This window comes from Oharaeibacter diazotrophicus (assembly GCF_004362745.1).
GTDB classification, from domain to species: domain Bacteria; phylum Pseudomonadota; class Alphaproteobacteria; order Rhizobiales; family Pleomorphomonadaceae; genus Oharaeibacter; species Oharaeibacter diazotrophicus.
This window is the reverse complement of the sequence record NZ_SNXY01000008.1, coordinates 1-115,343: the sequence shown is the minus strand read 5'-3', so window position 1 is coordinate 115,343 and position 115,343 is coordinate 1. Positions and strand designations below refer to the sequence as shown.

Genomic DNA, 115,343 nt, shown 5'->3' with positions numbered 1-115,343 from the left:
GCTGGTGCGCACGTCGCGGCGCGGGCTGTGGTGGGCGGCGGTGCCGCGCACGCGCTGGCCGGACTCGCCGGAATGGCGGGCGGTGATGGACCCGTATTTCGATCCGGCCTGGGGCGACCGCCGCCAGGAGATCGTCTTCATCGGCATCGATCCGATGGACGAGGCGGCGCTCCGGGCCCGGCTCGACGCCTGCCTCGTGCCGGAGGCCGGCTTCGCCCCGAAGCTGTGGGCCGGCCTGCCGGATCCCTTCCCGGCCTGGAACCGCTCGGCGGCGTGAGGCGCGCGGGCGGCGCGGGATCAGTCGGCCGCCGCCTCGACGGCGTCGATGTCGTCGTCCGAGAGGCCGAAGTGGTGGCCGATCTCGTGGACGAGCACGTGGGTGACGACGTCGCCGAGCGTCTCCTCGTGCTCGGCCCAGTAGTCGAGGATCGGCCGGCGGTAGAGCCAGACCCGGTTCGGCATCTGCCCGGTGCCGGCGACCGCGGGCGCGTGGGCGAGGCCGACGCCCTGGAACAGGCCGAGCAGGTCGAACTCGCTGTCGAGGCCGAGTTCGTCGAGTGCCTCGTCGGTCGGGAAGTCGTCGACGCGGATCTCGACGTCGCCGGTGAGGGCGCGGAACTCGTCCGGCAGCTCGGCCCAGGCCTTCTCGGCGATCGCCGCGAAGTCGTCGAGGTCCGGCGCGGCGCGGTCCATCCAGCGGGCGATGCGGGCGGCGGTGTCCTCGGCGGTCATGGCGTCTCCGGTCGTGGCGTCTCATCTCGGCATCGCCGGCCTCAGTCGTCGCGGCCGGCCGCTCAGAGATAGGTGATCGCGAGATAGACCGCGAGGGCGGCGACGGCGAGCGCGCCGAGCGCCCGCCCGACGCGTTTGGCCGCACGTTCCACCGCATCGTCGTCGGGATCGTTCACCACCCTGTCTCCGTTGGGTTGGCCGGGAGAGCCGGCTTCGTACCGGCCTGCCTCTTGCATGTCACGCACTTGCATCGGCCCGGTCGTTGCCCGCACCATCGGGATCGGCCGAGCCGAGTCGGAGAGGCATCATGACCAGACTGTTCACGGCCCTCGAGATTCCCGCCGCCGTGAGGATGGCGCTCTCCCTGCTGAAGGGCGGGCTGCCGGGGGCGCGCTGGATCGACGCCGAAAACTACCACGTCACGCTGCGCTTCATCGGCGACACCGACGGCCGCACCGCCGACGAGATCGCCGCCGCGCTCGACCGCGTCTACCGGCCGCCGTTCCGGCTGACCCTCGGCGGCCTCGACTGCTTCGCCTCGGGACGGGTGCCGCACTCGCTGGTGCTCCGGGTCGAGCCGACCCAGGCGCTGGTCGACCTCCAGGCCGAGCACGAGCGCATCGTCCAGCGCCTCGGCCTGCCCGCGGAGGGACGGCGCTACGTGCCGCACGTCACGGTCGCCCGGCTCAAGGGCGCGGCACCGGCCGAGGTGGCGCGCTGGCTCGCCGAGCACGGCGGCTTCCGCGGTCCGTCCTTCGACGTCGACCGCTTCGTGCTCTACTCGTCGCGGAGCTCGGTCGGCGGCGGGCCCTATCTGGTCGAGGAGGCCTACCCGCTCGCCGCCTGACACCCGGCGCGAGAAAGTGCGACTGCCGGTCGGAGCGGCGGCGTCGCCGCCGCTCCGGGTTTCGCGTCGACGGCGGGCCGTCAGCGGACGAGGTGGCCGCCGCGCCACTCGGCGCTCGCCGCGGCCGAGCGCGCCGACCTGACGGCCGCCGGGGCGCCCTCGGCGCGGATGTCCACCTTGGTGGTCGCCAGCGTCAGGATCGCGTTGACCGCGGCCCCGCCCAGCTCCTGCATCGCCTTGAAGTTGACGTTGCCGAAGCCGTCGCAGGCCTTGTGGTAGCACTCGTCGAAGGCCTTGCCGGCGGTGCCGCCGTAGAGCTTGACCTGCGCCTTGGTCTTCACCTCTTCGGCGCCCGAGAACAGGCCGCCCGCCGGAATGCCGGCGTCGATGAAGGCGAAGTAGTCCGAGCGGCCGTCGAACTCGGTCGGCTGGCTGGCGAGGCCCTTCTTCTTGAAATAGGCCTGGAACAGGTGCTCGATCGCCGCCGATCCGGTCGGGCCGGCGTCGCCGAGGGTGCCGTCGCCGTCGTAGACGAGGCGGGCGTAGTTGGGCGAGCCCAGCATGTCGAAGTTGAGGTTGGCCATGATCTTGGCCTTCTCGGCGTCGGACAGGGAGTCGACGTAGAAGGTCGAGCCGATCAGGCCGGATTCCTCGGCGCCCCAGAAGGCGAAGCGGACGGTGTTCTCCGGCTTGATTCCGAGGAGCTTCATGCCGACCGCGGTCGCGAGCAGCTGCGCCGTGCCGGTGCCGTTGTCGTTGATGCCCGGGCCCTCCTCGACGCTGTCGAGATGGGCGCCGACCACCACGACGCGGTCGTCGCGCACGCCCTTTCGGTCGGCGATGACGTTGAAGGTCTTGACCGTCTTGGTCTCGGCCTCGACCTTCACGTGCAGCGTCACCACGTTGCCGGCCTTGACGCGGTCGTAGAGCTCCTTGCCGACGGCGTAGCTCGTTCCCAGCACCGGGATCGCGGCCCGGCCGCCGAGTGTGCCCGACAGGGTATCGGTGCGGCCGTCCTGGCCCTCGTTGAAGATGACGGCGGCGACCGCGCCGGCGGCGGCGGCGTTGGCGGCCTTCTCGCCGAAGGTGCAGGTGCCGCGCTGGATCAGCGCGATCCTGCCCTTGGTGGACGGTCCGAAGTCGCCCGGCTTGCAGCCGCTGGCGGTGGTGCCGGCGTCGCCGGTCGGCGGCACGGTGGTGCCCTTGGCGATGATGATCCGCCCGGCGACGTCGCCGGCCGCGGAATACTCCATGGTCAGGAAGTCGGTCTCGTGGGCGAAGGCCTTGAAGGTCGGCCTGGTCTGCTCGAACACCGGCGTGCCGGTCTCGGTGAACTTGTCGTAGTCGAACACCTGCTCGCGCGGGGTCAGGCCGGCGAGGCGCAGCACGAACTTCACGTAATCGCCGGAGCGGCGGAAGCCGATCGTGCCGGAGGCGCGGGTGCCGTCGCTGATCTTGGCGATCTGCTGCAGCATCAGGAGGTGGAGGCGGGTGGCGCCGGTGCCGGCCGCCGCCTCGAGGCGTCCGGAATTGGCGGGCGTCAGGTCGGCGGCCAAGGCCGGGACCGGCGTGGCGAGGAGGGCGAGAATCAGTCCGATACTCGTCTTGCGGCGCATGTCGTCACTCCCTGCTGGCGTCCGGCGCGGCGCCCCACCGCGCGTCGCTCCGGTACGGCCACACCCTCTATCGGGGCGGAAATGAGACGGTAACGAACTCGTGAGCGGGCTTACAAGTACGGAGAGGGAGCAAGAAAAGCGTACTTATACGTAGAATGACCGACCCGGCGTCGTTCGTTCGTCTCGCGCGGAGCGTGCAGGCGATTCGTTCCCGTTGCGGCCGGCATTATTCGTCGCTGCCCGATCCGGGCGGGGCGGCGCGCACCTCGGCCAGCAGCCAGTCGCGGAAGGCCCGCACCTTCGGCGCGTGGCGACGGCTCTCGGGGTAGACGAGGTGATAGTGGCTGCCCCGGCTCCCGACGTGCGGGAACGGCCGCACCAGCAGGCCCGTCTCGATCTCGGTGCGGAAGAAGGCGGGCGTCAGCATCGCGACGCCCTGGCCGGCGATGGCCGCCCGGGCGGCGAGGGCCTGGGTCTCGACGGCGAGGTCGGTGCGCCGCGTCACCTCCGAGGCGTCGATGCCGAGGTCCTCGAACCACTGCAGCCACCAGGGATCGCGGCGGTCGATCAGCGGCAGCGCCAAGAGGTCCTCCGGTCGCCCCATCGGATGGGCGGCGAGGAGGCGCGGGCTGGCCATCGGCGTGAAGGTGACCTCGAACAGCGGGTGGACGACGAGGCCCGGCCAGCGGCCGTCGCCGCTGCGGATCGCGACGTCGACCGCGTCGCGCGCGAAGTCGACCAGGCGGGCGTTGGTATGGAGGCGGACGGCGAGGTCGGGGTGGCGGAGCTGGAACGCGCCGAGCCTTGCGGCGAGCCAGCTCATGGCGAAGGTGGCGACGCAGTCGATCACCAGCGTGCCCCCGACCGACCGGCCGGCGTCCTCGAAGGCGGCGCGCAGGTCGGCGAAGGCGCCGGTCACCCGCGGCAGCAGGCCGGCGCCGAGGGCGGTGAGCTCGACCCCGCGCGGGCCGCGCACGAACAGCGGCGCGCCGAGCCGGTCCTCGAGTGCGCGGATCTGCCAGCTCACCGCGGCCTGGGTCAGGCCGAGCTCGTCGCCGGCGCGGGTGAAGTTGCGGTGGCGCGCCGCCGCTTCGAAGCAGCGGATCGCCGCGAGCGGCGGCAGGCTGTCGGCAGGCATGAGTTCACCTTGTGGCGACCCGTCGAGGTTTCGTTGGTCGGCGGCGGTGATCCGCGCGATCCTTCCCCTTATCCCATAGATCCCACAGGGGACGCCACCATGACCGCCGCATCCTTCGCCACCACCGCCCTGCGGTGGTCGGGCCTCGCCGTCGTCCGCCTCCTCGGCGGCCCGTCGGCCCGCCTGCCCGACGCCGCCGACCTCTCCGACGACCAGCGTCGCGACGTCGGCCTCGCCGACGGCCGGCCGCCGCGCCGCCGCGATCCCTGGCGCGACTAGAGCATTCTCCGACCAAGTTGCATGACTTGGTCGATGAGAGAATGCTCCAGCGCTCTAGGCGCCGGTGTCGCGCAGCGCCGCCACGGCGTTGCGGAAGCCCGCCACGACCGCGTCGATGTCGTTGGCGGCGACGGTGACCGCCCAGCCCTCGGCGCGCCGCGCCGCCGCGTCGGCCACGGTCGTGGTGAAGATGCCGGCGGGCAGGCCGGCGGCGCGGCAGGCCGCGAGCACGCGCGCGCAGCCGGCCTCGCGGGCGGCGTCCGGATCCGGCCGGTCGGCGTAGGAGAGGCGCAGGTCCCCGGTGCCGACCAGGACGAAGTCGAGCCCGGGCACGGCCGCAATCGCCTCGGCCGCCTCGACGCCGGCCGCGGTCTCGATCATCACCCCGACGGTCGCCTCGGCGGCCCGGTCGAGATAGGCGGCGAAGCCCGCCGCGAGCGGCCGGACGCCGCCGCCGGAGCGCCGGCCGTGCGGGGGGAAGCGGGCGTGCGCGACCGCCGCCGCCGCTTCCGACGCGCTCTCGACCAGCGGCACCAGCACGCCGTCGGCGCCGGCGTCGAGCGCCGTCGAGATCGCGGTCGCGCCGTTCTCGGCGACCCGCACGATCGCCGGCGCCGCGCCCGAGGCCGCCACCGCGGCCTCGAGGCCGGCGCGGTCGAACAGGCCGTGCTGGAGGTCGAGGACGAGGCCGTCGGCGCCGGCGGCGACGGCGATCTCCGCGATCGCCGGCGCGCCGAGCGCCAGCCAGGCCAGGGCGAACCGCTCGCCGTCCTTCAGGCGTCGGGAGAAGGGCGTTGCGGCGGACATCAGCATGACACGGTCTCCGGGTGCCTGAGGCCGGCGCGGGCGAGGCGCGGCAGCACGGTCTCGGCGAAGAAGGGCAGTTCGCCGCGGTAGTCGACGAAGGAGAGGGCGGCGCCGGCGAAGCCGGCCTCCGCGATGGCCGCGATCTCGGCGGCGACGTCGTCCGGCGTGCCGACCAGCGGATAGCTTCCGGCCCCGCCGGCGAAGCGGCGGCGGTAGCGCTCGTAGGCGGCCGGGTCGTGCGAGCCGGAGAATTCCTTCTTCTTGGCCATGTGTTCGTCGACGGCGCAGTGGTCCGCCTCGGTCTCGGCGTAGCGGCGGTACCAGTCCTCCGCCTCGGCTCGGCTCTGCCGGCACACCACGTGGCAGACGGTGTGGACGCCGACGTCGCGGCCGGCCGCGGCGGCGCGTGCGGCGATGTCGGCGACGTGGGCGCGTCCGTCTTCGACGTCGGAGAAGGTGGTGAAGAGATAGTCGCAGCGCCGGGCGGCGAAGTCGCGGCCGGGTCCGCCGAAGGCGGCGTTCATGGTCGGCGGCCTGGGCAGGCGCAGGCTGGCGGGCCGGCTGACGACGCCCTTCAGGCGGTAGTATGCGCCGTCGAAGTCGAACGGCTCGGCCTCGGCATAGGCGCGCTCGACGATCGTCAGCCACTCGTCGGCGCGGTCGTAGCCGCGCGCGTCGACGCTCTGGCCGAACATGGCGAACTCGTCGGGATTCCAGCCGCAGACGATGTTCAGCCCGGCCCGCCCGCCCGAGACGTGGTCGACGGTGGCGAGCGCCTTGGCGGCGTGGAGCGGGTGGACCAGCGGCACGTGGACGGTGGCGAACAGCGCGATCCGCCGCGTCGCCGCGGCGAGCGCGGCCGCCCAGGTGAAGGTCTCGAACGACCATTCGCGCGCCCGGGTCCGGCCGCCGAAGCCGCGCCAGCGCGCGATCGGCAGCAGGAAGTCGAAGCCGGCGTCGTCGGCGATCCGCGCGGCGGCGAGGTTGTCGGCCCAGGAGGCGCGCCAGCGCTCCGGCACGGTGGTGAGCGCGAGGCCGCCGTCGGCGTTCATGGAGAAGACGCCGAGCTTGAAACGGTGCGGCCCGTCGAGCGGATGCGGCGAGATCACGGCCCTTGCTCCTCCCTCGTGGTCCCTCGGTCAGCCCGCCGCCGCCGACGGGGCGATCGAACCGGCAAAGTCGATCGCCCCGTCGGCGTCGACGGCGGCGAGGCGGCCGAAGCACTCCTCGGCGGTGTCGATGAAGCGGGCCATGCGGTCGTGGGCGGCGACGCCGTCGCGGCGCCGGAAGGCGTCGGCGAGCCGGGCGAGGCCCTCGACCACGACCGGCTGCGTCGCCGGGTCGGACAGGGTGGCGAGGCGCACCACCTGGACGTGGTCGACGAAGCGCGCGATCGCGGCGGTGAGGCGGACGTTGCGCACCGCCCCGGTCCAGGCGTCGCGGAAGGCGACGTTGGCGCGGAAGAGGCCGTCGGTGTCGCCGGCCGTCACCGCGGCCCGGGCGGCGGCGAGGGCGGTGTCGAGCCGGGCGAGTCCGTCGGCGTCGAGCGCCTGGGCGGCGTGGGCGGCGGCGCGCGGCTCCAGCAGCCGGCGCACCTCGAAGACGTCGGCGACGTCGGCGAGCGTCAGCTTCGGCCGCATGAAGCCGCGGGTGGTGCCGACGAGATAGCCCTCGTTGGTCAGCTGCAGCAGCGCCTCGCGCACCGGCATCCGGGACACCCCGAGCCGGGCGGCGATCTCGGTGTCGACGAGCCGGTCGTCGCGGCCGACGGCGCCGCGGCGGATGCGGTCGATCAGGTCGTCGTAGACCCGCGCCCGCAGGCTCTCGCTCCGTCGGGGGATGGCGGCGCCGCCCGTGTCCATTGCCGAGGACCTCGTCGATTCCGTATACGATTATCCGGCCATTCCGGGGCCGGAACGGGCATTCGGATCCCGATGAGATCGGAAGTCGCCACCCGCAGCGCGAGGGTAGGGCGATTTTTCGGGCGCCGGCAAGAGGACGGCGCCGAAATTTCAATCTTGAACGGTATACGGTTCTGACGCAGGATCGTCGTCGTCCCCCGCGGCCCGGCCGCGCCACGCCCCGTCCGATCCCGGTTCCAAGATGTCGTCCAAGCCGGCGCCGACCCATCCCGCCAACCACCCGGAGCGCGATCCGCTGACCGGGATCCGGCCGCAGATCCAGGATCTGCGCACCGAGAACATCGCCGCGCTGGCGGTGCGGGCGCAGGAGGTCGGCGGCGTCATCCCGCTCTGGTACGGCGAGGGCGACATCGTCACCCCGGCCTTCATCCGCGACGCCGCCAAGGCCTCGCTCGACGCCGGCGAGACCTTCTACATCCCGAACATGCGCGGCGCCGCGCCGCTGGTGGAGGCGCTCTCGGCCTACCAGAGCGGCCTGTTCGGCCGGCCGATCGCGCCGGACCGTTCCACCGTCGCGCCCGGCGGCATGCAGGCGCTCCTGATGGCGCTGGAGCTGCTGGTCGACCTCGGCACCAACGTCGTCTACGTCTCGCCACAGTGGCCGAACATCCACAACGCGATCCACCTCGTCGGCGGCGAGCCGCGGCCGGTGCCGCTCGGCTTCGACGACGACTTCCGCCTCGACCTCGACCGCCTGTTCGCCGCCTGCGACGCCCGCACCCGGGCGATCTTCCTGTCGACGCCGTCCAACCCGACCGGCTGGACCGCGACGGAGGAGGAACTGCGAGCGCTCCTCGATTTCTCGCGCCGCACCGGCGTCTGGATCATCTCCGACGAGGTCTACAACCGGCTCTATTTCGCCGGCCGCTCGGCGCCGTCGATGCTGGAGATCGCCGAGGACGGCGACCGGGTGATCACGATCAACAGCTTCTCCAAGGCCTGGGCGATGACCGGCTGGCGGGTCGGCTGGCTGACCCATCCCTCGCGGATCGCGCCGCAGGTCGCCGCGATGACCCAGTACGTCAACTCCGGCACCGCCGGCTTCGCGCAGGCCGGCGCCGCCGCGGCGCTGACCCGCGGCGAGGGGCTGGTCGAGGAGATCCGCACCCGCGTGCGCGACGGCCTCGACCTCGCCTACGACCGGCTGGCGCGGATCCCGGGCGTCCGGCTGCCGGTCAAGCCGCGTGGCGGCATGTACGCCTTCTTCCGCCTCGACGGCGAGGAGGACTCGGCCGCCGCCTGCCGCAGGATCATCGAGGAAGCCAGGGTCGGCCTGTCGCCCGGATACCTGTTCGGTGCGACGTCGCGGGCCTTCCTCAGGATGTGCGTGTTCCGCGAGACCGGCGAGCTCGCCGTGGCGCTCGACCGCATGGTCGGCGCGCTCGGCGGCGGGAGCCGACCGGGCGACCGGTGACGCCGCCGGCGCCGCACCCGCGCGAAGACGGGGCGGGCCGCATGGCGACAGGGGGCGCGTCCGGCTGGTCGGACGCGCCGCGAGGAGAGGGGAATGACACGATGATGCCGAACCGCCGCACCGTCCTGGGGCTCACGGCCGCGCTCGCGCTCGCCGGCCTCGCCATGCCCGCCTTCGCCGAGGGCAACCTCGTCGTCGGCGCCTATCCGTCCAATCCGCCGTTCGAGTACAAGACCGAGGCCGGCGGCTTCGAGGGCTTCGAGGTCGACATCGCCACCGAGGCGGCCAAGCGCATCGGCAAGGGCGTCGAGATCTCCGACCTCGGCTTCCAGGCGCTGTTCGCGGCCACCGCGTCGGGCCGCATCGACGTGGCGATCTCCTCGATCACCATCACCAAGGAGCGCCTCGCCAGCCAGTCCTTCACCCAGGCCTACTACGACGCCGACATGGGCATCGCCACCCGCAAGGACAGCGCCGTCGCCGGCGCCGCCGACCTGAAGGGCAAGGTCACGGGCGGCCTCTCCGGCTCGACCGGCGAGAAGTGGCTGAAGGACAACCAGGAGAAGCTCGGCATCGCCGAGATCAAGGGCTACAACGCCCAGCAGGACCTCCTGCTCGACCTGATGGCCGGCCGGATCGACGCCGCCGTCTCGGACGTGCCGGGCATGGAATACGCCTTCCTGAAGATGACCGACCTGACGGTCAAGGAGCGCATCAAGACCGGCGAGCAATACGGCCTGATGCTGCGCAAGGACCACCCGCTGCTCACCCAGCTCGACGCCGCCATCGGCGCGATGAAGACCGACGGCACCCTGGCGGCGATCCACAAGAAGTGGTTCGGCACCGACGCGCCGGCGGGTTCGTCGACCGTGACGCCGGGTCCGATCCCGACGCCCTGACGGTCCGCGTCCCGGTCCGGCGGCGGGGCCTTCCCCGCCCGCCGGCCGCCCTCCTCGAGCGGCCCGGCGCCCCCTCGGGCGGGGGCGCCGACACGGCCCCATCGTCCGCACGGGACGCCGATGACGCTCCTCGACACCTTCTTCAACGGCTCCGTCCTCGTCGCCGCGCTGCCGGCGCTGCTGCGCGGTCTGGTGACCACGGTGCTGCTCGGCTGCGCCGCGATCGTCGTCGGCCTCTTCGCCGGCCTCGTGCTGGCGCTCGGCCGGCTCTACGGCCCGAAGGCCGTGCGGGCGGTGATCGTCGTCTACGTCGACGTCTTCCGCGCCGCGCCGGTGCTGGTGGTGCTGATCCTGATCTACTACGCGCTGCCCTTCGTCGGGATCCGGCTGTCGTCGTGGACGTCGGCGACGCTGGCGCTGTCGATCGTGATGGCGGCCTATTCCGCCGAGGTGTTCCGCTCCGGCATCCAGGCGATCTCCAAGGGCCAGTTCGAGGCCGCCGCCGCGCTCGGCCTGCCGTTCCGGGTGACGCTCTGGAAGGTGGTGCTGCCGCAGGCCTTCCGCCTCGTCGTGCCGCCGACCACCGGCAACTGCGTCTCGCTGTTCAAGGACACCTCGCTCGCCTCCGCCGTCGCCCTGCCCGAACTCCTCAAGGAGGCGACGGACGCGCAGGCGCTGCACGCCAACCCGACACCGCTGATCGGCGCGGCCCTGATCTACCTCGCCTTCCTGTGGCCGCTGGTCCGGCTCGTCGCCTGGCTGGAGCGTCGCCTGCTCGCCGACCGGACGCGCTGATTTCACGCGGCCCGCGGGAACCTTTCCGGCCGTCGCGCGTTTCCAGCGGTCTTGTTCTCGGGGGGCGTCGCGAGGTGGGAGGCTGGAGGACGGTCAAGGGCAGGCTCGCGCTGCTCGCCGCGGGCCTGGTGGCGGCCAGCCTGCTCGCGGCCGCGTGGCTCGTCGCCGACGCCCACCGCCGCGCAGGCGCGACCTTCGAGCGCCAGCTCCAGGACACCGCGCGCGCCCTCTCGATGGCGATCGACCGCCAGCTCGGCCAGGCCGCCGCCTTCAACGCCGCCCTCGCCATCGCCGACAGCCTCGCCCGCGGTGACCTCGACGCCTTCGACGCGGCGGCCCGCCGCGCCCTCGGCGGCGAGCCGGCCTGGATCGTGCTCTCCGACCGCACCGGCCAGCAGCTCGTCAACACGCTGAAGCCGCGCGGCACGCCGCTGCCGCGCGATCCCGCCGGAATCGACGCGTTGTGGCCCGAGCTCGAGGCCGGTCGGACCGTGGTCGGCGACCTCATCCCGGGCGCGGTCGCCGGCCGGCCCGTGCTGGTGGTGGACAGCCCGGTCTTCGTCGACGGCCGGCTCGCCTACGACCTCTCCTACGCCTTCGAGCCCGACGTGCTGCGCCGGCTGCTGCTCGAACAGCGCCTGCCGGGAAGCTGGACGGCCGTGGTGGTCGACGGAGCGTTCCAGGTCGTCGCCCGCACCCGCGGCGGCGACGACGTGGTCGGCCGGCCGGCGACGCCTCCCTACGTGGACGCCGTGCGAGCCGCGCCCGAGGGCGTGCTCAGGACCCGGTCGCTCGACGGCGAGGAGGTCGTCACCGCCTTCCGCCGCATCGACGCCGGCTGGTCGGTCGCGGTCGTCGTGCCGGCGGCGGAACTCACGGCCGACGTCTACCGCTCGCTCGCCCTCGGCGGCGCCGGGGCGCTCGTGATCATCGCGATCGGCACCATCGGCGCGGCGCGGGTGGCCGCCTCGATCTCCGGGCCGGTGATCCGGCTCGCCGACCTCGCCGGCCGGCTCGGTGTCGACGGGCCGCTCGCCTTCGCGCGCACCGGCATGGCGGAGGCGGACGCCGTCGGCACCGCGATGGCTTCGGCCTCCGCCCGGCTCGACGAGCGCGAGCGCGCGCTCGCCATCGCCGAGGAGCGCCAGCGCCTCGCCTTCCAGGCCGGCGGCATCGGCACCTGGGACGTCGACGTCGGCTCCGGGCGCCGGGTCTGGTCGCCGGAATACCGCACCATCGTCGGCGTCGCCGCCGACGCGCCCGCCGATCCCGCGGTCTTCGCCGGGCTGATCCACCCCGACGACCGTGCCCGCGTTGTCGAGGCCTACGAGCGGCTCTACCGTCCCGACCGTCCCGACCGTTACGTCTCGGAGTTCCGGATCCTGCGCGCCGACGACGGCGCCGAACGCTGGGTGCGCACCGAGGGCCGCCTGATCCGCGACGGCGAGGGGCGCCCGATGCGGGCGATCGGCGTGCTCGCCGACGTCACCGAGCAGCACCAGGACCGCGCCGCCCTCGCCGTCGCGATGGAACGGCTGCGCGTCGCGGTCGCCTCGGTGCCGTTCCCTCTGATGCTGGAGGCCGAGGGCGGGCTCATCCTGGAGGCGAGCCGGGCGTGGTGGGAGATGTCGCGCCGCCCGGCCGACGCCACGCCGACCACCGCGGACTGGGCCGCCGCGACGCTCGGCGCGCCCGCGGTCGCCGATCCCGCGCGCGGGCCGTTCGGCTACGCGGTGCCGGTCGGCGAGGCCCATCTCGGCGCCGGTGCCGACGAGCGGATCTGGGACTTCCGCGTCGTGCCGCTCGATCCGGCCGAGGACGGCCGGGCGCTCCGTCTCGTCGCCGCGGTCGACGTCACCGAACGCGAGCGGGCGGCGCGGCGGCAGGACCTCCTGGTCGCCGAGCTCAACCACCGGGTCAAGAACACGCTGGCGACGGTGCAGGCGATCGCGACCCGCACGGCGGCGACGACGCCGGACAAGGCGGTGTTCGTCGAGAAGTTCACCGCCCGGCTGGAGGCGCTCGCGCGCACCCACGTGGTGCTGACCGAGCACGGCTGGGGCCGGGTCCAGCTGCGCGACCTGCTGGTCGCCGAACTCAGCCCCTACGCCGCCACCGGCGCGGTGACCCTGTCCGGCCCCGACGTCGACGTCGCCGCCGAGACCGCGGTGTCGCTCTGCCTGCTGTTCCACGAACTCGCCACCAACGCCGTCAAGCACGGCTGCCTCGCCGACGCCGACGGCCGGCTGCGCGTCAGCTGGACCCGCCGCGACGGCGGCCGTGCGGGCTTCGACGCCGTCTGGGCCGAGACCTGTTCGCGGCCACCGGCGCCGCCGACCACCGAGGGCTTCGGCACCCGGCTGGTCGCCGCGACGCTGCGCGGCCTCGGCGGCGGTGCGGTGACCTACGGCCCCGAGGGGGTGACCTGCCGGATCGCGGTGGACGGGTGAAACCTTGGATCGGCGCGGGCCGCGGCGGGTCAGTCGAGGCGCTTGTAGTAGTAGCGCGTGCCGGTCAGGCCGCCGTGCGGCTTCAGCGCGAAGCCGGGGACCTCGCCGGCGAGCCGGAAGCCGTGGCGCTCGTAGAGCGCGGACGCGCCGCCGTCCGAGGCGGTGTCGAGCATCAGGTGGTCGCGGCCGTGGCGGCGGGCGAGCGCCTCGGCCTCGACGATCAGCGCCGAGGCGAGCCCGCGGCCGCGATGGGCGGGCGCCGTCATCATCTTGCCGAGCTCGGCGCGGTGCGGCTGGTTCGGCGGAAAGTCGAGCAGCAGCGTCAGCGTCGCCGCCAGGGCGCCGTCGACGTAGGCGCCGAGGACGACGCGCTCCCCGCGCGCCGCCGCGGCGAGCGAACGCTCCCAGAAGGCGCGGGCGGCCGCGACCGGCAGCGGGTGCATGAAGCCGACCGAGCCGCCGCCGGCGACGACGTCGACCAGCAGCGCGGCGAGCGCGTCGAGCGTCTCCGGCGTGGCGGCGAGCGGGGCGATCGTGGCGGCGGGGACGGTGGCGGCGGTCACGGCGGGTCAGCTCCGGGCGATGGCGACGACGTAGCGGGCGGGGCGGTCGCCCTCGTTGGCGAAGACGACGTCCGAGGGCGGGCCGAAGGCGAGGCAGTCGCCCGGGCCGAGCAGGGTGCGGTCCTCGCCCTCGACGATGGTCATCGCGCCGTCGAGCACCCACAGGCACTGGCGGATCCGGGCGTAGGACGACGCCGGCAGCGCGACGCTGCGGCCCGCGGGCATCTCGACCTCGACCAGCTCGACCGGATGGTCGGGCCGCGAGAAGATCTGCCGGCGGACGTAGCCGGTCTCCGGGTCGCGCCAGACCGGCTGGTCGGCGGCGCGCGACAGCCGCTCGCGCTCGCCCTCGGCCCTGAGCAGCAGCCCGGCGAGGGTGAGGTCGAACGCCGCGGCGAGGCGGACCAGCACCACCGCGGTCGGGCTCGCCTCCTCGCGCTCGATCTTGCTGATGGTCGCCCGCGCGACGCCGGAGCGGTCGGCGAGGTCGGCCAGCGACCAGCCGCGGGCGTCGCGCTCCTGGCGGATGCAGCGGGCGAGGCGGGCGGAGGTGTCGTCCATGATCGTAGACATGAATCCACTATAATGGACGCGATGATGCCCCGCAAGCGCGGGCGGATCCGCGGCCCGGCGGCGCGCGTTCGCTCGCCGGGCCTCGACGCCGACCATCGTCGGGAGTGGCGCCGCCCCGGTCGCCTCGTGTAGCGTCGCGGCCGTTCCCGCCGCCCGGAGATCGCCTTGAGCATCGGACTGATCGCCCTCCTCGACGACGTCGCCGCCATCGCCAAGGTGGCCGCCGCCTCCATCGACGACGTCGCCGCCCAGGCCGCCAAGGCCGGCACCAAGGCCGCCGGCGTGGTGATCGACGACGCCGCGGTGACGCCGCGCTACGTCACCGGCTTCACCGCCGACCGCGAGCTGCCGATCATCGGCCGGATCACGCTGGGATCGCTGAAGAACAAGCTGCTGCTGCTGCTGCCGGCGGCGCTGCTCCTGTCCTTCGTGGCGCCCTGGGCGATCACGCCGCTGCTGATGGTCGGCGGCCTCTACCTCGCCTACGAGGGCGCCGAGAAGGTGTTCGAGGCGGTGATGCCGCACGAGGCCCACGCCCACGAGGCCGAAATCGACGCCGCGCCGGCCGATCCGGTGGCGCTCGAGCAGGCCAAGGTCGCCGGCGCGGTCAAGACCGACTTCATCCTCTCGGCCGAAATCATGGCGATCACCCTCGCCGCGGTGCCCGAGGACGCTGGCTTCGTCATGAAGGCGGCGGTCCTGGCCGTGGTCGGTGTCGGCATCACGCTCGGCGTCTACGGCGCGGTGGCGCTGATCGTGAAGGCCGACGACGCCGGTCTGGCGCTGGCGCGCTCGCGCGGCGCCGGGCCGCTGCTGCGCGGCTTCGGCCGGCTCTTGGTGCGCGCGATGCCGCTGCTGCTCGCCGGCCTCGCGGTGGTCGGAACGGCGGCCATGGTCTGGGTCGGCGGCGGCATCGTGCTGCACGGCCTCGAGGTCTTCGGCATCGCCGCCCCGGCCCACCTCGTCCACGACCTCGCGCTCGCCGCCGGCCACGCGGTGCCCGAGGGCGCGGCCGGGATCGTCGAGTGGCTGGTCTCGGCCGCCGGCTCCGGCGTGTTCGGCCTCGCGGTCGGCGCGGTGCTGATCCCGGTGGTCGGCAAGCTGCTGGTGCCGGCGTGGAAGGGGCTGCGGCGGGTCTTCCGCCGCGCCTGATCAGGCCGCGGGCGGTGGGGCCGCCGGCGGCCCGTCCGGTCCGGGCCGGACGGTGCCGGTCTCGACGCCGACGAGGCCGGCGGTGCGGCCGGCGACCGCCCAGTAGACGAAGCCGCCGACGAAGCCGGCGGCGAGCAGCAGGGTGAATCGCTCGGACGTCGCCGCCGCGGCGATCCGGCCGACGCCGAGGGCGGCCGCCGCGCCGAGCGCGCCGCCGAAGCCGACGTGGAACAGCAGCGAGCGCAGCCGCAGGATCTCGCTGGCGAGTATCATCAGGCAGCCCGGAACGAAGGCGGCGGCGCCGAGGTGCGAGGCGGCGAGGCCGGCCCAGATCAGGTAGTCGAGGTGTTCGATCGGCGTCGCCGCGCCATCGACCGGCCCGAACCCGAAGCGGGCCGCGAACAGGAACGCCGCCGCCGCGACCACCGCCGCGACGAAGCCGGCGAGTGCGATCAGGACGCGGCCGACGGCGCGCATCAGTCCTCGCCGTGGCCGGCGACCATCGCCCGCATGGCGAGGTCGGTCTCGGTGAGGCCGAGCGTCTCCAGCGCCTCGCGCTCCTTCTTGCGCAGACGCTCCGATTCGCTCTTCAGCTGGCCGCAGGCGGCGAGGATGTCGCGCCCGCGCGGCGTGCGGATCGGCGAGGCGTAGCCGGCGGCGTTGACCAGTTCCGCGAAGCCCTCGATGCGCTCCCAGTCCGAGCATTCGTAGGGCGAGCCCGGCCAGGGATTGAACGGGATCAGGTTGATCTTGGCGGGAATGCCGCGCAGCAGCCGGACCAGCTCGCGCGCGTCGGCGTCGCTGTCGTTGACGCCCTTCAGCATCACGTATTCGAAGGTGATCCGGCGGGCGTTGGAGAGGCCCGGATAGGCGCGGCAGGCGTCGAGCAGCTCCTTCAGCGGATATTTCCTGTTGAGGGGCACCAGCACGTCGCGCAGGTCGTCGCGCACCGCGTGGAGGGAGATCGCGAGCATCACGCCGATCTCGTCGCCGGTGCGGGCGATGTTCGGCACCACGCCGGAGGTCGACAGCGTGACGCGACGCTTCGACAGCGACAGGCCGTCGCCGTCGGTGGCGGTAAGGAGGGCGGTGCGGACGTTGTCGAAATTGTAGAGCGGCTCGCCCATGCCCATCATGACGATGTTGGAGACGAGGCGCCCCTCCGACGGCGTCGCCGCCTCGGCGTTCGGGGTGGCGTCCGGGTAGTCGCCGAGCCGGTCGCGGGCGACCAGGATCTGGGCGAGGATCTCCTCGGCGGTGAGGTTGCGGACGAGCTTCTGGGTGCCGGTGTGGCAGAACGAGCAGGTCAGCGTGCAGCCGACCTGGGACGAGACGCAGAGCGTGCCGCGGCCCTCCTCGGGGATGTAGACCGTCTCGATCTCGACCGGACGGCCGGCGCCGCGCGAGGGAAAGCGCAGCAACCACTTGCGGGTGCCGTCGCGGCTGACCTGCTCGGTGACGATCTCCGGGCGGGCGAGGGTGTAGACGTCGTCGAGCCGGGCGCGCAGGTCCTTGGCGACGTTGGTCATGGCGTGGAAACGGTCGGCGCCGCGCACGTAGATCCAGTGCCAGAGCTGGGCGACGCGCATGCGCACCTGCCGCTCCGGCACGCCGACGGCGACGAGCGCCGCGCCGAGTTCCTCGCGGGTCATGCCGACGAGGTTGGGGCGGTCGCCGGAGTTGTGGCCGAAGCCGGGCGACGGCGCGGGGCGGGGCGAGAACTCTGTCGTCACGGACATCGGCAGGCTTCTTCGGCGGTCGGAGGCGGCGGGCGGCGCGCCGATCGGCGCGGCCGGCACGACGAAACGGCCGCGGATCCCTCGTGCGGGATCCCGGCCATTCCCGGGGGTCGGTCACATATAGCAAGCCGCGGCGCAAACCCCAACCCGGTCGCGCCGCGGCCCTGCCGTGCGGTTCAGGACCGGTTGGCGAGGATGCGCTGCAGCGCCTTCTCGGTCGCCGGCAGCGGGCCGATGCGGCCGTTGCGCGGGTCGCTCTGCGGCGTGCCGGTGGCGACCAGGGCGGCGCGCATCTCGGCCGGCGTCGCCGGCTTCAGGCCGCGGCCCTTCAGGGCGCCCTGGATCTGCGCCACCACGCCGGCGACGATCGGCGTCGCGCTCGAGGTGCCGCCGAAGGTTGCGGTGTAGAGCTGGCGGACGTCCGGGGCGAAGACGTCGCCGTAGCCGGTGGTGTAGACGTTCTCGCCCCAGCCCTGGACGTCGACGCGCGCGCCGTGGGAGGAGAACCACATCTTGGCCCGGCCCGCCGAACTGCCGGCGCCGACGATGATGGCGCCGGAGTTGCGGACCTTGCGGTCGAAGCGGCCCTGGCAGCCGGCGGCGTCGAGGTTCACGTTGCCGTTGCCGGCGGCCTCGACCACGACGATGCCCTTCTGGGTGGCGATCTTCACCGCCGCGAACACCTCGGGCAGCCACTCCAGCGGGCCGTAATCGCTGAGCCCGCAGGCCGGGTACTGCTGCTCAATCACCAGCACGTCGCCGGCCTTGAGCTTGCCGGTGGCGAGCGAGATCGCGCGCGCCGGGTTGTAGCCGAACTGGGTGGTGTTGGCCGGCGCCACCTTGACCGCGACGCCGGTGGCGAGGCCGGTGACGCCGTAGGCGTTGCTCCGGCCGAAGATCTCGCCGAGCACCGCGGTGCCGTGGTCGGTGTCGGAGAAGGGGTCGGACGCGGTCGCGCCGGTGTCGATGTTGATCGACGACTTGAGCTCGAGGTCCTCGTGGTTGTACTGCCAGCTGTACTCGACGTCGATCAGCGTGACGCCGGTGCCGCGGCTGCCCGGGTATTTCGCCGGATCGAGCACGCCGACGCCCTTCGGCGGCACGGCGCGGTAGCCCTGCTTGGAGACCAGCGACGGCGTCTTCGGCGACAGGTCGACCGGCGGCGGCGCCGGCGTCGCCGACGGTTCGGCGCTCTCGACGCCCGGCAGCGCGCGCAGGCGCGCCGCGAAGGCCGCGGCGGTGGTGCCCGGCGGTACCGGCACGACGTAGAACAGGTTGAGGTCGGGCACTGCCTCGGCGGTGGTGGCCGCGACGGCGCCGCGCTCGGCGTCGATCTCGGCCTCGGGGCGGTCGATCAGGCGGCGGGCGCTCGAGAGGTCGACGCCGGCGGCCGAGAAGGCGCCGCCGACGGCGCCGGCGGTCGCGGCCGCCTGCGGCGCCGCGGACACGACCGCGCCCTGGCGGATCCGGAGCGCGGTGCCTTCCGAGAACTTCAGCGTGACGGTGGCGGGCGCCGCGTCTCCCGCGAGGGCCGGCGCCGCGCCGGCGCAGAAGGCGAGAACGGCGGCGACCGCGATGGCGCGCAGCGACGAATGCATGGATGAACCCCCCGTCGTAATTCGACGGAGGGACACTCTCACGCCGCGGTCGCCCGTTCAATCGGGGCGCGATCCCGGCGTTGGCCGATCACCCGCATCGGGGGGCGACCGGCCGCCGGCCCCGGCTCAGCCGCGGCACTCGGTGTCGATGCGCTTCAGCGCCGCCGAGATGCCCTTCAGCGAATAGGTGTCGGTGGTGACGGTGCCGCGCTTGGAGGTGCCGGTGACCACCATCTCCGAGCCGCCCTTCATGGCGTCGATCAGGCGGCTCTCCTCGGCAGCGTTCTCGACCCAGGCGCCCGAGCCGGTGGTGAACAGCACGAAGGTGGCGCTGCCGATCTTCACCGACGTCTTCGAGCCTTCCTTGTAGGGATAGCCGGTCTCGACGCTGAACTCGTGCTTGACCTGCTCCTTCGGCCGGTTGGTCACGAACAGGAAGGCCGGGTCGCGGTTGAGGCCCTTGGGCGCGGTCTGCGTCGGCTGGGTGATGGCGTAGCAGACCTTGCCCTTCGAGCCCGAGGTGTAGGCGTAGGCGGTCCAGCGGTCGAACTGGTCGAGCAGGGTGGGCTGCTGGGCCTCGGCGACCGTCGCGGCGCCGAGGAGCGCGGTGAGCGCCAGGGCGAGGGTGCGTGCTTTCGTCATTCTTCACCTTGGTGTCGCGCAAGAGGGCCGTGCCGGGGCACCGACCACCCGTCGTTAAGGTTACCGGGATGCTATCGCCCCAGCGGTTACCAAACGGTTTCCCGGAAAAGCCCCCGCGGGCGGCCCGCCGCCCCGCCGCTCCGCCGCCCGCGTCCGGCGGTGAACCGGACCCGCGCGCGATGGGCGTGGCGTGGCGTGGCGCCTTCGTCTATGATCCCGTCCAGACGTCACGCTCGGTGGCAAATAGGGCGGCAATGGGGCGCCCGGCCAACGGCTTAGCGCCGGTCGGCACCCCGCGGCGCCGTCAGGGGCGCGGGGAGCGGGCCGGGAACGAGAAGGCGGCCGCGGTGTCGCCCGCAGCCAGGGTGGATCGGATCGCCTCGTGCCGGACAACGAAGATCTCGCAGCCCTCGTCCGCAAGGTCGCGGACCACGCCGACCGCGACGCCTTCGCGGCGCTGTTCGACCACTACGCCCCGCGCATCAACGGCTATCTCCAACGCCTCGGCACGCCGGCGGGCCTCGCCGAGGACCTGACCCAGGAGGTCATGGTCACGCTGTGGCGCAAGGCGGCGCTGTTCGACCCGGCCAAGTCCTCGCTCGGCACCTGGCTGTTCCGGATCGCCCGCAACCGCCGCATCGACAGCGTCCGCCGCGACCGCTCGTCGGCGATCGACGAGAACGACCCGGCCTTCCTGCCGTCCGAGCCCGAGGAGGTCGGCGCCGCCATGGACGCCCGCCGGCGCGACGCCCGGATCCGGCTGGCGCTGCGCGACCTGCCCGAGGAACAGGTCGACCTCGTCCGGCTCGCCTTCTTCGAGGGGCTGACCCACAGCCAGATCGCCGAATTGCGCGGCCTGCCGCTCGGCACGGTGAAGTCGCGCATCCGCCTCGCCTTCACGCGGCTGCGCCGGGTGCTCGAGGCCGACGCCGAGGTCGACACCGACTGAACCCTGCCCGTCTCCGTATCCGCCGCATCGCCCATGGTCGTGGTCGACGGCGCCGGCCGCGCCCGCCACTCTGCCGGCGCGGGGGAAGCGGAGAGGGGTTGCGATGCGGGCGGTGCTCTCGAACGAGGTCGGTGGACCGGAGACCCTGGTCGTGGCCGAGGTCGACGAACCCGCGGCCGGGCCCGGCGAGGTGGTGATCGCCGTCGAGGCCGCGGCGCTGAACTTCATGGACACGCTGATCATCCGCGACCGCTACCAGGTGAAGCCGGCGCGGCCGTTCTCGCCCTCGGCCGAGTGCGCCGGACGGATCGCGGCGCTCGGCGCCGGCGTCGAGGGCCTCGCGGTTGGCGAGCGCGTGCTCGCCTACGTCGGCCACGGCGCCGCGCGCGAGAAGGTGGTGGCGCCGGCCCGCGTCGTGGTGCCGGTGCCGGACGCGGTGCCGGCCGACGTCGCCGCCGGGCTCTCGGTCGCCTACGGCACCACGGTCCACGCGCTCCGCGACCGCGGCCGCCTCGCCGCCGGCGAGACGCTCGTCGTCACGGGGGCGACCGGCGGCGTCGGGCAGGCCGCCGTCGAGATCGGCAAGCTGATGGGCGCGCGGGTGATCGCCTGCGTCGGCGGCCCGGACAAGGTGGCGGCGGCGCGCGCGCTCGGCGCCGACGACGTCGTCGACCTCTCCGCCGGCGATCCCAAGGAAGCGGTCAAGGCGCTGACCGGCGGCGCGGGTGCGGACGTCGTCTACGACGCGGTCGGCGCCGACCTCGTCGATCCCCTGGTGCGCGCCACCGCCTGGGGCGGCCGCTATCTCGTGATCGGCTTCGCCGGCGGCGACATCCCGAAACTCGCCCTCAACCTCGTGCTCCTGAAGTCGATCGACGTGGTCGGCGTCCACTGGGGCCGCTGGACCGAGCGCGACCCGGCCGGACAGGCCGCCAACATGCGCTGGCTGCTCGCCGAAGTCGCCGCCGGCCGGCTGCGGCCAACGGTGCACGCGCGCTACGCCCTCGAGGACACCGCGGCGGCGCTCGCCGAGATCGAGGCCCGGCGCGTGCGCGGCAAGGTCGTGCTGGTGCCCTGAGGCATCGGAGCAGGCTCGCAAATCCCCGACTTGTCGGGAATTTGCGAGGTTTCGGCCATGCGGCCGGCGCCCGGTCGGGCGCTCCTCGCCCACAAAGCTCCGACCAGAGGTCGGAACTTTGCGAACTCGGCATCAGCCCTTCCGCGGCCCGGCCGGGTCGTCCGCGAGCGCGGCCTTCGCCGCCTCGCGGTGGCGGTCGGTGATGTGGGCGCGAACCATGGCGATGGTGGCGGCGAGCACGCCGACGTCGTCGGTGAAGCCGAGGCCGATCAGGAAGTCCGGCACGAGGTCGAAGGGCACGACGAAATAGGCGAGGGCGGCGAGGAGGCTCGCCCGCACCCGGGTCGGCGTCGCCGGGTCGAGCGCGCAGAAATAGGCGGCGACCAGCTCGTCGACGAAGGGGATGCGCGCGGCGGCCTTGCGCAGCACGCGGAAGAAGTCGCGGCGCACCCGGTTCTCGCGCCCGGCCTCCGGACCGATGATCTCGGGATCGTCGAAATGGCGGGCGGTCATGGCCTCGGCTCTCTCCTTCACGACGTCGTGACAGATGGGTCCGGACGACGCGTCCGGCAAGGGCGTCGCCGGACCGGCCGCCTTTCCTTCGCCCCGACGCGGCGCTAGGACGGGGGCGAACGGGTGCGGAGGACGGCATGGACGGGGCGGACGGGGCGATGCGGCGGGTCGCGGCCTTCGCGCGCCGCCATCCGGTGCGCTCGACGCTGGCGGCGACCGCGCTGCTCAGCCTCGCGCTCTGGCTCGCGCCCGGGCTCGACCTCGCCGTCACCCGCGCCTTCTACGTCGACGGCGTCGGCTTTCCGGCGGCGGCCGTGCCGTTCCTGCGCGATCTGCGCGGCCTCGGCATGGCGGCATTCACGTGGACGATGGTCGCGGCGGCGCTGGCGCTCGCCGTGCCCTTCCTCGCCGACGGCGCCCGCTTCCTGCTGCCGCCGCGGGCCGGCCTGTTCCTGCTCGCCGCCGGCGCGATCGGTCCGGGCCTGCTCGTCAACGGCCTCCTCAAGGGCTGGTGGGGCCGGGCGCGGCCGGCGACGGTGGTCGACTTCGGCGGCGACCGCGCCTTCAGCGGCCCCTGGGTGATCGCCGACGGCTGCACCTCCAACTGCAGCTTCGTCTCCGGCGAGGCGTCGTCGTCGCTGCTGCTGGTCGGCTTCGCGATGATCGCGCCGAAGGGCTGGAAGCCGGCGGTGCTCGCCGGCACGCTCGCCTTCTCCGCCGTCATGAGCCTCAATCGCATCGCCTTCGGCGGCCACTTCCTCTCCGACGTGCTGATCGCCTGGTGCCTGACGCTGGCGGTGCTGCTCGCGGTCCACCGCGCCGTCTACGGGCCGGAGAGCCGGCTGACCGACGCCGACCTCGCCGAAGCCCTCGGCGCGGCCGGGGCGCGGATGCGCGCGGGGCTCGGCGCGGCCATGGCGCGGGCGCTTCGATTCTTGGCGATCTTCGGCCGGAATGCGTGAGACGCCGCGCTTGCACCGTCACGGCGGCGGCGTATAAGTCCCGCCACTTTCCATCGTTCCTCCCCTGGAGTTCCCATGCAGAAGGGCAGCGTCAAGAAGGTCGTCCTGGCCTATTCCGGCGGTCTCGACACCTCGATCATCCTGAAGTGGCTGCAGACCGAGCTCGGTGCCGAGGTCGTCACCTTCACCGCCGACCTCGGCCAGGGCGAGGAGCTCGAGCCGGCGCGCCGCAAGGCCGAGATGCTCGGCATCAAGGAGATCTACATCGAGGACGTGCGCGAGGAGTTCGTGCGCGACTTCGTGTTCCCGATGTTCCGCGCCAACGCGGTCTACGAGGGCGTCTACCTGCTCGGCACCTCGATCGCCCGGCCGCTGATCTCCAAGCACCTGATCGAGATCGCGAAGAAGACCGGCGCCGACGCCATCGCCCACGGCGCCACCGGCAAGGGCAACGACCAGGTCCGCTTCGAGCTGTCGGCCTACGCGCTCAATCCGGACATCAAGATCATCGCACCCTGGCGCGACTGGTCGTTCAAGAGCCGCACCGATCTCCTGGAGTTCGCCGAGCAGCACCAGATCCCGGTCGCCAAGGACAAGAAGGGCGAGGCGCCGTTCTCGGTCGACGCCAACCTCCTGCACTCGTCCTCCGAGGGCAAGGTGCTGGAGGATCCCTCGATCGCGGCGCCGGAATACGTGCACATGCGCACGATCTCGCCGGAGACCGCCCCGGACGTGCCGACGATCGTCAAGATCGGCTTCGAGAAGGGCGACGCGGTCTCGATCGACGGCGTGCGGCTGTCGCCCGCGACCCTGCTCGCCAAGCTCAACGACCTCGGGCGCGACAACGGCATCGGCCGCATCGACCTCGTCGAGAACCGCTTCGTCGGCATGAAGAGCCGCGGCGTCTACGAGACCCCGGGCGGCACCATCCTGCTCGCCGCCCACCGGGCGATCGAGAGCATCACCCTCGACCGCGGCGCCGCTCATCTCAAGGACGAGCTGATGCCGCGCTACGCCGAGCTGATCTACTACGGCTTCTGGTTCTCGCCCGAGCGCGAGATGCTGCAGGCGGCGATCGACCTGTCGCAGCGCCACGTCGAGGGCGAGGTGACGCTGAAGCTCTACAAGGGCAACGTCATGGTGATCGGCCGCGACAGCCCGAAGAGCCTCTATTCGTCGACGCTCGTCACCTTCGAGGACGACCAGGGCGCCTACGACCAGAAGGACGCCGCCGGCTTCATCAAGCTCAACGCGCTGCGCCTGCGCACGCTGGCCAAGCGCAACCGCGACGCCGGCTGAACCGGATGGACTTGCCGGGGCGGCCCCGCCGCCCCGGATCCCCTCGCCGCTCCGTGGGCGGAGCTCAGTTCGGCACCGCCAGCATCAGGCGGTTGGCGCCGCCGTCCTCGCGGAAGACGATCTTCCCGCCGGAGATCGAGCGGTCGCCGAGGGTCGGCTTGTAGTAGCCCTTGTCGCCGCGCGCCACCGTCTGCACCGCCGCGCCCGGCTTGGCGACGGCACCGATCAGCATCACCCCGTCGGTCGTGCCCATGAAGGCGAGACCGCTGGTGTCGTAGGCGAAGTTGCCGACGTCGGTGAGCCGCGTCGAAAAGCCCGCTGCCTTCATCTTCGTCGTGACGAAGGCGACGCTCGCGTTGACCCCGTTCGGTCGGAAGATCCCCATGAAGGTCGTACCGGGCTGGTCGGCGCGGAAGGCGACCGAGCGCGCGCCCACGGCCGCCGAGATCGCCTGGATCCGGAGATGCGCACCGGCGACGCCGCCGGCGAGCTTCGAGGCGTTGTCGAAGATCCGGGTGCCCTTCAGCCGGAAGATCGAACTCGGGCCCGTCGAGGGGTCGAACAGGCCGCCCGAGAGGAAAAAGGTGTAGTCCCGCCCGACCACCGGCGTGTCGTAGAGGGCGTAGTATTGCGGGATCGCCGTGCCGTCGTCCCGGCGGGCCGTCAGCCGGGTGCGCTCGTCGATGCCGAGCGCGGGGACGCGCGTCGGGATCGGGGCGGTGTAGATGCCGCGGTGGTCGACGGTCTCGGCGCGGAAGGCGACGATGCCGTCGCCGAGGCTGACCCGGCCGAAGCGCACCCATTTGGTGCCGTCCGGCGAGGTGTCGTCGGAGTTGGCGACCTTGCGGATCGTGCCGCCGCCGAGGCCGACGAGGTAGAGGCCGATCCGGTTCGCCTGATCGACGCCGTAGAAGGCGACCTGCCCGCCGCCGACCGACGGCGTGACGTCGTCCGAAGCGTAGCGCTGGCAGAAGCAGGTGAAGGTGCCGGTGCCGCCGGGCACCGTGCTCTTCAGTCCGGCGAGCTTGCGGATCGCCCGCGTCTTCGTGTCGATCCGCCAGACCGCGTCGACGGCGTTGGAATAGCTGGTCAGGAACACCACGGTGTCGCCGGAGATCACCGGCGTCGAGAACAGGTAGAACGGCTGGCCGTTGTCCGGCCGCATCCGGCCGGCGATCAGGTCGACCAGCGTGTAGCCGGCCGTGGCGGGCGTCGCCAGACCGGCGACGAGGAGCAGAAAGGCGACCAGGACTCGCATCGATCGTCCTCCGTCGCGGCGGTCCCGTGGGGGGATGGGCCGCCGAAGGCGCGGAGTATCCGCCCGCGTTTCCCCGAGATCAACCGCCGCGCGGCGCCTTTCGGTTGCGTTTTGGCGCCGAAACGGCAGCCGGCTCTTCATCGCCCGGTCATGGCGGCGAGATCGCGCCGTCATCGGTGCCGCCTAGCGTGCCGGCCTCACGTCCCGAGGAGGTTGGACCATGGCCATCCGCATCAGCCCCGAGATCTCCCGCCGCTCGCTGCTCGTCGGCGCCGCCCGCGGCTCGCTCGCCGTCGCCGCCACGCTGGCGCTGCCGGCCTATTCCCGCGCCGCCGCCCGCCCGCTCGTCACCCACGGCCTGCAGTCCGGCGACATCGGCGCGGACCGCGGCGTGCTCTGGGCCCGCACCGACCGCCCGGCCAAGGCCGTGTTCGAGTGGTCGACCACCGAGAGCTTCGCCGACGTCCGCCGCCTGCCGGCGCTCGACGCCCTGCCGGAGACCGACCACGCGGTCAAGATCCTCGCCGAGGGCCTGCCCTCCGGCCAGGACATCTTCTGGCGCGTCGCCTTCCACGACCTCGCGGACGTCAACGCCGTCTCCGAGACCGCGGTCGCCCGCTTCCGCACCGCGCCGACCGAGAAGCGCGACGTCTCCTTCGTCTGGTCGGGCGACACCGCCGGCCAGGGCTGGGGCATCGACGAGGCCCGCGGCGGCATGACGATCTACAGGACGATGCTGAAGCACCGGCCGGACTTCTTCGTCCACTCCGGCGACACCGTCTACGCCGACGGCCCGATCAAGGCCGAGGTCGACCTGCCCGACGGCACCAAGTGGAAGAACGTCGTCACCGAGGAGAAGGCCAAGGTCGCCGAGACGCTCGCCGAGTATCGCGGCCAGTACAAGTACAATCTGATGGACGCCAACGTCCGCGCCTTCAATGAAGCCGTGCCGATGCTGGCGCAGTGGGACGACCACGAGGTCACCAACAACTGGTCGCCCTCGAAGACGCTCGACGACCGCTACCACGACAAGTCGGTGTTCTCGCTCGCGGCCAACGCCGCCCGCGCCTTCCACGAGATGATGCCGACGGCGACCACCGCGGCCGAGCCGCAGCGCGTCTACCGCAAGGTCGCCTACGGCCCGCTGCTCGACGTGTTCCTCATCGACATGCGCACCTACCGCGGCCCCAACGGCGACAACCTCGAGGCCGAGGAAGGCCCGAACACCCTGTTCCTCGGCGCCGACCAGCGCGCTTGGCTGAAGCGCGAGCTGAAGGCCTCGAAGGCGACCTGGAAGGTGATCGCGGCCGACATGCCGCTCGCCCTCGTCGTATGGGACGACTTCAAGAACAAGAAGGGCTTCGAGGCCGTCTCCAACAACGACCCGGGCAAGCCGCTCGGCCGCGAGCTCGAGTTCGCCGACCTGCTCAAGTTCATCAAGGACGAGAAGGTGACGAACACCGTCTGGCTGACCGCCGACGTCCACTACACCGCCGCCCACTACTACGACCCGAACAAGGCGGTGTTCCAGGACTTCGAGCCGTTCTGGGAGTTCGTCTCCGGCCCGCTCCACGCCGGCACCTTCGGCCCCAACGACCTCGACCCGACCTTCGGCCCCGAGCTGAAGTTCGTGAAGGCGCCGACGGCCGAGGAGGGCCAGAACCTGTCGCCGGCCGCCGGCCTGCAGTTCTTCGGCCACGTCGCCATCTCCGCCGCCACCGAGGTGATGACCGTGACGCTGCGCGACGCCGCCGACGCCGCGCTGTGGTCGATCGATCTCGAGCCGCGCCGGGGCTGACGCCGCGCCCGACCGCACGCCGGCCCGCGGGCGGCGAGGCGACCCCGGCAGTCGCGCGCGGCCGCCGGGGACGGGATCGATGCGCGGTCGGCCGGATCTTCCGGCCGGCAGCGGCGTTCTCTAGCATCCCGGGCGCAAGCTGGAGCCTCGCCGATGTCCTGGTCCATTCCCCTCGGCCGCGTGTTCGGATCGGAGATCCGGATCCACCTGACCTTCCTGATCCTGCTCGCCTGGATCGGCGTCGCCGCCGGCCTGGAGGGCGGGGCGGCCGCGGCGGTCGAGGGCATCGGCTTCATCCTCGCCGTGTTCGCCTGTGTGACGCTGCACGAACTCGGCCACGCGCTGGCGGCGCGGCGCTACGGCATCGCGACGCCGGACATCACCCTGTTGCCGATCGGCGGCCTCGCCCGGCTGTCGCGCCTGCCGGAGAAGCCGTCCGAGGAGATCGTGATCGCGCTCGCCGGCCCGGCGGTCAACGTGGTGATCGCGCTGGCGCTCTTCCTCCTCGGCGCGCGGGTCGACGCCTCGGCGCTGGCGGTCGACCAGCCCGAGGCCGGCTTCCTCGCCCGGCTCGCCGCCGTCAACGTCGTCCTCGTGCTGTTCAACCTGATCCCGGCCTTCCCGATGGACGGTGGCCGCGTGCTCCGGGCGGTGCTGGCGCTGCGGCTCGGTCGCCGCCGCGCCACCGAGATCGCCGCCACCGTCGGGCAGGCCGTCGCCTACCTGTTCGGCTTCCTCGGCCTGATCGGCGGCAACGCCATCCTGGTCTTCGTCGCCATCTTCGTCTACCTCGCCGCCTCCGCCGAGGCCGAGGAGGTCGGCGTGCTGGAGCGGGCGCGCCGGCTGCGCGCCGGTGCCGCGATGATCCGCAGCTTCGAGAGCCTCGGCCCCGGCGCCACCGTGGACGAGGCTGCCGACGCGCTGATCCGCACCACCCAGCGCGAGTTCCCGGTGGTCGACGGCGGCGGCCGCCTGCGCGGCATCCTGACCCGCGAGGCGATGATCCGCGCCATGAAGGCGACCGGTCCGGGAACGCCGGTGATCGAGGCGATGACCCGCGACGTGCCCGAGGTCCGCGCCACCGACGGCCTCGAGACCGCGCTCCGCCTGATGCAGGACCGCGCCGCCCCCTTCGTCGCCGTCCTCGACCCCGACGGCCGCCTCGCCGGCTACGTCACGCCGGAAAACGTGGCCGAGCTGATGATGCTGGAACGCGCGGCGTGGCACGGGGCGCGGTGAGGAGGGGACTCTGGTCAAAGGTGAATGTTGATTTACTAAGCTGTGGTGGCTGCGACTGGATCGTCTTCATCGAAATCAATTTCCCCACTAGCCGGCCTAAACTTGTCATTGGAACCCAGTTGTTTTTTTAATTGCCTAAGTGTATTTACGTAGTAAGCTTCAGCAGCGCGCCAATGTCGGAAAATTCTGCAGCGGATCTTCGATACGAAAACTTGAGGTTCAAGCGCCAAAAATAGAGCCGACGTCGAGGCTATATTAGAAAAAATTTGGCTCCGAAGAAAATGGCCTTCCGGAAGATGGGATGGATTGAAATTTTCGTACACAAAATTTCTTACTGCCTCGCGATGAAGGCGCCATTCTCGGGATTCCACGGTAACAGGCTTCGCATTCTGAAAATCCAATGGCGGTCCGACATGGTTGAGATGTTGAAACAACTCACGTGTACCGCGATCGAACATGTCGCTTGAGATAACGACTACGTCCACGTCGGATGTCACCGCAAATGGTTGCCCAAATTTATGAGGAGAAGGGCTGAAACCAAGCTTCGCACTGCCGACGATGCACACATCCTGATAACCAATCTCGAATCGATCAGCAACTTGCTCCCTAAATATAAGATACTTCATAGGGCTGCCAGAAAATACGAAAGGGACGCCTTCCAGAAGGAATACCTTCGCCACCACATCAAAATTATCCATGGCGACAAGAAGAGATTTCAGATCATCAGCTGACAGCGAAGAACTTCTTACGAGAATCTCCAGTAGCTTCCTTTGTTCAACATCGCTCGCGTTGCTTGATGTCACCGGATTTTGGGCCACGACATACCCCCGCAGGTGGTGGAACAGATGCCAGCACATTTTTGCTGGTGCCTTAGATGAAGTGGGTAAAATATGAAGGATCAGACTAATACTCTGCCGAAATCGGCATTATTACAGCATGAAAACTGAAAAGACTGGCGCGCCCGAAGAGATTCGAACTCCTGACCCCCAGATTCGTAGTCTGGTGCTTTGAGATTGCTGGTGATGGATGACGGTTGATTTTCGTTTATATATCATGTCATTAGAAGAGACGCTGATTGATCCGAACTTGCCGGACTTGATGCCTCGTGGTAGCTAGATGGTAGCTAGGAGCACGGGCATGGCTTCAGGAAAGATCACAAAGGCCAAGGTTGATGCGCTTGAACCGGGCGGCTGCCTTTGGGACTCCGAGACCAGAGGGTTCGGTGTTCGGAGGCAGAAGCGCGATGCGACCTATGTGCTCAAGTACCGGTCTGATGGCCGGCAACGCTTCATAACCATTGGTTCTCACGGTTCCCCGTGGACGCCGGAGACCGCCCGCCAACGTGCGAAAGCGCTTCTCGGTGAAGTTGCAGCCGGTCGCGATCCGGCGGCACTAAGGGACGAGAGAAGGTCAGTCCCGACGCTGGAAGCATTCGCTGAGCGCTATATAAGCAGTTACTCCGCTCTGCACAAAGGTCCGCGAACAGTAGAAGAGGAGAAGAGAAACCTCCGTCTTCACATTATTCCTGCATTTGGACCGTTGCGGATGGACGCGATTAAGGCAGGGGCATTAGCGGAGTTTATGTCCAGTCGAAAAACAAATCCTGTGAATGCCAATCGATGCTTTGCTCTACTGTCTCACATGTTCACTATAGCGGCTAAGTGGGGGGTTCTGCCTCAGGGAAGTAATCCCTGCGTAGGTATTGAGAAGTATCGTGAGCAGAGCCGGGAGCGCTATTTGTCTGAAAGTGAATTGATGAGGCTTGGGCAAGCGCTCGAAACGGCGTTAGGCGGTTATCCGAAATCAATCGATGGTACAGACTTTCCCTTTCAAAGGCGGGCGCCGGAGGACGCTCGTGCTGTAGGAATAGTACGGGTTTTGTTGCTGACTGGCGCGCGGCTTTCTGAAGTCCAGAAGCTGCAATGGGCGTGGATTCGATTCGATGAACGGATAGCGCGGCTACCAGATTCAAAAACCGGCGCGAAAAATCTAAATCTGCCGGAAGAGGCCATCGAAGTTATCAGGTCTATGCCCAGAGTGGAGGGAAATCCCTTCGTTTTTGCTGGCGACAGACCGGGCGGTTATTTTGTGGCCATTCAAGACGCATGGCAGAGAATTCGATTTGTCGCGGGTCTGAGAGATGTCCGCCTCCACGATCTGCGTCACTCTTTCGCGTCACTTGCCATGCGTAACCGAGAGAATATCTATATCTTGGGACGCGCTCTTGGTCATCGACAGGTCCAAACAACTCAAAAGTACGCTCATCTGGATGAAGATCCGGCGCGTGGTGTCGCGGATCGTACGGCAAAATCTTTCGTCGCGGCAATGATGAAAGGCGAGCGGTCGAAGCTAAGTCGGCCCGAACAATGAAGTTCGAGCCGATCTGGTTCTTTCGAGATTGTTCCACGTGTCGAGTCCCAAACGCGCCACGTCCTACATAGATTTAGGGCCTTCCTTGCCGCCTGATGGGATTCATACTTGTATTCGAAATTTGTTGATTTTTGATCCATTCGTCGACGGCAGATCGCCTGTAGCGGATGCTACGGCCAGCATTGAAGTAGACGGGTCCATATCCAATGAGTCGCCATTTTGCCAAGGTTTGAGTTTTTATCTTTAGATACGAGGCAACTTGAGGGGGGAGCATTGTTTCATCTTCCATGACAGACCTCCATTAGTCTGCCTTTTCTTTACAAGTCATAGAAAATGACTAATCGGTTCGCCCAGATCGCGCGAGCCGTCCGAACTACAGGGCAACTCCGCTTTTTTCGTAGGTCCGAATACCGGCACCACGCCAGCCGCCGATAACAAGGCGGTCCGCCAGATCGCCAACTTCGCAGGAAGGCCCGTGGGGCACTTTAACACGCGACGTCGCGAACGAAATTGGCCCGCGCCCCTTCTAACCACATGAATTCCCGTTATTAATTTCTTTGAGTTGTGGTATCGTCCTAGTGCGGCTTTAGGTCCGCACCCATAACCTCATCCCCAATAGGAATTCCATGCACCCCACCAACCCGTGGCGGCGCCTCGCCGTGCGCGTCAGCCGCAGCGCGCTCTTCGACATGGTATTCGCCGCCATAGATGCGGTCGTTGCACCCCCGGAATTCCTCGACGACAGCCTCGCTCGGTTCACCGTCTGGGACAGAGCCCGAAAACGAAAACGCGTCGTCGACAGTCCGCTGCCGCCGTCCTTGATTTTCAGCCGAACGGGTCTGGAGACCACCGGAATTCTGGTCGGCAGCGCGGTCGAAGGCGCCGACCACGTGGCGATTTCGGTCGACCGCATGTATCCGGTGCTCGCACAGCGCACCGACGATTCCGTGGCCCACAGCGGGCGGTCGCCGGAACTGCTGTCCGACCTCACGTGGGCGTTCGCCGTGCCTTGGGCCATCGTCGGCGGGTTCCATTCCCACGCGCTCGCCAATTCGAGCATCGCTAACATCGAGGGGCACGGCCTCTTTCGGCCAAGTCCCGGAGACCTCCACGGGGGGCCGATTTTCATCGGAAACCGCGTTGGCCTCATCGCCACCGTTACTCGTGTCGGCGCTCAATCGCCTATCCCCGCTGTCCGCCCGTGCGCGTGGACCCAATTCCGAGTCGCCGATTTCGAAATCTGGATATGCGCCTACTCGGGCGCGAACGCGGTTCTCAACCTTGACGTCGACGTGCCCGTCAACTTCCGCGACCCCGCCGAGAACCCGAATTCGTTCGACGCGCTCTTCGCCCGGAACGACTGAGGGCATCCGCCCAAACTGCCAATTTCTGAAAGGACGAAACCGATGCCGCTTCCCATCCGACATGGGCGGCGCGCCGCCGCGCGCGTTCGCGTCTCTGTTTCCGCCGACGCCTTCCACCACATGGCCATGGCGGCGGCAGAAGCTGCTATTGCAGCGCCCGACCTGACGCGCGAGAGCTACCGGCTCTTGGAGGCTTGGAACAAGGAGCGAGGAACGACGGCGATCCGGCGCGCGAAGTTGCCCCCGTCCCTCGTCTTTTCTGAGACCGGACACGAGACTGGCGGGGCGCTGTTTGGCCAAATCGAGCGCACCGCCGGCGTCACCGAATTCCACGTCGGGCGCGCTATCACAACGTCCGCCATCCGGTCGGATGACGGACTCGTCCAATCCGATATCAGCGCGTCTCTACTCGCCGACATCGCCGAGGCAGCGGGACTCCCGACGGTCGTGGGGGATTTCCATACACATCCCGCCGTCGACACCAGTTTGCGGGAGATCGAGGAACAGGAACTGTATTCGCCGTCCGAAATCGATCTCGCGGGCGAGAACCTGCCCCACTGCGAGTTCTCACTCATCGTGACGGTGGCGTGGGCCGGCAGATCCAAGCGTCTGGGGGCAGACCGCCCGAACTTGGCGCGGCGACGGATCGGCGACTTTCTGTTCTATATGACCGCTTATGCCCGTGGCCGACGCTGGTCGCCAGCCGGCGAGGACTTCACGCTGGCCATTGGCGGCTGAATTAGTTCCCCAGTTGTCGGGCGGTGCGGAAACTGCTTACGCACCCCATGACTTGTGATCGTCGTTCACACGAACCCCATTCTCGCTATGGAACCGAGTTGTAAAGTGGAGGTGCATACATGCGGAGCCCCATACTATGAAGCAAACCACGCAACGGCCACCCCTCCCGACAACTGCGAGAACCCCAGTTGTCCCAAATGGGCAAACCTCAAGCGACGATGATCCCGACGGAGTGGACTTCGGAGAGGCTGATTTCGACGATTTTTTCGAGATGCCTGGTCCACCAGCGAAACCTATCGAGCTCGAACGAAACAGGGCGCCGTCGGCCGTCCAACCCACTGGCCATAGCCGGCCTCCAATTCATCAACCGAGACATATAGTAGGGCTCGGTAGAAATGAGGCAGCCAGGTCATTAGTATCGTCCCCCGAGATAGAAGCGGCTTCGCTCATTAATAATGCTCGCGCAGCTGCAAATTACGTCGCGGCCCAGACAGCGACGCGCGAGCGAAAGTTGATTGAAGCGCTCGAAGCGGCTTGGTTCCTCCACCTACACTTGCGTAAGTACCCCAAATTGGCGGAAAGCCTATACAAGGACGACAGAATACCGAACACGGCGGCAACAAAGCGTAACGAATTTCTTAGGACCGTTAAGCTGGTTTTCATGTCCGAGAGCAGTTCGAACATTAGTCGTTACGCCTTGGTTCTGCGGTACGTTGACGAAAGCTGGCGTGACGCTGACGACGAACAGACTCTCGCCGAGATCGTGGAGAATGGTGGCGGGACAGTCAAATGTGCGTCAATCGCCTCAGCGAGGCTGAGAAGCCCGGCGGCGCGGCGAGCATTCGATGAGCGACGCGCTCATCGAGCCGAACTGGAAAACTCTGCGATATTAGTACCGGAGGCGCTCTTTAAAATCGAAGCCGATGAAGAGTTGGTTTCAATTCTCGTCAAACGTGGAAAGGACGGGAAGGTCCAAGCTCTCGGTTTCCGGCCAACGACTGACAAGGCTATATTGGGCTATCAAGCATTCATCCCTTCAGGGGCAAAAACGAAGTGAGTAAGAAAGGGCGGCGGGGAGCATGCTCCCCGCCATTCTATTTGGAAAATTCCTGCTTGCGCAATGTGGAAAGCACTTGTCGGTCGTCAGCGTCCGTGCCCGGGGCGTTCGCCCGCATTGCGGAGTGAAGGCAGGCAAGTCGTCCTCGACGAGGTTTGTAAAGAGAGGGTGTGCCGCAGCATAGGAGCACTCTCACATGCCCAGCCATGACGATGGACCTTTAGACGAACTATTTGTCTCCTTCGACGACGCCGAAGACCCGCCCCTTGTCCCGTGGTCTCTAGAAGATCGCCGCAACGTCCTCGCTCCCGTCACCGCGTTCTTCAAGCGCATGGCTTCGGCCGAACTGGCGCGCTGGTCCTACCTCCACCTGATGGTCGAAAAATACTGGTACGCACCGGACAAGATCCCCGACAACTTCGTAAGCAGAGCCGTGTCCGCGATCTCTGGACAGTTCGACAAACCGGCCCTCGCCGACGTCGCCGCCTTCATCTTCCTCGACATCGTCTTCCGGCCCCGGCCGGGCCAGGACGCCGACCGCACTCTCGGGCTGTCGCTGCATTTCCACATCGTCCTGCGTATCGCGGCCGATGACGCGGAGAAGAAGAAAGTGGTGAGGGAGAGCCTAAAACGCTTCGCCCCTGGCAAACGGGCCATCCTGTTCCAGAGACCCGACGAAGCGAAGGGCGGCATCGTCGGCAGCCTTGAGCGAGTCTATCTCCTCAAGGACTGGCGCGACCCCATGAAGTCGATCACCGGCACCTCCATCAAACAGGCGTGCAACGACGGTAAGCGTACGATCATGCGCAACCTCATCTACAAGATTGGGCTCCGTCCGTCAGACGTCTTGATCCTTAAAGGCCTCCGACGGTTCGGAAATGCAATTAAGCCTGCACCAACGCGCAGATCATGAAGTAGGCATTCGCACTCCGGTCGACGGCAAGTACACGGATCGGCTTATTAGCCGAACAATGAAATTAGAAGTGGCTATAGTGTCCTCTGTAATCTGTATCAATATCTGTTTGTTTTAGGCAGGAAGTGGTATGACCTTAGACTTGGTGGACGCGACTTCTGGCTGCTTACGGTGTGTTGGGGGGCGGCAGGAGCAGGGAAAGCAATTAGATTGTTACGTCACTGATCTGTCTCGCGTCTTTGCGATTTGGTGCCCCGGCCCAGCGGGAGCGGGGTGCCACGCCGATTCACATGAGTAACTTGAGTAGAAGACCGATTGAATATTTGCTCAGAGACCTCGGTGGCGATTTGAACGCGCCCGTATTCCGACAATTGCTACCCCCAACATCTCTAATTTCTATCGTCCTGTAAAGTAAGAGCGGGAGCGCAAGCAGCGCTTCCGTGTGAAACGCGCGAGCATGATGTGGTCGCAGCAAAAGATGGAGACTAAAATGACAGTATATGTATCCAAAGAAAATATAACGTTCCAGCGCATCTACGTATTGCCGAGCGGCTCTCATATTGTGGAGATCAGTTATCCAAAAATGTCAGGCGAGACTGGCGTTGCGTTTGTAAACTTTGGCGATTTCCGTAACCCGCGTAAACTGGGGGCCGAACTCTTCGACAAAGGGGCAGATGGTGCGTTCTGCGAACCCAGCAATATCGTCGCGATGGAAGAAAGCCTGCGCACCTACGCTGCTTCAGAGGAGGGGCGTGCCAATACCATCGCGATCCTTGCGACCGGGTGGTCCGATGACATGACCTCTTTCCGGCTTGGGGACCTCGAGCTTCCTTCGGGAAGGAGAGTACCGGTGTTGCCCGGACTGGACACGCCCGTACTGACGCAGGCTGGAACGCTAGAGGAGTGGAAGAACAACGTTGCCGCTGCAGCCTGCCATTCGTCGGCGATGATGTTCCTGATTTCGGCTACGTTCGTCGCGCCGACGCTCAAGCTCTTCGGCATTGAGGCAGGTGGGTTTGGATTTAATCTTTTCGGGAAATCAAGTAGTGGAAAATCCACCGCGCTGCTGGCCGCAGCGTCTGTATTCGGCTCGACCTTCACGGGAAAATGGAACGCAACAGTTACAGGACTGGAGGAGAGGGCGCAGGCGAATTCCGACCTGCCTTTCACGTTAGACTCGCTGGAAGACGTTCCCGCCGCCAGTCGCCCGGCGGTTATGGAGACCATGTCCTACGTTCTGTCCAGCGGTTCCCCTAAACTGCGTGGCAAAGTCTACGAGACGAAAAACGGCATAGCGTCGCGTCGCTTCCGCTCCCTCGTCCTGTCCACGGAAGAGGATCAGAACCGGCCCCGTCACCGCACGACCGGATCAGCCGTCCGGTTGATTGACGTGTTCGTAAAGCCCGCGGACAGCAGTTTCTTTGGAATCGTTGACATGTTCCCCGAGGACGTAGCGGTGGAGGCGCGGGCCGAGTGGGCGAAGCTATTCGTCAAAAAGGTCGAGGCTGCCGTCGCCCAACAGCATGGCACGGCATTGGAGGCCTTCGTTCGCCTGCTGATAATGCACCGCGTTAAGGCCACTGAGCGCCTAAAGACCTACAAGGCCGCGTTTATGCTGCGGAATGAGTTTGCTGGTCTCAACAGCGTACAGAACCGAACGCTTGATGCGTTCGCGCATGTCTACGCTGCAGGTCGTTTGGCTATCGACATGGGTACGGTCCCTTGGGCAAAGGAACGGCTGCTCCGGGCCGTTGGCCGATGCGCGTCTACAGCTCTCGCGAAGAGCGCCGACCGAGCGCAGATCGGCGAGCGCAACGCAAAGCGGCTCATTACCTGGCTTTCCGATCCGGACCGCCGACCTGTCGACTATTCGACCGAGTTAGCTTGGAAGGAGGCGGAGGGCGCCGATTTCATTCGCCTGGAACAAAAGCGCAACCTCTGGGCGCTCGTCAGGGGTGAAACGGCACGGCGAGCTCTTCGTCTCACCGTGAGTGAACTGACCGATGCTGCCAAGGTGCTCCGCGAACGCGGTCAGCTGGTCACAGAGCGGCCGAACACACCCACATTCCAGTACCCGGTGGAGGGGGTGCGTCGCTGCTTTTACATGGTTGTATTAAGATAGCCGCAATCCGGCGCGAACTGCATTAGCTTACGTGTCAGGACGGTAGGCAGCTAGCGTTGCCGCCGCCCTGATTTGACAGTTGGCGTGATAGGCGACTCCTAGACCGAATGTTAAGCCCGCAAAAGTCACGCGAACGGGCAGCGTGATCTCGGTGATCGACAAAAAGGTCCTTGTGTAGAATGCCTATGGCCTCTACTGCGGCGATTTGGCAGCAAACACTGTCGCGAGATCCTAACACTCGACGAAGCGGGCTCACCTTGCCCCCTGAAATGTTCTCGCTCAGAAGCTAGGATCCGTCGACGAGGAGGCGGAGAATGCGCAAGAGCCGGTTCAGCGAGGAACAGATCATCGGGATCCTGAAGGAGCACCAGGCGGGGATCGGTGTCGCCAACCTCTGCCGCAAGCACGGGATCTCCGACGCGACCTTCCACACGTGGCATCGAAGTACGCCTGGAGGAAGTGTCCGAGGCCAAGCGGCTGAAGGCACTCGAGGAGGAGAACGCCAAGCTGAAGAGGCTCTGGCGGAATCGATGCTCGATGTGTCGACGTTTCGTGAGGCGCTCGGACTGGAAGCATGCGAACGCCATGGGTTCGCGTGAGCCTGCTGACGGTTCTGACGCCCAGTTCCCGGAGGCAATTCGTGGCCCAGGCGATCACGGAGAAAGGTTACTCGCAGCGGCGTGCCTGCGGGCTGGTCGGCCTGGAGCCGAAGACCTACCGCTATGCCTCGAAGCGGCCGGACGACGGCGCTCTGCGCGAGCGGCTGAAGGGCTTGGCGCGAGAGCGTCGGCGGTTCGGCTACAGGCGCCTGTTGATCCTCTTGCGCCGGGAAGGGATTGAGCTGAACCAGAAGAAGCTGTTCCGCCTCTACAAGGAGGGGCGGCTAACCGTGCGCCGGCGCGGCAGTCGCAAGCGGGCTCTGGGGACACGGGCTCCGACGGCGCTGCCGCAAGGACAGAACCAGCGCTGGAGCCTGGACTTCGTCTCCGACGTGCTCGCCGACGGAAGACGGTTCCGGGCCCTAGTGGTCGTCGACGACTTCACGCGGGAGTGCCTGGCCCTGGTGGTCGACAGTTCGCTGTCCGGTCTTCGTGTAGTCCGAGAGCTCGACCGTCCGATCGAAGCCAGCGGCCACCCGATAGTGGTGGTCAGCAACAATAGCGCCAGACTGACGTCCCAAACCGATCTCGCTTGGCAGCAGGACAACGGCGTCGAATGGCACTCCATCCGGGCAGCGCGCCACGATCGAGTTCCCAACCTGGTCCAAGAAGGACGCGACCGTCGGCAGATCCTGGCGATCGACGAACCGGGCGAAGATCAACCGACTGAAGCCGAGGACCAGGGGGAACAGCCCCGTAACGCGAAGCCTTTCCGGCTCGTCCTCGAGGACGGCAGGGAATAACGCCTGAAGAACGAATTGCCTCGGATCGGCGGGATCGGCTCTCCGGTTTGGCCTGCGCCTTCCTTCGATTCGGTCCCGCCGATCCGCTCTCATTCAAACTGACGCTGTGGTCTCATCGTGATCGCGGCGAGTTAGCCGCCGGTATGCATCAATAAGGCTGGACCAATAGAAGTACGATCATTCCCTCGTCGTGTTTGAAGCCGAAGGGCCAGTGCATGCGCCCGGCAAAGCACTCGTTCTCCCGCCAAGCCACACCCATCTTGGTGGCGACGCCTTCCGAGAATACGCCGATTGAAAAATCGGGTTTCGCCGGCGGTGGCAGTGCAATCACATAGGAGCCAGCGGTCGCTTCGTTCTGGTCCAGGAACGGAGAACATCCGAAGAGAAGGAAGCGACCATCGAGCAGCGGTGGCATTTGATTGAACAGGAAGCGGATTTCGTCCGTGCCGTTCCGACGCATGGCCGGCCCATGAATTCCTGAGAGCACCGGTTTTTCAGTTCTTTTGATAATCTTTTTGACATGGAAAAAGTCGGCATATAAGTGGTGAGGCGCCGACGGCGCAGGGGGCGGCGACAATTCCATTTCGCTACCCCATGATGTTTTTTTATCCATATCAGGAACCTTCTTTTCTATAATGATGGGATCATCCAGGTGGGATGGCGTACGGACAACTTTTGTGTGCCGGTATGCAATTTTACTTTACAACTACAGAGATAGCGAATTGGGTGTGTCGTGTTAAGCGTTTTATTTGTAAGCTCCTTGTGTCTACCTCGCCTATTGTGGAACCCGGGCTGATTTAATCGGAAGGATGTGCCGGCTCAGCAGCGACTTGGTTGAGTTCGCGGCTCTCGGTGTTGCCTATCGCCCCCGGCTCAACCGCGGCCGTACGCTCTATTGAAGGTCGGCCGCGATGCGGTTGGTGACGCGGGTACGGAGGCTTCCTTGTTGGTCTGTTTGGTCATTTTTCTCTCCGTCGAAGGCGGGTTCAGGCCCGGTCCTGAACCCCTGCCTCGCGGCGAGTAGCGGGTGGGCAAGCGGAGCAAGCGCCTTCGCGGGGAACCGGCTGCACGAAAGCCGAAGGCTGAAGGAAGCTGGGCGGAAGGCGCTTTGCAGCGCGCCGAGGGCAGAGCCCTAAGGACGGCCGTCAGCCGCCGATTGCCGCTGTCAGCGGCGCTAAGACAAGCATCAGGGATGGAAGCCGGAGGGCCGAAACTGGAAGGGTTCGGTGCGACGACAGCCCGGCCCGCCTGGTAGCGCGGGAGATGCCAATATCCCCGCCAAAGTAGCAGCGCCGTGTTAGGGTGCCGATTACGAGCAGGCAGACCGGGGGGCACCATGAAGCGACTTGCCTTGTGGGCGGCGGCCTTCTGGTTTTAGACATCGCCGGCATGGGCTTGGGGACCGCAAGGTCATGTGATCGTGGCGCAGCTGGCCGAAAGCCGGTTGAGCCCGGAAGCGCGGAGCGCGATCCGCGCGATGTTATCGGGTGCCCCGCTGGCGACCGCGGCGCTCTTTGCGGACGAGTACCGGCTGTCCCATCCGGAAACGGCGCGCTGGCATTATGTGGACATCCCCTATGATGTATTTGGGCGTGCAATCTTGGGTCTGACTCAGATCCGATGCAGTTTAGGAGCGGATTGGCGATTTCTGACGGAGGTCGCCCTGCCTACAGCCATTTCGCTGTCGTCGCTCATTCCGCCCGGGTTCACGGTCGAGCGCTTCGAAGCCGTTGACTGGGGCCTCGTGGTAACCGCATCGGCCCGGAGTAGGCAGGCGGTATGTCCCTCCAGCTCATTGCCTTCCCGGCAGGTGCATAGTCGGTATGTTCGGTGTGTGGCCGACCTACCGTTGGTGGGACGGCCGGTCCCGCTCAGGTTGATCACGCGCCGGTTTCGTTGCGACGTTGGCACCTGCCGGAGCAAGATCTTCGCCGAGCGCTTCGGTGAGGCTGTTCCGGAGCGGGCGCGGCGCACGGGCCGGATGGAGTGCATCGTCCATCATCTCGGTCTGGCGCTCGGTGGTCGTCCGGCCGCGAGTTTCGCCAAGCGCTTGATGATGCCGGTCAGCAACGACACCTTGCTACGTGTCGTCCGGCGCCGGGCGAGACAGTGCAGTGATCGTCTGACGGCGGTCGGCATCGACGACTTCGCATTCCGCCCGAGCCACCGTTACGGCTCGATCCTCTGCGACCTCGATCGGCGGCGGATTGTCAAACTGCTGCCTGACCGGGAGATCGCCACAGTCGCGGCATGGCTCGCCGATCACCGCGAGATCCGGATCGTCTCTCGCGATCGGGGTGGCGGGTATGGTGAGGCCGCAACGCTCGCGTTGCCGGAGGTCGTTCATGTCGCGGACAGATGGCACCTGATGGAGAATGCCAGCTCGGCTTTTCTCGACGCGGCGAGGACATCGATGCAGCCGATCCGCGCCGCGCTCGGAGCGATGACGGTCGACCCGAAGCTCCTGACTTCGGCCGAGCGGATCCAGTACGAAGGTTACCTGCGGCGGGAAGAGACGAACCGGGTGGTCGCCGGTCTTGCGGCCGACGGCCTCGCGATCAAGGAGATCGTACGGCGAACGGGGCGGAGCCGGAAGCTGGTTCGCCAGATCATCCGGGGCGAGCGCACCGATGTGTTCCGGACGCGGCAGGGGTCACTCGACCCGCACCTTCCCTATCTCGACGCTCAATGGGAAGCAGGCTGCCGGAACAGCGCCGAACTCTGGCGTCGTCTCCGAAGCCAGGGGTTCATGGGATCGCTCCGCGTCATCGGCGAATGGGCCACGCGGCGCAGGCGATCGGAGCAGATCTCGGGATCCGATCTTCGTAAGATTCCATCCGCAAGGACCATTGCGCGTCTGATGACGCTGAAGCGAGATCATATGTCGAAAGCGGAGACGGTCATGATCGCCGCGATCGAAGCCGGAGTGCCCACTCTGGCCGAGGCGAGAGAGCTGATCGACCGGTTTCATTCCATGATCCGCAGCCGAGCAGTCGATGATCTCGCGTCTTGGATCCAGGATGCCGAGTCGACACTGCTGGTCTCATTTGCTCGCGGCATACCAAGGGACGCATCCGCGGTTCGGGGCGCGATCTCTGAGCCTTGGTCAAACGGCCAGACGGAGGGCCAAGTGAACAAGCTGAAGCTGGTGAAGCGGCAAATGTACGGGCGCGCAAAGCTCGATCGCCTCGAAGCACGCCTCCTCGGGGCCGCCTGATCGTCATCGCAAGTGCGTCAGACCCAGATTTGGAAGCCGTTTGACACCATGGATTCGCTCCTCCCGAAGTTCGCCCCGCTCCTCGCCGCAGCCACTGCTTCCGACATCACCTCGGATCCCACGCTGAGCGGGCGCCTGGTCCTTGAAACCGCCGGCCCCATTCAGGTCAGCTACGCGCCGTTCGATCACCTCAATCCCGCAGCGCGCATCGTGCTGGTCGGCCTCACGCCCGGCCGCCAGCAGGCGGTAAACGCATTGGTCGAAGCCTCCCGGCAGCTCAAGCCGGGAGCGCCGATCGAAGTGGCCGACAAGGCCGCGAAGGAGACAGCGTCCTTCTCGGGTCTGATGCGATCGAACCTCGTCGACATACTCGACCATGTCGGCGTCGCGAAGTGGCTCGGGATCACGTCCTGCAGCGACCTATTCGTCCGAGCGGCATCGCTGGTGCACTACACCTCGGCCCTCAGATACCCGGTGTTCGTCTCCGGCCAGAACTACTCGGGTTCGCCCGCCTTGAAGTCGACCCCAATCCTTGCGGGGATGGTGACGCGGTATCTGGCCGAGGAGGCCAGAAGCCTGCCCGGGGCCGTGTGGGTTCCTCTTGGCCCGGCCGCCACCTCGGCCGTGCAGATGCTGGTCGACCGCAAGGCGCTCGACGGCAGAAGGGTACTCGACGGTCTTCCCCATCCTTCCGGTGCCAACGGCGAGCGCATCGCTTACTTCCTCGGCCGCAAGGAAAAGGCGGCACTGTCGACGAAGACCAATGCTGGCCTTCTTGATGTGGCGCGAACGGAGATCCTGAGACGCATGGGGAACATGGCCTGATGGCTTCTTTGCTTCCGAGGGCATCGGGCGTTTCACCCGACGCCCTCAAAACCTGACGACCGCCCTTAACGGGCAGTGGTCCGACACCGCCAACAGAGGATCCAGATGGTTTTGGTCCGCAGGAAGGCTGCGCCCGCGCTTACCGAGCGGAACCTTGTTGGCGCCGTCGGACAAGACACCGGAGCCGACTAGGATATGGTCGAGGCCAATCGGGTTTCGGCAACCCAGGTTTTCCCAGCGGCGCAAGATTGCCTCGTCATCCCTCGACTTCGCGGTCTTCAGGCGGGCGCACGCGGCCTCTGCATCTGGCGTCACTGGGCAGTGGGCCTCAAGAAGGGTCAGGTCGGCTGCGGCGGGTTCGCCGTCGTCGACCTCCCCGATTCGGCTCGCCACCTTGACCCCTGACGGGTGCGGCGAAGCTGGGTCAGAACCGTCAGACCGAACTTGGTCGCCCGCCGCAATCTCGTGCGGCAGGTTCCTGTTGAAGTCGCCCAAGACTACGATGGCAGCAGCGCCGGCCGCCTTCCTCTCGATCCAGGCTTCCAGGGGCGCGACTTGTTGCTGGAGGACCTGACAGGCTGGATCCTGTCCGGCCAAGGCACCCCGGCCATCGGGACCTTCGGCCCCGAGAGGCGACACGCAGGACGACTTCAGGTGCACGGACAGGAAGCGAACAAGCTTGCCGTCGACTTTCAGGCCCAATGACAACCCCGGCCGGACACGGTCCTTGTCCGGCACTTCGGGAAGGCTCAAGGCATCGTCCGGCTCGCAGGTCTCCACGGCATCGCCGAGCGACTTCCGCCAAGCGAAACCAAGACGCTGGACCTTGTAGCCGCTGAAGGAACAGACGTTCCAATCGCCGTCGTCGCCGGGAAGAACCTCGCGGATTGCTCCCGCGCCGCTGACCTCCTGGAAGGCGATCACATCTGGATCGATGCCGTCCTTGATGATCGAGGCAATCTGCACCGCCCGCTTGTCGTAGGCGGCGGTGGTCACCGCAACGGTGTCAAACGAACCGTCCTTGTAGACATCGCACGGTGGCCGGGCGGAGATGGCCCATTCGATGCGGGCGTCGCGGCCCCACTTGAGCGCCCAACCCGGTGTTCCCGTGGAAGCAGGCCGCCAGATGCCGTCGGGACCCTCCTCGAATGGAGCGTCGCATCGGGCGATCCAGTCCGCGGCTTCCGCCTTTGAGACGTGCCAGCCGAGGTTCCAGGTGGCGACCTTAAGATCAAACGCGGAAGCGACGCCGCTTGTGGCAACCACCACAAGAGGAGCTATGACAGCCCGTAGCATAAGCCCCCCCTTGCGAGTTCGTCGGAGAGTTTGTATGATTAACTGAGACATCACAGTAGTTTTGTCTGGATATACGAGAACCAATAAACTGGATCAAAGCAACCTAGATAGTCGAAACGGCTTTGAAGTTAAGGTTATTTCCAAATCTTCAGGCTAAAGGCCCGTGGAATGCATACGCGCCCAGCCCCAAGAACACCGCCAGCCAGATTGCGCAACCCATACCCCGCGTGGTCCGGTTATAGACCCGATTGTATGCCGCCCTTTTCGGGTTCGTGACCCACGCCCAGCCCTTGGGTGCCTTCAGGCCAAGGTTGTGCCGAATTACCCGCTTCACGGAGGTGCGGGCCGCGATACGCTTTTTTAGGCTAGGCTTTCGAAGCCCAAACTTCATGCTAAGCCCCGGTAGCAAGGCTGTGCGTCGCAACCTATGTTCGCGCCGTTTTTCGCTTCGTCAAGTTGGTCGGTTGCGGCGCCTTTCAATCCCGGATGGCGAGGCGAGTTCGTCGGTTCATCGCTGTTGAAAGGCTGCATGGCAGTCGAGATGCGCAACTGCGGCCCCTTGATCCATCTCCACAAGGCGGGGCAAGTTCCAGGTGCAACCCGACCGCAATGCCCGCTGAGCAATCATTTCCACATAACGGAGCGCTCGATGTCCAATCCCTTCGAACAGCAGCCTTTCGGCGGAGCTGAGTTCGTCGACAATCCCGAACCCCGGTGCCCCTGCTTGCTGCTGTTGGACGTGTCTGGCTCAATGAAGGGCAATCCAATTCGCGAGTTGAATGAAGGCCTAGCTCTGTTCCGTGACGAGCTTTACGCGGACTCCCTGGCCGCAAAGCGAGTGGAGGTCGGCATCGTTACCTTCGGTCCCGTCCAGGTGCTCTCCGACTTCACGGGCGTCCAGTCGTGGGTGCCGCCGACCCTCACCGACCAGGGCGACACGCCGATGGGGTCGGCGATCGAGCAGGGTCTCGCCCTGCTTTGTGACCGGAAGAACGTCTATAAGTCCAACGGCATCTCTTACTACCGCCCCTGGATCTTCCTCATCACTGACGGAGGGCCGACGGATTCCTGGTCGAACGCCGCGGCCCAGGTGAAGCAGGGCGAAGCCGAAAAGGCATTCAGCTTCTTCGCGATCGGCGTCGAAGGCGCCCGGATGGACATCCTTACGCAGATCTCCACACGGCAACCGCTGGCGCTCAAGGAACTCCGCTTCCGGGATCTCTTCGCCTGGCTCTCGTCGTCGCTCAGGTCGGTATCGCGGTCCAACCCCGGTGATGCTGTCCCGCTCGCGAATCCGACGACACCGGACGGTTGGGCTTCCGTCTGATGCTCAATACCTGGCGCTGGACACTCGCGAGGTCGATCGGGACCTCACACGTCAAGTCCGGGCTTCCGTGCCAGGACTTTGCCCTCTGCATGGAACTGGAGGCCGCGTCCGGCAACGTGCTGGCGGCGGTGGTTTCCGACGGAGCAGGCACTGCCAGCCACGCAGAAGCCGGCGCTCGAATGGTGTGCACCGGATTCCTCCGTGCCGCCTCCGTGCATTTCGGGTCCGGGAGAAGTATCGATCAGATTGGCGAGGAGGAGGTCCTCGACTGGCTCGATGGCATTCGCGAGCGGGTGAACACATTTGCTGGACGGGCTCGGGTACGGCCGCGAGACTGCGCCGCAACTCTCGTCGGCGTTCTGGCTGGACCGTGGGGCGCCGTTATCGTTCACGTCGGTGACGGCGCCGCCGTCGTCAGGGAAGAGGGAACGGTCGACTGGATCGTTCCTTCCTGGCCGTTCCACGGGGAGTACGCGTCGACCACAATCTTCGTGACTGATGATCCGATGCCCGCGATCTCGATCGTGCCGCTCCCTATTCGCCTCGACCGCGTTGCCGTGTTTTCAGACGGGATCGAGAGACTGGTCCTTGATCACACAAAGCGTACCGCTCACGGACCATTCTTTGACCGGATGTCAGCTCCCGTGGCTCAGTCGATCGTCAGTGGCCATGATGCCTCGCTCTCCAAGCCGTTGCGCGATTACTTAGACGGAAAGACCGTCTGCGATCGAACCGACGACGATAAGTCCCTGATACTCGGGGTACGGCGGTGAGAGATTATCGAACGGGCGCGGGCCGCCAGATCCGAGTCACCTCGGTTCTCGGGAAGGGCGGCGAGGGGACCGTGTTCCACGTTGACGGCGATACAGGCATAGCCGCCAAAGTCTACACAGACGGGAAGCACCTGGAGCGGCGCGAGAAGATCTCAACGATGGTGGCGAGCGAACTGCACAAGCGCTCCACCCTGGTCGCCTTCCCTATGGAAACGCTGCTCGGAGACCGAGGCGAGTTCGTCGGCTTCACGATGCGCAAGGTCGGTGGGGTCAAGCCCGTCCACGAACTCTACGCGCCCGGCAGCCGAAAGATCGAATTTCCGAAGGTGGACTTCCGGTTCCTCGCGCGAACGGCCACGAACGTTGCCAGGGCCATCGGGAGCGTACACCAGACCGGATGCGTCATCGGCGACATAAACCACAGCGGCATCCTTGTCAGCGACCAGGCGACCGTCACGCTCATCGACGCCGACTCTTTCCAAGTCCGGTCGAGCACGATGGTCTACAGGTGCCGCGTCGGCGTCGGCGAATACACGCCCCCTGAACTTCAGGGCGCGGTACTGGATAAGGTCGACCGCGAGCCGTCTCACGACGGGTTCGGGCTTGCCGTGATCGCCTTCCAACTCCTGTTCATGGGACGGCATCCGTTCGCCGGGCGGTACGGCGGCCAGGGTGACATGCCGATCGAGAAGGCGATCAGGGAGGGGCGCTTCGCGTACAGCATCCAGAGGAAGGCGGAGACGCGGATGGACCCGCCTCCGTTCGCGCCCACGCTCGGCGACTTGACGCCTGACCTCGCGTCCATGTTCGAAGTTGCCTTCCAGTCGAACCCGAGCCTCTACCGCAGCAGACCCTCTGCTACCGACTGGATCGGCGCCCTGAGCCGCTTCGAAGCCGAGTTGATCCCCTGCAGGGCGAATCCTGCCCACCATCACCCGAAGAATGCTCCGGGGTGTCCATGGTGCCGCCTCGAAAACGGGATGGGCGTCACGCTCTTCACTGCATCTGGGTCGTCCACAGCCGCGCCTTCGCTGGGCAACTTCGACCTGACGGCGGCGATCGCGGCCATTGACCGTGTTCTCGGACCGGGGAATTCGCCCGATCCGGCACAGGTGATACCCATGCCTTCCGGGATGGCCAAGTCGCGGACTGCAAAGGAAGTCCAGCAGAGGCGCAACATCCGACGCCTTGGCGGAGTGCTTGTCGCCGGACTGTCGATAGCGCTTATCGCAGGTGGACTGCCCTTTGCTTTTGTTGGCCTCTTCGTCGCCGCATACCTGTTTTTCGGCGGGGGAGGTGAAATCCAGCAGCTTCAGGCAACCAAAGCTCGTACAGAAAGCGATTGGACGGCCGCGCGGCGCGAGTGGGATCTGGAGACGGGACCCATGCAGTTCGAGCAGAAAAAATCCCTTCTCAGGACGTTTGCCGGAGAACACAGAGAGCTTCCGGCGCTTGAGAAGTCGCGTCTGGACGATTTGGACCGCCGTCGCCGTGAGATACAGCTTCAGCGATTCTTAGAGGGACACCTGATCGCCCGAGCGAAGATCAGTGGTATCGGTGGCGGCCGAAAGGAAATTCTGTCGTCTTACGGAATCGAGGACGCCTTCGACGTCACCTATCAGAAGGTCCGTGCGGTCCCCAGCTTCGGCGACGCCACCACGCGGAAGCTCGTCGACTGGCGGGAAAGCATCGAGCGCAAGTTCGTGTTCAACCCTTCGGCCGGAACGGATCCAGCCGCCATCCGGCAGGTCAGGGACGGCATCGCCCGCCGACGCGCCGAGATCGAGCAGGCACTGGCCCGCGGCCCGATCGAACTGGAACAACTCAGGAGCCATGCGCTCACTGCCAGAAGTCGGCCGACGCAGAAACTGATCGAGGCTTTCCGAGCTATGAAGCAGGCGGAGATCGACCTGAACTGACCGCCAGCGTGGCGTAGGGGTTCTGGCAAGTTTCCGATCCGGCCAAGAAGGCACTTATCGCGCTGCACTCAGATGTTGTGGAAACCCACTTGCGCACCCTTGACGCCGAGATCGCGCCAGCGTTGTATGTGCTCCGGCTAAACCAACGCTTCCCGTGCACTATGTCCAGGTTCAAGATCGCGTTCGCAGTCCTCGCCGCGACCGCCTTGTCAGGTTGCGTGACCGTTGAGAAGACGAGCTTCGCGACGCGAGCCGGGCAGCAGGTCGTGGTCCGCTCCGGCACGGAGGCGGTCCTCTCCCAGGTGGGCTCCACTCAGGTCATCATTGCTCCCGCCTCACGCGCCCAGGAGCTACCGCGGCCTGCCTTCGTGGCGCTGATCCGCAACGTCGGTCGCGCCCCCGTCACGTTCCGGTACGCCGACATCTCCGTCACCCAGGCTGACACCGGAAAGCCCCTGAAGGTGCTGAACGTTGACGAACTGCAGGCCGAGGCGCGCCGCCAGGCGATCGCGCTCGCCATCATCGGCGGCGTGGCCGGGGCCGCAGGCGGCTACTACGCCGGGTCCGTCAACGTAAACGGCAACAACTACAATTACTCGGGATACAATTCGGGCGTCGGGGCAGCCCTCGCATCGTCGAACATCAATGCCGCGACGACGGCGGGCGAACTCAACGTCGCCGCGCTCGAGAACACCATGCTGATGGACAACACGATCCTGCCCGGAGAGAGCTACGGCGGCTTGTTCCAGTTCGACCCGGCCAAGGTCGCCAAGCTGACGGATCCAAAGAACTACATCGTGAACTTCCGCGTCGGTCGGGACCTGCACCAGATCAGGCTGACGATGAAGCGCGAGAAGGTGCAGTAGGCGGAAGGAGGGCGCGTGAAGGAACCACTCGCGCCGTCACGAGTCTGCTGCGATGCACGGATACTCCATTCCGCAAGATGCGGATCCGCCGTTGCCGCCAGACCTCTACCGGTCTCATGATGCCATGCTCCCGCGCGTCTAGCGCGGGCAAGCCCCCGGCGACGGAGCGGTAGCAATGCAGAGCACATCTGTTCCTGTGGCCGACGTCTTCCAGCCAGTGCTTGATGCCGCCCTCACGCGGCTCCGCTACCTGCATCCTGGCTGGGGTTTCGAAGCCGCCGACGGAGGCATCCTGGTCTCCATCCCAGATGGCCAAGGGGCCTCCGACGTGGAGCGCGAGATCGCATACGCGCTCTACCGTGAGCGTATCCTCTCCGAGACCATGGACATGCGGCGCAGCCTCCTGGACCTGGTTGGCGGGCGATGACGGTCTGGCCCCTGAAGTTCCGCGATCTGGCGAACGGAACGGTGCTCGCCGACGACGCCGGAGGGTGGTTCGTCGCTGACCGGGCGTTCGTGGACCGGTATGGCCAGGGATGCCTGACGGACGACGATCTCGCATTTCTGAAGGATGGCGGACATGCCTACGAGCGGGAGGGAGACCTCCCGCATCTCGCCTTCGCCTGGCGCTGGTCAGCCCGTCAGGCGTCAGCCGGAAAGCTCGCCTACGTCATCCTCGTACCAACCCTCCGCTGTGACCTCGCCTGTGGCTACTGTCAGGTCTCGCGGGCACCGGAGACCGCCCGCGGCTTCGACTGGACCGACGAGACCCTCGCCTCGACCCTTCGGTTCCTGGATGCGCTCCCGACCGACGACATCAAGATCGAGTTCCAGGGCGGCGAACCGACGCTGAGGCTCGACCTCATGCATGCGGTCCGGGACTTCGCCCGGAAGCGCTTCGCCAAGGTGGAGTTCGTGGTCTGCACCAACCTCCAGCGCCTCGACGCCCAGCAGTGGGCTTTCCTGGATGCGCCGGACACGTTCGTCAGCACCTCGCTCGATGGGGACTTCGAAACCCATGAACGCCAGAGAACGTCGGACCCCGACCTAACGCAGCGGTTCTTCTCCAACCTTGAGGAAGCGGCTGCACGGCTCGGCCCCGGCCGCATCTCCGCCCTGCCCACGATCGATCCCTTCCGGCCGCCGGACTTCGCCGCGCTCGTGGACCGCTACGAGAGCCTCGGCATCCGGTCGATCTACCTGCGGCCCATCAACCACCAGGGTTTCGCCCGGCGGCGCGGGATGAGGGACGGCGAGATCGAGGCGTGGAACGCGCTCCATTCCGACTTCATCGAGATGCTGATCCGGCGCAACGCTGAGAGGCAGCATGTGGTCGAGGAATACTACTTCACCCATGCGCTGCGCCGCGTCCTCGCCTCCGGCCTCGACCATCACGTCGACATCCGGAACCCCAACTTGTTGGCGACGGACTACGTGGTCGTGGACCACGATGGGCGGCTGTACCCGACCGACGAAGCCCGGATGCTGTCACGGATCGGGCAGGTCGACCTCTCGGTCGGCCACGTTGCCACCGGGATCGACGCCGATCGCAGGGCCGCCTTGAACACATCCTCGATGAACAACTTCGATCCAGACTGCATCCACTGCCCCTACCAAGCCTTCTGCGGGACCGACGTGGTCGACGACCTTTCACGGTATGGCCGCGTGGACGTGCCCCGGCTGGACACCTGGTTCTGCCGTCGGCACATGGCGCTCTTCGACAAGGTGTTCGAATTGGTGACCAGGGACGACGACGCGACGCGGTGGTCGCTCGCGAAGTGGGCGGGCGTCTCCGAATGGCCGAGGACGCTCGTCCGGAGGGCGCCATGATCCCGTTGCGACTGCCGATCCGCGCACCGGGACGAAGCGACCCGTTCGTGGTTCGCCTGAACGCCGACGCAGGCCTTCGGGAGACGCCGTTCGACATCTACCTCGAGGAGGCGGGAGACGAACTGGTCTTCGACGGCCCCGGGGGCCGGGTGTCGGTTTCGGGCGTTTCACCCGACGAGGCCGACGGAGACGTCCTCCTCGTGCTGCCGGGCCGGAACCTTGGCCATCGCCTGATCCGGGCGTCCTCGGCTCACAACACGCTCCTCGTCACCGAACGCTGCGACCAGCTCTGCGTCATGTGCTCCCAGCCGCCGAAGGCCAAGCACGTCGACATGTTCGCGCACCTCGAAACGGCTGCGCTGTTGGCTCCCTCGAACGCGACGATCGGCATCTCGGGGGGCGAGCCGACGCTGTTCAAGGACCAACTCCTTGTAATGCTCGAGCGCGTGACGGCCGCTCGGCCGGACCTGTCATTCCACGTCCTCTCGAACGCCCAGCACTTCACGGCGGACGACATCGATGCGTTGCGAACCGTGCGGAGTGCCGTCACCTGGGGGGTGCCGATCTATTCGACCGATCCAGCGACCCACGACGGGATCGTCGGCAAGATCGGTGCGTTCGGTGCCTTGCTGGACGGCCTAGCTCTCCTCTGCCGGGCGGGTGCGGCCGTAGAACTGCGGACCGTGGTCATGAGGCGCAACCTCTTTGACCTGCCGCGGCTCGCGCGTTTCGTGACGACCCACATCCCCTTCGCGGTCCGCTGGGCGATCATGCATCTGGAGAACATCGGCTACGCCCGGCGGGATTGGCCGGACCTCTTCGCCGACACGAGCGTTGCCTTCGCGGACGTCGCCGAAGCGCTGGACCTCGCCCGTGCGCGGGGCATCCAGGCAGTGCTCTACAACTTCCCGCTCTGCACGGTGCCGGAACCCTACCGATACCTCGCCCCGTCTTCGATCAGCGACTGGAAGCGGAAGTACCTCAAGGAATGCTCCGCCTGCACTGCACGCGACCGTTGCGGCGGCTTCTTCGAGTGGTATCCTGAGGGCCGGGGGTTTTCGGGGGTTCATCCGTTATGAGGCGTCGGTTCGCCATCACGTCCCTGCTGGCGGCAGGGCTGATCCCGCCGCAGACAGCGTCCGCCCTTCCTGTCCTGCATAAACCGGACCTCGAACTCGAGCGGAAGCCCAGCCTGTTCGACCTCTTCCGGCTGAACCACAAATTCACCCTCGCCGGGCACAGGTCACACTCATCCCACTCATCCCACAGCAGCCACAGCTCGCACAGCAGCCATAGCTCCTCGTCGGGTGGGGGCTATTCGACCTATTCGCCTCCGGCTCCCGTCTACTCGGATCCCACACCGAGCTACACGCCTCCTGCCCCGGTCTATACGCAGCCGGCGCCCACCTACACGCCTCCCGCTGCCTTGGCGGCGCTCCCGGCCCTCCCAGGCAACACGGACAAGTTCAAGCGGATCGTGATGCAGGTGCAGACCGCCCTGCTGGCCTATGGCTACTACGGCGGCGCGATCGACGGGAAGGTCGGCCCGGGCACCCGGGACGCCATCAAGAAGATGCAGACCGACTACGGCCTGAAGGTCACGGGCACGATCACGCCCCAGGTTCTCGATTCCCTTCGCATCGTCGCCGAATGACGTTCTCCTCCGACGGCCCAGCGGTTCGCTGGCCGTTCCTTGGGTGTCGCATGTTCCGAGTGTTCGCCCATCTTTCCTTCGTCGTCTTCGCGGTCGTTGCGACCTTGTCCGAACCCGCCCAGGCGGAATCCTTCGATCCACCGCCGGGCAAGCGCTGGGTGACGATCGCGAGTTCGACCGACCTCGACGAGGCGATCGGCATCGCCCGGCGCTATGGCGGCGAGGCGCGCGTCGTCCGGGCGGCGAACGGCTGGTACGCCGCCGTTTTGGAGCCGCGATCCGGGACCTTGGACAAGATCCGAAGCGACCTGTGGATGTCGCTCCCGAAGGACACCGTCCTCTCGAGGGGCAAGACCTACATCGAGACCGTGTGGCGGATGCCGCCTCAGCCGGGCGTGACGGCGACCGTGAAGAAGGACAAGCCGAGCGTCGCACGCATCGGCGCCTTCGAAGTCAAGCTGACCCGGGACCGGACGAAGGACGGCTGGACGGCTCGTGTGGTCGGCACGGAGGGCGGCAAGACCCTCTTCGACCTGAAGCATCGGTTCGAGGAAGCCGCCGACTACGACTCTAACCTCCGCCTCGTCGAACTCGACCGCGGCAACGGACATCCCGAAGTGATGTTCGACGCCTTCTCGGGCGGTGCCCATTGCTGCACGACAACCGTCGTGTTGTCCGAAGCAAGCCCGGGCGTCTGGACGATGGCCGACCTCGGCCAGGCGGACAGCGAACCCGTTCCCGACGACGTCGATGGTGACGGGATCGCCGAGTTGGTCAGCGGCGACGACAGCTTCTCCTACCTGTTCGCCTCCTACGCGGAATCGGTCCGGCCGCCCCTGATCCAGAAGTTCGGTTCCGGCCGCCTCCGGAACGTGACCAAGGACCCGGCTTTCCGCAGGAGGGTTGTCCAGGACCTTAGATCCTTGGAGTTCGAGGCAAGGCAAGACCCTGAGGTCTGGCGCAACAACGGCTACCTCGCAGGGTGGGTGGCCACGAAGCAGCTTCTTGGAGAGGGCGGCGAGGCCTGGGCCAGGATGCTTCCTCTCTACGACCGCTCTTCAGACTGGAAGGTCGAGATCTGCAGCGACGGCCGCAAGGTCGAGAACTGCCCGGAGGCAAGTCGCCGGAAGCTCGACTTCCCGGACGCACTCCGGCGGCATCTCGTCGCGAACGGCTACGGGGCGCCGGAAGGGACCGCCTCCAACAGCACGGCCGCTGCCATGCCCTCCTTCGAGGATGCCAAGGCTGCCTTCCTCGCGTTGCCGATCGATCGCCGCCGCGACATTCAGGTCCTACTGGCGGCAACGGGACAGTGGCCGAACGTTGCCGTGGACGGCTTTGGCGAGAAGCTCTTCGCGGCCATCAAGGCGTTCCAGGCATCCGTCGGAAGGTCGGCGACCGGGGTGCTGACCGACGGCGATCAGGAGGCGCTCCGGCGGGAGGCTTCTCCGCTGCTCCGGCGGTGGGGCCTTTCCAGGGTGACCGATCTCGCGACCGGAGCCTCATTGTGGGTCCCGAAGGGCGTTGCCTCGTCCACGTCGCCCATTGAGAACGGCATGCAATACGGAGCGCCGCCCGACCCGGCGGTGGTGTTCTTCGTCGGCTACCAGGGATTCTCCGTCGATGCGGCCTTCCCGATCATTCTCGGGAACCTCAAGGACATGACCATCGACTTCAAGGTCCTGAAGCCGGGGTTCTTCGTCATCTCCTCGCACGACGGTGCCTCCAGTCAGTACAGCCGTTTTTCGGCCGTTCCGGGCGGCGTGGCGGGCTTCACCATCATCTGGTCCAGTGCCTCCGACATTCGGGGGGAGCGCCTCGCCACCGTGATGTCCGACCTCTTCCGGGCCGACAACGAACTCGGCATCCGCCGCTCGCCGCCGCTTCCCCTGACTGAGGTCGCGATCGCGCCGGCGGCACCGAATACCGCCCGGCCACCAGACTCGGGATCGCAGGGATCGTCCGGGGGGGCGTCCAGCGGCACCGGGTTCTTCGTGGCCCAGGACGCGGTGGTCACGAACCAACACGTCGTCGATGGCTGCTCCTCCGTCACCGTGTCCGTAGACGGGCAGCCGAAGCCGGGCACGGTCATCGCCAGCGACGAGACCAATGACCTCGCCCTCGTGAAGACGGAGGCGCGCTCGAAGGCCGTCGCACACCTTCGGATGGGTGTCCGCCTCGGGGAGGACGTCGCCGCCTTCGGCTTCCCGCTCAGCGGACTGCTCGCCTCCGGCAACTTCACCAGGGGATCGGTGGCGGCGACGGCGGGCCTCCGCGACGACACCCGGCACCTCCAGATCTCAGCACCCGTGCAGCCCGGCAACAGCGGGGGACCGCTGCTCGACGAAAGCGGCAACGTGGTTGGGGTGGTCCATTCCAAGATCAACGCCGTCGCCGTTGCCATGGTGACGAACGACATACCCCAGAATGTGAACTTCGCCATCAAGGCCGCCATTCTGGCCAGCTTCCTCGAGGCCAAGGGGATCGAGTACCAGGTCGGAAGCCCGGGCGAGCCGCTCAAGGGCGCCGACCTTGCCGAGCGTGCCCAGTCGATCGCGGCCGCCATCGAGTGCCGCCGATGAGGCGTCGCGCGGCGGCCGTACTCACGGCGATAGGATGCCTCATGTCCCCGGCGGCAGGAGCCGCCGCCGTCCGCGTCATCGATGGCGACACGATCGAGGTCGACGGCGTCGTTCACAGGATCTGGGGCGTCGATGCGCCCGAGGCCGGGCAGAAGTGCAGGCGCGCATCCGGCAGCGAATGGGCGTGCGGCAAGGCCGCCATCAAGGCCATGGACGGCCTCGTCCTCGGCCACGAGGTCACATGTGACGACCGTGGGCCGGATGCCTACGGACGGACCCTGTCGGTCTGCATGGCCGATGGCCTCGACGTGGGCCGGGCCATGGTGACGGCCGGGTTGGCGTGGGCTTTCCGGAAGTACGCCCACGACTACGACGCCGCCGAAGACGAAGCCCACGGCCGGGGCGTCGGCATCTGGCAGGCTGAGACCGAGACCGCCTGGGAGTACCGCCAGCACCGGTGGGACGGCGCGGTCCAGGCCGTGCCGGGCGGATGCCCGATCAAGGGCAACGTCAACGCCGACGGGGTGCGCATCTACCACGCCCCGTGGTCGCCCTGGTACGGCAGGACGTCGGTCGATCCGGCGCACGGCGAACGCTGGTTCTGCAGCGAGGGCGACGCGCTGAAGGCGGGGTGGCGGGCGCCATACTGGGGAGGAAAGTAGCGCACATGAGAACGCCGATCCTTACGCTCGCGCTCGTAGCCGTGATCTGCCCCGTCGCGGCTTCCGCCCATCCGGGCGGACTGAACGCCCAAGGCTGCCACAACGACCGGAAACGCGGCGGATACCACTGCCACAGGACGCAGGCGGCTCCGGAGCCGTCGTCAAGGCTCTTGGACCTTGTCGGGGGCGGAGAGGGAGCGGTTTCCTTCCCGAGCTGCAAGGCGGCACGGGCTGCGGGCTATTCGAGAATGAGGATCGGGCAGCCCGGCTACTCGCCGAAGCTCGACCGCGACGGCGACGGGATCGCCTGTGAGTAGGAGGTCGTGATCGAAATGAGCGGTTCTCCGTGTCGGCAGCACGTCGACATCCCTGGTCCCAGGGCGGTAGTGGTGGTGACTTCGACCATGTCCGGCAAACGTGGAAGGCCGCTGGGCCAGATCGCTTCGGGTGCTCTGGCGGCTGCTGTCTGCGTGGGCTGCCTCCCGGTCGCGAACGCCTACGATCGAACCGAGGCCGGATATGTTACGGCCTCGAAGAACAAGGCTGTCCTCGATTACGTGGTCTGCCTCGAGCAGGAGGTAGGCAATGCTCCGAGGCGCCTGTCCATCCCCGAGGCCCTCGATCGTGCAGAGCGATCCTGCAAACGCCTCGCGCGCAAGCTCCCGAAGGACGGCTCCGAACCCACTGCCTTCGATCTCAGGATGGGAATCATGGAATGCGGGTTCGAACCCGGGGACGCCAGTCCCGATATGGACTGCTCCCAGTAGCGAGTATCCTATAGCGGCGATCCGGCTGGGCACCCGCCACGGCCTTCGAGGCGAGGGGTTCGATTGACCAGAACTCGATACATGGTCAGGGCGGTCATCAAGCCGGGTTTCGCTGCGCTGACGTCGTTCGAGCGAGGGACGGCAGATCGATCGGGCTTGGAGAGCGCCTTGCGCGAGCTGGCGGCGACCGTGCTGGTTTCGGGCGCAATGCCCGATGCATTGATCGCGCCTATTCGTGCCGTCCATGACTTCCTGCTGTCCTCCCCGGCGTTCCGGGAGATCGAGTGGGGTCCGGTTCGGCCTCCTGAGGTCGAAATCGTAAGTCGACGGACCGGGCCGGAGCCGCCTCGACCCTTGCCGACCGGTCCCGTTGGTGAGCGCAGACACATGCTCATCGCCAACTCGTGGGAGCGAAGTGCCCTGGGCCGGCGCCTCCTAGGTCGTGTTGACAAAGGGTATTCCCAAATCGGCTTCGGTCTGCTTCAAGGCCGCTCTTTGTTGGAGAGCGGTCGTGGTTCGTGGGCTGATGACGGATGAGGAGTGGGCGATCTTCGCGCCGTTTCTGGTGCGGGAGGGCGCGCGGAGCGGCAGGCGTCCGCAGGATCATCGAGCGATCCTCGACGCCGTCTTCTGGTCGATTGGCAGTAATGGAAGTCCTGCCGCGACCAGGGGCGCCCATGAACTCCATCATAGACAATGCTGGCACCCTTCATGCAGGATGAACTAGCAACCCGTATGGGCTCTATAAGAGCAAGAGATGATTGCATGACACTCGCAAAGGCTGTGCGGTACGTACAAATTGAGAAAGAGCATGCCGACGGGGTGACCAACGCGGCCATCGCGGCAAAGCACGATATTTCACCTACTCGGGTTGCTCAGATTCTGCAGAAGCAGGAATGCAACCGTCGTCGCATAGCTCGCCGCCTTGCGGCACCGCTCACCCGGTGCACGTAACGGTCGGCTCCTCCTACCCCGTGAATCCTTGCTGCTGATTTAGAGGCTGCAACGGCACGCGAGGAACGTCCCGACCATGCCATCCGGAGGCCAACGCGCGCAGCGCAGGGCAAGGAAGCCGAAGACACCGCCAGCGGCGGCACCGCAGTGTCCTTGCCGGAAGCGAGTAAGTTGGCACCCTTCTGGCTATGGCGGGTTTTCTTGCCCTCAGCCGTCGGCCGTTGTTGTGGAAGGGGGGTTGCAGCTTCCCTTTCCTGCCTTGTAAATTGCGGGCTTTCGCTATATATAGAACATGCGCGTGGCGAGCGTCTACATATGGTATGATCGCGTTGTTCGGGCAGAGAAGCAGGCTTCTATGTTGGAGCACGAGTACACTGTTTTGGGCGGCTTGAGCCGCGCCAAAGTTGGACGTTATCTAAGCTTGATATCTGCGGCTGTGTCCGCGGCTATTATTCTCGCCCTTCTTTGGGGCGTGGACATGGCCAAGCGATTCGGCGTGGTGGCAAATCTGCCGCCCTCAGTGCTTTCACTGGTCGGAGCCGGTGCCGTCTTCGCTGTGCTTTACTGGTTGCTTGACCGCTATGCGTGGCGATGGACCGTGATCGGCAAGCTCCTGAAGGTGCCAGACCTTAATGGCAACTGGTCTTGCAAAGGCAAGACAGTCAAGACGGACACTAATCCTGGCTATGAGTGGGACGCATATATCACAATCGTTCAATCCTGGGATAAAATTCGTGTCCGCTTGAAAACAGCGCAGTCTGGCTCAAATAGTGTTAGCGCCGCTCTAGTCTGTGACGAGGCGGATGGTTACCGACTTTTCTATAGTTATAAGAACGATCCACATATTGGCGAGACGGAACTACGCAGTCATAGAGGATTTGCAGAAATTGTATTTGCGAAGGACCTACAGACGGGGGACGGAGAATACTTCAACGGATACGGGCGGTATACGTTTGGAACTATGAAGCTGCAAAGGCTATGAGATCATGGCAAGGGATATCAACAAGCGGCTTAATCAGCTTCGCATTCGTCGCCTTGGCACCGATCGCTTGGGGCAGTTGAATGAAACGGCGCGCGACGAGGTAATCGCTAAAAGCTATCTTGAAGAAGAATACCAGAAGCGTGCAGAAAATCAGCCGTACACGCGCTATGCACTCGGGGCGATGCAGGAGGTCGACAAAGATTATACGCGCATCAGCATCGAAACCGCGCAGCGCGTTGGGAACCAGCTTGAGAATGGCCTGACCTCTAAGGGCTTCTCAGTAGAGTTCCGGCTGCAAGGCTCGGTACCGCTCAACGTTCATATCCGTGGCGTTAGCGATGTCGACCTACTCAACCTCGACACCAGTTTTTATACATATCACACCCAAGGTGCCCGAAGCCGGGCAGGGCTTTATACGACACCAACTTCCAAGACCTCGATCGGCGTGCTTTCCGCCTTACGGAGCGAGGCTGAGAAAATTCTTGAGGCTAGGTTCCCAACAGCGACTGTCGATAAGTCCGGCGGGAAAGCCATTTCTATTTCTGGAGGCTCGCTTGCCCGGCCCGTCGATGTCGTGCCTTCGCACTGGTACGACACCCTTGAATATCAATCTTCCAATCAGGAGCGCGATCGCGGCGTCACCATTCTCAACAAGAAAGTGCCGGTTACGATTGATAACCTGCCGTTCGTCCATATCCACCGTGTCCATACCAGAGATGACCAGACTCTGGGTGGCTTGAAAAAAGCTATTCGCCTTTGCAAGAACGTCAAAAATGATGCAATTGAAGAAGGTAAAACTATCGTATTCCCGAGCTTCGATATTGCAGCCACGATGTATCACGCCAACCTCGACGCTTTGCGAGCCAGTTACATTAATGAGCTAGGTGTTCTTGCGGAAACGCAGAGATTTCTCGACGAGCTTTATCATGACGGCGAAAAGGCTAAGAGCTTGATGGTGCCGGACGGGTCGCGCAGGATCTTCGACACGGACGAAAAGTACCAAGGGATGAGAGTCCTTTCCTTGGAAATGGACGATCTGGCGCGCGAAGTCGCCAAGGAGCAGGACATTCTGCTCTCCCGGCGACCGGAATTCTCTCTGTCCGACGGTCGTATTGTTCTTTCTAAGGCCTACGTGCCCGCTGCACGGAATTGAAGACTTTGGAGCATCTACCGCTTGGTGGGAGGGAATGTCCGGTAAGCGCCCGCATCTCTGCCATGCGAACTGGTTCGAAAAATGTTTGCAAGCGGACGTCGCCCGCGCATCGGGTGAGCGACCTTAACGAGCACGGTTCGAGCTTCAAATGTATCTTTTAGAGTCGTGAGGAAACCGGTAGCATTGATAACCCGCTGAGCCGCAAACAGCGAAGCGACCACAAAAAGAATGAGGCCGTCTGCCAGACATGCCTGAGTACGACTTCCACCAGCTATCTTCGCACGATCTAGAGGTCCTCACTCGCGATCTGTTACAGGTGCATTGGGGCTTCGACATAGAAAGCTTCAAGGCAGGCCGTGATGGCGGCATAGACCTGCGTTATGCTGTCGGGCCGTCAAAGACCATCATCCAGGTCAAGCATTACCTTCGCACTGGCCTAACGGGCCTGATGCGCGATCTGGAGCTAGAGGCCGTCAAGGTCCGTCGATTGGCCCCCTCGCGGTACGTCCTTGTAACATCCGTTCCGCTGTCGCCGGCGAATAAGGACGCAATTTCCGGGATCATCGGCACAGAGTATTTGAAACCGCAGGATATCATCGGAGCAGAAGGTCTCAATAACCTAATCGGCCAGCATCCCGATGTAGAGGGTCGCCACTATAAGCTTTGGCTGGCAAGCCGAGGCGTCCTTGATCGGGTCATTCACAATGCGGCGCGGACCCGCAGCGAGTTCAAGGCGCGCCAAGTCTATGAGCAAGTGCGCCGGTATGTCGCGAGTGATGCCTATACAAGAGCCTTGGAGATGCTTGCGGATCAACGAGTCGTTATCATTGCCGGACCGCCAGGCGTTGGCAAGACCACACTTGCAGATCTGCTGCTCTACGCGCACCTTGAGCAGGGGTATCAGGCCGTCCTTATTCAGCGCGACGTCGAAGAAGGCGAGAAGCTATTCCAGCCTGGCTTACGGCAGGTTTTCTATTTCGATGATTTCATGGGCGCAACCTTCGCTGGGGACCGCGTTCACAGCTCCAACGACCGTGCGCTGCTCCACTTTATTGCGATGGTCAGGGCGACGCCCGACGCGCGACTTGTGCTGACCACCCGCGAGCATGTTTTCGCCCAAGCGCTGGGCCGCTCCGAGCGGCTGCGCCATGCCGGGCTGGATGATCTGCGTGTCATATTGAACATGCCGAACTACACGACGAGGCAGCGCGCCCACATTCTTTACAACCATCTTTACTTCAGTGACCTGCCCGAAGTCTACCTCGAAGAGCTATTGCGCGGTGAATTTTACATGCGAATTGTCAAGCATGAGAAGTTCAACCCGCGTCTAATCGAGTGGCTGTCATCTTACCGCCGACTGACGCAGGTGCCGGTTGAGCGCTATCGCGGCTTCGTCGATAATCTGTTGCGCGATCCATCCGAAATTTGGCACCACGCCTACGAGCAGGAAATCTCTGAGGCGGGCCGCTCGGTGCTGCTCGCCATGCGCACTCTCGGCGGTCAGTGTGGTGGGCGTGTGCTCGAAGACGCCTTCGGTCCGCTCCACGCGCATCGCGCGGCGCGTTACAGATTCTCGACACGGCCCGACGATTTCAGGGCAGGCATTCGTGAAGTGGTGAATAGCTTCATCAAGCCTTGGGGTCAGCAGGGGTTCGAGATCATCGATCCGTCTGTGCTCGATCTGCTCAACGCCGTAGCGCGGGGCGCACCGGACAACGCCGTCGACATGATCGAGGGGGCGACGCACTTCGGTCAGATCGAACAAATCTGGAGTCTGGCGAAGGCCGAGCAAGGCGGTAACATCTTAGCTGCGCTGAAACGCGAATCCCACCGGATTGCCGGATCAATCGCTCGGTTGGCGCGCCACCGTCGGCGGGTTGCCTTAGAGGGCGGAGGTTTCGTCTATTTTGGCCCGACCTTTGAACAACGACTCGCGATCATCGTCGAGATGGCGGAGCGGCTCGGTGCGCCTGCGATCACCGCGTTGATCCCATTGGGCTATGAGCGGCTGATTGAGGAGTGGGGCACCGAGCGGCCGGAGATCAACGACGCGATTAAGCTGATCCGCGCGATGGACGCGGCGGTGTCGCTGCCGGCTGATAGCGTTACACCGATGCGGAACGCGGTTCTTGGCGCGGTCTTGGAAGAAGCGCGTACTGGCTGCCGATCGGACGAGCTGCGCGAACTTTTGGGCGTGGTCGACACACGGGACGCGGGGCGTGAGGTAGTGATCGCCAGGGAGAGCTTCGCCACGTATCAACGGCGGTACTTCTCCGAAGAACTGAGCGAATGCCGCTCGCGCGAGCAGTATTCTGGTCTGATCGAGGATCTGGAACTGTTCCGTGATGAGCTCGGCGTTGATGTTGATACGATGATTCAGCGGGTCGAAGAAGAAAGCGCCAATTTCGAGGAATATGAAGATCAATACGCTGACCATATGCAGGACGAATGGAAGGAGCGGTCGCGCATGGAGCGGGATGATGATCGGAGTATTTCGGATATGTTTGAGTCACTTAGGCGCGATCAGGCTTAGCGGGCGAAGCAAAGGGCAACCCAGCTCGCCAATGGCAGCTAACCTATTTTTCGCCCTAAAAGCCGCCAGTCTGGATACGGCCCAAAGCGAACGAGACTTGGTCGCGCATAATTCAAGAGTTATGCACCGTTCTCGGCTGCGGTGGTCTATCCAGTATGTCAACTAAACGCCAGAGCAGTGCCCACTCCCTTTGGCCGATGTAGTCTACAAAGCCGCATGTAAGCTCCTTATATTTACCACGGCATTCAATAATAAAATATTTACCTTTAAGGCCGCCAGCATCCCCAAAACCACGACGTAAGCTGCATTCGGTATGTATCTTATCAGCTAGGGCGCCATCCGCGTGAATGCGATGGATACGGTATACGCTTCCATCAATGGCGGATGCGGGCTGTTCACCGTCAGCGACCTGGAATCTGATCGTATCGCCTGCAATCGTGCCAGCGGCAGCAGCGAGACCGTCATCATTTTCCATGATGAAGTCATCGTGCATAGCCTGCCCAATCTGGATCACGCGGATGCTGTAGCGCCGGCCAAAGTACATTTTTGGACGCCGATAAATTTTAATTTCTTCTGCCTTAGTAAGCTCATTAATAGTATCGACTGCGGCTGGAATGGGGATGACGGGGCAGTTTTCCGGCATCAGATAGTCCTCCGGCCTGATCCGGAGGAGACAACAAATCGCCATAGCCGTTTCGTATGACACAGTTATGCTGCGCTCTGCACGTTGAATGCTAGAAAGGCTAAGGCCAATGCCGACCATATCTTCTTGAGTTAGATCAGCAGCTTCGCGCGCTTCCTGCAAGCGCTTCCCATAGAATCGGGCACTCCGCTTCGGCCCACGAGTCTTCTTCTGCTTCGTGCTGACTGGTTGCTGCATGGTTGGTGCGGGGTTGGTGCTGCTGTTTTTGAGCATGTGAGATGCCAGAACACTAGTGCGACGCGTCGTTCCCGCAACTCATAACGAGTTTCCGTCATGAAAAGAGCCCTGGTACCCCGCATATCGTCCCACCTCCAAGTGTCTTTGACGCTGAAAGGTCTATTTATCCGGGCTGAAGGCAAACTGGCCATCTTGGCGGCGGTGGCTGTGCTGGTGTTGGTCGCAGTCTTGCATTGAGCAGCGCCGAGGCCGGGGCACCAGAAATGATGCCCTGGCCCGACGTGGAACGGCCTCTGACCGGGTGCAAAAAATCAAGACTTATGAGCTGGTAGGGGTGTCTCCAAGATAGCGGTAGAGGGTCGCCTTTGACACACCAAAGCGCGCGGCGACTTCTTTTGATGGCAAGGAGCCCGTGAAGTTGACCCGGTCAGACCGGACACTCGGCGGGCTTCGACATGGCTCTGATGAACTCGCGCGGCGAGCGGTATCCGAGCCGGCTATGGGGATGGACGTCGTTGTAGTCGTCCATCCAGGTTGGGATCGCCGCGATCGCGTGGGCGGCGGTGGGGATCGGGTTCACGCGGACGTAGTCGCGCTTGAAGGTCTTCACGAAGGCCTCGGCCATGCCGTTGCTCTCGGGGCTTTCGACCGGAGTGAAGCAGGGATCGAGATTGAGGGCGAGCGCGATGTCGATGGTCTTGGCTGCCACGTAGATCGAGCCATTGTCGCTGAGCCACTGCACGCGATGGGGTGCACGTGGTGCCCCGAAGCGGGTCTCCACGCTTTGCACCATCATGTCCCGGATCATCTCGCCGGAGAGACCGGCGGTCGTCGCGGTCCAGCCGATGATCTCCCGGTCGTGGCAGTCGAGGACGAAGGCGACGCGGACCACCTCTCCGTTCCAGCACGTGAACTCCAGCCCATCGGAACACCACCGCACGTTCGAACGGAGCGTCGCCACCTGGCCATCGTGCTCCCGGGCGCGACGGCGGCCGGTGTGCCGGGCCAGGAGAAGGCCGAGTTTCTTCATGAGCCGATAAACCCGTTTGGCATTGACGGTCGGCAGTCCGGCGGCGGCGCGCTCGCGCCTGAGAAGAGCGGCGATCCGCCGATAGCCGTAGGTCGGCCGGGCATCGACGAGGCGCCGAATCTCGGCACAGAGTTCCAGGTCGCCGTCTCGGGTCTGTGGTCCTCGCTTGGGCCGCGATCGTCTCACCCGTTCGGCAACATTCGACCGGGCTACGCCCAGCGCGTCCGTGACGGCCTTCATCGGGAACCGTCCTTCAGCACAGAGCTCGACAGCGAGATCGCTTTTTTTGCCCGTGCGAGGTCGAGCGCCTCCTTGAGGATCTCGACCTCCAAGGTCTTGCGGCCGAGCATGCGTTCGAGGTCGCGGACGCGCTCCTCGAGCCGGCGGACCTCGCTGGCACCGACGACATCGTCGTCGACACGAACGGCTTCCTGCCCGCCTTCGCTCATCAGCCGCCTCCATCGAAACACGAGGCTGGGCGACAGCCCATGACGACGGGCAACATAGCTGATCGACATGCCGGGCTGCATCGTCTCGGCCACGACCGCGAGCTTCTGCTCGGTCGTGAAGCGCCGACGACGGGCAACTCCGGTGATCACTTCCACCTTCGAGAAGGTCTCGGACATAGGCGTATGCCTAGGACTGTGCCTAGGTCCTCCGGCGTGGGCCGGTGTCCGGTCGAAACAGGGTGCACTTCAGCCCGTTGCCAGCAGAGCTTTTGCGGCAGACACGTCTTTTGCTGTCATCCTGCGTGGCCTTCCCCCGATTTTGCCCTTCCGTCTGGCCTCGTCCAACCCCGCAAACGTGCGCTCCTTTATTAAGGAGCGCTCGAATTCGGCAATAGCGCCGAGCATGTGAAAGACCAACATGCCGCCGGGGGATGAGGTGTCGATTGCGTCGGTTATGGAAATGAGCCCTATGCCTCGTTGCTTGAGATCGTCGGCAGTCTGAATCAATTGCTTGAGTGACCGGGCGAGCCGATCCAATTTCCAGATGACCAACGTATCACCAGCCCGCAACATGTCATTGAGCAAGCGGCTCAGTTCTGGCCGATCAGCATTCGCGCCGGATGCCTTTTCCACGACGATACGCTCGCACCCCGCCGCCCTCAGTTTATCGGTCTGAAGGTCAGGGTTCTGGTCGTGTGTGGACACGCGAGCGTAGCCAATGCGCATGGTTCAGTCTCAATTCTCGTTGTAAGCCTGCCATGATGAGACTAGCGTTTCAAGACTTATTACGAGACTCGACAACCATGAGATTTGCTGTAGTTTGTAAACGTATCACAGCCGCCTCAAAAAAGGTAGTTTTTGAGACGGTTGCAGCGTATCACAAATGGAACGGGCCGAGGCCCTCTTGCGGACCTACGCAAATACTACTTTTTCGAAGTATAGCTGGAGTCCTAAAGTAATATAGGATATCTAGCCGGAATTTTGTTGAAGTATCGTGAATAAATCCCATCAGGAAGGGGGTGGTATCATGAGAATTCCTATCGAGACGGTAACAACGACAGAATCCACGAGAAACCCAGAAGACATAGACGTTGGAGAAACGTTCATTCCCGCCGGTGATGGCCCAAAGACCGCAGTAACTGTTGTTGTGACCGTCAGAGTTAGGGTGAGCGCACTTGTTGACCCAGTAGACCTCGACAAGGAAAAGCGCGATAAGTTGATTGCCCAGCTGAAAGAGCTTGATGACTGAGCCGCTCACACCACCTCTTGTGGACGACATGTTCTTATCGTGCGTCTCGAAGAGATACACAGAAGCTTACGTTTCTGGATCGTTGTGCAACCTTGTGCACAACGATCCCTACCGATTTGCGTTTTTGGAAGATTTTTGGGATGCAAATTTTTACTCAAATATCATCTCTAATGCGTCTCCCGCACTTCGCAATCGATATTCGCCAGGCGGTGAGTCTAATACAGATGTTTTCTTCGAGCCGTTTGACTACATCGAGTTCACGAAGCTCGTCTACGGAAAGGTTTTTCGGCGATTCTTGGCCACATTAGTTGGGTGTGTAAATTTCACGCGTCCAGCTGATGGGTATCCGCAACTTCGTACCATGAAGGGGGGCGGCGGGCTGTCGATACACAGTGATGTCGACGCGCCATACAATGGCGTTGCGTTCTTTAATATCAACGATAATTGGGATCGCGGGTTTGGCGGTGAACTTGTGATCTGGGAAAAACTAGATCAAGGCGGTTTTAGGAAACGGTACGAGTTCGCACCTCGTGGGAATTCTATCTCTGTTATGATGTTTAGTGATAACTCATATCATTCCGTGAATCGTACATCTGGCAATTGGCTACGCTCCAACATACTTATTGAAGGAAATTTTCATTATACATAAGTATGCATGAATTCTAATCGAGACTTATGAGCATTTCCCTTGCCCTTGGTTCGCCAAAGGCTTAGAGTGCTCATAAGTTATGTACGAAACACCACTCACAAAGCCGCCCCTCGGATACGCCCGTGTCAGCACCGCAGGGCAGACGCTCGACGCGCAGCTGGAGCAGCTACGCGCCGCCGGATGCGGCCGCATCTATCAAGACACAGCAAGCGGTGCCTGGGCCGACCGCAAGCAACTCATGCGGATGGTCAAGGAGCTGGAGGCGGGCGACGTGGTGACGGTCACGCGCATCGACCGTCTGGCCCGCTCCACCTTCGACCTGTTCGCCATCGTCAAGCAGATCACTGACAAGGGCGCACAGTTCCGGTCCCTGGCGGAGCCATGGGCCGACACCGCCACCAGCACCGGGCGCCTCATGCTGGCCGTCCTTGGGGGCCTGGCAGACGTGGAGCGCGATCTCATCCGCACCCGCACGGCCGAGGGCCGCGAGCGGGCGAAGAAGCGCGGGCAGCACATGGGTCGACCACCCCGACTTACCCCCACGCAGCAGGCCGAAGCCCGCGAACGCCTGGCCGCAGGCGAAGCCCCGGCCGAAATCGCCCGCTCCTATGCCGTCTCCCGGATGACAATTGCTAGGCTCCGGTCATGAAGCCTGTGATGATCGATCTGGCGGAGTGGATCTGGATGTAGCAGATGCGTTCCGTCCTTTCGTCTGAATGCGCGTGAGTGGATTTCATCGCTAGACCGTTGCACCTCGGTGTCGAAGAGAACGTGCGGGCAGGGATGCTATCGTCCGGCCACACCAAGGGGCGCGGCGCGACCGCTGTACCGCTGCAACTTCGAGAATATGTGGGATAGCATCAAAAAGTTGCATTCCCTCCCTTGACGGTTTTGCATCGCGTCGGCTTATCTCCCTACCAATCGCATTCACCGAGGGTATGTGACGTGGGTGCGATCGGTGGTGGGCATTGTAAGGCGGGGTGATGGAATGATCCTTTTCCGCACAAGGCAAGTTCAGACGTCATCCCAGACACTGCGTGAACATGTACCCCTAAGTGGCGAAGCCGTGCTTCGCGCCATCGTTTTATTGCGCAAGCTTATATGGTTCGTTGCAATCATACTGTGCAGTGTACAAGGCGCTTCGGCTGAGAAGTGGGAGGCATTTGCAAACGGGACCAGAAAAACCTTCGATTCGGCTTGCGCAGCAGCGTCATGGCAAGCGAACGAAATATATGGGCCGCCGCACTACTGCCAGGACAACTGGGCGTTCGAACCGATCAATCTCAGGGGTTGGGCGACAGTCGTTTGCGAGGCCGCACTGGGGGAATTCCCTCTTCCCGGAGAGGGATGCGCTACGCGTCTTCCGAATAGCCCGGGCTCGTGCGAGGGCAATCCCGTCGATGTCATCAACGGGATCAAGTTGGAGGACGTGACCGATTTTGAAATCGGCACCGATCATCCCCTGACCTTGAGGAGGATCTATGCCGGGGATGCGGCGAGTCCACGGCGCGTGTTGGAGAGATCGGGGCTCGGATATGGCTGGCGCTACGATTTCGACGTCCGCGCGGTATTCGAATCGGGCAAACTCCTCATCTCCATGCCGGATGGGAGGAAGATCGGGTTCCGCAAGAGTTCCGATGGTACCGGCTATGTACCGGGGAGTTGGGGTGCCAACGGGTGGTTCGACTACGACTACCCGCGGCAGGAGACGGTGGTCGACAGCGGAAACGACGTCGCTCTCACCGACGTCGACGGAAGTGTCTATGTTATCTACAACCTTGACCCGATCCCGACGAACGCTAACAAAGTCAGCGATTTTAGGGGATACACTAAATCCGTCAAACGGCCGGATGGCTATACGATCGCCGTCGGCCTCGCGCAATCGACCGGCGTCACGAGTGTCCAGTACATCCAGGACAGCCTCGGGCGTAGGATCGATTTTCAGTATTCGACCAACTACGTCGGGCGCTTGGTTGCTGCTTCCGTCGGCGGTACCATTGTCGCCAACTACGACTACAAGAATGTCACGTCCAGTGCCGACAAAGAAGAATTCCTGACCATATTTCCCAACGGGATCCCGGCTGGCATCCTGGAGAGCGATGCCGTACTGGCGAAGGTCAGTTATACCGAAACTCCGGCGCGTTCGATCCAGTATGTCTACGAGAATACTGCCATCCCCACCGCGCTGACGGGAATCATCGACGAGCGCAACGTCCGATACGCGACGTTCAGCTACGATGCGAGCGGCTATCCGACACAGACCACCCATGCCGGCAATGTCGGCAAGGTCACGATCGCCTACGAGCGGGCGAACAACCGGGTGAGGGTCACGAACGCGCTCGGCAAGATCAAGTACATCAACTATTCGACGACGAGCGACGGCGGCTACAGGCAGAACACGGTCACCGGGGTCGCCTCCACGAACTGCCCGGCGAGCAATTCAAGCTTCACCTACGACACCAACAATTTCGTCAAATCCGTCGTGGACGAGGAAGGCCGGACGACGACCTTCGTCCGCAACAGCGTCGGCCTTCCGACGACGATCACCCGCGGCGCGGGAACGACTGCCGCCGAGACCCAGACTATCACCTGGAACACGACGCTGCGGCGCCCGACCACCGTCACGGTGGCCGGTCAGACGAAGACGACCTACACCTGGACCTCCGGCCGGCTGACCAAGGTGCAGCAGACCGATCTGACGGCGGCCGCGGATCCGGCCCGAACCTGGACGATGACCTACACGTCCGGCGGCCAACTCGCCTCCGTGGACGGCCCCCTCGCCGGAACCGACGACACCACGCTCTACGGCTGGAACACGTCTGGCTTCCTCGCGTCGGTCACCGACGAACTCGGCCACGTCACGCAGATCACCGCCTGGAACCTCCGGGGCCAGCCGACGCGCGTGGTCGATCCCAACGGCACCGTCGTCACCTACGACTACGACGGTGCGGGGCGCCTCACCAAGGTGAGCCAGGATACCGCCGGCACCCCGCTGGTCTGGAGCATCGCCTATGATCTGTCGGGCGACGTTACCCGGATCACCGATCCGACCGGCGCCTATCTCGCCTATGGCTACGACGGCGCCCGCCGCCTGTCCAAGATCACCAACGCCAAGGGCGAGACGGTCACGCTCGGCAAGAACCTCCTCGACCTGGTGACGTCGGTCACCGTGAAGGACGCGAGCGCCACGCCGCAGACGACCTACAGCGACACCCGCAGCTACGACGAGCTCGGGCGTCTCATCAAGCTCGTCTCGGGCACGAACTTCACGTCCCGGCAGTCGTGGGATCTCTCGGGCCTCCTCGAGACGCAGACCGACGCCCGTGGCGGCGTCGTGACGACGGCTTACGACGCGGTGACCCGGCTCGCGTCGCGGACGGCCGAAGACGGCGGTGTCGAGAGCCTCACCTACGACGGCGACGGCGACGTTGCCGCCTACGAGGATCCGAAGGGGCTCGACACGACCTATGTGCGCAACGGTTTCGGCGACGTCGTCCAGGAGACATCGCCCGACCGCGGGACGACGACCTACGAATACGACACGCGCGGGCTGAAGACCCGGCGGACCGATGCGAGCGGCACCGTCACGCAGTGGAGCTACGACGCCGCCGGGCGCCCGGCGACGATCACGTTCCCGGCCGCCACCGGCTACAACGTCACCTTCACGTGGGACGCCACGGCGGGTGGCAACGAAGGGATCGGCCGACTGACGGGCATGACCGACGGCGCGGGCTCCTCGTCGTGGACCTACGACGCCAAGGGGCGCGTCACCAAGGAGGTGCGCAAGATCGGCGCCTATTCCTATACGACGCTCTACGCCTTCGACACCGAGGGCCAGCTCGCCCAGGTGACTTATCCCTCGGGGCGCGTGGTGAACTACACCTACGATGCCATGGGCCTGCCCTCGGGCGTGACCACCAAGCGGACGTCAACTTCGGCCGTGCAGACGGTGTCGAACTGGGCGACCTACGAGCCGTTCGGCCCCCTCAACGGGATCGGGTTCGGCAACGGCCTCGTCTGGTACGAGTATTTCGACCTCGGCGGCTTCCCGGACTCGATCGGCCTGTCCAATCCAGACGGCACCGGGGTGCTGTTCCAGCGCTATCACCCCAACGACGGCGTCAACATCACCGGGCTCAACGACGCGCTCGACGATACGCAGGACGTCTGGATGGACGGCGCAGACGGCTACGACGCGGCCAACCGGCTGACCAAGGCCGGGCTGACGGAAGGGAGCGTCTTCAAGACCCACCGTTACACCTACGACAAGGTCGGCAACCGGCTGACCGAGAGCACGACGCCGGCCGGCGGGTCGACAACGACCGAGACCTATGCCTACACGGCGGGGACGAACCGGCTGGCGACGGTCAAGACCGGCGCGACGACGCTGCGCAGCTTCGCCTACGACGCCGAGGGCAGCGTCACCTCCGACACCCGCGCCGGGCTGGTCTACACCTATACCTACGATCCCTTGAACCGGCTGCGGATGACCCGTCAGGACGGGACGCAGGTGGGCGTCAACGTCTACGACGGGGCGAGCCGCCTTTCGACGCGAACCATCACCAATCTCGACACGGCGAACGGCACGGTCCACTACGTCCACCTGCTCGGCGGCGGCGGCGATCTCGACGCGCTGATGCCGGGGATGGGCGTCGTGATGGGCGGCCTCGGCAACCGCGTGCTGGCCGAGATCGACGGCGCCACCGGCGTGACCAGCCGGGAGTACATCTGGCTCGGCGACCGAGTGATCGCGGTCGCGCCGACCGGAGCGGCCGCCGGCACGCTCTACTGGGTGACGACCGACCACCTGGCGCGTCCGGTGCAGATGACGAGCGGGTCGAAGGCGGTGGTGTGGCGGGTGAAATACGGCCCGTTCGGCGAGCTGATCGAGAAGACGGGTTCCGCCGGCCTCAACGCTCGCTTCCCCGGGCAGTGGTTCCAGCTGGAGAACGGGTTGTCGTGGAACTGGCATCGGCACTACGACGCCTCGCTGGGGCGGTATGTGCAGCCGGATCCGCTGGGGCTCGTGGACGGGCCGAGCGTCTATGGGTACGTTCGGCAGAACCCGATGGGAGGAGTGGATCCGGAGGGATTGATTGTCCTGCCACCAGACCCCGAAGGGCTACCGCCTGATTGGGTTCCAGATCCTAATCACAAGGATCCAAATGGAACGCGCTGGCGCAACCCCGAGGGTGGATGTTTGGAATTCAATCAAGGGCGCCCCGGTCTTTCTGGTTGGAAGGGCCAGGATCATTGGCATGATTGTACCGACAAAAAGCGCCGTGATAGGCATTGGAAGCCTGGCGAGGACTGTCCACAACCAGGAGATCAAGTCTCTGATGGATTAAATCAAGATCCGTTCATCAGAAACGATAATATAGATCCAAGAATACCGTGGTGGATATTCTTAATTATATTCGGCGGATCACTGGCTCCAGGGTATTAAAAATGATCATTATAAATGAATTTATTGATAGTAACTCGCAATTACATGATTGTGAGCTAGTTAATTGTAGTTACTTGCTTGCAAGCAGGGAAATATCAATTGTTATCAGAATTCCAAATGAGGACGGGTATACCTTGTCTGGAAAAGTAGTTCGCGTTGTCGCCAGGAATGTTGATGGTATATTCTTAGATATGGACTATTCTGAAAATTACTATATTTCTTTTGTAGAGTGCAAAGTAAAGTGGAGCCCTATGAGGGAGAAAGTATATATTATCTCCGTATACCTCAGTGAAGGTGGAGGCATGTTAACAAGGGTGGCTCCTGCTTTGAATTTCCTTTCAAAGGACATTGAAATTGAAATTGAGCCTTAGACTTCTACTGAAAAAGGCGCTTTCCATCAGCGCGTTTGCGTGATTCCGTCCTCGGGTGAGGACGGGGGCGGTTCGATGCGCGGAACGGACGAGAGAGCGGGGTCCACTCGAAGCACCCGCTGCGGGCGATCCGCACGATCGTGAGCTAGGAGTTGTCGGCACTCGATGCCGACTTCGCCGGGCTCTATTCCCGGATCGGCCGTCCCTCGATCCCGCTAGATAGCGGGCAGTGTATACCAGACAATTCAGGTCGCTTCTTGTTTATGAAATCACCTATGGCATCTTGCCAACTCGGATTATCTCTAGCTCTTACGTGAAAATGTTCAGAAGCAATTGCGGTGCTGGCAGCAGTTATAAAAATAGGAAGGGCTAAGAACTTCAACATAATGCTCTCCATGAGCCAAAAACGTTGGTCAGGGCCATTCAAGCGCCGCCTAGAGGTACTCACCACCTCTCTTTTTAATTGAAGTGAATAGAAAGTGTGTGTCAAGATCGCAGTAGGCGGGCAAGCAGGGAATCGCTCTAACAATTCTTACTAGTTCAGCTGTATGAATGGCTCCAACGATCGATTTTTTGTTTAGATATCTGGGTATACAGAGATTATAACCGCCTGGCAGTGGCAAATGTATTACGGATTATTCCGCATTCTTTCTTGTTTTTGCACTCTAGGAAGCTAGAATATCTCCTTTTGACTTGTATTTTGTTATTGAATACATTTGCTAGGTGTGGCCGTTCATGCTGAGATCCGATAAAAGCCTGCCCGACGTGCCCAAGTCCTACGAGCCAGATGGAACCCAGCAAGAATACCTCGTGAAACGCTGGGGCGTCAGGCTGACCCCCAGATCGACACGTCGACGGGGAGCCCGTCAGCGATGCCACGGACGCGATCGAAGGCGTAGCCGACGGGCATTGCACCTGCGGCGATGCCCGTCAGAGGATCATCGCTGACGGGCGCCTCGACTACGACGACGACCCGCCCGCACACCAGTTTGGGCAGCCTCACCCGGAACAAGTTCGCAGCTCGTGCAGGAGGGACCACAACCAGAACAGATTCTAGTTATGAATGAGGGCACGAGAGGTGCAAGGTCAGCGGCAGCGCGCTGGTGCCATCGATCAGGTGGGGCCCCCGCGGAGGTGGTCACGCTGACGAAGCAGGGCGGCGTAGCGTTCATGGAACTGCGCCTCTTCGTCGCCATGCAACGGAACCCTGTCTATTGAAAATGTTCGGCCCCGGATGACATCGAGGATGCGCAGCTCGCCGTGCGGCACGTCAGGGAGTGCCTGACCAAGAAGCCACAAGGCGAATCGGGCGGCTTCGTCGCTAAGCGGTGGTTCGGGTGCAAAATATGGGTAGACGTAATGCTCCACTCCGTCGGCGTCGCGCACCGACATGATGCTATCGATCTTCACCACTGCATCAAGGGCTGGAATGCCGTGGCGCGCTCGAAGAACGCGCCCCGGCTGAAACGGCTGATTAGTCCACCGCCGGCGCTGGTTCCACCAAAGCAGAAAGCCATCACGAAGGAGTGGATAGAGCTTTGCCCGTCGCCCATTGCTAGCGATCCGATCGGCTACAAGATCACGCAGGTCTCCTTCGCCGAAGGCATGTGCCTTGGCGTCAGCCCAGAATGGTGCGTAGAAGTCTCCCCCACCTTCGTCGTTTTGGTCGGGCGCTTCCCGGGCTCGCTCCTCGCGTATGTCAGTGCGTAACGCCGACTGCTGCGCTCGGGCTGGCAGAAACATTATCTTCAGCAGCTTGCGCAGCGACATGTTCTGCAGCGGCATTGCCTGTCGTCCTGTTTTTGTGGCTCGCACCAGCCAAAATCGGTTCCCATCCGTTGGCACCATTGCCCGTAAAGAGGATAGTGACAGAAATATGCATTCTGATGAGCGCAAAACACAACATTGGTAACAGTACGTTCGAGACCTCCGACCCGGGCCAGCGATGCTGTCGGCGCTCGGGCGGTCTCGATCGACCCCATCCGTCAGTTAGCGCCATCTTGGCCTTTGCCCTCCCTTATTATCAATGATAACATCCTTTATCACGTGTAATAGGAGGCAGCATGGAGCGAGTGCCGATCGAGGTGGTGACGAAGGGGTTGGAGACGACCTCGGACAAGATCCGTGCGCTCGCCCATGCCGGTTACCTCCGCACCGAGATCGCCCAGCTGCTCGACATCCGCTACCAGCATGTCCGCAAGGTGCTGGTCGATGCCGGTATCGACGCCGGGCTCCAGCGCACTGTCGAGCTGACCCGCTCCACAGACATCATCGAAGCGCCCGCGAGCGATCGCGAGCCGACTCCACCGGCGGTGCTGCTCGAAGCCGGGTTTTCCCGGGTAGGGGAATGGACGCTCGACGGTGACCGTCTGACCCTCAGCGGCCGTGCTCCGGCGGAGGTGGGGGTCTACGCCTTCATCCTGGATGACGAGGTGGTCTATGTCGGCGTGACGCAGAACGGCCTGCAGGTGCGGATGGAGCAGTACCGGCGCGGGCACGCCGGCCAAAAGACGAACGCTCGCGTCAACGCGCTGATCCGCGAGGGCTTGGCCGCTGGGCATCGCGTCTCGGCTATGACCGCCGTTCCTGCTTCCTTCGACTGGAATGGTCTGCCGGTTGATGGCGCAGCCGGGCTGGAGGCGGGTCTCATCCGGCTCATCCAACCGCGCTGGAATATGCGGGGGCGATCATGAACCTCCCCGCCAATCTTGCGACCTCGGCAGTACTTCCAGCCCTTGTCTCCGCGGCCGACGAGCGCGCCCGCTTCCGCTTCCTCGAATTTTTCACCGCCCAGATCCGCAACCCGAACACCCGCCGCGCCTACGGCCGCGACGTGGCCCAGTTCCTCGACTGGTGTGCCGTGCAGGGCGTGCGGAGCCTCGGCGAGATTCACGCGTTGCACGTTGCTGCCTATGTCGAGCTGCTGACGCAGAGCCATGCGGCGCCTACCGCCAAGCGGCACCTCTCGGCGATCCGCCGCCTGTTCGACTGGCTGGTCACTGGTCAGGTGGTGCCGGCGAACCCGGCGACATCGGTGCGCGGGCCGAAGCATTCGCAGCGGGAAGGTGTGACGCCGATCTTGTCACCGGAGGAGGCGCGGCATCTTCTCGTGAGCATCGGCGATGCGACGCTGATCGACCTGCGAGACCGTGCGCTGATCGCGCTTATGGTCTACTCGTTCGCGCGCGTCGGCGCCGCGACCGGCATGAAGGTCGAAGACGTTTATATGCAGCAGCGACGCCTTTGGGTGCGCCTACACGAGAAGGGCGGCAAGCTGCACAAGATGCCCTGCCATCATTCGCTCGAGGCGTATCTCGACGCCTGGCTGGAGGCGAGCAAGCTGCGCGACGAGCCGAAGGCGCCGTTGTTCCCGACATTCCGCCGCGGCACCGGTCGGTGCGCCGGCGGCGGCGAGCTGACACGCACGGCGATGTCGCAGCCCGATGCCTTCGCCATGGTACGTCGACGGGCAAAGGCCGCCGGCATCGAGACGCCGATCGGGAATCACACTTTCCGCGGCACTGGCCTTACCGCCTACCTCTCGAACGGCGGCACGCTGGAAAAAGCGCGGGAGATGGCCAACCATGCCGATCCGCGCACCACCCAGCTATATGACAGGCGGCGCGATCAGGTGACGCTCGATGAAGTTGAGCGTGTATTGATATAGATCGCCAGCATTGCGACATGGATAATGCTGTGCGCCGTCTACTCAATTCGACGATCATATAGATTATTCCCACCGCTTGCTCTCAATTGCACGTTCTATACGCCGCAACGTGACCGGCTCAAAATCATAGTTGCGATCCAAGGATTCGCGGAAGAACGGTAAAAGCCAGATCAAGGTGCGGCGAAGAGGGGGGGTCGTAGAAAATTCTGTCGGAAAATAATTATTGAAATAAAAGTATTTCATATCAACAAAATACTCTCGTGCAAGTATTTCCATGTATGATTCCGCAATGTCGCCATATATTCCAAGATCATGATACATCCTTGTTGCGCCATCGCACTGTGCAATTATTCTACTGGGTAAGCCCCCACGTTTTAGATACCCCTTCATTTGTTCCGATAGTTCTATAGACATAGACATTTATCAATCAATCACACGACAGTGCGTCGTAAAGCTCATAGCTAGCCAAAGCGGCTCCGGCATAGGGGATTTTTCGCAGCGCCTTGGTAAGACGGTTGCGTGTGGCAAACGAATAATACCCGCGCAATGCTGCTGCATGATTCAATTGACTAAAAACTGAAGTAGACGTACCTGACGGCCCGCCACCTCCAATACCCATTCTTGGCTTTGCTATGTAAGGTCCAGCCCCACCCATTAATCCACCTGCAATACCATTTCCCATTGCGCCGATCGGTGTGTTTTTGCAAGAACAATGTGACTTTTTATAATGGTCCAAGAAATAGTCAAAAGCAAATCCACCAATTATTCCAACAGCAATAGGTACGAATAATACCTCACCAGTTGGATCAACATAGACAATAGGATTTCCATCTACATATGAATAAAGATTATAGGCTCCAGACTCTCCTAAAGAATCCCTGGAAATCCATCCACCTACTCGCGTGGAGTAGGCTCGCGTAAATGAGAGATCCAAAATCACATTAGGATCATCCAGCAAATGGGCGAAATGGAAATCTGCGGTTGCTCCAGAGATTGACAATACGTGGCCGTAAGGATCGAAGTCCATCCTGCCCACCGAAGGGCCGCCAGCCTTGCCCACGACGCCGCGCACGGAACCGATCTGGTCGATCGCGTACAGGAGGCCCTGACTGCCGGCAGCCTCTCCTTCGGCAAGGTAGCGGGTCAGGGGAGTTCCCCCACTGTCCTGCGACCGGCAGAGCTCGGTGCCGCACCAGAGATAGCGGCGGACGCCGGAGCCTGTGCCACTGATGCCGACGCGCCTTCCGAGCCCATCATAGGAATAGGTGGACAGCGGAACCGCTTGCCCGCTCGCGGTGACGGAGAGGGTCCTGTCGGCCGCGTCCCAGGCATACTCGTATTTGTCGTCCTTCAGCAGGTTGCCGTTGGCGTCGTAGCCGAACCCGACGATTTGGTTGAGTGCGTTGTAGCTGTAGGTCTGGCCCCGGAGGGAAGTGAGGTTTCCGACCTTGTCATAGGCGAAGACGAGCGGGTCGCCGCTCGACGGCGTCGCCGAGATCAGCCTGTCGGCCTTGTCGTACTTGTATTTCCAAATTTTCCCGGGAGTGCCGTCCAGCGTCTCGGTGATGCTGGTGAAATTGCCCTCCGGCGAGCTCGTGTAGCGGAACCCGACCGTGCCCTGGTTGATGATCTCCTTGAGGCGCCGGTCCTTCGCATTCGGCTCGTAGAGCCATTCCGTCGAGAAGGCGCCGTTCGAGCGCTTCGTCAGCTGCCCGCTCTCGCCGACATAGCCGTAGACGAACTTGCCGAGGCTGCTCTCGTGGGCGGACATTCGCCCCAGCTTGTCGTAGCCGAAGCGTTCCACATCGCCATCGATGGCCCGCCGGATCACCCGGCCAAGCACGTCATAGGCATAGCTGACCTGGGCATCCGGATTGTGGCTGGTCTCCGTCTTCAGCTGGAGGGCGCCGGGCACGCCCGCCGGGTAGTAGCTGTAGGTCGTGCGCGTCGCGGCATTGTCCACCGACGTCAGGCGTCCGTAGGCGGCGTCGTAGGTGAAGGCGACGTCGGCCGTGGGGGTCGGATCGTTCAGGTAGGTGATGCTCGCCAGTTGGCCGTCGAGCATGTAACCGTAGCGCGTCACCTGCTTCTTGGCGTCCGTCTTGGAGGCGAGGCGGCCGGCCTGGTCGTAGGTGTAGGTCTCCCGGGATCCGTCGGCGTAGACCTTCGCCGTGACCCGCGACTGCACGTCGATCAGCCAGGTCGTCGTATTGCCGTTGGCGTCGATCAGCGAGCGCAGCACGCCGTTCTTGTAATAGGTGAAACGGGTCTTCTGCCCGAGCGGGTCGGTCACGCTCGTCAGGTTGCGCAGGGCGTCGTAGGTGAGCCGGGTGACCCGGCCCTCGCGGTCCTTGATCCGTACCAGGTCGAGTTTGTCGTAGCCGTAGGTACGCGTCGTTCCATCGGGGAAGCGTTCGGTCGTGACCCGGTCGAGCGCGTCATACTCGTAGCGGACGGTGTACCCCTCGGAATCGGTCATGGCGACCGCGCGGCCAAGGGTGTCCCGGGTGAAGGCGACCGACGTCTTGCCATGGGCGTTGACGACACGGGCGAGATAGCCGTTGCCGTCGTAGATGTAGCTCGTCTTCTCGCCCTTCGCGTTCACCGCGACCGTGACCTGGCCACGGGTGTTGTAGGTGAAGCGCGTGCTCTGTCCCGCCGCATCCACGTAGATCTGCGGCAGGTGCCTGCCGTCATAGACGAATTGGGCGAGGGTATCGGCCGGGGCCCTGTCCTTGAGCCGCTGAACCGCTTGCAGGTCGACGCCGTCGCCATAGAGGAAATTCGTCGTCCGGCCGGCAGGGTCGACGTAGCGGGTGACGTTTCCGAGCGTATTGTATTCGAAGGACTCGAGGAGCGTCGCGCTTGCCGAAATAGCCCGCCCGACATGGAGTGGCTTGTCGAACGTGCCTTCCTGAAGATAGGTTTCACCCTGTTCGTCCTGGGACTCGTAATTCATCCAAATCCGTGCCTCCAGAGGAGGCTTTATGCTCTCGATTGTATTGCTTCTGAAGTCGAAATTGTTCTTGTCGTGAAGCCAGTGGGTCACGCGCGCCGCGCCATAGTACTGACTATCGTCATCGCCATCTTCGAACGTATAGGCGTGCTTATCCCAATACATGGTATTGCGATAATTTAAATACTCATTGCGAACGTTCATGCCTTCCGGCGTCAAAGACTCGGAAAACGGCACGGCGGAATCGTTGAAGGACTCCAGGAGTTCCTTGTTGCCGAGCGGATCCGTAACTTCGATGTATCGCTGGGCCTCTGTCCCGTCGGCCTCGAAACTGGTCGTTCCATAGGGGGTCGTCAGTCCGACGATCTTTGCGCTGCCCTTCGCATAGGTGAAGCTCGAGGTCAGGCCGATCGTGTCGGTGATCGAGGCCAGCCGAAAGCCGCCTTTACCGAACTTCTCGTAAGTGAACACTGCCGAGCGCGCGAAGGGGTCGGTCACCTTGGTGATGAGAAGCGGGCTTTCGGCGAGACCGTATGCAAGACGCGTGACCTTGCCCGCGGCATCGGTGATCGATACCAGGCGATCGCTCGTGTCGTAGGTGAGCGTGACGGCGTTGCCGTGGGGATCCGCGATCTTGGTCAACAGGAGGAACCGCAGCGCGGCGCTTTTGCCGACCGCGCGGCTGTAGGTTTCGAGGGATCCATCGGGCAGTTTGCGCTGATAGATGCCGCGCGGGTGCGACACCACCGTCAGGATCGCACCCGTCTCCGACTCGCGGTCGAACGTGCCGCTCCCGCGCTCGAAGCCGTCGTAGGCGACCGAGCCGCCGCCGCCGACGACGCGCACCACCGATCGCCCGGCTTTGCGAGGGTCGTCGCGGATGTAGCTCAGCCAGTTGAAGGACCATTTCGGGCCGAGGTTGGAGAACGGAAAGACCGACGGCTGCGACGCCTCGCGCTGGTTGTAGGTCACGGTGAAAGGCACGGCGGGCCCGAAGGGCGGCTTGTAGCCGACAGGTCTGTCCTTGATGTTCAGGCTGACGACCGATTCCGTGAAATTGTACCCGCACATTCCCTGGCAGCCGGGATCGTTGGGCGGGCTGTCCGAATTCGAAGGGCAGCTATCGCTTCCTTGATCCGGCCCTTTCGGGCCCGAAGGCGGCTGGCAGTCCGGTTTGGTCTGATGGTCGGTCGGTTTCGTCGCCCTCGGATCGCCGTTGCTGGTCGACCCCATGCCATACACAGAGGCGACGTCTTCCTTTTTGATCTCGGCCCAGCCCTCCTGCAGCGGCGCCGGCGTCAGGAAGTGACCGCTGCTCTCCAGGTCGACGGTCTCCTTCGTCACCCACAGGCTGCTGCCGAAGGTCGGGTCGACGACATGGTAGAAGCCGTTCTCCTCCGCCACGATCGCGGCGAAGTGGTTCACCTTCCAGTGGACGACCGCCGGCGTCGGCACCGCCGTCCCCGGCTGGCGGGCGACCAGCCGATAGTTCAGCTTCGCCTGGTCGGCCAGCTCCGCGAGTTGCTTCAGCGTCGTGCCATGAGGCCCCGACCGCACGGCTTCGACGAATTTCACGCCGGCTTCGGAGTAGCCCTGCTGTAGCAGAAGAGCGCGCAGGGCCAGGGGACCGCAGAGATACGCGACACTCGGCAACTCGCGCATCTGCCGCATGCCTTCCCGGGCGCCCGCGATGCTCTCCGTGGCGCTGCCGGTGGGGGTCCGCAGGTCCGCTTCGGCGAGCAGCGCCTCGATCATGTCGGCATGGCCGAGGCGGGCGTGCATCTGCAGGAGTTCGCCGAGGGCCCGATCGGCGAGATTGCGGGCCTCTTCGGACTCCTGCCCCTTGCCGATGGCCCAGGCGCGTTCGAACGCGGAAATGGCGAGCGAGAACCGGCCGGCCTGATAGGCGGACAGGCCGAGATTGGTCAGCACCGGCAGAGTCCAGCCCGAGTCCGGATGAGCCTCGGCATACCTGTCCAGGAGCGCGAGCATCTCGCCTTCAGGGGCGGAGGATGCCTTCTGCAGCATCTCGGCCAGGGCGTCGTCGTCGGCCGATGTCGTCTTCCCCGTGGCTACGAGCGGTTCCTCGAAACCGGCTCTGTAGCTTTCGATCACGTCCCGGGCGGCGCTTGCCGCCCAGCCTTCCGGCGTCGCAAGCCGCAGGAAAATCAATGCCGTAAGCACGAGGATGGCAAATGGACGTAACCTGCGCATTGTTCGCTCCGCTCCCCAACGGCACGACCGGCGTGGCATCCCAATGCGTTAATGATTGCAGCAATGAGGAGCAGCAACAAGATGAAGTTGCATCCTTGCTTCTTTTTCACTCGTCCCGCCGCGTGGGCACCGTGGCCACGCGGCGGAGAAGCCTATGAATTTATGGATGGAAGCGCCGTGGACGGCCGACGGCAACTCTGCCAGGCGTGAGGAGCATCAGCTCCGAACCTGATCGTTCCCTCGACGGTAATCGTCCCGCATGCCGTCTTCGCGCGAAGAACGCCCAGGGCGCTCGCCTGGCTCGCTATCGCTGCAGATCCAGAAAGGTCGGGCAGTGATTGCTTACATTCGATGTCACGTCGATCTTCGGAATCTCGGCACGCACGGCCTTCTGCCAGAGCGATTTCGTCGTGATGACATAGTCTATCGATTTCTCGGGTTTGCTGGAGTGTCCGTTGCACGTGATCTCTTGTTTGTAGGGCACCATGAACAGATCGAGACCGGCCGGTGTCCCGTCGTCCAGATCGGCGAATAGGACTTCGTTCGCCCGGTCGAAAACACGGTTGAAGTCGCCCAGCAGGACGACCTCACCTTCGGTGGTGCCCAGCCGGGTGTCCCACTGGCGGACATTGAGACGGCGGTCACGCAGGATGCGCATGGCCGCGCAGGAGAAACCACAGGATGCAGGCGACGGAAATCAGATTGAACGGAAACAGGCCGAGCGTGTAGTGCCCGCACCACAGTTCGCTAACCTTCGTCGGCACCCCGCCGTCGCGGAGCTTTCGCACGAACCGGCGGGAAGCCGGCGGTGGAACGACCGTGTCGAAGATGCCGGTGATAAGATAGATTTGTGATCCGTTCTCTCGAATGGCATCGATGTAGGATTCCGGGCTGATCACGGCCCAGACCCTGCGCAGCTCCTCCAGGGTGACATGATCGTCCAACGCGGCTCGGATATGCCGGGTGGCGCGTCCCAGCCAGACCGTTTCACCGAAATCGCCGGCGCTCAGAACCAGGACGTAGCGCGTCACCCGGCGCTCGACGGCGCCCACCAGGCCCGCGATGCAGGAACCGAGACTGACCCCCACGATGACCACCTCCGGACCTCCGGCCGCCGTAAGCCAAGCAACGAGCGCCCGCACTTCGGCGACCGCCTGCCGGACGGAGGATACCGTCGCGTCAAGGTCCGCGTTGAGGAAACGGTTCGCCACGCGCGCTCCTGGCACGCCGCGGGTGCCATGATGCGGCATGGTGACGACGTAGGTCGTGATCCCGCACCGACACAGGATGGCCGCCAACCGATCATAGCCGCCGTCCGTGGCGTTCCAGTGGGGCACGACGATGCAGCGCAGACGCTCCCTTCTGGCGGCGTAGATGCGGACCGGCAGGTGCTGAACGCCCTCTTCGCCCATCGTGTCCAGAACGAAATCGATCGGGCCGCCGCTCGCGCGAACGGGCGCTGCGGCGGGAAAGGTTGCGCGAAGGCCAGCCGAAGTATCTTCCGTCACGCTAGGCGGTGCGGCCAGGCGGCTGGGCGCGTACAGGCCCGCCACCTTGAACGGGTCGTCGACGGCTGCGAGACGCTCCTCCAGGCTGTGGATCGCCCACGCATAGGGGTTCATCTCACTCTCCCTGTCCTGTGGGTACCAGCCCGCTGACGAGCGTGAAACCGATCAGCAGCAACGAACCGACAATCGGATCGAGGTACGCGTCGAACGGGGGCCCGATAGCGATTGCCCAGACGGCGAAGGCGGCGGTGGAGACGATCGTCTGGATCCGCGGCGCGATGCCGCTCGGAGAGGCTGCCTGCCGCCAGGTCCAGATCGCGGTGAACACCGTTCCAAAGGCGAAGCACGCCCAGAGGATGGGTTCCCTGTTCTCACCGGCACCCGCCTTGACGAGACCGAGGACAGCCGTCCAGGCGGCGATGACGTCTGCCGGTACATACTTGACCACCTTGTCGACATACGTATCCAGTTGCGCCCCGCCGGGGGAGTTTAATTGAATATCGATGATGCGGCGGCCCATGATTCACCCCAGTTTTTGGGAAATTTTGTTAATGGGAATACCCTCACCCGCAACGCCGAAAGCTTTCGTGCGCATCGCATGATGAAGAGCGACGACATTCCACTGATCGTCGAAGCAGGGGGCGCCGCTGGAGCCGACCTGTGCGTTGCAGATGTACTGCGTGCGATTGGAACCGAGCCAGGTGATCCCTGACGGACTGATGTCCAGCTGCATCGCTATGCCGCGCGGATGATGGAGGATGTTGATGCTGCCTCCCCGGCCGAGGGGCGATTCGGAAATTGGCAGAACGAATTTGTTGAAATCCCCGACTTCGATACGGAGCATGATGTAATCGTCAATATCTATTGCGCTGGCAGACAGTATTTCAGCCCCGGCGAGTGGAATGTACTGGACTGTATCATTTGAAGTATCTGTGCTGATAGCGCCGAACTGCAGGCGAGACAGAGAGATGTTGCGGCGTACTTCTAAATCATCGCGCCCGAAGACATGATAACAGGTTGCGATGATGTCGGGCCGAATCAGGAAACCGGTTCCGACCGCCCCGCGATCGCCGATCTCGATACGGCAGATGGAGCGTGATGCGCGCGCGGCGCAGGTGAGAAAGCCCACGTCGATACCGATCGCATTGGGACGCAGAATGGCCTGCAACTGCTCGTACTCGGCGTCGCCCTGCCACGTGAAATCTGGACCGTGGCTGGCATTGTTCTCCGCCACCGGCGCCGGGACGGACCGCACTGCGACGACGGGGATGGTGAAGCGCCGACGCAGTTCCGCCTCGTCTTCGGCGACGACAAAGTCGTAGGCGATCAACAACGCTGCGATCCAGGTGGCATTATCGAAGGAAAGATCCCCGAGCACGGGAAGAAGAAGCGAGGCGAGGGTCGCTTGCTTCGTGTTTCGGGGATTCTTGCCTTGGCTGATCGCCCATGACACGAAGTTCGAAGATGCCATGGGCCCGTCGAAGCGACCGACGCTGATGTGCCTAAAGCGAGGCGGAATATTGGCGCGAATCAACAAATCATCGAAATATTGCTTCGGACGTCCGGAATTCAATGCCGTATCAGCAAGTATTTCTGCAAGATATAGCAAGTCAGAATGCTTTATTTCGGCTCGCATGATCGTTTCCACACTATCAGGATGGTCTTTTGATTCGGAGTAATTGAAAATTATATTGCAAGTCGTTAATCGAATACCATCTAACAGAGGCTTGTCCATTAGTTGATTGTTGGCGGCGATCTGGTACAGCGAGCAGCCGATATCGGCACCCACCAGCCCGACGACGACGACGATCAGAAATCCGAGTACGCTGGCTCTTTCGCCCGGCACGGTTCCCTGCTGCGACGCAAGGTCCAGTAGATCGGATATTTTGTGCTGCGCCGTCTTCAGTCGGTCCTGGATGTTTGATTTTATTTCTTCTGGGATGCTAGCATCCCGGACAATCATGTCGATGATTTCAGGGCTGTTCGTATTTGCGAATTTAGACAGGATTCCGAGCAGGGCGGCTCGATCTCCCTGTCTTAAGGATGTCGGCCTGTGCGCGATGCGCAGGCTGGGTGTCGGCTCATCGTGAACGGTTTTCAGGGCGAGGAGGGCGAAAGCCAAGGACAGGACGAAGAGCGATCCGATGTCAGCCCAAACGATGGCAAGGCACAGGCACGCGATTGACGCCGTCATCCAGGCGTATTTCGGCAGGAAGGCGCGCAGGAAGGTCTGGCCGCGGATCGCGTCCACGAGCGTCTTATCGTAGCCGAGGTGGGCGGAGCGGCGCCAGTCGGCGTCTCCGATACGCTGGAGATAGTAGGATCTGGAGTCTGCCGATGCCGACCAGATCATCGAAACCGACAGGCCGGCGACGAGCAGCGTGTAGACGGCAACGCCAAGGCTCGTGCCGGCGGAGTAGTTCGACTTCTGCGACGGGGCCACGCCGTCACCGGTAGGGAAGAACTCCGAGAACATAAAGTATTTGATATGAGTGTAGTTCGAGCCGAGGTAGAGGGACTGTAGCCTCATGGCATACGCTGCACACAGCCCAAGGATCGTGATGAAGAATATGTATCGTACAAGCTTGTAGAATTCCGTGGATAGCCCCGTGGTATGGTAGATGAGTCTGAACATGCCATCATGTTGTGCAGTCGTTCGCAAAAATGAAGCGAACAGAGCGACGTAATACAGAAGTGCTAGGAATATAAACAACACGATTGCCATGTATAGATAGCATGCCGATGTATATGCAAAAACTCCTATGTATTCTTTCGGGTGAGGCGGTGGAGGAATGTAGTGGAAATTTCCCCAGTCGGGCGGAGAGTTCGGGGGACTTCCGGTCACGAAGGGGAGGTAACTCTCATGATACCACTGAAACCCGGATGAGGCGGCGACGCCGACGAGTAGGAACGCGAAGATGGGTCCGGACGCTTCCAGCCGCTGGAGCCAGGCCGTCTCGACGACGTCCAGGGTCGTGCGCACCCCCCGCGGCCCCGTGATGAGGCCTTCTTCGACCATATAGGCCGTCATGCTGGCCCGGGACGTTGCTATCACGGAGAAGCAGTAGAGATAGAGCGGGAATAAAACCATGTAAACGAAAGTCCAGTTCGGCGCAAAAAGCATGCCGATCTGTTTATTTCCGAGAACTTCGTACGAGACATCGTGCCCGCCAATGGACGTGCTGAAGAGGCACAGCAAAAAGCCGGCCGTCAGACTGCCGACCACGAGAGAAGGTGCGGACAGTTGAAGCAGGGTGGTTTCTATGATACGTGGAATAGCTTTCGTAACGCCCATTCCAAACGAAATCCTTGCGTGTATTGGCGCGCTTAGAAGAGAACAAGCACAACGAAACCGATATCGCTGCCGACCATCAGCGAGACAACGGCGACCGATATTGCCCTACAATAGGAGGAAAAATATCCACCCCCGCTAGCACCTGTTGCAGTATGTATCTTCTCCTTTGGATTGCAAGCGTGACGATTGGGCGTACCGTGCCGTTTCTGGCGCCACGGCGCGTCCACCGCTTCCTCTCAGCCGAAACCAAGCTTAGCGGCCTGTCCGGATTTCCGGGACCACCTCAGTCTGACCTTGCGGCCTTGCGGCCTTGAGGACGTTAAGTGCGAGCTTTCGGATGACGGCGAGGTTTTCGGGGCCGTGATCCTTGCGGGCGCGGGTGTCGTCTTCGCGGAAGGCGGTGTCGAGAACTCAGTAGAGGCCGTTCTCGATGACCCGATGTCCTCGGACGGCCTTGGCGAAGGCCGCTGCGGGGAGGCGGGCGGAGGAGAGATGGTAGCGGGTCGACGTCGTGGTCCTGCCGTCGCGTTCGACGGTCGCGACGACCCGGCCGATGGTGGCTCGGCAATCAGCCTCCGTGCAGGCCAGCAGCCTAATGGAAGAAATACATGATTTGATCGCTTATTGAAGCGCTCCCCGCTTCGGTAGGACCTGGCTGCGGCGAACGTTCTGGCCCACTGGCGCACGGAGTATCACGAAATGCAGACGCCGAGCTGCTCAGTAGTTCGGACCGAAGGATATCGTTCGTCAGGATTCGCACTTTTAACGAACCGTCGATCAGGCCGTCCGCGACTGAGGCCGAGTCTTTTTCGCCAAAGCCCTGAGACTGCGATTTCAAGAACGCTCACTCGACAGTCAGCACCGCCTTTTCAATCAAATTTGACGCTTATGTAGATTCCGTCATCCTTCTTCTGGAAGACGTATTTGAGGTATGACTCGCCACCGGCATTCAGCGACACACGGCCACGGCACCGGACCAAATTCGGTGAAGAGTCCTCCGTCGCTTGGCTGCCGAGCCACTGGACGATCCGCCGCCCCCTATACAGACCCACGGATTCGTCTTCCACAGTCCGCTCCACCATTTTCCGGGCCTCGGGGCTGTCGCACTTCGGCAGGCCGGACAGGAAGAGCTCGGGGTACTCGGCGTTCACATAGGCGAAGACGAGGAAGCCGGCGACCGCGACGCCCGTCCATTTCAGAACGCGCCTGAACCGGGATTTGGGCTTTCGCTCGACCGCTGGGGCGGCCGGAGAATTGAGCACCTTCGCCTTCTGTGTCGCGAATTCCGCGTCGTTCAGGGCGCCGGATCGGTGGAGGGCGGCGAGCCGCTCGAGTTCGTCGGTGGCGCTCAGATGCGGGTTGGTCATCGAATTCGGTCTCCGGGATGGCTGTCGGAATTCAGTCGAGAGAGCCCGGCGGGTTGGCGAGGGCCGAAACGACGACCGCCAAAGGGTAGGCGACGAACAGGATCAGGACCGCAGTCGTTGCGACGGCGCGCGCGACTGGCGGCCCCAAACCACGGCCGTCGACGCGGGTGAGGATTTGGTCGGACGGGACAGAGCGGTCCCCGATCAAGCGCCGGAATCGGCGGTACAGCAGGTAATTGCCGAAAGAGCCGAAGCCGACGCTCGCCAAGAATGGCCCGAGCAGCACGAGTTGCGGGATCGGCCAAGGCGATACGAGCAGGTAGAAAAGGGTGTTCAAGACCGCAGCTGCGGCGGGCACTGCATAGAGAACGCCGAGCGCAACGTAGAATCCCCGGTAGGCGAGCCAAATTGGTGTCAGGAGCAGCGCCGCGAAGTTGGCGTGGAACATGGCGCCCTCGCGGGCCATGCGAACGAACACCGGCCGATAGTAGTCGACGTTCGTGCGGAGGAAGGCTCGCAACACGTCGTCCAGCGGCACTCCTTGAACGTTCACGTCTCTGCGCCTTTCGGATTTGAAGCGGCGCAGCGGGCGCGGCGCCGGATATGGACTTTAATCCATAGGGGCGCGCTGTGAAGTGCCTTTTCGTGCTGGCCATGGATATCCAGCAGCGCGTTGGCCAGAACATAAAGAGTGCGCGAACGGCCGCTGGGCTGTCGCAGTGGCAGCTTGTGGCCCGAATCGAAGCGCTCGCCGAAGACACCGGGGTCGACCAGTCCTATCTGAGCGGACTTGAGGCCGGCCGGCGGAACCCGACTCTTCAAACGTTGTGGCTGGTTGCGCAGGCGCTTGGGGTGCCGCTGACGCAGATCACCGACGACGGGGCGATTCAGGCACCCGGTTAGAGCGGCTTAAGTGCGGCGGGATGGCGGGGGGGGGGGGCGAGTAGCGCCGAAACGGCACGTGCCTTGACGTTGGCGTGCATTCCGTTCCGACCGGAATTCCGTGGTTGCTACTTGGTAGCTACCGCAACAAGCCTCGAAAAGCCCATTCCGCTAAGTGCTTGATTCCATTGAGAAAGTTGGCGCGCCCGAAGAGATTCGAACTCCTGACCCCCAGATTCGTAGTCTGGTGCTCTATCCAGCTGAGCTACGGGCGCCTGCCATGTCGTCGCGGGCTCGGCCCGCCGCGCCGGGTGGCCCCCGGGCGTGAGGGGGTATCTATAGCCTCGCCGGACGGATTGCAAGGGGTTTCGCGCGGCGGCCCGACGGTTGGGTGGGATAGTCGGAAACTGACTTGAATTCAGCGGGTTGGGCGGCGCCGGCGGTCAGGCGCGGGAGCGGCGGACGTCGGCGAGGGCGACGGGGCGGTCGGGAATCTCGATCTCGAACACGGCGCCGGGGCCGTCGTCGAGGAGGGCGATCGAGCCGCCGTGGGCGCGCACCAGTTCGGCGGCGATGGCGAGGCCGAGGCCGGTGCCGCCGCGGCGGACCGAGCCCTGGAACGGCTTGAACAGGTGCTCGCGGGCGCGGTCCGGCACGCCCGGTCCGGTGTCGGCGACGCGGATGCGCACCACGGTGCCGACCCGCTCGCCGGCGACGACGAGCCGGCGCACCGCCGATTCGTCGGCGGCCTGCTCGAGCGCCTGGGCGGCGTTGCGCACGAGGTTGAGCAGGACGCGGAACAGCTGGTCGCCGTCGGCGTCGACCTCGAGGTCGGCCGGCACGTCGACGGCCCACTCGATCGTCGCGTGATGGGCGACGCCGGTGATGTCGCCGACCTCGGCCGCGAGGCGCGCGAGCTTGAGCAGACGGCGCGCCGGCGGCGCCTCCTGCGCCTTGCCGTAGGCGAGCACGGCCTCGGCGTAGGAGATGGCGCGGTCGAGCGCGCCGATCAGCTTGGGCGCGAAGCGCTGCACCGTCGGGTCGGGGATCGCGGTCAGGCGGTCGGAGACGAGCTGGGCCGAGGCGAGCAGGTTGCGGAGGTCGTGGTTGATCTTGGAGACCGCGAGGCCGAGGTCGGCGAGGCGGCGCTGCTGCTTCAGCACCTCCTGGACGTGGGCCTGCATGTCGGCGAGCTGCTCCTCGGCGAGGCCGAACTCGTCGCGCCGGTTGGTCGGCACCAGGATCCGGTTCGGATCCTCCGGATCCTCGGCCCAGCGCGCGAGCGCCAGCCCGATGCGCTGCATCGGCCGCACGAACAGCCGGCGCAGACTGAGGTAGACGAGGACGGCGGAGAAGGTGGAGATGACGACCGAGAGCAGCAGGATGTTGCGCGAATAGAGCAGCATCGCCTCGCGCAGGCCGGCTTCGGAGAACACGATCTCGATCTCGCCGTCGCCGTCGAAGGCGCCGGTGGCGCGGATCATGCGGTCGCCGCCGTAGACCAGCGTGTCGAAGGCCGAGCGAATCGCGATCATCGGCGTCTGCGTGCGCATCTGGACGTCGCGCTCGACCGAGCCGGGCATCTCGTCGGCCATCGCGACGAGGCGTTTCATGCCGTGCTGGCGCACCGCGATGGCCGAGACGTCGAGGTCGCGCAGCAGCGTCGTCTGCAGCTGCGGCGTCGTCGCTCCGGGCTCGAGGGCCGACATCGCGTGGGCGGCGATGGTGGCGGAGTGCAGACGGTCCTCGATCTCGGTCTTCTGGAAGTTGGCGATCGAGGGGACGTAGATCATCACCTCCGCCAGCATGACGAAGAGCACGGTGAGGACGAGCAGCTTGAACGACAGCCCGACGGGCTGCCGCCCTCCCGCGCCGTCGAGTTCGTCCGGTCCGACCGCCGAATCGCCTTCGTCCATCTCTCCCTCGTCGACCATGCAGCGGCCCCGTCTCCATATAGGCCGGGGGCGCGACCTTTGGAACCGCCGCGCGCCGCCCGCACCCCTCGGCGCGGGGGGCGTTTTCACCCCCGTCCCTGAAGACGCACCAGGAGGCGCATCAGTCCGCCGACCAGGGGATCGGCGAGCTTTTCGGCATAGGCGCCGAGCGCGGCGCGGCGCACCGCCTCGGCCAGCGTCGGATAGGGCGCGACCATCCCGGCGAGCGCGCCGACGCCGATCCGGCCGGCGATCGCCAGCGCCACCAGGGCCGCGGTCTCGCCGGCGCCGGGGCCGACGAGGTCGGCGCCGAGCACCCGGCCGCGCGGGCCGAGTACGAGGCGGACGAAGCCCTCGGTGTCGCCGTCGGCGACCGCGCGGTCGTTGCCCGAGAAGTCGGCGCGGACCACGCGGACGCGATCGCCGTGGCGCGCCCGCGCCTCCGCCTCGCGAAGGCCGACGTGGGCGATCTCGGGATCGGTGTAGGTCGCCCACGGCAGGGCGTCGCGATTCTCCCGGTGCGGCCAGCGCGTCAGGATCGTGCGGATCGCCAGGCCCGCCTGGTGGCCGGCCCAGTGGGTGAAGCGCGGCGTCCCGGCGACGACGTCGCCGATCGCGAACACGCGGCGATTGGAGGTTCGGAGCGCGGCGTCGACGACGATGCCGTCGGCCGTCGCCGCGATCCCGCCGGCCGCGAGGTCGAGGTCGTCGACGGCCGGACGCCGGCCGGTGGCGACCAGCAGCCGCTCGGCGCGGACCGGGCCGGCGGTGGTGTCGACCTCGACGCCGCCGGGGGCGGCGCGGACGGCGAGGGCCGGGGTCTCCTCGCGGAGATCCACGCCCTCGCGGCGGAGCCGGGCGGCGACGATCGCGGCCGCCTCGCGGTCGTCGCGCGGCAGCGCCCGACCGGAGGTCGCCACCGTCACCGCGACGCCGAGACGGCTGAACGCCTGGGCGAGTTCGAGGCCGACCGGCCCGCCGCCGAGCACCACCAGCGAGGCGGGCAGGGCGGAAAGGTCGAAGACGTCCTCGTTGTTGAGGAAGGGGACGGAGGAAAGGCCCGGCAGGTCCGGCACCGCCGGACGGGAGCCGGTGGCGACGATCACGCGGCGCGGCGCGATCCGGATGTCCCCGACCGCGAGCGTGCGCGGGTCGAGGAAGCGGGCGGTGCCGGCGAGCACGGTGGCGCCGAGGGCGCGGAAGCGCTCGGCGCTGTCGTGGGGCGCGATGGTCGCGATCGCGCCGTGGACGTGGGCGAAGACGCGGGGGGCGTCGACCGTGGGCGGACCGGCGTCGACGCCGAAGGCGGCGGCGCGGCGCACCGCCTCGGCGTGGCGGGCGGCGGCGATCAGCGCCTTCGAGGGCACGCAGCCGGTGTTGAGGCATTCCCCGCCCATGCGGTCGCGCTCGACCAGCACGACCGAGAGGCCGACGGCGCGGGCCGCGGCGGTGGCGGTGAGGCCGGCCGAGCCGGCGCCTATCACGCAGAGATGGGGGCGGAGCGGCGCGCTCACCCGCAGCGCCCCCGCCGGGCCCGCCAGCGGCGGAAGACGACGGGAACGAGCGACAGCACGCCGAGGGCGGCGAGGGCGGCGACGAGGTCCGGCGTCACCAGGGCCTTCGGGTGCAGCGAGACGGTGCAGGTGCCGGCGGCGAGGCAGGCGGCATTGGCGGCCTCCTGGGCGGCGACGACGCTGTCGAGACCCGAGCCGAGGGCGGCGAACACGAAGGTGGCCGGCAGGATGCCGAGGGCGGTGGCGAGCACGTAGGCCCGGGTCGGGACGCCGAGGATCGCCGGTGCGAGGTTGACCAACCAGAACGGCGCGATCGGCACGAGGCGTAGGAACAGGACGTAGTGGAAGGCGTCGCGGCAAAAGCCGCAGGCGATCTTCTCGATCCGCGGTCCGGCCCGGGCGCGCAGGCCCTCGCCGATCGAGGAACGGGCGGCGAGGAAGATCGCGGTAGCGCCGAGCGTGGCGGCGAGCGCCGAGGCGAGGCCGCCGACCACCGGTCCGAACAGGAAGCCGGAGGCCATGGTGAGCGCGAGCCCGCAGGGGACCGACAGCGCCACGACCACCACGTAGACCGCGAACAACGTCGCCAGCGCCGCGACGTAGTGGGCGGCGACGAAGTCGACAACGACGGCACGGTTGGCGATGAACGCGTCGAGTCCGAGGAGATGGTGCAGATCGAAGGACCATGCCGCCGCGCCTGCCACGGCGATCGCCAGGATCGGCCACGCCCGCCGCACCCGCCGCCACGGCGACGGCGCCGCGACGTCGGCCGAATTCCGGACTTCGCCGGGAAGGGGGTGGCTGGTGGCGCTCATGACGATCCTGAGGTGGCATGCGGGACCGTGCGGGGCAAGCGCCTCGCGGCGGTCTCACGCCGTCTTGATGCCGCGCGAGGGGGCAGCAAGCGGCGCGCCGGCGGCGAAGTGGCGGGGCGCGCGCCGATCGGATAGAAGCGAGGAATCCCACCCGACCGGATCCGCGAACCCGATGGTGCCGACCCCGCGCGTCTTCCCCGAACCGACGACGGCCCGGCGGGCCGGCACAGCCCGGCGCGCCCCGCGCGCGGCCGGGGCGTGAGCGCGACCATGGCCGCACCACTCGTCGCCAACCCCGCCGTCGACGTCGTCCCGACACCGGACGGCGAAGCACTGGCGATCTCCGCCCGTTCGGCCGTCCGCGGCTTCCTGCGCACCGTGCTCGACCCCGGCGCCCCCGGATACGGCGCCGCGACCGCGGCGGCTGCGGGCCGGCCGGCGGATTCGGCGGGACTTCCCGCCGACGACGTCGCGGCGCTGTGGGCCGCCGGCCTCCTGGTGCTGCCGGCCGAGCGGCCGGACGCCTCCGCCGCCCCGGATGTCGCGGCCGCCGCGACGGCGTTCCGCGTCCGCGGCTTCGCGACGATCCCCGCCTGCATCGACCGGGCGACGGTCGACGCGCTCGTCGGCCACTACCGGGCCGCGGTCGCGCGCGGCGCCGCGCCCGTGACGAGCACGATCGACCGCAACGCCATGCACGACGACCCGGCCGGCCGCGTCGTGCTGCGCGCGCTGCTGCCGGCGATCGAGGCGATCGCCGGGGTGCCGCTGAAGCCGAGCTATTCCTACGCCTCGCTCTATCGGCCGGGGGCGTCGATGCCGATGCACCGCGACCGCGCCCAGTGCGCCTACACGCTGGCGCTGGCGATCGACCATCGGCCGACGCCGGCCGACGGCGTCTCGCCCTGGCCGCTGACGGTCGATCCGGGCGACGGCACGCCGCCGGTCGACCACCTGCTGCCGATCGGCGGCGGCGTGATGTTCCGCGGCACCCGGCTGCTGCACGGCCGCGGTCCGCTCGCCCCCGGGGAGACCTGCTGGACGCTGCTGCTGCACTACGTCGACCGCGACTTCGACGGGCCGCTGGGGTGAGCCGCCGGGCGGCGCGGGCGGACCTGCTGACCCGCTGCGGCTTTCCCTTCGTGCCGTTTCCGGCACGAACGCCGCTGCGGCGTCTGCGCCATCTCTGCCGCCGGGAGATGTTCGGCTCGAGGCCGCTCTGGCAGCGCGTGCCGCTGCGCGCCGCCGTCGTGGCGGTCTGGCCGGTCGCGGCGCTCGCCGCGACGATCCGGTGCCTGCGCGCCCTGCCGGCCGACGAGCGGCCCACGGGCGTTCGCGGATGGGTCGCCCGCGCCGTCGACGTGATGCGGCGCGCCCTCCTCGACGACGTGCCGCCCGACGCCTACGCGATCTACCGCCTGCACGAGCCGGGGCGGGCCGCCTTCGTCGCCGACGCGCTGTTCGGGCCCGAGCCGCAATGGCTCGCCGGCCGGCTGGCGCGGCTCGGCGGTGCGGACGAGGCCGACGTCGCCGACAAGGCGCGCTTCGCCGACCTCTGCCGGCGGCACGGGCTCGCCGTCGTCCCGACCCTCGCGGTCTACCGCGACGGCGCGCGAGACGGACCGCAGACTCCCTTTTCGCCCGATCACGTCGCGCTCTGGGTCAAGGACCTGCGCGGCAGCCGCGGCGCGGGGGCGGCGTGCTGGCGCCGTGACGCCGCGGGCTGGCGCGAGGCCGACGGTGGCCCCGTCCTGTCCGAATCCGACCTCGAGGAGCGATGGTGCCGCGGCGACCGGCTGGTCCAGCCGCTCGTGATCGCCCACCCTGTCCTCGCGGCGCTGTCGGCGGGGGCGGCGGTGCCCGACGTCCGCGTCGTCACCGGCATCGGCCGCGACGGCGACGTCGCGGTGGTCGGCGCGCAGGCGCGCCTCGGTGTCGGCGGTCGCCCCGGCACGCGCCGGATCGTCGCCGCCGTCGCCGACGACGGTCGGCTCGGGACGGCGCTCCTCGCCGGCCGCCGGCCGGTCGAGCGCCATCCGGTCACCGGCGCCGACCTTCGCGGCGTCGAGATCCCGTGCTGGCCGGAGGCGCTGGCGCTGGTGCGGCGGGCCCACGCCACGGTGCCGGAGTTCGCCCGCTTCCCGTTCCTCGGCTGGGACGTCGCGATCACCGCCGACGGCCCGCTGCTGATCGAGGCCAACGTCTCCTGGGACGGGCTCCTGCTGCAGGCCGGCGACCGGCCGCTCGGCCGGACGGCCCTGCCGGCGATCGCGCTCGACCGTCTCGACGGAGATGGCGGCGCGAGCGCGGGCTTCCGTTGACGCGGGCGGGCCGCTCCCGTATAAGCCCGCATCGATTGGGCAGGGCCGGCGGCTCTTCCCCGTGGCCGCTCGGCCCCGGGGGGCGAGACGGCGGCACGCCCGGACCAGAACGAGACCCGCCCCGCCGACCGCCGGTCCCCCCGGATCGCGGCCGGGGCCACGAAGACGAGGCCGCCCGGCGGGCGGAGATCAAGATGAAGCGCACTTACCAGCCGTCCAAGCTCGTCCGCAAGCGCCGTCACGGCTTCCGCGCCCGCATGGCCACCGTCGGTGGCCGCAAGGTGATCGCGCGCCGCCGCGCCCAGGGCCGCAAGCGCCTGTCGGCCTGACGCCGGTTCCCCGCGCGGGGCGGAGACGATGCCTCCGGAGCACCCCGTCCGGCTGACGAAGCGCAGCGAGTATCTCGAAGTCGCCCGGGGTGCGCGAACGCCCCGGCGCGGCTTTTTGCTGCAATCGATCGCCCGTCGCGACGGACGGTCGGCCGAGCCCGACGCGGCGGCGCCGCCGCGTTTCGGCTTCACGGTGACCAAGAAGATCGGCAACGCCGTCGAACGCAACCGGATCCGCCGCCGCCTCAAGGAGGCGGTGCGGCTGGAAGGGGCGGCGGCGGCGCGGCCGGGAACGGATCATGTGCTCGTCGGCCGCCGTGCGGCGCTGACCCAGCCCTTCGCGGAACTCGTCGCCGACGTCGTCGGCGCGGTGCGCGACCCGGGCGGCGAGGGTGGCGGACGCGGCGGACGCGGTGCGAGGAAGAGACCGGTCGATGGCTGACAACCGCAACATGTTCCTGGCGATCCTGTTGTCGCTGGTGGTTCTCCTGGGCTGGCAGTATTTCGTCGCCGCCCCGCAGGTGGAGAAGGCCCGCCAGGCCGAGCAGGCGCGGCAGGCGCAGGCCTCGAACGCCCCGGCCCCGGCCGCTTCGGGCGCGGCGGCGACCTCCGGTTCGGCCGCTCCCGCCGGTGCCGCGGCGACCGCCGCCACGGCGCAGGCCGCCAGCCGCGACGAGGCGCTCGCCCGCGACGCCCGCGTGCCGATCGACACCCCGGAGATCGCCGGTTCGGTCAACCTCAAGGGCGGCCGCATCGACGACGTCGCGCTGAAGGCCTACACCGAGACGGTCGATCCGACCTCGCCGGCGGTGAAGCTCCTGAACCCGCTCGGAGGGCCGGACGCCTACTACGCCGAGTTCGGCTTCGCGGCCGCGGCCGGCGACCCGACCCCGGTGCCGAACGGCGACACCGTCTGGACCGCCCCGGCCGGCGCCAAGCTGACGCCGTCGACGCCGCTGACGCTCACCTACGACAACGGCAAGGGCCTCGTCTTCACGCGCACCATCGCGGTCGACGAGCACGCCATGTTCGAGGTGAAGGACGCCGTCGCCAACACCGGCGCGGCCGCGGCGACGCTCTATCCCTACGGCTTCGTCGTCCGCCACGGCACCCCGCACACCCAGGGCACCTACGTGCTGCACGAGGGCCTGCTCGGGGTGTTCGACGGCCACGGCGTCACCGAGGTCAAGTATTCGACGCTCGCCAGCGACGGCGCGCTGAAGCCCGACGCGGCGAAGACCGGCTGGCTGGGGATCACCGACAAATACTGGGCGGCGGCGCTGATCCCGGCCGGCGAGGCCGGCTTCCAGCCGCGCTTCCTGCATTCCAAGGCCGGCGAGACCGACGTCTATCAGGCCGACTACCTGCGCGACGCGCTGACGGTCGCGCCCGGCGCCAGCGCCGGCACCGACGTCCGGCTGTTCGCCGGCGCCAAGACCGTGGCGCGCATCGACGCCTACGAGGCCGAGTACGGCATCACCAACTTCGACCGCCTGATCGACTGGGGCTGGTTCTACTGGCTGACCAAGCCGATGTTCCGGCTGATCGACTTCCTCTACAAGGTGTTCGGCAACTTCGGCCTCGCCATCCTCGGCGTCACCGTCATCGTCAAGGCGGTCTTCTTCCCGCTCGCGAACAAGTCCTACGCGTCGATGAGCAAGATGAAGAAGGTCCAGCCGGAGATGGCCGCGCTGCGCGAGCGCTACGCCGACGACAAGATGAAGCAGCAACAGGAGTTGATGGCGCTCTACAAGAAGGAGAAGATCAATCCGCTGGCGGGTTGCCTGCCGGTGCTGATCCAGATCCCGGTGTTCTTCTCCCTCTACAAGGTGCTCTACGTCACCATCGAGATGCGCCACGCGCCGTTCTACGGCTGGATCCACGACCTCTCGGCGCCGGATCCGACCTCGCTGTTCACCCTGTTCGGCCTGATCCCGTGGACCCCGCCGCACATGCTGATGATCGGCATCTGGCCGCTGATCATGGGCGTGACCATGTTCGTGCAGATGAAGCTCAATCCGGCGCCGCCGGACCCGACCCAGGCCGCGATCTTCACCTGGATGCCGGTGATCTTCACCTTCATGCTCGGCTCGTTCCCGGCCGGACTGGTGATCTACTGGGCCTGGAACAACACGCTGTCGATCCTGCAGCAGTCGCTGATCATGAAGCGCCACGGCGTCAAGATCGAACTGTTCGACAACCTGAAGAGCACCTTCGCGAAGAAACCGGCGGGCGGCTGACGCCGCCTCCGGAGGGGGCGAGACGGGCCGGGACCGTGCCGCCGACCGGCGGCGCCGCCGCGCGAGGGACCCTGGACCGAGAGCCGCCCGTCGTGACCGACACCGCCCCGACCCACCCCGATCCCTCGGCCCGCCATCCGGTGGCGGGCCATCCGCGCGTGGTGTTCCTGAAGGCGGTGGTCGACCGGGCGAACATCACGGTCGGCGACTTCTCCTACTATGACGACCCGGTGGCGCCGGAGCGGTTCCAGGACACCTGCGTCCTCCACCACTACGACTTCCTCGGCGACCGGCTGGTGATCGGGCGCTACGTCGCGATCGCGAGCGGTGTCCGCTTCGTTATGAACGGCGCCAACCACGCCATGACCGGGTTCTCGACCTTCCCGTTCCAGATCTTCGGCCACGGCTGGGAGCGCGACTTCGACTTCGGCACCATCGTGGCCGGCCTGCGCGGCGACACGGTGGTCGAGGACGACGTCTGGATCGGCATGGAGGCGGTGGTGATGCCGGGCGTGCGCATCGGCGCGGGAGCGATCGTGGCGGCCCGCGCGGTCGTGACCGCCGACGTGCCGCCCTACGCCATCGTGGCCGGCAACCCGGCCCGGGTGGTGCGCCGCCGGTTCCCCGACGCGGTGATCGACGAGTTGCTCGCGATCGCATGGTGGAACTGGCCGGTGGAACGGGTTACCAGCAACCTCGAGGCCATCAGGGGAGCCGACCTCGACGCACTGCGTCGGGCGGCCGGAGAGCCAGCGTGAGCGACATCGACGGCGGCCCCGGGCCGCGGAATCCCGAGCCTTCCGAAGCCGTGCGCCTCTTGTTCGCGCGGCCGTGGACCTTCGTGCGCGGCATGAGCCGCGTCGACGACCTGCCGCCGGTGGCCGGCACGGTCGAGGTCGCCTTCGCCGGGCGCTCCAACGTCGGCAAGTCCAGCCTGATCAACGCGCTGACCGGCCAGGGCGGCCTCGCGCGCACGTCCAACACCCCGGGCCGGACGCAGGAACTCAACCTGTTCAAGCCCGAGCGCGACAGCGGCGTCTTCCTGGTCGACATGCCCGGCTACGGCTATGCCGAGGCGCCGAAGGAGAAGGTCGACGTCTGGAACCGGCTGATTCGCGACTATCTGCGCGGACGGCCGAATCTCCGCCGCGTCTTCGTGCTGATCGACGGCCGCCACGGCCTGAAGAAGAACGACGAGGAGGTGCTCGACCTCCTCGACAAGGCGGCGGTGTCCTATCAGGTCGTGCTCACCAAGGCCGACAAGCTGAAGCCCGGCGGCATCGCCAAGCTCGCCGCCGAGACCCTCGAGCGCATCCGCAAGCGCCCCGCCGCCCACCCGGAGGTGCTGACCACCTCGTCCGAGAAGGGCGCCGGCATCGACGAACTCCGTGCCGCCATCGCCGCCCTGATCGGGTGAGGCCCTCCGTCGCCCTAGCGCTCAGGCCGGCGGGGCGTCCTTGCCGCGCTTGCCGCGCAGGGCTTTGAGGAGGACGGTGGCGAGCGGGACGATCAGACCCGGCAGCGCCGAATCGAACGGGTTGCGGACGAAGCCGGCGAGGCCGCGGATGTCGGCCTCGGCGCCGCGCAGGTCGGCGGCGAGGGCGTCGAGCGCGGCGGCCTCGAGGTCGAGGGCGACGGCGTGGTCGCGGCCCGGCTCGGACGAGCCGGCTACCAGCATCAGCACGGCGGCGAAGGCGAGGGCGGCGGCTCCGAGGGCGACGGCGGCCCAGATCGGACCGATCACCGTCTCGAGCGCGAGGAAGCCGGCGTAGCCGAGCAGCGTCAGGCCGATCACGGCGAACAGGCCCGCGGTGACGACGAGGCCGGCGCGGGTCGCCGCCCGGCGCAGGCGGATGTCGGCGAGGATCCGCTCGGCGCGGACCAGCACCTTGAGATTGCGCAACAGGCCGTCGACGTTCATCGCCCCCTCCAGATCCGGCCGACCACGACGCCGACCAGGAACGCCGCCGCCGTCACCGCCAGCGGGTGCTCCTCGGCGAAGGCCTCGATCTCGGCCGCGCCCTCTTCGACCCGCTCGCGGGCGGCGGCGATCAGGGCGGCGACCTCGTCGGGGAGCGGCGCGGCGTCCGGCGCGGAACCGGCGACGTCCGGGCCGGGCGCGACCGCCGCCGCGGCGGCCGCGAGTTCCGCCCGCAAGGCCGCGATTTCCTGGAGAATCCGGTTCGTCCGCGCCATCGCCGCCCTCCGCGGGGCCATCATGGAACGGGCACAATCCTCCCGCAAAGGGATTCGTCCCGCCTTGACCGGTGTCAATCCGGCGGTGGCGCGACCTGTGGCGCGGCCCTATGGTGCGTCCGCAGAAAACCTGATGTCGACAACGACGGGGGCGCTGCGCAACGCGGCGTCCCGTGCCTGCCGAAGACCCCGGAGCCCGCCCTTGTTCGTCTCCTTCTTCCCGCGCCCCAAGCCGTTCTTCATCTCCGCGCTGGTGTGGATGATCCTGGTGACGGCGAGTTGGTACGCGGGGGGCGACGAGATCGGGACGCTGCTCGGCTTCCTCGCGCCGCCCAAGGACGCCGCAGAGACCGGAGCCGCCTTCTTCCTGACCGGCGACTTCCTGTGGTTCTACATCTACTACGCCGTCGCCACCCTGCTGTTCGCCGGCGCGTGGCAGTTGATCGCGCCGCATCCGTGGTGGAAATGGTCGGTGCTCGGCTCCGCCCTGATCGTCTTCACGACCTATTTCCAGGTGCAGGTCTCGGTCGCGATCAACAATTGGTACGGCCCGTTCTACGACCTGATCCAGGCCGCGCTCGCGAAGACGCGACCCGTGGAACTGGCCGAGTTCTACGCCGAGATCCTCACCTTCGCGGAGATCGCCTTCATCGCGGTGACCGTCGGCGTGGCGACCCGCTTCTTCGTCAGCCATTACATCTTCCGCTGGCGCACGGCGATGAACGACTACTACCTCGCCAACTGGGACAGGCTGCGCCAAGTGGAAGGCGCATCACAGCGCGTCCAGGAGGACACCATGCGCTTCTCCACGACGGTGGAGGGCCTCGGGGTCAGTCTGATCGACAGCGTCATGACGCTGATCGCCTTCCTGCCGGTGTTGCTCCGCCTCTCCGCCAACGTCACCGAACTCCCGATCGTCGGCACCGTCCCGTATCCGTTGATGGTGGTCGCGATCCTGTGGTCGATCTTCGGCACGGCCTTCCTGGCTCTGGTCGGCATCAAGCTTCCGGGCCTGGAATTCCGCAACCAGCGCACCGAGGCCGCCTTCCGCAAGGAACTGGTCTACGGCGAGGACGATCCCGATCGCGCCCGCCCGCCGACGATCAACGAGCTGTTCGACGCGGTACGTAGAAACTATTTCCGGCTCTACTTCCACTACACATACTTCAATGTCGCCCGCATTTTCTACCTGCAGACCGACAACATATTTCCCTACATCGTGTTGGCGCCGACGATCGTCGCCGGAAAGATCACGCTCGGCGCGATGAACCAGATCCTGAACGCCTTCGGGCAGGTGCGTTCGTCCTTCCAGTATCTCGTGAGTTCCTGGTCGACGATCGTCGAGTTGCTGTCGATCTACCAGCGCCTGCGCACCTTCGAGGCCGTTATCCACCGGGGTGCATTGCCGGTGACGGAGCTGAAGTACCAGGAGAAGGCGGACTGAGCGGCTGGCGACCATCCCGATCGCCCCGCCCGGCGTTGAGCCGGGCGCGCCTTTCGGCTATAGGGGCGCCGACTTCCGCGAACCGTCCAACACGAGGGCCGAGCCCATGTCCGCCAACGGCGACGTCGCCACCACGCTGAGCGAGGAGGCCATGGTCTCCCGGGCCCGGGTGATCTCCGAGGCGCTGCCCTACATGCAGCGCTACGACGACAAGACGGTCGTGGTGAAATACGGCGGCCACGCCATGGGCGACGAGGCGCTGGCGCGCGCCTTCGCCCGCGACATCGTGCTCCTGAAGCAGTCGGGCATGAAGCCGATCGTGGTGCACGGCGGCGGGCCGCAGATCGGCGCCATGCTCGACAAGCTCGGCATCAAGTCGGAGTTCCGCGCCGGCCTGCGCGTCACCGACAAGGCCACGGTCGAGATCGTCGAGATGGTCCTCGCCGGCTCGATCAACAAGAACATCGTCTCGGCGATCAACGCCGAGGGCGGCCGCGCCATCGGCCTGTGCGGCAAGGACGGCAACCTCGTCGTCGTCGAGCGGGCGACGCGCACCATGCGCGACCCCGATAGCAACATCGAGCGGATCGTCGACCTCGGCTTCGTCGGCGAGCCGAAGACGGTGAACCCGGCCGTGCTCGACATGGTGGCCAAGGAGGAACTGATCCCCGTGGTCGCCCCGGTCGCCCCGGGCGAGGACGGCGAGACCTACAACGTCAACGCCGACACCTTCGCCGGCGCCATCGCCGGTGCCATGCACGCGACGCGGCTCCTGTTCCTCACCGACGTGCCGGGCGTGCTCGACAAGCAGGGCCGGCTGATCAAGGAACTGTCGGTGACCGACGCCCGCGCCCTGATCGCCGACGGCACCATCTCCGGCGGCATGATCCCCAAGGTCGAGACCTGCATCGACGCGCTGGCGCGCGGCGTCGAGGGCGTCGTGATCGTCAACGGCAAGACGCCGCACGCGGTGCTGCTCGAGATCTTCACCGAGACCGGGGCGGGCACGCTGATCACGCCCTGACCGGCGGCACGTCCGGTCGCCCGTCGGCTCCAACAGGAGGACACGTCCATGACCGCACGGCGCATCGCCTTCCTCGGCATCGGCCTGATGGGCGCCCGGCAGGCCGCGCGGCTCCTCGCCGCCGGCCACGCCGTCCGCGTCTGGAACCGCACGGCGGAGAAGACCGAGCCGCTGGTGGCGCTCGGCGCCACCGCCTTCGCCGACGCCGGCGACGCGGTCGAGGACGCCGAGGTGGTGATCACGATGCTCGCCAAGGGCGCGACGGTCGCCGAGGTGCTGTTCGGCGGCGACGTCGCCGACCGGATCCCGGCCGGCGCCGTGGTGGTCGACATGAGTTCGATCGCCCCCGCCGAGGCGCGCGCCCATGCCGCCCGCCTCGCCGCCCGCGGCGTCCACCATCTCGACGCGCCCGTCTCCGGCGGCACCAAGGGCGCGGCCGAGGGCACGCTGGCGATCATGGCCGGCGGCGATCCGGCGGTGTTCGAGGCGGTCCGGCCGGTGCTGGAGGCGATGGGCCGGCCGACGCTGGTCGGCCCCGCCGGCGCGGGGCAGGTCGCCAAGCTCGCCAACCAGATGATCGTGGCGGTGACGATCGGCGCGGTCGCCGAGGCGCTGGTGCTGGCCGAGCGGGCCGGCGCCGACCCGGCCGCGGTGCGCGACGCCCTGCGCGGCGGCTTCGCCGAGAGCCGGATCCTGGACCTGCACGGCGCGCGGATGATCGCGCAGGACTTCGTGCCGGGCGGGCGGACGTCGCTGCAGATCAAGGATCTCGAGAACGCGCTCGCGACCGCGGCCGAATCGGGCGCGCCGTCGCCCTTCTCGGGCCTCGCCCTCGAGCTCTTCCGCGACACCTTCGCCGCCTTCGGCGACGTCGACCACGCCGGCCTCTGGCTGACCCTGCACGAGCCGAAGCAGTAGACACCCCCGCGAATCGGATCGGCCGCGCGGCAATCGCGCGAAGCTGCCATTCATCCTTCCCCTTAGGGGAAGGTGGCCCGATGGGCCGGAAGGGGTCGTCTTTGTGGGGAGACCAAGCGCGTTTTGGTCGAGCTGAGCCTCGTTCCGATCCAAAACGGGCAGGTGGACGGGAAAAAGGGCGACCCTTTCCCCTCGCTCCGCTCGGACCCTCCCCTCGAGGGGAGGGATGAACCGCGGCTTCGAGCGATCGCCCTGACGAATCACCCGAGTGGCGCGACTTCGAGCCGGCGGCGGGCGACGGCCTCGCGCCATCCGGTCGCCGGTGCGCCGGTGGGGCGGAGCGGTGCCGGCGCCGGTGCGACGGTGACGGCGAGGGCCGGCGATTCGGGCGGCGACGCGGTCTCGTCGGCGGCGCCGCCCTCGCGCCGTCGCAGCGGCAGCGTGGTGAGATAGACCGACGCGAAGGCGAGCGAGAGGTCGAGCGTCTTGGTCGAGATGCCGTTGGCGCCGGCGTTGACCGCCATCAGGAAGGCGAGCGGGATCACCGCGGGCCGGCCGACGAGCCGGACGATCTCGGCGAGGAACAGCGCCAAGCCGACGAAGAACAGTCCGCTGACCAGCAGGCCGTAATAGGCCGGGAAGGCGACGACGAAGCTCTCGATCGCCGTGGTGATGTCGAGCCGTCTCTGGGCGGCGGCGATGTCGGCGGGGTCGGGGGCGAGGACGAAGGCCTCCGGCGTGATCCGGTCGAACACGTGCAGCATGGCGACGCGGGTGGCGGCGCTGCCGGCGTCGTTCTGGAACCGGCCGAGGAAGCGGTCGAGCGCGCCGTGCTCGACCAGGACCACGCCGGCGAGCACCGCGACGGTGGCGATCGCCGCGGCGGCGGACGCGGTCGTGCGGGCGGTGCGCGCGCCGCCGAGTCCGACCAGCGCGCCGCTGCCAAGGCGCAGCAGCAGCACGCCGATCGACAGGATGGTGGCGGTGCGCCCGCCGAAGCAGGTCATGGCGCCGAGCTGGAACAGCACCAAGAGGATCCTGAGCCTCGGGTCGAACACCCGGCCGGCCGGGCCGGACAGCAGCACCAGATAGAGCCCGGTCTGGGCGGCGTTGACGAGCGGGTGACCGAGCAGCGCGGTCGAACGCCACTCGAAGGTGACGAGCTCGTTGCCGAGATAGGTCGGCAGCAGCCGGAAAGAGGTCACCTGCTCGAGATAGGCGATGCCGGAATTCACCGTGAAGAACACGTGGACCGCCACCATCATCAGCCGCCGGTCGCGCTCGGTGGTGGAGGTCAGCGCCACGAAGGTCAGCGCCGAGGTCAGGAAGGTGTCGATCAGCGGCGTGACCGGCTTGTGCTGCACCACCACCGCCTGGAACATCAGCACCGCGATCGCGACCACGTAGACCATGAGGCCCGGATGGTCGTGCCACAGCCGCGCGATCGTCGGCACCGGCCGGCGCGCCATCAGGAAACAGACGACGGCGCCGAGCGCGAGGAAGGACGCCGGGTGGATCTTGGCGAGCTGCGGCCCGCCCGGCGAGCCGTAGGGCAGGCCCATCGCGAGCAGCAGCGCCGGCGACATCGTGAACATCGCGACCAGCGCGCCGAAGGTCAGCAGCCGCGCCAGCAGGAACAGCAGAGCGCGCGTCGGCGGCAGGGGGGCGGTCTCGGCGGTGGACACGGGATCGGCGCTCGCGGTTGCGGGGCCCAGCCATCCTGCGCCCGGCGTGGTTGACGGGCGGTGCATCAGCGAAAGCCGATTCGCGACCGCCCGCCGGGCGTGACGACCTCGCCGGCGACGGGGCCGTCGCCGACGAGCCGAATCACCTTCTCGGTGCCGGGGGCGAGGGCGAACCAGTCGTCGTCCGGCCGGAGCGCGCCGGCGTCGACGTGCACGATCGGCGCGTAGGCGTCGGTGGCGACGACGAGGCGGGCGCCGGCGGCGTCGGTCTCGACCCGGGCCGACAGCGTCGGCCGCGGGAAGGCGTGACCGAGGCCGAGCGGATGGTGGAACGCCTCCGCGAGCACCGCGCCGTCGGCGCCGACGAGGCGGGCGACGGTGACGTCGTGGCCGGGCGGGCCGAATCGGTAGGCGTAGGAGACGTCGAAGAAGGCGCCGATCAGCTCGAAGGCCGAGATCTCGGTGGCGGAATGCGGCGCCAGGATCACCGCGCGCTCGCGCGTCACCACCGCCGTGCGGCCGTCCTTGAGGCAGGCGAGCGTCAGCGTCGCCGCGACCGGTTCCGGGCGGTCGTTGACGAGGTGGATCGCGAGCCCGTTGGTGCCCTCGTCGGTGAGGGCGACCTGCAGCGGACGGAAAGCCCGTTTCAGCGCGTACCAAGCCGGCTTCGGCCGTCCCGACCAATCGATCACGCCCCAGCCGGCGCCGGGCGCGAGGTCGGCGAGGGTCCAGACCAGGGCGCCGCGGGTCGGCGAGCGGCCGCGGCGCCACTCGGCGAAGGTCGCCTCCATGACGAGGCCGGTGACGGCGCGCGAGAGGTCGAGGTGGAGGGCGGGGTCCTCGCGGCGGAGCCGCGCCGGATCGACACCGAACAGCAGCGCCAGATAATGCTCGCGGACGTCCTCGAAGTCCCAGGACGCCGAGAGGTCGCGCGGCACGCCGGCCTTCCAGCGCGGATCGTGAACCGCCGGCACCGGCAGGTCGTGCGCGAGCGTCGTCGCGTCCGGCACGTTGGAGAAGGCGAGGCACTCGGCGGCGAAGGTCACCTCGGCGCGGCGGGCATCCTCGAGCGGGCGCATGTAGGCGCCGACGCCGTAGTAGTGCGCGACGCCGGCGTTCGGCACGAAGGGCAGCGGGCCGCCCGAGGGCGAATTCGGCACGTAGGGCACGTCCGGGCGGCGCTCGGCGGCGACGGCCGGCAGGATCTCGTCGTGGAGCGGTCCGGGCCAGCGTTCGGGCGGCAGGCCCATCATGGCCGCCTGCTGCAGCACCTCGCTGCCGCCGCAGAGCACGGCGAGCGAGGGGGCGGGGCCGATCTCGTCCAAGATGTCGGCCGCCTCCGCGCGAACGGCCTCGGCGAAGGCGGCGTCGGCGACGGGATAGTCGAAGTTGGCGAAGGGGAACTCCTGCCAGACCATCAGGCCGAGTTCGTCGCAGAGGTCGAAGAAGGCGCGTGATTCGGGGATCATGGTGCCGCCGACGCGGACCATGTTCATGCCTGCCTCGGCGGCGAGGCGGAGCAGCGGCGCATACGTTTCCCGAGTCGCGGCGAGGCCGGCGACGTCGGCCGAGGTCCAGCACGCGCCGCGGCAGAACACCGGCACGCCGTTGACGCGGAGGCCGAAGCCGCGGGCGTTGGGGTCGCGCTCGATCGTGCGGAAGCCGACGCGGCCGAGGTCGACCCGGCCGGCGGCGGTCTCGAGCGCGACCGCGTGGAGCACCGGCTCGCCGTGGCTCGCCGGCCACCAGCGCGCGACGCCGGGGATCGCGAGGCTGGCCTGGACGCGCTCGCCGTCGCGGGTGGCGGTGACGGCGGCGCCGGCGCAGACGAGCCGCGGTGCGTCGGTGCCGGGCAGGGTCAGCGAGACGTCGAGCCGGCCGGTGTCGCCGTCGAGGGCGGTGCGGATCGAGATCGCGCGCGGGGCGTCGGGATCGGGTGCGACCAGCGCGGCGGCGCGGCTCGGGCCGACGGCGTCGACCGCGGGCGTCCAGCCGGGCATGTGGCCGAACAGGGTGGTGCGCACGAGGCGCAGGCCCTGGTTCGGGATCATCGGCGCGCGCCAGCGGGCGCGCGGGCCGCGGGCGGCGAGCGCCGGGGCAAGGGCGCGGAAGCAGAGCGCGAGGATCGTGCCGGCAGCCGCCTCGACGGCGACCGACGCACGGCGGAACTGGTCGGCGGAGCGGGCGACGACGTCGTCGCCGACGAAGACCTCGGCGATGCCGGCGAGGCCGGAAAGGTCGAGCCGGAACGAGCCGGTCTCGGGGAGGTCGGCGACGTACCAGACGTCGCGGCCGTGGAGCGCGAGCGGCGCGCGGCCGTCCCAGAGGCCGGCGGCGCGGAGGGCGGTGGCGGCGGTGCCGGGTACGGGGGCGTCGACGAAACGGAGCCCGGGCGCAGTGCGAAGCGCCGACGGCACGGCGTGGGCGCCGGCGTCGGTGACGGCGAGGGTCCAGGCGAGGGGGACGGCGCGGTCGGTCAAGGCTGTCCTCGTCCGCGGCGACCGCGGGTCGTCTCGGGGGCGGGGAGGGCGAGGGCGCGGCGGCGCGCCACCGCGGTCCGACGCGGCGGCCCGACGGATCGGGCCGTCGCGGGAACCGGTGGTCAGCCGAAGCGGCGGTCGAGCTTGGCCATCAGGCGGTCCCAGGCCTCGGCGGCGGGTTCCATCTGGCCGGGCAGGGCGTCGGCCTTGCGGCGGGCGACGGCGCGGGCGAGCTGGAACTGCACCACCTTGGCGGTCTCGGCGATCGCGCGGGCGTCGGTCTCGGCGCCGTCGGTCTCGCCGTAACCGGCGGCGTCCAGCCACTCCAGCATCGAGGCGAGCAGCTCGAAGTTGGCGCCGAGCTGGCGCAGCGTGTTGAAGGCGTACTTGTGGAAGAACGCCGGCCGGTCGTAGAGCGCGGCCGCCTGCCCCGCGAAGCGCGCCTGGAAGGCGCGCACCGGGTTGTCGGCCGGACGGCGGGCGAGATGGCGCGACAGCGTCTCGGCGGCGCGGGCCGGCAGAGTGGCGAGGTCCGGTGCGGGGCCGAACTTCAGGAATTCCGAATAGGGCAGGAACGGCTGTTCGGCCGAGCGCTCCGCGGTGCGCCAGACGCCCTCGAAGTCGGCGCCGTCGAGGGCGAAGTAGCCGCCGTTGTGGAAATACTCCATGCGGCGGGCGGAAAGGTCGATGCGGTTGACGCCGACCGTCGTCTTGCCGTGCTCGCTGCGGTAGGAGACGCCGCGGGTGTCGGGCATGAAGAAGCTGTCGAGCTCGACCAGCGGCAGCCGGCCGCGCGCGACCTGCTCGGCGACGTGACGCTCCGGCTCGTCGAAGATCGCGAGCTCGGCGAGGCGGATGCCGGCGAGCGCCTCGAGGTCCTCGGTCGGGATCTTGAAGAAGCCGAACTGGTCGCCCTCGAAGTCCTGCGTCACCGTGAAGCCCATCAGGGCCTCCGGTGGCAGGCCGAGCGCCGCGATCACCTCGACGAAGAGGTCGACCGAGCAGTTGGTCTCGGGCCACGACCGTTCGGCCGCGTGCAGCGAGTGCGGACGGTGGCGGTCGGGCGAGAGGGCGGGGAACACGGCCGCGGGGGCGGCCGTGTCTTCGCGGGCGGCGGGGAGCGCGCTCATGCCGCGCCCCACAGCGCCTCGCGCACCGGGTCCGGCCAGACCGTGACGTCGAGGCCGTGGTGGCGGAAGAGGGCCAGCGCCACGCGCTCGAGGCCGAAGCCGACGCAGGCGGTGTGCGCGACGTCGCCGGTGGCGGTCTCGATGCCCCAGGTCTTGCCGAAGTGGTCCTGGTGGTAGTTGAACGACAGGCAGGCGGTCGGGCTCGCCTCGGAGTTCACCGGCACCAGGAGCTCGAACTTCAGCGCCTGCTCGCGCTGCGTCGCCTTCATCATCCGGCCGGCGCGGCCGAAGAAGGGGTCGTTGGCGACGTCGACGGTGAAGGGCAGGCCGATGGTGCCGATCAGCTTCTGGCCGAGGTCCATCCACTGTTCGCGGAAGTCCTGGACCTGCTCGGGGGTGCCGGCGCGGACGTATTCGCGCATGCGGAACAACTGCTGGCGCGTCGGCTCCATCGAGGGCTCGCGGCGGAAGCAGTAGGACTGCAGGTCGAACAGCACACCTTCGGCCGGCAGCGGCCCGCGGCGGGCGATCACCGGATAGAGCGGGTAGCAGGCCGCCGGCGTCAGCACGATGTCGGTCGCCTGCTGCTGGCCGGTCCAGTCCTCGCCGGCGGAAAGGCATTCGAGCAGGGCGGCGTGGTCGTGGTCGTTGCCGCAGAAGGCGTGGACCGTGCCGGCGAGGTTCGGGAAGCTCTTGAGGTAGCCCGAGCGCTCGAACCAGGCGCGCGGCATCGCCGGCGGGAAGCGGAGCACCTCGGCGTCCTGGAAGCCGCCGAGGCGGGTGATCAGGGCGTCGAAGCGGGCGATCACGTCCTCGAAGACGCCCGAGCGGCCGTAGAGGCCCTGGACGCCGGTCTCCACGAGGTGACCGGCGGCGAACAGCTTGTCGAGAAGTCCGGCTTGCACGTCCATGTGGTCACCCCAGGAGGCTGGCGTCCTGCTTCATCACGGTGATGAGGCTGGCGGTGTTCATGAGCACACGATCGTTGGAGATCATGAGCCGGGCGGAATGGGCGTCGCGCAGGTGACGGCCGAGGCTGAACGGGGTGCCGTTCTTGTAGCCGTTGATGCCGGTGATCAGCAGCGCCTTGTCGACGACCTCGAGGATCTTGGTGGAGATCGCCACCTTCAGGAGGTTGATGTCGACGGCGTAGTTGATCGCGCCGAGGATCTCCGGATTGGCCTTGGCCTCCTCGTAGCGGTCGATGGCGACGAGCAGGGCGGACTTGACCATCTGCAGCTCGGCCATCGCCTCGGCGAGATGGACCGCGCCCGGCGGGGTGACGCCCGGGTTGCGGCGCGCCTCGCCGCGCACGAAGGCGTGGGCGCGGTTCACCGCGTCGGCGGCGATGCCGTACCACAGCGCGCCCCACAGGATGTGGGCGTGGGCGAGCATCGACTGCGCCGCGATCTCGGCGAAGGGCACCGGCAGGATCTGCTCGGCGGCGCCCTCGGAGCGGAACACGAAGCCGTCGGAGCGGGTGCCGCGCATGCCGAGGGTGTCCCAGGTGTGGGTCTTCTCGAGCGTGTACTGGTCCTTCATGACCACGGTCATGACCTGGTCGCCGGACGGCGCGTCGCGGTGGGCGCGCGAGGTGACCATGATGCCGTCGCACTCGAGGGCGTAGGAGATCACCGTGGCGTTCTTCTCGAGGCGGAAGCGGTCGCCCTCGACCTCGATCGCGCAGATCGAGTTGCGCATGTTGCCGCCGATGCCGGCCTCGGTGGTGGCAGAGCCCATCAGCAGTTGCTCGGCACAGATGCGCCGCATCAGCGCGCGGTGCCAGTCGGAGCCGGCGCCGTGCTCGACGAGGCTCGACATCTTGATCTGGTGCATGGCGAAGATCATCGCCGACGCACCGCAGGACTGGCCGAGGATCGAGCAGGCGTCGGCGATCTCGGCCGTGGAGGCGCCCTCGCCGCCGAGTTCGACCGGGACCATGACGCCCATCAGCCGCTCGAGCTTCATCGCCTCGACCGCTTCCTTCGGGAAGCGGTTCTCGGCGTCGACCGCGTCGGCGAAGGTGGCCGCGACGGCGGCGACGCGCTTGGCGCGCTCGGCCAGCCGGTTCTTGGTGAAGTATCCGACGGCGTTCATCTCAGGCGGCCTTCCGATCGGAGGTGAGCTCGTCGACGCAGGCGGAGATCGCCGCGATCGACTGGAACGAACGGCGGTTGAGCATGCGGTCGGGGAACTCGATGTCGAAGGTCTCCTCGATCGCCAGCATCAGCTGCACGGACGCGAAGGACGACAGGCCGGCGGCATAGAGGTCGGCGTCGTCCGCCAGGTTCGCGACGGACACGGACAGTCCGCCGTGCTTGGCGATCAGGTCTCTCACGGTCACGGTCATCAACGCACTCCGTCTGCTCGGGATCGGACCCGACGGCCGGGTCTCTTTCGTTATGGCCGGGACGATAGTGGATGTACGTTGGGAAAACCTTAAAATCGAAATGTAAAAATCCGATTCACCAATAAGGAATCGTGTATTCGACGATTTGAATTTTCAGATGATCGATTGCGAACCCGGCGGAGACCGCGCCCCGTGCCGCGAACGGCCGCGCCGCGCGCCCGGACGGGGCGGGTGTGCCCGTGCTCGCGACAAATATCGAGTCACGCCTGATCCTGTCGAACGTTAACCTGTTCTTGGCGCTCCTCGCCTATTCTCGGTGCGGAGGTTCCGCGGCCGGCCGGGGACCGCGACGGGTGGGATGGGCGATGGCTAGACTGGCCGGCTCGAAGGCGGCGTTCGGCACCGTTCTGGTCGGCGGTGTCGTGTTCTTCCTCTGCATCCTCGCCTTCCTCGAGCAGCTGCTCGGTGCCGTCTCGGTGCAGGCCGACGCCATCGACGCCCGCCGCACTTTCGAGACCGTCGGCGCTGCCATCGCCGCCACCGAGGACAAGCTCGCCTATCTCGCCGCCGACAACGCCTATTGGGACGACGCCGTCCACCATGCCGGCGCCGCCGTGCCCGACACGGACTGGCTCTACGCCACCTGGGGCGCCGTCGCCGGGCCCGAGGGCGGCTACGATGCCGTCTACGTGGTCGACGAGGCCGGGCGCGTCGCCTGGGGCCACACCGGCGGTCGCGCGGTCACCGGTGCCGGCGCCGAACTGCTCGGAACCACCCTGGCGGCCATGGCGACGCGCCGGGCGGCGGTGACCGCCGACGACGGCGCCGAGCGCGGCGCCGCATTCGTCGCCATGCCGGACGGTCTCGCCGTCGCCGCCGCGGCGCGGATCCGGCCGAGCACCGAACGGGAGATCGAGAGCGCCGGCGGCGGGCGCGCCCTTGTGTTCGTGCGCCACGTCGACGCCGCCCTGCTCGGCGAGCTCGCCACCACCTTCCTGATCGACGATCTTCGCGTCGCCACGCCCGCCGACCGCGGCGACCGCCTCGCCCTGCGCGGACCGTCCGGCGAAGTGGTCGCGTCCGTCACCTGGGCGCGGCGCAATCCGGGCCGCGAGGCCACCGACGCGGCCTGGCCGCACGTGCGCAACACGCTGGTCCTGGTCACGGTATCGATCGCGCTGTTCGTGGCGATCGCCGGCTACGGATTGCAGCGGCTCTCGCGCGAGGAGCAGAAGGCGCGTCGGGCGGCGCTGACCGACGGCCTCTCCGGCTTGCCGAACCGCCGGGCGGTGACCGAGCACCTCGAGGAGGTGCTGAGCCGGCCGCCCGGCGAGGATGCGCAGGCGGTCATCGTGTTCGTCGACCTCGACGGCTTCAAGGACGTCAACGACACCTACGGCCACGGCACCGGCGACGTCCTGATCCGCATGGTCTCGACCGGCCTCGGCATGCTGCGCGGCGACGGCATGCTCGCCCGTCTCGGCGGCGACGAGTTCGCCGCGGTGTTCGCCTCCCGGATGGCGCGGCGCGAAGCGGTCGAATTCGCCTCCGACGTGCTGTTGCTGCTCGGCCAGCCGCTGACGATCGGCGAACGCCGCATCCAGATCGGCGCCAGCATCGGCATCGCCGTCGGCAATCCCGGCGAGTGCGACGGCACCGAGCTGTTCCGCCGCGCCGACGTCGCCATGTACGAGGCCAAGCTCAAGGGCGGCAACCGCATGGCCCAGTTCGAGGCCGAGTTCGACCACGAACGCAACATGCGCCAGACCATCGAGGAGGGCATCCGCGGCGGTCTCGACCGCGGCGAGTTCGCGGTGCACTACCAGCCGATCGTCGAGGCGGCGACCGGACGGGTCGGCGCGGTCGAGGCGCTGGTGCGCTGGCCGGGCCGCGAGGAGGGCCAGCTCGGGCCGGACGTGTTCATCGCCGTCGCGGAATCCTCGGGCCTGATCCACCAGCTCGGCCTGTTCGTGCTGCGGCGCGCCTGCGAGGACCTGCGCGACCTCCACGACCTCTCCGTCAGCGTCAACGTTTCGCCGGCGCAGTTCCGCGACCCCAACTTCGAGTACAACGTCGCCGAGGTGCTGGCGGAGGTCGACTTCCCGCCGTCGCGCCTCGAACTCGAGGTGACCGAGGGCTACCTGATCGAGCATCCCGACCGCGCCGTCGCGGCGATCGCGGCGCTGAAGCGCCAGGGCATCTCGATCACCCTCGACGACTTCGGCACCGGCTATTCGAGCATCGGCTACCTGCGCCGCTACGGCTTCGACCGCATCAAGATCGACAAGTCGCTGGCCGGCCGCGTCGGCGCCGACCCGCAGGCGACCGCGCTGGTGTCCGGCACCGTCGCGATCGCCAACGCCCTCGCCATGGCGGTGACCGCCGAGGGTGTCGAGACGGCCGACCACGCCCTCCTGCTGCGTGCCGCCGGTTGCCAGAAGCTGCAGGGCTACCACTTCGGCCGGCCGGTTCCCCTGGCCGACCTGCGCCGCGCCCTGTCGAACGTCGACCGCCCCGCCGCCGCCGCGTCCGCCGACCGCGCCGCCTGACCGCCGCGCCGGCCCGCCGCCTGCCGCCACCTGCCGTCCCGTAAGCGGATCGCGGATCGTCCCGCCCGCCGCGCTTCCCGTTCCCGGACGCGGCATCACCCGAATGGGGGGTGGGGAGGGTCCCGGACCGCGCTAGAGTGTCGCTGCCGCGGCGCGACGGTCTCCGGTCCGCAAGAGCCACCCACGGGGACGGGCCGGCCATGGGCCGGGAGACGGGCGCGACGACGGAAGAGGGGTCTGCCGGGGGGCGGGCTCCCGGCCGTCGGGGCGTCGGTCGGCAGCGACGGGGAAGCGTACGATGTCGAAACTGTTCGCCGGCCTCGGGCCGCGTTCGCGCGGGCCGCGTTGGCGCCGGCGCAGCACCTTCCGCTTCGAGCCGGAGGTGCCGCATTACAGGGCCGAGGTGATGGCCGTGTTCGGACACCTGCTCGATCCCTTCGGACTTCGGGGGGAGGACGCACAGGTGTTCCTGGACGACCAGCCGCCGATGCACTCGAGAGAGATCGATCCCCACGTCTGAACACCGCGCCCGCGGCGTGCCGGCCCTCGGCCGGGCCGTCGCGGGCGTCGGGTGCCTTGCGAACCGCCGTGCGATCAGCGCCCGCCGGCGGCGATCTCCGCCGCGAGCCGGGCGGCGACCTCTCCGACGACCGCGTGTACCGAAAGGACGTCGGCCTCGGTGGTGCCGAAGGCGCCGGCCTGGAACCGGATCGCGGCGCGGCCGTCGACCGCGGTCTGCGTCAGGTAGACCCGGCCGTCGCGATTGACCGCCTCGACGAGGTCGAGGGTGAAGCGGTCGGGATCGACGTTCGCCGGCGCGCGGTAGCGGAACGAGAACAGCGACAGCATCGGCGGCGTCACCAACTCGAAGGCGGGATCGGTGGCGATCCCGTCCGCCAGCGCCGCCGCCCAGCGGACGTGGTCGCGGATGATCGACCTCAGGCCCTCGAGGCCGTGGGCGCGGATCAGGAACCACAGCTTGAGCGCGCGGAAGCGCCGGCCGAGCGGCACGGACCATTCGCTGAAGTTGACGACGCCGTCGCGGCCGCGGGTCTTGAGATATTCCGGCCGGATCGCCAGCGTGCGCACCAGGCTCTCCGGATCGCGCAGGAAGTGGGCCGAGCACTCGAACTGGGCGCCGAGCCACTTGTGCGGGTTGACGACGACGCTGTCGGCGCGCTCGACCCCGGTCCAGAACGTCCGGAACTCCGGGCAGATCATCGCCGACCCCGCCCAGGCGGCGTCGACGTGGAGATAGAGCCCGTGGCGGGCCGCGACGTCGGCCACCGCCGCGACGTCGTCGGTGCCGCCGACGCTGGTGCCGCCGACGCAGGAGACGATGCCGGCGGGCAGCCGGCCGGCGTCGCGGTCGGCCACGATCGCCGCCTCCAGCGCCGCGGCGTCGACCGCGCGCGACGGGCCGCCGGACGGCAGCTTGACGAGGTTGTCCTCGCCGATGCCGGCGATCCACACCGCCTTGTCGACGGACGAGTGCACCTCGCGCGAGGCGTAGACGCGTAACGCCGGCCGGTCGGCGAGGCCCGTGCGGTTGCCGGTGAAGCCGAGGGCGCGCTCGCGCATGGTCAGCACGGCGGCGAGCGTCGCGGTGGAGGCGGAATCCTGCAATACGCCGGAGAACCCGTCCGGCAGGCCGAGCGCCTGCCGCAGCCAGTCGGTCACCACGACCTCGAGCTCGGTCGCGGCCGGCGACGTCTGCCACAGCATGCACTGCGCGCCCATGGCGGCGACCAGGATCTCGGCGACGACCGAAGCCGGCGCGGCATTGGCCGGAAAGTAGGCGAAGAAGCGCGGGTGCTGCCAATGGGTCATGCCCGGCACGATCACGCGCTCGAAGTCGGCGAGGATGGTCTCCATCGCCTCGCCGGTCTCCGGTGGCACCGGTGCCACTTGGCGGGCGACGGCGCCCGGCTCCAGCGGCGGCCGCACCGGACGCTCGCCGAGGCCGGCCCGGTAGTCGGCGCCCCAGCGTGCCGCGCGCTCCGCGAAATGGGACAGGTCCTTCTCGTCCATGGCAACGTCTCCGCCGCGGCCCCGCGAGGGCCGGATCGGCGCGGGCATGGACGGCGGGCGCGGCGGCGTCAATCCGATAAGACGCCACGCCCGCTCGTGCGGTGGGCGGGGATCGGCGACGGGGGAGGGGAGCGTTGTCGTGCGGGGCCGGAAGCCGCGGGTGGGGGGCGTTTCAACGACCGCCGGCGACCCGCACGACAATCGGTAGAACACCGGCCGTGGCGCTCGGTTCCACGGGCGCGGTGATTTTTTCTGCCGCCGGCACCGGCCGGGACGGCGGCTCGGAGGCGATCGGCCGGTGCGAGCGGGGTTGACAGGTCGGGCGCCGCCCCTTAAGTGACCGCTCCCACGCCGGTTCGCCGGTGTGGCGCCGCCTCCCAGGAGCGTGGCGACGGTTCCCGGCCGCGAAACGCGGCATGCGCGGGGACCACGTGGCGGAGTTTCCGCCGTTCTTTCCGGCCTGACGCCGAAGCCGTACAGAGCGGTCGCAAAAAGGGGTTGACGCGCTAGCGTAAAGCCCTTATGTGACCGCCTCCGATGCGTGACGTCAGTGTGACGGCCGGGTCGAGCTGAGATGATCGAAAGAAAATCTCGGCGATCGAATGAAAAAAGACCTTGACCTCGTCTGGTTCGGTTCTTATAAGTTCGGTCAACGGCGACGACGAAATCTTCGCCGGTTCTTCACGAAGGGGGTTGACGACGCTTCGTCGATACCTTAAGTGAAGCGCACCGAAGCGGTGGCGAGCCGCTGACGAGCTTCGAAGGCCTCGGCCTTCCGTTCTTTGACAAGTTGGATGAGAGAAGAAGGAGAAACGTGGTCGGCGGAGTGTCCGCGGGCCTGGTTTTCGGGAT

Annotated in this window: 93 protein-coding genes, 1 tRNA gene and 3 pseudogenes (1 of these 97 running past the window's edge); 55 read left to right on the top strand and 42 right to left on the bottom strand. The window is 66.3% G+C overall.

The features are described 5' to 3' along the window. On the top strand, positions 1-277 hold the final stretch of the coding sequence (zigA, locus tag EDD54_RS12875) for a zinc metallochaperone GTPase ZigA (protein WP_126539764.1). It extends 929 nt beyond the left edge of the window; 277 of the gene's 1,206 nt are visible here — the last part of the coding sequence; its start codon lies off the left edge, out of view; it ends in the stop codon at positions 275-277. Positions 278-297: 20 nt separating this feature from the next. Here zigA and EDD54_RS12870 read toward each other — a convergent pair whose 3' ends face one another. Beyond that, positions 298-732, bottom strand: a complete 435-nt coding sequence (locus EDD54_RS12870; RefSeq protein WP_126539762.1) for a metallopeptidase family protein — start codon at positions 730-732, stop codon at positions 298-300. Positions 733-1,039: 307 nt separating this feature from the next. Here EDD54_RS12870 and thpR point away from each other — a divergent pair, with 307 nt between their 5' ends. Continuing rightward, complete coding sequence (thpR, locus tag EDD54_RS12865) at positions 1,040-1,579, top strand: RNA 2',3'-cyclic phosphodiesterase (RefSeq protein WP_126539760.1); 540 nt, start codon at positions 1,040-1,042, stop codon at positions 1,577-1,579. Between the two features lie 80 nt (positions 1,580-1,659). Here thpR and EDD54_RS12860 read toward each other — a convergent pair whose 3' ends face one another. Beyond that, complete coding sequence (locus EDD54_RS12860) at positions 1,660-3,195, bottom strand: M20/M25/M40 family metallo-hydrolase (protein WP_126539758.1); 1,536 nt, start codon at positions 3,193-3,195, stop codon at positions 1,660-1,662. Between the two features lie 226 nt (positions 3,196-3,421). Next, complete coding sequence (gene gcvA / locus EDD54_RS12855; protein WP_126539756.1) at positions 3,422-4,333, bottom strand: transcriptional regulator GcvA; 912 nt, start codon at positions 4,331-4,333, stop codon at positions 3,422-3,424. Positions 4,334-4,432: 99 nt separating this feature from the next. Here gcvA and EDD54_RS12850 point away from each other — a divergent pair, with 99 nt between their 5' ends. Continuing rightward, positions 4,433-4,612 (top strand): hypothetical protein, encoded by a 180-nt coding sequence (locus tag EDD54_RS12850; RefSeq protein ID WP_126539754.1) that lies wholly within the window; start codon positions 4,433-4,435, stop codon positions 4,610-4,612. Positions 4,613-4,666: 54 nt separating this feature from the next. Here the strand turns inward: EDD54_RS12850 and EDD54_RS12845 are convergent, their stop codons facing one another. From EDD54_RS12845 to EDD54_RS12835, 3 genes are read right to left on the bottom strand one after another with little or no spacing between them, the layout of a single operon-like run. Continuing rightward, positions 4,667-5,425, bottom strand: a complete 759-nt coding sequence (locus EDD54_RS12845; protein ID WP_126539752.1) for an aldolase/citrate lyase family protein — start codon at positions 5,423-5,425, stop codon at positions 4,667-4,669. Next, a complete protein-coding gene (locus EDD54_RS12840) occupies positions 5,419-6,528 on the bottom strand; it encodes an LLM class flavin-dependent oxidoreductase (protein WP_126539750.1) in 1,110 nt (369 codons plus the stop codon). Before EDD54_RS12840 ends, EDD54_RS12845 begins: the two co-directional genes overlap by 7 nt. Positions 6,529-6,558: 30 nt before the next feature. Continuing rightward, the gene (locus EDD54_RS12835; protein ID WP_126539748.1) at positions 6,559-7,281 is read right to left on the bottom strand and encodes a GntR family transcriptional regulator; all 723 of its coding nucleotides are present in this window, start codon (positions 7,279-7,281) and stop codon (positions 6,559-6,561) included. A gap of 241 nt (positions 7,282-7,522) precedes the next feature. On the opposite strand from EDD54_RS12835, the gene EDD54_RS12830 reads away from it, so the two are divergent. The 4 genes from EDD54_RS12830 (at position 7,523) to EDD54_RS12815 (ending at position 12,899) form a co-directional block, all read left to right on the top strand. Continuing rightward, entirely contained in the window at positions 7,523-8,755 is a 1,233-nt protein-coding gene (locus EDD54_RS12830; protein ID WP_126539746.1) for a pyridoxal phosphate-dependent aminotransferase, read from the top strand. 101 nt (positions 8,756-8,856) lie between these two features. Then, a complete protein-coding gene (locus EDD54_RS12825) occupies positions 8,857-9,654 on the top strand; it encodes an ABC transporter substrate-binding protein (protein WP_126539744.1) in 798 nt (265 codons plus the stop codon). Between the two features lie 120 nt (positions 9,655-9,774). Continuing rightward, complete coding sequence (locus EDD54_RS12820; RefSeq protein ID WP_126539743.1) at positions 9,775-10,449, top strand: amino acid ABC transporter permease; 675 nt, start codon at positions 9,775-9,777, stop codon at positions 10,447-10,449. Positions 10,450-10,523: 74 nt separating this feature from the next. After that, positions 10,524-12,899: an HWE histidine kinase domain-containing protein gene (locus EDD54_RS12815; RefSeq protein ID WP_126539741.1), complete on the top strand. Its 2,376-nt coding sequence runs from the start codon at positions 10,524-10,526 to the stop codon at positions 12,897-12,899. Positions 12,900-12,928: 29 nt separating this feature from the next. On the opposite strand, the gene EDD54_RS12810 is transcribed toward EDD54_RS12815, so the two are convergent. Both EDD54_RS12810 and EDD54_RS12805 read right to left on the bottom strand, forming a co-directional pair. Next, positions 12,929-13,462, bottom strand: coding sequence for a GNAT family N-acetyltransferase (locus EDD54_RS12810; protein WP_245515758.1), 534 nt, complete (start codon positions 13,460-13,462; stop codon positions 12,929-12,931). 6 nt (positions 13,463-13,468) lie between these two features. After that, the gene (locus tag EDD54_RS12805; RefSeq protein WP_126539739.1) at positions 13,469-14,035 is read right to left on the bottom strand and encodes a helix-turn-helix domain-containing protein; all 567 of its coding nucleotides are present in this window, start codon (positions 14,033-14,035) and stop codon (positions 13,469-13,471) included. A 165-nt stretch (positions 14,036-14,200) separates the two neighbouring features. On the opposite strand from EDD54_RS12805, the gene EDD54_RS12800 reads away from it, so the two are divergent. Next, the gene (locus tag EDD54_RS12800) at positions 14,201-15,187 is read left to right on the top strand and encodes a DUF808 domain-containing protein (RefSeq protein WP_126539737.1); all 987 of its coding nucleotides are present in this window, start codon (positions 14,201-14,203) and stop codon (positions 15,185-15,187) included. Here EDD54_RS12800 and EDD54_RS12795 read toward each other — a convergent pair whose 3' ends face one another. The 4 genes and pseudogenes from EDD54_RS12795 to EDD54_RS12780 form a co-directional block, all read right to left on the bottom strand. After that, a complete protein-coding gene (locus tag EDD54_RS12795) occupies positions 15,188-15,664 on the bottom strand; it encodes a hypothetical protein (RefSeq protein ID WP_126539735.1) in 477 nt (158 codons plus the stop codon). It lies immediately after the preceding gene. Continuing rightward, positions 15,664-16,857, bottom strand: a pseudogene (gene rlmN / locus EDD54_RS12790) (dual-specificity RNA methyltransferase RlmN); the annotation flags it as partial. The pseudogene rlmN and the gene EDD54_RS12795, both read right to left, overlap by 1 nt. 245 nt (positions 16,858-17,102) lie before the next feature. Next, entirely contained in the window at positions 17,103-18,524 is a 1,422-nt protein-coding gene (locus EDD54_RS12785; protein ID WP_126539731.1) for a S8 family serine peptidase, read from the bottom strand. A gap of 126 nt (positions 18,525-18,650) precedes the next feature. Beyond that, positions 18,651-19,166, bottom strand: a complete 516-nt coding sequence (locus EDD54_RS12780; RefSeq protein ID WP_126539729.1) for an invasion associated locus B family protein — start codon at positions 19,164-19,166, stop codon at positions 18,651-18,653. Positions 19,167-19,548: 382 nt separating this feature from the next. Here EDD54_RS12780 and EDD54_RS12775 point away from each other — a divergent pair, with 382 nt between their 5' ends. Both EDD54_RS12775 and EDD54_RS12770 read left to right on the top strand, forming a co-directional pair. After that, on the top strand, positions 19,549-20,115 hold the full coding sequence (locus EDD54_RS12775; protein WP_126539727.1) for a sigma-70 family RNA polymerase sigma factor: 567 nt from the start codon (positions 19,549-19,551) through the stop codon (positions 20,113-20,115). Positions 20,116-20,218: 103 nt separating this feature from the next. Continuing rightward, positions 20,219-21,193 (top strand): NADPH:quinone oxidoreductase family protein, encoded by a 975-nt coding sequence (locus EDD54_RS12770; RefSeq protein ID WP_126539725.1) that lies wholly within the window; start codon positions 20,219-20,221, stop codon positions 21,191-21,193. A 132-nt stretch (positions 21,194-21,325) separates the two neighbouring features. Here the strand turns inward: EDD54_RS12770 and EDD54_RS12765 are convergent, their stop codons facing one another. After that, positions 21,326-21,706 carry a YkvA family protein gene (locus EDD54_RS12765; RefSeq protein ID WP_126539723.1) on the bottom strand — a complete coding sequence of 127 codons (381 nt, stop codon included), beginning with the start codon at positions 21,704-21,706 and terminating at the stop codon, positions 21,326-21,328. A 137-nt stretch (positions 21,707-21,843) separates the two neighbouring features. Here EDD54_RS12765 and EDD54_RS12760 point away from each other — a divergent pair, with 137 nt between their 5' ends. Continuing rightward, the gene (locus EDD54_RS12760) at positions 21,844-22,668 is read left to right on the top strand and encodes a phosphatase PAP2 family protein (RefSeq protein ID WP_126539721.1); all 825 of its coding nucleotides are present in this window, start codon (positions 21,844-21,846) and stop codon (positions 22,666-22,668) included. 75 nt (positions 22,669-22,743) lie between these two features. After that, entirely contained in the window at positions 22,744-23,967 is a 1,224-nt protein-coding gene (locus EDD54_RS12755; RefSeq protein WP_126539719.1) for an argininosuccinate synthase, read from the top strand. A gap of 64 nt (positions 23,968-24,031) precedes the next feature. Here EDD54_RS12755 and EDD54_RS12750 read toward each other — a convergent pair whose 3' ends face one another. Beyond that, positions 24,032-25,225, bottom strand: a complete 1,194-nt coding sequence (locus tag EDD54_RS12750) for a hypothetical protein (protein ID WP_126539717.1) — start codon at positions 25,223-25,225, stop codon at positions 24,032-24,034. A gap of 220 nt (positions 25,226-25,445) precedes the next feature. Here EDD54_RS12750 and EDD54_RS12745 point away from each other — a divergent pair, with 220 nt between their 5' ends. Continuing rightward, the gene (locus EDD54_RS12745) at positions 25,446-27,023 is read left to right on the top strand and encodes an alkaline phosphatase D family protein (RefSeq protein WP_126539715.1); all 1,578 of its coding nucleotides are present in this window, start codon (positions 25,446-25,448) and stop codon (positions 27,021-27,023) included. Positions 27,024-27,176: 153 nt separating this feature from the next. Next, the gene (locus EDD54_RS12740) at positions 27,177-28,262 is read left to right on the top strand and encodes a site-2 protease family protein (RefSeq protein WP_126539713.1); all 1,086 of its coding nucleotides are present in this window, start codon (positions 27,177-27,179) and stop codon (positions 28,260-28,262) included. A gap of 35 nt (positions 28,263-28,297) precedes the next feature. Here the strand turns inward: EDD54_RS12740 and EDD54_RS12735 are convergent, their stop codons facing one another. Beyond that, positions 28,298-29,119 (bottom strand): hypothetical protein, encoded by an 822-nt coding sequence (locus tag EDD54_RS12735; RefSeq protein WP_208112186.1) that lies wholly within the window; start codon positions 29,117-29,119, stop codon positions 28,298-28,300. A gap of 280 nt (positions 29,120-29,399) precedes the next feature. On the opposite strand from EDD54_RS12735, the gene EDD54_RS12730 reads away from it, so the two are divergent. After that, positions 29,400-30,632 carry a site-specific integrase gene (locus EDD54_RS12730; RefSeq protein WP_165644298.1) on the top strand — a complete coding sequence of 411 codons (1,233 nt, stop codon included), beginning with the start codon at positions 29,400-29,402 and terminating at the stop codon, positions 30,630-30,632. A gap of 73 nt (positions 30,633-30,705) precedes the next feature. On the opposite strand, the gene EDD54_RS23805 is transcribed toward EDD54_RS12730, so the two are convergent. Then, entirely contained in the window at positions 30,706-30,906 is a 201-nt protein-coding gene (locus EDD54_RS23805) for a helix-turn-helix transcriptional regulator (protein ID WP_126541845.1), read from the bottom strand. Positions 30,907-31,258: 352 nt separating this feature from the next. Between EDD54_RS23805 and EDD54_RS12720 the strand changes: the two genes are divergently transcribed. The 6 genes and pseudogenes from EDD54_RS12720 to EDD54_RS23015 all read left to right on the top strand — a co-directional run. Next, positions 31,259-31,996, top strand: coding sequence for a hypothetical protein (locus tag EDD54_RS12720; protein WP_126539708.1), 738 nt, complete (start codon positions 31,259-31,261; stop codon positions 31,994-31,996). A 42-nt stretch (positions 31,997-32,038) separates the two neighbouring features. Then, a complete protein-coding gene (locus EDD54_RS12715; protein ID WP_126539706.1) occupies positions 32,039-32,734 on the top strand; it encodes an MPN domain-containing protein in 696 nt (231 codons plus the stop codon). Positions 32,735-33,245: 511 nt separating this feature from the next. Then, complete coding sequence (locus EDD54_RS12710; RefSeq protein WP_126539704.1) at positions 33,246-33,791, top strand: hypothetical protein; 546 nt, start codon at positions 33,246-33,248, stop codon at positions 33,789-33,791. 196 nt (positions 33,792-33,987) lie between these two features. After that, on the top strand, positions 33,988-34,704 hold the full coding sequence (locus EDD54_RS12705) for a hypothetical protein (protein WP_126539702.1): 717 nt from the start codon (positions 33,988-33,990) through the stop codon (positions 34,702-34,704). 490 nt (positions 34,705-35,194) lie between these two features. Next, the gene (locus tag EDD54_RS12700) at positions 35,195-36,826 is read left to right on the top strand and encodes a DUF927 domain-containing protein (protein WP_165644297.1); all 1,632 of its coding nucleotides are present in this window, start codon (positions 35,195-35,197) and stop codon (positions 36,824-36,826) included. 314 nt (positions 36,827-37,140) lie between these two features. Further along, positions 37,141-38,054 (top strand): annotated as a pseudogene (locus tag EDD54_RS23015) (IS3 family transposase); the annotation flags it as partial. A gap of 322 nt (positions 38,055-38,376) precedes the next feature. Here EDD54_RS23015 and EDD54_RS12685 read toward each other — a convergent pair. Then, positions 38,377-38,841: a hypothetical protein gene (locus EDD54_RS12685; protein ID WP_126539696.1), complete on the bottom strand. Its 465-nt coding sequence runs from the start codon at positions 38,839-38,841 to the stop codon at positions 38,377-38,379. A gap of 795 nt (positions 38,842-39,636) precedes the next feature. Here EDD54_RS12685 and EDD54_RS12680 point away from each other — a divergent pair. Together EDD54_RS12680 and EDD54_RS12675 are read left to right on the top strand one after the other, a co-directional pair. Beyond that, a pseudogene (locus EDD54_RS12680) lies at positions 39,637-41,445 on the top strand (ISL3 family transposase); the annotation flags it as partial. A 48-nt stretch (positions 41,446-41,493) separates the two neighbouring features. Next, the gene (locus EDD54_RS12675; RefSeq protein WP_126539692.1) at positions 41,494-42,270 is read left to right on the top strand and encodes a hypothetical protein; all 777 of its coding nucleotides are present in this window, start codon (positions 41,494-41,496) and stop codon (positions 42,268-42,270) included. Between the two features lie 45 nt (positions 42,271-42,315). Here EDD54_RS12675 and EDD54_RS12670 read toward each other — a convergent pair whose 3' ends face one another. Next, positions 42,316-43,566, bottom strand: a complete 1,251-nt coding sequence (locus EDD54_RS12670) for an endonuclease/exonuclease/phosphatase family protein (protein WP_165644295.1) — start codon at positions 43,564-43,566, stop codon at positions 42,316-42,318. A 649-nt stretch (positions 43,567-44,215) separates the two neighbouring features. On the opposite strand from EDD54_RS12670, the gene EDD54_RS12660 reads away from it, so the two are divergent. The 14 genes from EDD54_RS12660 to EDD54_RS12590 all read left to right on the top strand — a co-directional run bounded on the left by EDD54_RS12660 (position 44,216) and on the right by EDD54_RS12590 (position 61,568). Then, positions 44,216-44,893 carry a vWA domain-containing protein gene (locus EDD54_RS12660; RefSeq protein ID WP_126539686.1) on the top strand — a complete coding sequence of 226 codons (678 nt, stop codon included), beginning with the start codon at positions 44,216-44,218 and terminating at the stop codon, positions 44,891-44,893. Continuing rightward, on the top strand, positions 44,893-45,666 hold the full coding sequence (locus EDD54_RS12655) for a PP2C family serine/threonine-protein phosphatase (protein ID WP_126541844.1): 774 nt from the start codon (positions 44,893-44,895) through the stop codon (positions 45,664-45,666). Before EDD54_RS12660 ends, EDD54_RS12655 begins: the two co-directional genes overlap by 1 nt. Before the next feature lie 71 nt (positions 45,667-45,737). Then, positions 45,738-47,585 (top strand): helix-hairpin-helix domain-containing protein, encoded by a 1,848-nt coding sequence (locus EDD54_RS12650; RefSeq protein WP_126539684.1) that lies wholly within the window; start codon positions 45,738-45,740, stop codon positions 47,583-47,585. Positions 47,586-47,674: 89 nt separating this feature from the next. After that, positions 47,675-48,451: a hypothetical protein gene (locus EDD54_RS12645; protein ID WP_126539681.1), complete on the top strand. Its 777-nt coding sequence runs from the start codon at positions 47,675-47,677 to the stop codon at positions 48,449-48,451. 175 nt (positions 48,452-48,626) lie between these two features. Then, entirely contained in the window at positions 48,627-48,878 is a 252-nt protein-coding gene (locus EDD54_RS12640) for a hypothetical protein (protein ID WP_126539679.1), read from the top strand. Next, the gene (hxsB, locus tag EDD54_RS12635) at positions 48,875-50,281 is read left to right on the top strand and encodes a His-Xaa-Ser system radical SAM maturase HxsB (protein ID WP_126539677.1); all 1,407 of its coding nucleotides are present in this window, start codon (positions 48,875-48,877) and stop codon (positions 50,279-50,281) included. The genes EDD54_RS12640 and hxsB overlap by 4 nt, the downstream gene beginning before the upstream one ends. Next, positions 50,278-51,360: a His-Xaa-Ser system radical SAM maturase HxsC gene (gene hxsC, locus EDD54_RS12630; RefSeq protein WP_126541843.1), complete on the top strand. Its 1,083-nt coding sequence runs from the start codon at positions 50,278-50,280 to the stop codon at positions 51,358-51,360. The genes hxsB and hxsC overlap by 4 nt, the downstream gene beginning before the upstream one ends. Continuing rightward, positions 51,357-51,935 (top strand): His-Xaa-Ser repeat protein HxsA, encoded by a 579-nt coding sequence (gene hxsA, locus EDD54_RS12625; RefSeq protein ID WP_126539675.1) that lies wholly within the window; start codon positions 51,357-51,359, stop codon positions 51,933-51,935. The genes hxsC and hxsA overlap by 4 nt, the downstream gene beginning before the upstream one ends. Positions 51,936-51,985: 50 nt before the next feature. Next, the gene (locus EDD54_RS12620; protein WP_165644294.1) at positions 51,986-54,517 is read left to right on the top strand and encodes a serine protease; all 2,532 of its coding nucleotides are present in this window, start codon (positions 51,986-51,988) and stop codon (positions 54,515-54,517) included. A gap of 41 nt (positions 54,518-54,558) precedes the next feature. Further along, on the top strand, positions 54,559-55,179 hold the full coding sequence (locus EDD54_RS12615; protein WP_245515756.1) for a thermonuclease family protein: 621 nt from the start codon (positions 54,559-54,561) through the stop codon (positions 55,177-55,179). A gap of 5 nt (positions 55,180-55,184) precedes the next feature. Further along, positions 55,185-55,496 carry an excalibur calcium-binding domain-containing protein gene (locus EDD54_RS23650; RefSeq protein ID WP_126539669.1) on the top strand — a complete coding sequence of 104 codons (312 nt, stop codon included), beginning with the start codon at positions 55,185-55,187 and terminating at the stop codon, positions 55,494-55,496. A 1,702-nt stretch (positions 55,497-57,198) separates the two neighbouring features. Next, positions 57,199-57,882, top strand: a complete 684-nt coding sequence (locus EDD54_RS12600) for a Cap15 family cyclic dinucleotide receptor domain-containing protein (RefSeq protein ID WP_245515755.1) — start codon at positions 57,199-57,201, stop codon at positions 57,880-57,882. A 4-nt stretch (positions 57,883-57,886) separates the two neighbouring features. After that, the gene (locus EDD54_RS12595) at positions 57,887-59,035 is read left to right on the top strand and encodes a nucleotidyltransferase-like protein (protein ID WP_126539665.1); all 1,149 of its coding nucleotides are present in this window, start codon (positions 57,887-57,889) and stop codon (positions 59,033-59,035) included. A gap of 247 nt (positions 59,036-59,282) precedes the next feature. Then, a complete protein-coding gene (locus tag EDD54_RS12590) occupies positions 59,283-61,568 on the top strand; it encodes an nSTAND3 domain-containing NTPase (protein ID WP_126539663.1) in 2,286 nt (761 codons plus the stop codon). Between the two features lie 112 nt (positions 61,569-61,680). Here EDD54_RS12590 and EDD54_RS12585 read toward each other — a convergent pair whose 3' ends face one another. From EDD54_RS12585 to EDD54_RS12575, 3 genes are all read right to left on the bottom strand, one after another. Beyond that, the gene (locus EDD54_RS12585; protein WP_126539661.1) at positions 61,681-62,484 is read right to left on the bottom strand and encodes a helix-turn-helix domain-containing protein; all 804 of its coding nucleotides are present in this window, start codon (positions 62,482-62,484) and stop codon (positions 61,681-61,683) included. A 391-nt stretch (positions 62,485-62,875) separates the two neighbouring features. Beyond that, positions 62,876-64,104, bottom strand: a protein-coding gene (locus EDD54_RS12580) for an IS3 family transposase (protein ID WP_245515754.1) whose coding sequence is annotated in 2 segments (ribosomal slippage) — positions 62,876-63,768 and positions 63,768-64,104 — 1,230 coding nt in all. Because the reading frame shifts where the segments join, the coding sequence is not laid out codon by codon here. A gap of 69 nt (positions 64,105-64,173) precedes the next feature. Beyond that, entirely contained in the window at positions 64,174-64,653 is a 480-nt protein-coding gene (locus tag EDD54_RS12575) for a recombinase family protein (RefSeq protein ID WP_126539659.1), read from the bottom strand. Positions 64,654-64,954: 301 nt separating this feature from the next. Here EDD54_RS12575 and EDD54_RS12570 point away from each other — a divergent pair, with 301 nt between their 5' ends. The 3 genes from EDD54_RS12570 (at position 64,955) to EDD54_RS12560 (ending at position 71,271) form a co-directional block, all read left to right on the top strand. Next, positions 64,955-65,176 carry a hypothetical protein gene (locus EDD54_RS12570; protein WP_126539657.1) on the top strand — a complete coding sequence of 74 codons (222 nt, stop codon included), beginning with the start codon at positions 64,955-64,957 and terminating at the stop codon, positions 65,174-65,176. Positions 65,177-65,904: 728 nt separating this feature from the next. Continuing rightward, on the top strand, positions 65,905-66,474 hold the full coding sequence (locus EDD54_RS12565; RefSeq protein ID WP_126539655.1) for a recombinase family protein: 570 nt from the start codon (positions 65,905-65,907) through the stop codon (positions 66,472-66,474). A gap of 339 nt (positions 66,475-66,813) precedes the next feature. Further along, the gene (locus tag EDD54_RS12560; RefSeq protein WP_126539653.1) at positions 66,814-71,271 is read left to right on the top strand and encodes an RHS repeat-associated core domain-containing protein; all 4,458 of its coding nucleotides are present in this window, start codon (positions 66,814-66,816) and stop codon (positions 71,269-71,271) included. A 1,484-nt stretch (positions 71,272-72,755) separates the two neighbouring features. On the opposite strand, the gene EDD54_RS12555 is transcribed toward EDD54_RS12560, so the two are convergent. Next, the gene (locus EDD54_RS12555; RefSeq protein ID WP_126539651.1) at positions 72,756-73,427 is read right to left on the bottom strand and encodes a hypothetical protein; all 672 of its coding nucleotides are present in this window, start codon (positions 73,425-73,427) and stop codon (positions 72,756-72,758) included. Between the two features lie 278 nt (positions 73,428-73,705). Here EDD54_RS12555 and EDD54_RS12550 point away from each other — a divergent pair, with 278 nt between their 5' ends. Together EDD54_RS12550 and EDD54_RS12545 are read left to right on the top strand one after the other, a co-directional pair. Next, positions 73,706-74,335 (top strand): GIY-YIG nuclease family protein, encoded by a 630-nt coding sequence (locus EDD54_RS12550; RefSeq protein ID WP_126539649.1) that lies wholly within the window; start codon positions 73,706-73,708, stop codon positions 74,333-74,335. Then, complete coding sequence (locus EDD54_RS12545) at positions 74,332-75,309, top strand: tyrosine-type recombinase/integrase (protein WP_126539647.1); 978 nt, start codon at positions 74,332-74,334, stop codon at positions 75,307-75,309. Before EDD54_RS12550 ends, EDD54_RS12545 begins: the two co-directional genes overlap by 4 nt. 427 nt (positions 75,310-75,736) lie before the next feature. On the opposite strand, the gene EDD54_RS12540 is transcribed toward EDD54_RS12545, so the two are convergent. From EDD54_RS12540 to EDD54_RS12510, 7 genes are all read right to left on the bottom strand, one after another. After that, the gene (locus EDD54_RS12540; protein WP_165644292.1) at positions 75,737-80,479 is read right to left on the bottom strand and encodes an RHS repeat-associated core domain-containing protein; all 4,743 of its coding nucleotides are present in this window, start codon (positions 80,477-80,479) and stop codon (positions 75,737-75,739) included. A 304-nt stretch (positions 80,480-80,783) separates the two neighbouring features. Beyond that, on the bottom strand, positions 80,784-81,137 hold the full coding sequence (locus tag EDD54_RS12535) for an endonuclease/exonuclease/phosphatase family protein (protein ID WP_126539643.1): 354 nt from the start codon (positions 81,135-81,137) through the stop codon (positions 80,784-80,786). Continuing rightward, positions 81,121-82,101, bottom strand: a complete 981-nt coding sequence (locus EDD54_RS12530; RefSeq protein WP_126539641.1) for an alpha/beta hydrolase — start codon at positions 82,099-82,101, stop codon at positions 81,121-81,123. The genes EDD54_RS12535 and EDD54_RS12530 overlap by 17 nt, the downstream gene beginning before the upstream one ends. A gap of 1 nt (position 82,102) precedes the next feature. Beyond that, positions 82,103-82,507, bottom strand: a complete 405-nt coding sequence (locus tag EDD54_RS12525; RefSeq protein WP_126539639.1) for a hypothetical protein — start codon at positions 82,505-82,507, stop codon at positions 82,103-82,105. A 3-nt stretch (positions 82,508-82,510) separates the two neighbouring features. Continuing rightward, positions 82,511-85,282, bottom strand: coding sequence for a trypsin-like serine peptidase (locus EDD54_RS12520; protein WP_126539637.1), 2,772 nt, complete (start codon positions 85,280-85,282; stop codon positions 82,511-82,513). Positions 85,283-86,151: 869 nt separating this feature from the next. Beyond that, the gene (locus EDD54_RS12515) at positions 86,152-86,649 is read right to left on the bottom strand and encodes an SHOCT domain-containing protein (RefSeq protein ID WP_126539635.1); all 498 of its coding nucleotides are present in this window, start codon (positions 86,647-86,649) and stop codon (positions 86,152-86,154) included. A 31-nt stretch (positions 86,650-86,680) separates the two neighbouring features. Beyond that, the gene (locus EDD54_RS12510) at positions 86,681-87,187 is read right to left on the bottom strand and encodes a DUF2628 domain-containing protein (RefSeq protein WP_126539633.1); all 507 of its coding nucleotides are present in this window, start codon (positions 87,185-87,187) and stop codon (positions 86,681-86,683) included. Positions 87,188-87,303: 116 nt separating this feature from the next. Here EDD54_RS12510 and EDD54_RS12505 point away from each other — a divergent pair, with 116 nt between their 5' ends. Continuing rightward, positions 87,304-87,552 (top strand): helix-turn-helix domain-containing protein, encoded by a 249-nt coding sequence (locus tag EDD54_RS12505; RefSeq protein WP_126541841.1) that lies wholly within the window; start codon positions 87,304-87,306, stop codon positions 87,550-87,552. 177 nt (positions 87,553-87,729) lie between these two features. Here EDD54_RS12505 and EDD54_RS12500 read toward each other — a convergent pair. The 4 genes from EDD54_RS12500 to EDD54_RS12485 form a co-directional block, all read right to left on the bottom strand. Beyond that, positions 87,730-87,806, bottom strand: a tRNA-Arg gene (locus EDD54_RS12500). Positions 87,807-87,974: 168 nt separating this feature from the next. Then, positions 87,975-89,447 carry a sensor histidine kinase gene (locus tag EDD54_RS12495; RefSeq protein ID WP_126541840.1) on the bottom strand — a complete coding sequence of 491 codons (1,473 nt, stop codon included), beginning with the start codon at positions 89,445-89,447 and terminating at the stop codon, positions 87,975-87,977. A gap of 104 nt (positions 89,448-89,551) precedes the next feature. Continuing rightward, positions 89,552-90,979 (bottom strand): dihydrolipoyl dehydrogenase family protein, encoded by a 1,428-nt coding sequence (locus tag EDD54_RS12490; RefSeq protein ID WP_126539631.1) that lies wholly within the window; start codon positions 90,977-90,979, stop codon positions 89,552-89,554. Next, complete coding sequence (locus tag EDD54_RS12485) at positions 90,976-91,794, bottom strand: TVP38/TMEM64 family protein (protein ID WP_126539629.1); 819 nt, start codon at positions 91,792-91,794, stop codon at positions 90,976-90,978. The genes EDD54_RS12490 and EDD54_RS12485 overlap by 4 nt, the downstream gene beginning before the upstream one ends. Positions 91,795-92,064: 270 nt before the next feature. Here EDD54_RS12485 and EDD54_RS12480 point away from each other — a divergent pair, with 270 nt between their 5' ends. From EDD54_RS12480 to yihA, 7 genes are all read left to right on the top strand, one after another. Continuing rightward, positions 92,065-92,886 carry a hypothetical protein gene (locus EDD54_RS12480; RefSeq protein WP_126539627.1) on the top strand — a complete coding sequence of 274 codons (822 nt, stop codon included), beginning with the start codon at positions 92,065-92,067 and terminating at the stop codon, positions 92,884-92,886. Next, on the top strand, positions 92,883-94,115 hold the full coding sequence (locus tag EDD54_RS12475) for a sugar-transfer associated ATP-grasp domain-containing protein (protein WP_126539625.1): 1,233 nt from the start codon (positions 92,883-92,885) through the stop codon (positions 94,113-94,115). The genes EDD54_RS12480 and EDD54_RS12475 overlap by 4 nt, the downstream gene beginning before the upstream one ends. 194 nt (positions 94,116-94,309) lie before the next feature. Next, positions 94,310-94,444: a 50S ribosomal protein L34 gene (rpmH, locus tag EDD54_RS12470; RefSeq protein ID WP_126539623.1), complete on the top strand. Its 135-nt coding sequence runs from the start codon at positions 94,310-94,312 to the stop codon at positions 94,442-94,444. A gap of 28 nt (positions 94,445-94,472) precedes the next feature. Next, the gene (gene rnpA / locus EDD54_RS12465) at positions 94,473-94,886 is read left to right on the top strand and encodes a ribonuclease P protein component (RefSeq protein ID WP_126539621.1); all 414 of its coding nucleotides are present in this window, start codon (positions 94,473-94,475) and stop codon (positions 94,884-94,886) included. After that, the gene (yidC, locus tag EDD54_RS12460) at positions 94,879-96,684 is read left to right on the top strand and encodes a membrane protein insertase YidC (RefSeq protein WP_126539619.1); all 1,806 of its coding nucleotides are present in this window, start codon (positions 94,879-94,881) and stop codon (positions 96,682-96,684) included. Before rnpA ends, yidC begins: the two co-directional genes overlap by 8 nt. Before the next feature lie 92 nt (positions 96,685-96,776). After that, positions 96,777-97,442, top strand: a complete 666-nt coding sequence (locus EDD54_RS23450; RefSeq protein WP_126539617.1) for a CatB-related O-acetyltransferase — start codon at positions 96,777-96,779, stop codon at positions 97,440-97,442. A gap of 5 nt (positions 97,443-97,447) precedes the next feature. Further along, complete coding sequence (gene yihA, locus EDD54_RS12450; RefSeq protein ID WP_281010179.1) at positions 97,448-98,101, top strand: ribosome biogenesis GTP-binding protein YihA/YsxC; 654 nt, start codon at positions 97,448-97,450, stop codon at positions 98,099-98,101. A gap of 21 nt (positions 98,102-98,122) precedes the next feature. Here the strand turns inward: yihA and EDD54_RS12445 are convergent, their stop codons facing one another. Further along, positions 98,123-98,605, bottom strand: coding sequence for a hypothetical protein (locus EDD54_RS12445; RefSeq protein WP_126539613.1), 483 nt, complete (start codon positions 98,603-98,605; stop codon positions 98,123-98,125). Then, complete coding sequence (locus EDD54_RS12440) at positions 98,602-98,880, bottom strand: hypothetical protein (protein WP_126539612.1); 279 nt, start codon at positions 98,878-98,880, stop codon at positions 98,602-98,604. The genes EDD54_RS12445 and EDD54_RS12440 overlap by 4 nt, the downstream gene beginning before the upstream one ends. A gap of 202 nt (positions 98,881-99,082) precedes the next feature. Between EDD54_RS12440 and sbmA the strand changes: the two genes are divergently transcribed. The 3 genes from sbmA to EDD54_RS12425 all read left to right on the top strand — a co-directional run bounded on the left by sbmA (position 99,083) and on the right by EDD54_RS12425 (position 102,266). Next, positions 99,083-100,324: a peptide antibiotic transporter SbmA gene (sbmA, locus tag EDD54_RS12435; protein ID WP_126539610.1), complete on the top strand. Its 1,242-nt coding sequence runs from the start codon at positions 99,083-99,085 to the stop codon at positions 100,322-100,324. A gap of 151 nt (positions 100,325-100,475) precedes the next feature. Continuing rightward, positions 100,476-101,348, top strand: a complete 873-nt coding sequence (argB, locus tag EDD54_RS12430; RefSeq protein WP_425375001.1) for an acetylglutamate kinase — start codon at positions 100,476-100,478, stop codon at positions 101,346-101,348. Between the two features lie 48 nt (positions 101,349-101,396). Then, complete coding sequence (locus EDD54_RS12425) at positions 101,397-102,266, top strand: NAD(P)-dependent oxidoreductase (RefSeq protein WP_126539607.1); 870 nt, start codon at positions 101,397-101,399, stop codon at positions 102,264-102,266. Positions 102,267-102,526: 260 nt separating this feature from the next. Here EDD54_RS12425 and EDD54_RS12420 read toward each other — a convergent pair whose 3' ends face one another. The 6 genes from EDD54_RS12420 to EDD54_RS12395 all read right to left on the bottom strand — a co-directional run bounded on the left by EDD54_RS12420 (position 102,527) and on the right by EDD54_RS12395 (position 109,911). After that, on the bottom strand, positions 102,527-103,951 hold the full coding sequence (locus EDD54_RS12420) for a VpsF family polysaccharide biosynthesis protein (RefSeq protein WP_126539604.1): 1,425 nt from the start codon (positions 103,949-103,951) through the stop codon (positions 102,527-102,529). Between the two features lie 65 nt (positions 103,952-104,016). Continuing rightward, positions 104,017-106,431 carry a glycoside hydrolase family 2 protein gene (locus tag EDD54_RS12415; RefSeq protein ID WP_126539602.1) on the bottom strand — a complete coding sequence of 805 codons (2,415 nt, stop codon included), beginning with the start codon at positions 106,429-106,431 and terminating at the stop codon, positions 104,017-104,019. Between the two features lie 122 nt (positions 106,432-106,553). Beyond that, positions 106,554-107,561 (bottom strand): DUF1839 family protein, encoded by a 1,008-nt coding sequence (locus EDD54_RS12410; protein ID WP_126539600.1) that lies wholly within the window; start codon positions 107,559-107,561, stop codon positions 106,554-106,556. Then, positions 107,558-108,472: an amino acid--[acyl-carrier-protein] ligase gene (locus tag EDD54_RS12405; protein WP_126539598.1), complete on the bottom strand. Its 915-nt coding sequence runs from the start codon at positions 108,470-108,472 to the stop codon at positions 107,558-107,560. Before EDD54_RS12405 ends, EDD54_RS12410 begins: the two co-directional genes overlap by 4 nt. 4 nt (positions 108,473-108,476) lie before the next feature. Next, positions 108,477-109,658: an acyl-CoA dehydrogenase family protein gene (locus EDD54_RS12400; protein WP_126539596.1), complete on the bottom strand. Its 1,182-nt coding sequence runs from the start codon at positions 109,656-109,658 to the stop codon at positions 108,477-108,479. 1 nt (position 109,659) lies between these two features. Beyond that, on the bottom strand, positions 109,660-109,911 hold the full coding sequence (locus tag EDD54_RS12395; RefSeq protein ID WP_126539594.1) for an acyl carrier protein: 252 nt from the start codon (positions 109,909-109,911) through the stop codon (positions 109,660-109,662). Positions 109,912-110,276: 365 nt separating this feature from the next. Here EDD54_RS12395 and EDD54_RS12390 point away from each other — a divergent pair, with 365 nt between their 5' ends. Both EDD54_RS12390 and EDD54_RS12385 read left to right on the top strand, forming a co-directional pair. After that, positions 110,277-112,460 carry a putative bifunctional diguanylate cyclase/phosphodiesterase gene (locus tag EDD54_RS12390; protein WP_126539592.1) on the top strand — a complete coding sequence of 728 codons (2,184 nt, stop codon included), beginning with the start codon at positions 110,277-110,279 and terminating at the stop codon, positions 112,458-112,460. Between the two features lie 298 nt (positions 112,461-112,758). Further along, entirely contained in the window at positions 112,759-112,980 is a 222-nt protein-coding gene (locus tag EDD54_RS12385; RefSeq protein WP_126539590.1) for a hypothetical protein, read from the top strand. Between the two features lie 74 nt (positions 112,981-113,054). Here the strand turns inward: EDD54_RS12385 and EDD54_RS12380 are convergent, their stop codons facing one another. Beyond that, the gene (locus EDD54_RS12380) at positions 113,055-114,491 is read right to left on the bottom strand and encodes a pyridoxal phosphate-dependent decarboxylase family protein (protein ID WP_126539588.1); all 1,437 of its coding nucleotides are present in this window, start codon (positions 114,489-114,491) and stop codon (positions 113,055-113,057) included. Between the last annotated feature and the right edge of the window lie 852 nt (positions 114,492-115,343).

Bases quoted from the DNA above. Each gene is read 5' to 3' on its own strand.
- EDD54_RS12870 (WP_126539762.1), bottom strand. From the start codon at position 732: ATGACCGCCGAGGACACCGCCGCCCGCATCGCCCGCTGGATGGACCGC.
- thpR (WP_126539760.1), top strand. From the start codon at position 1,040: ATGACCAGACTGTTCACGGCCCTCGAGATTCCCGCCGCCGTGAGGATG.
- EDD54_RS12860 (WP_126539758.1), bottom strand. From the start codon at position 3,195: ATGCGCCGCAAGACGAGTATCGGACTGATTCTCGCCCTCCTCGCCACG.
- gcvA (WP_126539756.1), bottom strand. From the start codon at position 4,333: ATGCCTGCCGACAGCCTGCCGCCGCTCGCGGCGATCCGCTGCTTCGAA.
- EDD54_RS12850 (WP_126539754.1), top strand. From the start codon at position 4,433: ATGACCGCCGCATCCTTCGCCACCACCGCCCTGCGGTGGTCGGGCCTC.
- EDD54_RS12845 (WP_126539752.1), bottom strand. From the start codon at position 5,425: ATGCTGATGTCCGCCGCAACGCCCTTCTCCCGACGCCTGAAGGACGGC.
- EDD54_RS12835 (WP_126539748.1), bottom strand. From the start codon at position 7,281: ATGGACACGGGCGGCGCCGCCATCCCCCGACGGAGCGAGAGCCTGCGG.
- EDD54_RS12830 (WP_126539746.1), top strand. From the start codon at position 7,523: ATGTCGTCCAAGCCGGCGCCGACCCATCCCGCCAACCACCCGGAGCGC.
- EDD54_RS12825 (WP_126539744.1), top strand. From the start codon at position 8,857: ATGATGCCGAACCGCCGCACCGTCCTGGGGCTCACGGCCGCGCTCGCG.
- EDD54_RS12820 (WP_126539743.1), top strand. From the start codon at position 9,775: ATGACGCTCCTCGACACCTTCTTCAACGGCTCCGTCCTCGTCGCCGCG.
- EDD54_RS12805 (WP_126539739.1), bottom strand. From the start codon at position 14,035: ATGTCTACGATCATGGACGACACCTCCGCCCGCCTCGCCCGCTGCATC.
- EDD54_RS12795 (WP_126539735.1), bottom strand. From the start codon at position 15,664: ATGCGCGCCGTCGGCCGCGTCCTGATCGCACTCGCCGGCTTCGTCGCG.
- EDD54_RS12785 (WP_126539731.1), bottom strand. From the start codon at position 18,524: ATGCATTCGTCGCTGCGCGCCATCGCGGTCGCCGCCGTTCTCGCCTTC.
- EDD54_RS12780 (WP_126539729.1), bottom strand. From the start codon at position 19,166: ATGACGAAAGCACGCACCCTCGCCCTGGCGCTCACCGCGCTCCTCGGC.
- EDD54_RS12770 (WP_126539725.1), top strand. From the start codon at position 20,219: ATGCGGGCGGTGCTCTCGAACGAGGTCGGTGGACCGGAGACCCTGGTC.
- EDD54_RS12765 (WP_126539723.1), bottom strand. From the start codon at position 21,706: ATGACCGCCCGCCATTTCGACGATCCCGAGATCATCGGTCCGGAGGCC.
- EDD54_RS12760 (WP_126539721.1), top strand. From the start codon at position 21,844: ATGGACGGGGCGGACGGGGCGATGCGGCGGGTCGCGGCCTTCGCGCGC.
- EDD54_RS12755 (WP_126539719.1), top strand. From the start codon at position 22,744: ATGCAGAAGGGCAGCGTCAAGAAGGTCGTCCTGGCCTATTCCGGCGGT.
- EDD54_RS12750 (WP_126539717.1), bottom strand. From the start codon at position 25,225: ATGCGAGTCCTGGTCGCCTTTCTGCTCCTCGTCGCCGGTCTGGCGACG.
- EDD54_RS12745 (WP_126539715.1), top strand. From the start codon at position 25,446: ATGGCCATCCGCATCAGCCCCGAGATCTCCCGCCGCTCGCTGCTCGTC.
- EDD54_RS12740 (WP_126539713.1), top strand. From the start codon at position 27,177: ATGTCCTGGTCCATTCCCCTCGGCCGCGTGTTCGGATCGGAGATCCGG.
- EDD54_RS12735 (WP_208112186.1), bottom strand. From the start codon at position 29,119: ATGTGCTGGCATCTGTTCCACCACCTGCGGGGGTATGTCGTGGCCCAA.
- EDD54_RS12730 (WP_165644298.1), top strand. From the start codon at position 29,400: ATGGCTTCAGGAAAGATCACAAAGGCCAAGGTTGATGCGCTTGAACCG.
- EDD54_RS23805 (WP_126541845.1), bottom strand. From the start codon at position 30,906: ATGCTCCCCCCTCAAGTTGCCTCGTATCTAAAGATAAAAACTCAAACC.
- EDD54_RS12720 (WP_126539708.1), top strand. From the start codon at position 31,259: ATGCACCCCACCAACCCGTGGCGGCGCCTCGCCGTGCGCGTCAGCCGC.
- EDD54_RS12715 (WP_126539706.1), top strand. From the start codon at position 32,039: ATGCCGCTTCCCATCCGACATGGGCGGCGCGCCGCCGCGCGCGTTCGC.
- EDD54_RS12705 (WP_126539702.1), top strand. From the start codon at position 33,988: ATGCCCAGCCATGACGATGGACCTTTAGACGAACTATTTGTCTCCTTC.
- EDD54_RS12700 (WP_165644297.1), top strand. From the start codon at position 35,195: ATGACAGTATATGTATCCAAAGAAAATATAACGTTCCAGCGCATCTAC.
- EDD54_RS12685 (WP_126539696.1), bottom strand. From the start codon at position 38,841: ATGGATAAAAAAACATCATGGGGTAGCGAAATGGAATTGTCGCCGCCC.
- EDD54_RS12675 (WP_126539692.1), top strand. From the start codon at position 41,494: ATGGATTCGCTCCTCCCGAAGTTCGCCCCGCTCCTCGCCGCAGCCACT.
- EDD54_RS12670 (WP_165644295.1), bottom strand. From the start codon at position 43,566: ATGCTACGGGCTGTCATAGCTCCTCTTGTGGTGGTTGCCACAAGCGGC.
- EDD54_RS12660 (WP_126539686.1), top strand. From the start codon at position 44,216: ATGTCCAATCCCTTCGAACAGCAGCCTTTCGGCGGAGCTGAGTTCGTC.
- EDD54_RS12655 (WP_126541844.1), top strand. From the start codon at position 44,893: ATGCTCAATACCTGGCGCTGGACACTCGCGAGGTCGATCGGGACCTCA.
- EDD54_RS12640 (WP_126539679.1), top strand. From the start codon at position 48,627: ATGCAGAGCACATCTGTTCCTGTGGCCGACGTCTTCCAGCCAGTGCTT.
- hxsB (WP_126539677.1), top strand. From the start codon at position 48,875: ATGACGGTCTGGCCCCTGAAGTTCCGCGATCTGGCGAACGGAACGGTG.
- hxsC (WP_126541843.1), top strand. From the start codon at position 50,278: ATGATCCCGTTGCGACTGCCGATCCGCGCACCGGGACGAAGCGACCCG.
- hxsA (WP_126539675.1), top strand. From the start codon at position 51,357: ATGAGGCGTCGGTTCGCCATCACGTCCCTGCTGGCGGCAGGGCTGATC.
- EDD54_RS12620 (WP_165644294.1), top strand. From the start codon at position 51,986: ATGTTCCGAGTGTTCGCCCATCTTTCCTTCGTCGTCTTCGCGGTCGTT.
- EDD54_RS12615 (WP_245515756.1), top strand. From the start codon at position 54,559: ATGTCCCCGGCGGCAGGAGCCGCCGCCGTCCGCGTCATCGATGGCGAC.
- EDD54_RS23650 (WP_126539669.1), top strand. From the start codon at position 55,185: ATGAGAACGCCGATCCTTACGCTCGCGCTCGTAGCCGTGATCTGCCCC.
- EDD54_RS12595 (WP_126539665.1), top strand. From the start codon at position 57,887: ATGGCAAGGGATATCAACAAGCGGCTTAATCAGCTTCGCATTCGTCGC.
- EDD54_RS12590 (WP_126539663.1), top strand. From the start codon at position 59,283: ATGCCTGAGTACGACTTCCACCAGCTATCTTCGCACGATCTAGAGGTC.
- EDD54_RS12585 (WP_126539661.1), bottom strand. From the start codon at position 62,484: ATGCTCAAAAACAGCAGCACCAACCCCGCACCAACCATGCAGCAACCA.
- EDD54_RS12575 (WP_126539659.1), bottom strand. From the start codon at position 64,653: ATGCGCATTGGCTACGCTCGCGTGTCCACACACGACCAGAACCCTGAC.
- EDD54_RS12570 (WP_126539657.1), top strand. From the start codon at position 64,955: ATGAGAATTCCTATCGAGACGGTAACAACGACAGAATCCACGAGAAAC.
- EDD54_RS12565 (WP_126539655.1), top strand. From the start codon at position 65,905: ATGTACGAAACACCACTCACAAAGCCGCCCCTCGGATACGCCCGTGTC.
- EDD54_RS12560 (WP_126539653.1), top strand. From the start codon at position 66,814: ATGATCCTTTTCCGCACAAGGCAAGTTCAGACGTCATCCCAGACACTG.
- EDD54_RS12555 (WP_126539651.1), bottom strand. From the start codon at position 73,427: ATGCCGCTGCAGAACATGTCGCTGCGCAAGCTGCTGAAGATAATGTTT.
- EDD54_RS12550 (WP_126539649.1), top strand. From the start codon at position 73,706: ATGGAGCGAGTGCCGATCGAGGTGGTGACGAAGGGGTTGGAGACGACC.
- EDD54_RS12545 (WP_126539647.1), top strand. From the start codon at position 74,332: ATGAACCTCCCCGCCAATCTTGCGACCTCGGCAGTACTTCCAGCCCTT.
- EDD54_RS12540 (WP_165644292.1), bottom strand. From the start codon at position 80,479: ATGCGCAGGTTACGTCCATTTGCCATCCTCGTGCTTACGGCATTGATT.
- EDD54_RS12535 (WP_126539643.1), bottom strand. From the start codon at position 81,137: ATGCGCATCCTGCGTGACCGCCGTCTCAATGTCCGCCAGTGGGACACC.
- EDD54_RS12530 (WP_126539641.1), bottom strand. From the start codon at position 82,101: ATGAACCCCTATGCGTGGGCGATCCACAGCCTGGAGGAGCGTCTCGCA.
- EDD54_RS12525 (WP_126539639.1), bottom strand. From the start codon at position 82,507: ATGGGCCGCCGCATCATCGATATTCAATTAAACTCCCCCGGCGGGGCG.
- EDD54_RS12520 (WP_126539637.1), bottom strand. From the start codon at position 85,282: ATGGGCGTTACGAAAGCTATTCCACGTATCATAGAAACCACCCTGCTT.
- EDD54_RS12515 (WP_126539635.1), bottom strand. From the start codon at position 86,649: ATGACCAACCCGCATCTGAGCGCCACCGACGAACTCGAGCGGCTCGCC.
- EDD54_RS12505 (WP_126541841.1), top strand. From the start codon at position 87,304: ATGGATATCCAGCAGCGCGTTGGCCAGAACATAAAGAGTGCGCGAACG.
- EDD54_RS12495 (WP_126541840.1), bottom strand. From the start codon at position 89,447: ATGGACGAAGGCGATTCGGCGGTCGGACCGGACGAACTCGACGGCGCG.
- EDD54_RS12485 (WP_126539629.1), bottom strand. From the start codon at position 91,794: ATGAGCGCCACCAGCCACCCCCTTCCCGGCGAAGTCCGGAATTCGGCC.
- EDD54_RS12480 (WP_126539627.1), top strand. From the start codon at position 92,065: ATGGCCGCACCACTCGTCGCCAACCCCGCCGTCGACGTCGTCCCGACA.
- rpmH (WP_126539623.1), top strand. From the start codon at position 94,310: ATGAAGCGCACTTACCAGCCGTCCAAGCTCGTCCGCAAGCGCCGTCAC.
- rnpA (WP_126539621.1), top strand. From the start codon at position 94,473: ATGCCTCCGGAGCACCCCGTCCGGCTGACGAAGCGCAGCGAGTATCTC.
- yidC (WP_126539619.1), top strand. From the start codon at position 94,879: ATGGCTGACAACCGCAACATGTTCCTGGCGATCCTGTTGTCGCTGGTG.
- EDD54_RS12445 (WP_126539613.1), bottom strand. From the start codon at position 98,605: ATGAACGTCGACGGCCTGTTGCGCAATCTCAAGGTGCTGGTCCGCGCC.
- EDD54_RS12440 (WP_126539612.1), bottom strand. From the start codon at position 98,880: ATGGCGCGGACGAACCGGATTCTCCAGGAAATCGCGGCCTTGCGGGCG.
- argB (WP_425375001.1), top strand. From the start codon at position 100,476: ATGGTCTCCCGGGCCCGGGTGATCTCCGAGGCGCTGCCCTACATGCAG.
- EDD54_RS12425 (WP_126539607.1), top strand. From the start codon at position 101,397: ATGACCGCACGGCGCATCGCCTTCCTCGGCATCGGCCTGATGGGCGCC.
- EDD54_RS12410 (WP_126539600.1), bottom strand. From the start codon at position 107,561: ATGAGCGCGCTCCCCGCCGCCCGCGAAGACACGGCCGCCCCCGCGGCC.
- EDD54_RS12405 (WP_126539598.1), bottom strand. From the start codon at position 108,472: ATGGACGTGCAAGCCGGACTTCTCGACAAGCTGTTCGCCGCCGGTCAC.
- EDD54_RS12400 (WP_126539596.1), bottom strand. From the start codon at position 109,658: ATGAACGCCGTCGGATACTTCACCAAGAACCGGCTGGCCGAGCGCGCC.
- EDD54_RS12395 (WP_126539594.1), bottom strand. From the start codon at position 109,911: ATGACCGTGACCGTGAGAGACCTGATCGCCAAGCACGGCGGACTGTCC.
- EDD54_RS12390 (WP_126539592.1), top strand. From the start codon at position 110,277: ATGGCTAGACTGGCCGGCTCGAAGGCGGCGTTCGGCACCGTTCTGGTC.
- EDD54_RS12385 (WP_126539590.1), top strand. From the start codon at position 112,759: ATGTCGAAACTGTTCGCCGGCCTCGGGCCGCGTTCGCGCGGGCCGCGT.
- EDD54_RS12380 (WP_126539588.1), bottom strand. From the start codon at position 114,491: ATGGACGAGAAGGACCTGTCCCATTTCGCGGAGCGCGCGGCACGCTGG.